This is a genomic window from Floridaenema aerugineum BLCC-F46, assembly GCF_041929345.1.
Lineage (GTDB): Bacteria > Cyanobacteriota > Cyanobacteriia > Cyanobacteriales > Aerosakkonemataceae > Floridanema > Floridanema aerugineum.
The window spans coordinates 1-105,000 of record NZ_JBHFNQ010000065.1 but is presented as its reverse complement, the minus strand read 5'-3'; the positions used below and the strand labels follow the sequence as shown (position 1 = coordinate 105,000).

General features: G+C 40.6%; 88 protein-coding genes, 1 tRNA gene, 1 rRNA gene and 6 pseudogenes (1 of these 96 only partly in view). 42 read left to right on the top strand and 54 right to left on the bottom strand.

All coding sequences use genetic code 11. The features are described from left to right. A 5S ribosomal RNA gene (rrf, locus tag ACE1CC_RS08990) occupies nucleotides 1-17 on the top strand; it begins 101 nt to the left of the window's first position. Between the two features lie 104 nt (nucleotides 18-121). Here the strand turns inward: rrf and ACE1CC_RS08985 are convergent. From ACE1CC_RS08985 to ACE1CC_RS36740, 3 genes and pseudogenes are all read right to left on the bottom strand, one after another. Beyond that, nucleotides 122-484 (bottom strand): hypothetical protein, encoded by a 363-nt coding sequence (locus ACE1CC_RS08985; RefSeq protein WP_413270127.1) that lies wholly within the window; start codon nucleotides 482-484, stop codon nucleotides 122-124. A 1,307-nt stretch (nucleotides 485-1,791) separates the two neighbouring features. After that, nucleotides 1,792-2,052 (bottom strand): annotated as a pseudogene (acpP, locus tag ACE1CC_RS08980) (acyl carrier protein); the annotation flags it as partial. A gap of 18 nt (nucleotides 2,053-2,070) precedes the next feature. After that, nucleotides 2,071-3,333: pseudogene (locus tag ACE1CC_RS36740) on the bottom strand (hypothetical protein); the annotation flags it as partial. Between the two features lie 48 nt (nucleotides 3,334-3,381). Between ACE1CC_RS36740 and ACE1CC_RS08975 the strand changes: the two are divergent. Further along, nucleotides 3,382-6,030 (top strand): dynamin family protein, encoded by a 2,649-nt coding sequence (locus ACE1CC_RS08975; RefSeq protein ID WP_413270126.1) that lies wholly within the window; start codon nucleotides 3,382-3,384, stop codon nucleotides 6,028-6,030. Nucleotides 6,031-6,140: 110 nt separating this feature from the next. Here the strand turns inward: ACE1CC_RS08975 and ACE1CC_RS08970 are convergent, their stop codons facing one another. The 5 genes from ACE1CC_RS08970 to ACE1CC_RS08950 form a co-directional block, all read right to left on the bottom strand. Continuing rightward, nucleotides 6,141-6,668, bottom strand: a complete 528-nt coding sequence (locus ACE1CC_RS08970) for a tetratricopeptide repeat protein (RefSeq protein ID WP_413270125.1) — start codon at nucleotides 6,666-6,668, stop codon at nucleotides 6,141-6,143. A 27-nt stretch (nucleotides 6,669-6,695) separates the two neighbouring features. After that, complete coding sequence (locus tag ACE1CC_RS08965) at nucleotides 6,696-7,475, bottom strand: transporter substrate-binding domain-containing protein (RefSeq protein ID WP_459563817.1); 780 nt, start codon at nucleotides 7,473-7,475, stop codon at nucleotides 6,696-6,698. 80 nt (nucleotides 7,476-7,555) lie between these two features. Continuing rightward, the gene (gene rplT, locus ACE1CC_RS08960) at nucleotides 7,556-7,909 is read right to left on the bottom strand and encodes a 50S ribosomal protein L20 (RefSeq protein WP_413270123.1); all 354 of its coding nucleotides are present in this window, start codon (nucleotides 7,907-7,909) and stop codon (nucleotides 7,556-7,558) included. 101 nt (nucleotides 7,910-8,010) lie between these two features. Then, nucleotides 8,011-8,208, bottom strand: coding sequence for a 50S ribosomal protein L35 (gene rpmI / locus ACE1CC_RS08955; protein ID WP_413267333.1), 198 nt, complete (start codon nucleotides 8,206-8,208; stop codon nucleotides 8,011-8,013). Between the two features lie 297 nt (nucleotides 8,209-8,505). After that, on the bottom strand, nucleotides 8,506-9,192 hold the full coding sequence (locus ACE1CC_RS08950) for a cysteine hydrolase family protein (RefSeq protein ID WP_413270122.1): 687 nt from the start codon (nucleotides 9,190-9,192) through the stop codon (nucleotides 8,506-8,508). A gap of 6 nt (nucleotides 9,193-9,198) precedes the next feature. Between ACE1CC_RS08950 and ACE1CC_RS08945 the strand changes: the two genes are divergently transcribed. The 5 genes from ACE1CC_RS08945 to ACE1CC_RS08925 all read left to right on the top strand — a co-directional run bounded on the left by ACE1CC_RS08945 (nucleotide 9,199) and on the right by ACE1CC_RS08925 (nucleotide 13,910). Then, the gene (locus ACE1CC_RS08945; protein ID WP_413270121.1) at nucleotides 9,199-9,594 is read left to right on the top strand and encodes an allophanate hydrolase-related protein; all 396 of its coding nucleotides are present in this window, start codon (nucleotides 9,199-9,201) and stop codon (nucleotides 9,592-9,594) included. A gap of 124 nt (nucleotides 9,595-9,718) precedes the next feature. After that, a complete protein-coding gene (locus ACE1CC_RS08940; protein WP_413270120.1) occupies nucleotides 9,719-10,930 on the top strand; it encodes a BMP family ABC transporter substrate-binding protein in 1,212 nt (403 codons plus the stop codon). Between the two features lie 32 nt (nucleotides 10,931-10,962). Next, on the top strand, nucleotides 10,963-12,048 hold the full coding sequence (locus ACE1CC_RS08935; RefSeq protein WP_413270119.1) for an ABC transporter permease: 1,086 nt from the start codon (nucleotides 10,963-10,965) through the stop codon (nucleotides 12,046-12,048). A 112-nt stretch (nucleotides 12,049-12,160) separates the two neighbouring features. Next, nucleotides 12,161-13,087, top strand: a complete 927-nt coding sequence (locus ACE1CC_RS08930; protein ID WP_413270118.1) for an ABC transporter permease — start codon at nucleotides 12,161-12,163, stop codon at nucleotides 13,085-13,087. Nucleotides 13,088-13,196: 109 nt separating this feature from the next. Further along, complete coding sequence (locus ACE1CC_RS08925; protein WP_413270117.1) at nucleotides 13,197-13,910, top strand: ROK family protein; 714 nt, start codon at nucleotides 13,197-13,199, stop codon at nucleotides 13,908-13,910. A gap of 4 nt (nucleotides 13,911-13,914) precedes the next feature. Here the strand turns inward: ACE1CC_RS08925 and rpsU are convergent, their stop codons facing one another. From rpsU to ACE1CC_RS08910, 3 genes are all read right to left on the bottom strand, one after another. After that, nucleotides 13,915-14,103, bottom strand: coding sequence for a 30S ribosomal protein S21 (rpsU, locus tag ACE1CC_RS08920; protein WP_073594016.1), 189 nt, complete (start codon nucleotides 14,101-14,103; stop codon nucleotides 13,915-13,917). 106 nt (nucleotides 14,104-14,209) lie between these two features. Then, nucleotides 14,210-14,536 (bottom strand): RNA recognition motif domain-containing protein, encoded by a 327-nt coding sequence (locus tag ACE1CC_RS08915; protein ID WP_193982741.1) that lies wholly within the window; start codon nucleotides 14,534-14,536, stop codon nucleotides 14,210-14,212. A 309-nt stretch (nucleotides 14,537-14,845) separates the two neighbouring features. Further along, nucleotides 14,846-15,697: an acyl-CoA desaturase gene (locus tag ACE1CC_RS08910; protein ID WP_413270116.1), complete on the bottom strand. Its 852-nt coding sequence runs from the start codon at nucleotides 15,695-15,697 to the stop codon at nucleotides 14,846-14,848. Between the two features lie 199 nt (nucleotides 15,698-15,896). On the opposite strand from ACE1CC_RS08910, the gene ACE1CC_RS08905 reads away from it, so the two are divergent. The 6 genes and pseudogenes from ACE1CC_RS08905 to ACE1CC_RS08885 all read left to right on the top strand — a co-directional run bounded on the left by ACE1CC_RS08905 (nucleotide 15,897) and on the right by ACE1CC_RS08885 (nucleotide 20,460). Next, on the top strand, nucleotides 15,897-17,102 hold the full coding sequence (locus ACE1CC_RS08905) for a TetR family transcriptional regulator (protein WP_413270115.1): 1,206 nt from the start codon (nucleotides 15,897-15,899) through the stop codon (nucleotides 17,100-17,102). A gap of 126 nt (nucleotides 17,103-17,228) precedes the next feature. Continuing rightward, nucleotides 17,229-18,614 carry a hybrid sensor histidine kinase/response regulator gene (locus tag ACE1CC_RS08900; protein ID WP_413270114.1) on the top strand — a complete coding sequence of 462 codons (1,386 nt, stop codon included), beginning with the start codon at nucleotides 17,229-17,231 and terminating at the stop codon, nucleotides 18,612-18,614. Nucleotides 18,615-18,698: 84 nt separating this feature from the next. After that, nucleotides 18,699-19,388 carry a biuret amidohydrolase gene (gene biuH, locus ACE1CC_RS08895; RefSeq protein ID WP_413270113.1) on the top strand — a complete coding sequence of 230 codons (690 nt, stop codon included), beginning with the start codon at nucleotides 18,699-18,701 and terminating at the stop codon, nucleotides 19,386-19,388. 163 nt (nucleotides 19,389-19,551) lie between these two features. After that, nucleotides 19,552-19,845, top strand: a complete 294-nt coding sequence (locus ACE1CC_RS08890; RefSeq protein ID WP_413270112.1) for a hypothetical protein — start codon at nucleotides 19,552-19,554, stop codon at nucleotides 19,843-19,845. A 152-nt stretch (nucleotides 19,846-19,997) separates the two neighbouring features. Continuing rightward, nucleotides 19,998-20,075: pseudogene (locus tag ACE1CC_RS36735) on the top strand (type II toxin-antitoxin system HigB family toxin); the annotation flags it as partial. Next, on the top strand, nucleotides 20,059-20,460 hold the full coding sequence (locus tag ACE1CC_RS08885; RefSeq protein ID WP_413270111.1) for a helix-turn-helix domain-containing protein: 402 nt from the start codon (nucleotides 20,059-20,061) through the stop codon (nucleotides 20,458-20,460). The pseudogene ACE1CC_RS36735 and the gene ACE1CC_RS08885, both read left to right, overlap by 17 nt. 17 nt (nucleotides 20,461-20,477) lie before the next feature. On the opposite strand, the gene ACE1CC_RS08880 is transcribed toward ACE1CC_RS08885, so the two are convergent. Next, nucleotides 20,478-22,754 carry an ATP-dependent helicase gene (locus ACE1CC_RS08880; RefSeq protein ID WP_413270110.1) on the bottom strand — a complete coding sequence of 759 codons (2,277 nt, stop codon included), beginning with the start codon at nucleotides 22,752-22,754 and terminating at the stop codon, nucleotides 20,478-20,480. A gap of 617 nt (nucleotides 22,755-23,371) precedes the next feature. On the opposite strand from ACE1CC_RS08880, the gene ACE1CC_RS08875 reads away from it, so the two are divergent. Together ACE1CC_RS08875 and ACE1CC_RS08870 are read left to right on the top strand one after the other, a co-directional pair. Continuing rightward, the gene (locus ACE1CC_RS08875; RefSeq protein ID WP_413270109.1) at nucleotides 23,372-24,772 is read left to right on the top strand and encodes a serine/threonine protein kinase; all 1,401 of its coding nucleotides are present in this window, start codon (nucleotides 23,372-23,374) and stop codon (nucleotides 24,770-24,772) included. 4 nt (nucleotides 24,773-24,776) lie between these two features. After that, nucleotides 24,777-26,441, top strand: coding sequence for a glycosyltransferase family 39 protein (locus ACE1CC_RS08870; RefSeq protein ID WP_413270108.1), 1,665 nt, complete (start codon nucleotides 24,777-24,779; stop codon nucleotides 26,439-26,441). Nucleotides 26,442-26,808: 367 nt separating this feature from the next. On the opposite strand, the gene ACE1CC_RS08865 is transcribed toward ACE1CC_RS08870, so the two are convergent. Next, a complete protein-coding gene (locus tag ACE1CC_RS08865) occupies nucleotides 26,809-27,897 on the bottom strand; it encodes a RuBisCO accumulation factor 1 (protein ID WP_413270107.1) in 1,089 nt (362 codons plus the stop codon). 236 nt (nucleotides 27,898-28,133) lie between these two features. Here ACE1CC_RS08865 and ACE1CC_RS08860 point away from each other — a divergent pair, with 236 nt between their 5' ends. The 5 genes from ACE1CC_RS08860 to ACE1CC_RS08840 all read left to right on the top strand — a co-directional run bounded on the left by ACE1CC_RS08860 (nucleotide 28,134) and on the right by ACE1CC_RS08840 (nucleotide 31,966). Next, entirely contained in the window at nucleotides 28,134-29,078 is a 945-nt protein-coding gene (locus tag ACE1CC_RS08860) for a response regulator (protein ID WP_413270106.1), read from the top strand. A 2-nt stretch (nucleotides 29,079-29,080) separates the two neighbouring features. After that, the gene (gene ubiE / locus ACE1CC_RS08855) at nucleotides 29,081-29,779 is read left to right on the top strand and encodes a bifunctional demethylmenaquinone methyltransferase/2-methoxy-6-polyprenyl-1,4-benzoquinol methylase UbiE (protein WP_413270128.1); all 699 of its coding nucleotides are present in this window, start codon (nucleotides 29,081-29,083) and stop codon (nucleotides 29,777-29,779) included. A 142-nt stretch (nucleotides 29,780-29,921) separates the two neighbouring features. After that, the gene (locus ACE1CC_RS08850) at nucleotides 29,922-31,157 is read left to right on the top strand and encodes a DUF445 domain-containing protein (RefSeq protein ID WP_413270105.1); all 1,236 of its coding nucleotides are present in this window, start codon (nucleotides 29,922-29,924) and stop codon (nucleotides 31,155-31,157) included. A gap of 122 nt (nucleotides 31,158-31,279) precedes the next feature. Next, nucleotides 31,280-31,609 (top strand): DUF433 domain-containing protein, encoded by a 330-nt coding sequence (locus ACE1CC_RS08845; protein WP_413270104.1) that lies wholly within the window; start codon nucleotides 31,280-31,282, stop codon nucleotides 31,607-31,609. A gap of 3 nt (nucleotides 31,610-31,612) precedes the next feature. After that, nucleotides 31,613-31,966 (top strand): DUF5615 family PIN-like protein, encoded by a 354-nt coding sequence (locus tag ACE1CC_RS08840; RefSeq protein WP_413270103.1) that lies wholly within the window; start codon nucleotides 31,613-31,615, stop codon nucleotides 31,964-31,966. 4 nt (nucleotides 31,967-31,970) lie between these two features. Here the strand turns inward: ACE1CC_RS08840 and ACE1CC_RS08835 are convergent, their stop codons facing one another. Beyond that, entirely contained in the window at nucleotides 31,971-32,798 is an 828-nt protein-coding gene (locus tag ACE1CC_RS08835) for a S1 family peptidase (RefSeq protein WP_413270102.1), read from the bottom strand. Between the two features lie 114 nt (nucleotides 32,799-32,912). After that, nucleotides 32,913-33,650: a COP23 domain-containing protein gene (locus ACE1CC_RS08830; protein WP_413270101.1), complete on the bottom strand. Its 738-nt coding sequence runs from the start codon at nucleotides 33,648-33,650 to the stop codon at nucleotides 32,913-32,915. 230 nt (nucleotides 33,651-33,880) lie between these two features. Between ACE1CC_RS08830 and ACE1CC_RS08825 the strand changes: the two genes are divergently transcribed. Next, nucleotides 33,881-34,228 (top strand): Dethiobiotin synthetase, encoded by a 348-nt coding sequence (locus tag ACE1CC_RS08825; RefSeq protein ID WP_413270100.1) that lies wholly within the window; start codon nucleotides 33,881-33,883, stop codon nucleotides 34,226-34,228. A gap of 186 nt (nucleotides 34,229-34,414) precedes the next feature. On the opposite strand, the gene ACE1CC_RS08820 is transcribed toward ACE1CC_RS08825, so the two are convergent. The 3 genes from ACE1CC_RS08820 to ACE1CC_RS08810 are packed head-to-tail and all read right to left on the bottom strand — an operon-like array spanning nucleotide 34,415 to nucleotide 36,277. Beyond that, the gene (locus tag ACE1CC_RS08820; RefSeq protein WP_413270099.1) at nucleotides 34,415-35,002 is read right to left on the bottom strand and encodes a hypothetical protein; all 588 of its coding nucleotides are present in this window, start codon (nucleotides 35,000-35,002) and stop codon (nucleotides 34,415-34,417) included. Nucleotides 35,003-35,034: 32 nt separating this feature from the next. Then, nucleotides 35,035-36,087 carry a zinc-dependent alcohol dehydrogenase gene (locus ACE1CC_RS08815; RefSeq protein WP_413270098.1) on the bottom strand — a complete coding sequence of 351 codons (1,053 nt, stop codon included), beginning with the start codon at nucleotides 36,085-36,087 and terminating at the stop codon, nucleotides 35,035-35,037. A 4-nt stretch (nucleotides 36,088-36,091) separates the two neighbouring features. Next, a complete protein-coding gene (locus ACE1CC_RS08810; protein ID WP_413270097.1) occupies nucleotides 36,092-36,277 on the bottom strand; it encodes a hypothetical protein in 186 nt (61 codons plus the stop codon). Nucleotides 36,278-37,270: 993 nt separating this feature from the next. Here ACE1CC_RS08810 and ACE1CC_RS08805 point away from each other — a divergent pair. Continuing rightward, nucleotides 37,271-38,089, top strand: coding sequence for a DUF4231 domain-containing protein (locus ACE1CC_RS08805; RefSeq protein ID WP_413270096.1), 819 nt, complete (start codon nucleotides 37,271-37,273; stop codon nucleotides 38,087-38,089). 111 nt (nucleotides 38,090-38,200) lie between these two features. Beyond that, nucleotides 38,201-41,626 carry a class I SAM-dependent DNA methyltransferase gene (locus tag ACE1CC_RS08800; RefSeq protein WP_413270095.1) on the top strand — a complete coding sequence of 1,142 codons (3,426 nt, stop codon included), beginning with the start codon at nucleotides 38,201-38,203 and terminating at the stop codon, nucleotides 41,624-41,626. A 538-nt stretch (nucleotides 41,627-42,164) separates the two neighbouring features. Here ACE1CC_RS08800 and moeB read toward each other — a convergent pair. The 9 genes from moeB to ACE1CC_RS08755 form a co-directional block, all read right to left on the bottom strand. Beyond that, on the bottom strand, nucleotides 42,165-43,337 hold the full coding sequence (gene moeB / locus ACE1CC_RS08795) for a molybdopterin-synthase adenylyltransferase MoeB (protein ID WP_413270094.1): 1,173 nt from the start codon (nucleotides 43,335-43,337) through the stop codon (nucleotides 42,165-42,167). A gap of 117 nt (nucleotides 43,338-43,454) precedes the next feature. Continuing rightward, the gene (locus ACE1CC_RS08790) at nucleotides 43,455-43,913 is read right to left on the bottom strand and encodes a M67 family metallopeptidase (RefSeq protein ID WP_413270093.1); all 459 of its coding nucleotides are present in this window, start codon (nucleotides 43,911-43,913) and stop codon (nucleotides 43,455-43,457) included. A 207-nt stretch (nucleotides 43,914-44,120) separates the two neighbouring features. Beyond that, entirely contained in the window at nucleotides 44,121-44,846 is a 726-nt protein-coding gene (locus tag ACE1CC_RS08785; protein WP_413270092.1) for an ABC transporter ATP-binding protein, read from the bottom strand. 146 nt (nucleotides 44,847-44,992) lie between these two features. Then, a complete protein-coding gene (locus tag ACE1CC_RS08780; protein WP_413270091.1) occupies nucleotides 44,993-45,217 on the bottom strand; it encodes an indolepyruvate ferredoxin oxidoreductase subunit alpha in 225 nt (74 codons plus the stop codon). A gap of 84 nt (nucleotides 45,218-45,301) precedes the next feature. Beyond that, nucleotides 45,302-46,540, bottom strand: coding sequence for an ATP phosphoribosyltransferase regulatory subunit (locus tag ACE1CC_RS08775; RefSeq protein WP_413270090.1), 1,239 nt, complete (start codon nucleotides 46,538-46,540; stop codon nucleotides 45,302-45,304). Next, entirely contained in the window at nucleotides 46,540-47,520 is a 981-nt protein-coding gene (locus ACE1CC_RS08770; protein WP_413270089.1) for a J domain-containing protein, read from the bottom strand. Before ACE1CC_RS08770 ends, ACE1CC_RS08775 begins: the two co-directional genes overlap by 1 nt. A gap of 94 nt (nucleotides 47,521-47,614) precedes the next feature. Next, entirely contained in the window at nucleotides 47,615-48,460 is an 846-nt protein-coding gene (locus tag ACE1CC_RS08765; RefSeq protein ID WP_413270088.1) for an inositol monophosphatase family protein, read from the bottom strand. A 181-nt stretch (nucleotides 48,461-48,641) separates the two neighbouring features. After that, entirely contained in the window at nucleotides 48,642-49,073 is a 432-nt protein-coding gene (locus ACE1CC_RS08760; protein WP_413270087.1) for a thermonuclease family protein, read from the bottom strand. An 88-nt stretch (nucleotides 49,074-49,161) separates the two neighbouring features. After that, the gene (locus ACE1CC_RS08755) at nucleotides 49,162-49,530 is read right to left on the bottom strand and encodes a 2Fe-2S iron-sulfur cluster-binding protein (RefSeq protein WP_413270086.1); all 369 of its coding nucleotides are present in this window, start codon (nucleotides 49,528-49,530) and stop codon (nucleotides 49,162-49,164) included. A gap of 155 nt (nucleotides 49,531-49,685) precedes the next feature. Between ACE1CC_RS08755 and ACE1CC_RS08750 the strand changes: the two genes are divergently transcribed. Then, a tRNA-Ser gene (locus ACE1CC_RS08750) sits at nucleotides 49,686-49,772 on the top strand. Nucleotides 49,773-50,021: 249 nt separating this feature from the next. Here the strand turns inward: ACE1CC_RS08750 and ACE1CC_RS08745 are convergent. Together ACE1CC_RS08745 and ACE1CC_RS08740 are read right to left on the bottom strand one after the other, a co-directional pair. After that, nucleotides 50,022-50,213 (bottom strand): hypothetical protein, encoded by a 192-nt coding sequence (locus ACE1CC_RS08745; protein WP_413270085.1) that lies wholly within the window; start codon nucleotides 50,211-50,213, stop codon nucleotides 50,022-50,024. Nucleotides 50,214-50,373: 160 nt separating this feature from the next. Continuing rightward, nucleotides 50,374-52,029 carry an EamA family transporter gene (locus ACE1CC_RS08740; RefSeq protein ID WP_413270084.1) on the bottom strand — a complete coding sequence of 552 codons (1,656 nt, stop codon included), beginning with the start codon at nucleotides 52,027-52,029 and terminating at the stop codon, nucleotides 50,374-50,376. A gap of 848 nt (nucleotides 52,030-52,877) precedes the next feature. Between ACE1CC_RS08740 and ACE1CC_RS08735 the strand changes: the two genes are divergently transcribed. Together ACE1CC_RS08735 and ACE1CC_RS08730 are read left to right on the top strand one after the other, a co-directional pair. Next, nucleotides 52,878-53,216: a late competence development ComFB family protein gene (locus ACE1CC_RS08735; protein WP_413270083.1), complete on the top strand. Its 339-nt coding sequence runs from the start codon at nucleotides 52,878-52,880 to the stop codon at nucleotides 53,214-53,216. 319 nt (nucleotides 53,217-53,535) lie between these two features. Beyond that, entirely contained in the window at nucleotides 53,536-53,895 is a 360-nt protein-coding gene (locus tag ACE1CC_RS08730) for a late competence development ComFB family protein (protein WP_413270082.1), read from the top strand. Nucleotides 53,896-53,920: 25 nt separating this feature from the next. Here ACE1CC_RS08730 and ACE1CC_RS08725 read toward each other — a convergent pair whose 3' ends face one another. Continuing rightward, nucleotides 53,921-54,472, bottom strand: coding sequence for a siphovirus Gp157 family protein (locus ACE1CC_RS08725; RefSeq protein ID WP_413270081.1), 552 nt, complete (start codon nucleotides 54,470-54,472; stop codon nucleotides 53,921-53,923). A 154-nt stretch (nucleotides 54,473-54,626) separates the two neighbouring features. On the opposite strand from ACE1CC_RS08725, the gene ACE1CC_RS08720 reads away from it, so the two are divergent. Further along, nucleotides 54,627-55,349 carry an SGNH/GDSL hydrolase family protein gene (locus tag ACE1CC_RS08720; RefSeq protein WP_413270080.1) on the top strand — a complete coding sequence of 241 codons (723 nt, stop codon included), beginning with the start codon at nucleotides 54,627-54,629 and terminating at the stop codon, nucleotides 55,347-55,349. 30 nt (nucleotides 55,350-55,379) lie between these two features. Here ACE1CC_RS08720 and atpC read toward each other — a convergent pair whose 3' ends face one another. Continuing rightward, a complete protein-coding gene (atpC, locus tag ACE1CC_RS08715) occupies nucleotides 55,380-55,796 on the bottom strand; it encodes an ATP synthase F1 subunit epsilon (protein ID WP_413270079.1) in 417 nt (138 codons plus the stop codon). A 168-nt stretch (nucleotides 55,797-55,964) separates the two neighbouring features. Beyond that, nucleotides 55,965-57,416: a F0F1 ATP synthase subunit beta gene (gene atpD / locus ACE1CC_RS08710; protein ID WP_413261789.1), complete on the bottom strand. Its 1,452-nt coding sequence runs from the start codon at nucleotides 57,414-57,416 to the stop codon at nucleotides 55,965-55,967. Nucleotides 57,417-57,766: 350 nt separating this feature from the next. Between atpD and ACE1CC_RS08705 the strand changes: the two genes are divergently transcribed. Beyond that, nucleotides 57,767-58,243, top strand: coding sequence for a DUF29 domain-containing protein (locus ACE1CC_RS08705; RefSeq protein ID WP_413270078.1), 477 nt, complete (start codon nucleotides 57,767-57,769; stop codon nucleotides 58,241-58,243). Between the two features lie 139 nt (nucleotides 58,244-58,382). Here the strand turns inward: ACE1CC_RS08705 and ACE1CC_RS08700 are convergent, their stop codons facing one another. From ACE1CC_RS08700 to ACE1CC_RS08690, 3 genes and pseudogenes are all read right to left on the bottom strand, one after another. Beyond that, the gene (locus ACE1CC_RS08700; RefSeq protein ID WP_413270077.1) at nucleotides 58,383-59,138 is read right to left on the bottom strand and encodes a PEP-CTERM sorting domain-containing protein; all 756 of its coding nucleotides are present in this window, start codon (nucleotides 59,136-59,138) and stop codon (nucleotides 58,383-58,385) included. Nucleotides 59,139-59,842: 704 nt separating this feature from the next. After that, nucleotides 59,843-59,953, bottom strand: a pseudogene (locus ACE1CC_RS08695) (PEP-CTERM sorting domain-containing protein); the annotation flags it as partial. A 216-nt stretch (nucleotides 59,954-60,169) separates the two neighbouring features. Next, nucleotides 60,170-61,552 (bottom strand): NB-ARC domain-containing protein, encoded by a 1,383-nt coding sequence (locus ACE1CC_RS08690; protein ID WP_413270075.1) that lies wholly within the window; start codon nucleotides 61,550-61,552, stop codon nucleotides 60,170-60,172. A 179-nt stretch (nucleotides 61,553-61,731) separates the two neighbouring features. Here ACE1CC_RS08690 and ACE1CC_RS08685 point away from each other — a divergent pair, with 179 nt between their 5' ends. Further along, nucleotides 61,732-63,717, top strand: coding sequence for a C2 family cysteine protease (locus tag ACE1CC_RS08685; protein ID WP_413270074.1), 1,986 nt, complete (start codon nucleotides 61,732-61,734; stop codon nucleotides 63,715-63,717). Between the two features lie 212 nt (nucleotides 63,718-63,929). After that, the gene (locus ACE1CC_RS08680) at nucleotides 63,930-64,475 is read left to right on the top strand and encodes a hypothetical protein (RefSeq protein ID WP_413270073.1); all 546 of its coding nucleotides are present in this window, start codon (nucleotides 63,930-63,932) and stop codon (nucleotides 64,473-64,475) included. Nucleotides 64,476-64,639: 164 nt separating this feature from the next. Here the strand turns inward: ACE1CC_RS08680 and ACE1CC_RS08675 are convergent, their stop codons facing one another. After that, complete coding sequence (locus ACE1CC_RS08675) at nucleotides 64,640-66,160, bottom strand: pyruvate kinase (protein WP_413270072.1); 1,521 nt, start codon at nucleotides 66,158-66,160, stop codon at nucleotides 64,640-64,642. A gap of 509 nt (nucleotides 66,161-66,669) precedes the next feature. Here ACE1CC_RS08675 and ACE1CC_RS08670 point away from each other — a divergent pair. Then, nucleotides 66,670-68,241, top strand: a complete 1,572-nt coding sequence (locus tag ACE1CC_RS08670) for a nuclease-related domain-containing DEAD/DEAH box helicase (protein ID WP_413270071.1) — start codon at nucleotides 66,670-66,672, stop codon at nucleotides 68,239-68,241. A 10-nt stretch (nucleotides 68,242-68,251) separates the two neighbouring features. Here ACE1CC_RS08670 and ACE1CC_RS08665 read toward each other — a convergent pair whose 3' ends face one another. Genes ACE1CC_RS08665 through ACE1CC_RS08650 form a run of 4 tightly spaced genes read right to left on the bottom strand, consistent with a single transcriptional unit; the run spans nucleotide 68,252 to nucleotide 71,480 of the window. Then, nucleotides 68,252-70,543, bottom strand: a complete 2,292-nt coding sequence (locus ACE1CC_RS08665; RefSeq protein ID WP_413270070.1) for an RNA-directed DNA polymerase — start codon at nucleotides 70,541-70,543, stop codon at nucleotides 68,252-68,254. Nucleotides 70,544-70,561: 18 nt separating this feature from the next. Further along, a complete protein-coding gene (locus tag ACE1CC_RS08660) occupies nucleotides 70,562-70,759 on the bottom strand; it encodes a hypothetical protein (protein WP_413270069.1) in 198 nt (65 codons plus the stop codon). Between the two features lie 51 nt (nucleotides 70,760-70,810). Beyond that, a complete protein-coding gene (locus tag ACE1CC_RS08655; protein WP_413270068.1) occupies nucleotides 70,811-71,233 on the bottom strand; it encodes a type II toxin-antitoxin system VapC family toxin in 423 nt (140 codons plus the stop codon). Then, nucleotides 71,226-71,480 carry a YlcI/YnfO family protein gene (locus tag ACE1CC_RS08650; RefSeq protein WP_413270067.1) on the bottom strand — a complete coding sequence of 85 codons (255 nt, stop codon included), beginning with the start codon at nucleotides 71,478-71,480 and terminating at the stop codon, nucleotides 71,226-71,228. The genes ACE1CC_RS08655 and ACE1CC_RS08650 overlap by 8 nt, the downstream gene beginning before the upstream one ends. Nucleotides 71,481-71,657: 177 nt before the next feature. On the opposite strand from ACE1CC_RS08650, the gene ACE1CC_RS08645 reads away from it, so the two are divergent. From ACE1CC_RS08645 to dnaK, 6 genes and pseudogenes are all read left to right on the top strand, one after another. Continuing rightward, complete coding sequence (locus ACE1CC_RS08645; protein ID WP_413270066.1) at nucleotides 71,658-71,885, top strand: DUF433 domain-containing protein; 228 nt, start codon at nucleotides 71,658-71,660, stop codon at nucleotides 71,883-71,885. Continuing rightward, nucleotides 71,882-72,142: a DUF5615 family PIN-like protein gene (locus tag ACE1CC_RS08640; protein WP_413270065.1), complete on the top strand. Its 261-nt coding sequence runs from the start codon at nucleotides 71,882-71,884 to the stop codon at nucleotides 72,140-72,142. The genes ACE1CC_RS08645 and ACE1CC_RS08640 overlap by 4 nt, the downstream gene beginning before the upstream one ends. Continuing rightward, nucleotides 72,082-72,222, top strand: a pseudogene (locus tag ACE1CC_RS36730) (type ISP restriction/modification enzyme); the annotation flags it as partial. The gene ACE1CC_RS08640 and the pseudogene ACE1CC_RS36730, both read left to right, overlap by 61 nt. Nucleotides 72,223-72,433: 211 nt before the next feature. Next, nucleotides 72,434-72,625 (top strand): annotated as a pseudogene (locus ACE1CC_RS08635) (DUF4926 domain-containing protein); the annotation flags it as partial. A gap of 60 nt (nucleotides 72,626-72,685) precedes the next feature. Beyond that, nucleotides 72,686-72,934, top strand: a complete 249-nt coding sequence (locus tag ACE1CC_RS08630; RefSeq protein ID WP_413270063.1) for a hypothetical protein — start codon at nucleotides 72,686-72,688, stop codon at nucleotides 72,932-72,934. Nucleotides 72,935-73,634: 700 nt separating this feature from the next. After that, entirely contained in the window at nucleotides 73,635-75,557 is a 1,923-nt protein-coding gene (dnaK, locus tag ACE1CC_RS08625) for a molecular chaperone DnaK (protein WP_413270062.1), read from the top strand. Between the two features lie 144 nt (nucleotides 75,558-75,701). Here dnaK and ACE1CC_RS08620 read toward each other — a convergent pair whose 3' ends face one another. The 11 genes from ACE1CC_RS08620 to ACE1CC_RS08570 form a co-directional block, all read right to left on the bottom strand. Next, entirely contained in the window at nucleotides 75,702-76,817 is a 1,116-nt protein-coding gene (locus ACE1CC_RS08620) for a hypothetical protein (protein ID WP_413270061.1), read from the bottom strand. Next, entirely contained in the window at nucleotides 76,781-77,923 is a 1,143-nt protein-coding gene (locus ACE1CC_RS08615) for a DNA cytosine methyltransferase (RefSeq protein WP_413270060.1), read from the bottom strand. Before ACE1CC_RS08615 ends, ACE1CC_RS08620 begins: the two co-directional genes overlap by 37 nt. 102 nt (nucleotides 77,924-78,025) lie before the next feature. Beyond that, on the bottom strand, nucleotides 78,026-78,232 hold the full coding sequence (locus ACE1CC_RS08610) for a hypothetical protein (RefSeq protein WP_413270059.1): 207 nt from the start codon (nucleotides 78,230-78,232) through the stop codon (nucleotides 78,026-78,028). A 343-nt stretch (nucleotides 78,233-78,575) separates the two neighbouring features. Continuing rightward, a complete protein-coding gene (locus ACE1CC_RS08605) occupies nucleotides 78,576-78,857 on the bottom strand; it encodes a DUF5132 domain-containing protein (protein WP_413270058.1) in 282 nt (93 codons plus the stop codon). A 54-nt stretch (nucleotides 78,858-78,911) separates the two neighbouring features. Further along, nucleotides 78,912-81,197, bottom strand: coding sequence for a heavy metal translocating P-type ATPase (locus ACE1CC_RS08600; RefSeq protein WP_413270057.1), 2,286 nt, complete (start codon nucleotides 81,195-81,197; stop codon nucleotides 78,912-78,914). Nucleotides 81,198-81,226: 29 nt separating this feature from the next. Then, nucleotides 81,227-82,201, bottom strand: coding sequence for an HMA2 domain-containing protein (locus tag ACE1CC_RS08595; protein WP_413270056.1), 975 nt, complete (start codon nucleotides 82,199-82,201; stop codon nucleotides 81,227-81,229). A 312-nt stretch (nucleotides 82,202-82,513) separates the two neighbouring features. Then, entirely contained in the window at nucleotides 82,514-84,337 is a 1,824-nt protein-coding gene (feoB, locus tag ACE1CC_RS08590; RefSeq protein WP_413270055.1) for a ferrous iron transport protein B, read from the bottom strand. A gap of 143 nt (nucleotides 84,338-84,480) precedes the next feature. Then, complete coding sequence (locus ACE1CC_RS08585) at nucleotides 84,481-84,729, bottom strand: FeoA family protein (RefSeq protein ID WP_413270054.1); 249 nt, start codon at nucleotides 84,727-84,729, stop codon at nucleotides 84,481-84,483. A gap of 236 nt (nucleotides 84,730-84,965) precedes the next feature. Continuing rightward, the gene (locus tag ACE1CC_RS08580; protein WP_413270053.1) at nucleotides 84,966-86,231 is read right to left on the bottom strand and encodes an ABC transporter ATP-binding protein; all 1,266 of its coding nucleotides are present in this window, start codon (nucleotides 86,229-86,231) and stop codon (nucleotides 84,966-84,968) included. Nucleotides 86,232-86,259: 28 nt separating this feature from the next. Then, nucleotides 86,260-86,943 (bottom strand): metallophosphoesterase family protein, encoded by a 684-nt coding sequence (locus ACE1CC_RS08575; RefSeq protein ID WP_413270052.1) that lies wholly within the window; start codon nucleotides 86,941-86,943, stop codon nucleotides 86,260-86,262. Continuing rightward, nucleotides 86,943-89,495 (bottom strand): DNA gyrase/topoisomerase IV subunit A, encoded by a 2,553-nt coding sequence (locus ACE1CC_RS08570; protein ID WP_413270051.1) that lies wholly within the window; start codon nucleotides 89,493-89,495, stop codon nucleotides 86,943-86,945. Before ACE1CC_RS08570 ends, ACE1CC_RS08575 begins: the two co-directional genes overlap by 1 nt. Before the next feature lie 125 nt (nucleotides 89,496-89,620). Here ACE1CC_RS08570 and ACE1CC_RS08565 point away from each other — a divergent pair, with 125 nt between their 5' ends. Then, nucleotides 89,621-90,034 carry a response regulator gene (locus tag ACE1CC_RS08565; RefSeq protein ID WP_413270050.1) on the top strand — a complete coding sequence of 138 codons (414 nt, stop codon included), beginning with the start codon at nucleotides 89,621-89,623 and terminating at the stop codon, nucleotides 90,032-90,034. Nucleotides 90,035-90,424: 390 nt separating this feature from the next. On the opposite strand, the gene ACE1CC_RS08560 is transcribed toward ACE1CC_RS08565, so the two are convergent. Further along, on the bottom strand, nucleotides 90,425-91,315 hold the full coding sequence (locus tag ACE1CC_RS08560) for a tetratricopeptide repeat protein (RefSeq protein ID WP_413270049.1): 891 nt from the start codon (nucleotides 91,313-91,315) through the stop codon (nucleotides 90,425-90,427). A 351-nt stretch (nucleotides 91,316-91,666) separates the two neighbouring features. Between ACE1CC_RS08560 and ACE1CC_RS08555 the strand changes: the two genes are divergently transcribed. The 4 genes from ACE1CC_RS08555 to ACE1CC_RS08540 all read left to right on the top strand — a co-directional run bounded on the left by ACE1CC_RS08555 (nucleotide 91,667) and on the right by ACE1CC_RS08540 (nucleotide 96,368). After that, nucleotides 91,667-93,259, top strand: a complete 1,593-nt coding sequence (locus tag ACE1CC_RS08555) for an efflux RND transporter periplasmic adaptor subunit (protein WP_413270048.1) — start codon at nucleotides 91,667-91,669, stop codon at nucleotides 93,257-93,259. A 118-nt stretch (nucleotides 93,260-93,377) separates the two neighbouring features. Further along, the gene (locus ACE1CC_RS08550; protein ID WP_413270047.1) at nucleotides 93,378-94,592 is read left to right on the top strand and encodes an ABC transporter permease; all 1,215 of its coding nucleotides are present in this window, start codon (nucleotides 93,378-93,380) and stop codon (nucleotides 94,590-94,592) included. A 165-nt stretch (nucleotides 94,593-94,757) separates the two neighbouring features. Further along, entirely contained in the window at nucleotides 94,758-95,474 is a 717-nt protein-coding gene (locus ACE1CC_RS08545) for an ABC transporter ATP-binding protein (RefSeq protein ID WP_413270046.1), read from the top strand. Between the two features lie 63 nt (nucleotides 95,475-95,537). Then, nucleotides 95,538-96,368: an E3 ubiquitin ligase family protein gene (locus ACE1CC_RS08540; RefSeq protein ID WP_413270045.1), complete on the top strand. Its 831-nt coding sequence runs from the start codon at nucleotides 95,538-95,540 to the stop codon at nucleotides 96,366-96,368. A gap of 46 nt (nucleotides 96,369-96,414) precedes the next feature. Here the strand turns inward: ACE1CC_RS08540 and ACE1CC_RS08535 are convergent, their stop codons facing one another. Together ACE1CC_RS08535 and ACE1CC_RS08530 are read right to left on the bottom strand one after the other, a co-directional pair. Further along, complete coding sequence (locus ACE1CC_RS08535; protein WP_413270044.1) at nucleotides 96,415-97,509, bottom strand: hybrid sensor histidine kinase/response regulator; 1,095 nt, start codon at nucleotides 97,507-97,509, stop codon at nucleotides 96,415-96,417. Nucleotides 97,510-97,531: 22 nt separating this feature from the next. After that, on the bottom strand, nucleotides 97,532-103,909 hold the full coding sequence (locus tag ACE1CC_RS08530) for a PAS domain S-box protein (RefSeq protein WP_413270043.1): 6,378 nt from the start codon (nucleotides 103,907-103,909) through the stop codon (nucleotides 97,532-97,534). Between the last annotated feature and the right edge of the window lie 1,091 nt (nucleotides 103,910-105,000).

The window sequence follows — 105,000 nt, the reverse complement described above, 5'->3', positions numbered from 1 at the left end:
ATAGCAAGGTGCCAGGGTTTTATTTCAAAACTAAAAAAACTCCTTTCTGTTTGAAAGGAGTTTTTTGGTGTTTATCTGTGGGTTGTTTGCTGTTTTTGTTGGCGGTAATTTTTCTAGATATTTACTGAGAGTAATCTAAATTTTTCAGTTTATCTTTGTTTGCTTGTCTCAATTTACGATCGAGAAATTTAACTCCTCTACGCCCGACAAACTTAACCCCTGCGGATAAAATGGGTTGCGCTTCTTCCTGAGAGTTGTTGGGGTTAGCGATATTTTCTTTAGGTTTGCTAAAACTAGAAATAAATGCAACAACTTGGATAAAGCCTAGTAGGAAGATTAGAACAACTAACAATATCAGGACGAGTAGTAAACCGAGCAATACTATAGCAGCTTTACCCCTGAAACTCATCAAAATGATGGTGATAATGTTTTCCCACCAAGAGCAGCCCCAGCGTCCACAGAATTCTGCCAGAATTAGTTGCATGAGATTTTTACTCCTTATATATGTGTCTAAGTTTTTTGGTGCTTTATGCTTTCCTGAATCAAAGTAGCGATCGCACTAAAACTATTTGAAGAACATAACAAGTTGCACTTGGGTAAGAATGGCGATCGCTTTTTCCAGATCAAAGAGTTATCATTCGTACCCAGTGCCTAAATCCTTTTCTGTTACATTAAACCTTGTAATCTTTCTAGTGCTTTCTTCAAATACTCAATAGCTTTTGTGAGATTTTCGATTTCTTTCTGATTTTTTTCTCGGTTAAGAAGTAGTTCGTCGCGTTGGTCTTCCAGGGAGCGAATACCTAGCCTTAGTTGTTTTATAATCTCTTGAGGCTTGACGATTTCTTGAGGTTTGCGGCTATCTTTTTGCATGAAAAGAATCTCGCGCATCACGACTTCTAACTTGGCTGCTTGGGTTAAAGCTGCATCTGGAGATTGACCAAATAAAGCGCCAACGCCAACTCCTGCACCAGCGCCGAGAATTGAACCGCCTGCAACAATTACCGCCATTCCGCCAGCCATTCCGAAACCACCTGCGGCGATCGCACCTCCCCCAAGTGCAGCTAAAACGGCGGATACTGCGGCTGCACCATATAAACCAGGTGCTAGTATCGGTGCAAGTAAACCTACTATCAATGGTGTAGCAAATACAGCTGCTACTCCCAACGCAACTGCTCCAACTGTACCAACTAACCAAGGATTTATGCCGCCTTTAATTCCTTTGATGGCTTCTTTATAGTTAGTTTTAAAGCGGTGAATACAATTTGGATCAATATCTAAAGTTTTAGCAAAAGACATTAGCTCTATTGTGAGCCTTTCTTCATCAACAATTTTCAAATCTTTGAATGCTTCATCGCGGCTATCGCCTAAAGGGTAATAGGGTTGAAACAGTGTTACTTCTAATAAAATTAGATACCGAGTCAATTCATTACCCGGATTCATTAGAAGGGATTTTACTACATTTTTGAGTAATTTAAAATCAGTAATTATTTCTAATGAAGTCCCAGGAGGACTAGAGGCTTTTATTTGACTGTTCAAGAAAAGCTCTGTTGATTCTTTCCAGTTGCGTAACCATGCTTGCTTAATGACGTTTTTCCCGTAATCCGATCCACTATCAATATCAGCTTGGACAAAGTGGTATTGATAGCTGAACATAATTCTGGTTTGTCCGGGAGTTAACCCAAATTCTTTCATTACTTGCAAGTTCTGTTCAATCGCCGCTTCTGTTGTTTGAGCAATTTTCACTTTATTACTGTCTTTACTATTTACAACACCAATGTTTTGGCTAATCTTAATATAATTGACAGCCTGCTGAACAGTTGTAATTTTCTCGGCAATTGCATCGGGAATTTCAATATCAAATTCCTCCTCGATAGCCATGACTAACTCTACTGCATCAAGAGAATCTGCTCCTAAATCACTGATAAAATTAGTCTGGGGTGTCACCTTGCTAGAATCTATCCCCAGTTGATCGGCAATAATTTTTCTGACTTTTATAAAGATCTCCTGATTAACATCACTACTCGTGGAAGATACTGTAGTAGTTTTAGTCAGTTCAAAATTGCTTTCTTGCTCTGGTTCTGATTCATCTTGAACTTTTAAGTAGTAATAGAGATTAGCAACAGCTAAATCTGAAGCTTTTTCTAAGTTTGATCGCACAAAGCTTTTATAACCTGCTACTTCCCCTTGCTTGATAATATAACTTTCATACTCTTGACGGTGCTGGGGTTCGAGCATCAATTCTAGTTGAGTGCAAAGAGAATAAAAATGAGATTTTGGCTTCAAATACTCATAGTTTAACTGTTCTGTGGGTATTGGCAAAGCTGTTTTAGCTGATTTTTCATTTTCGCTAATAGAGATTTGTGAACTACTAAAATCAGCATTTTGTAGCTGGTTTAATTCACTTGATGGTAGAGATTTAGTCCATTCAATTTGATTATGCCAACTGTCTAATAAAACTAAATCGTGATTGTGAATTCGGGTGATTTCTGGGAAGATAAAATCTAGCTCGTCATCAGAGTTACAGGTATCAATTATTCTTAACCCATCTTGACGGATATTTTCTTGTAGTTGACAAATACGATCGCTTACCGTTTCAAACTCATTTTGTAGTTGATAAGTAGCAATAATTGCTTGATCGATCGCCCAAGCACATTCTAAGCGGCGCAACTGTCCGGCTGCACAAGTTTCTTCTAATAACTGCGAATTTCTGTAATCTGCCAAAGCTTCAAACATCATTCCCCGTGCGGCATCAATTTCTGCATTTCTGCGATCGAAGTCTTGTAACTTTAAAGCCGATCGCATTCGTTGCAGTGCTTGATTAAATAACCCATAAGCTCGCACTAATACTAGGCGATGATTCTCAAATTTCATCTCTTCAAGAACTTGGAAAATTAATTGCTTAATTTCCGTCCCTTGATCTTTCAAAAGTTGTTCTAAATTAATAAAACCATTTTCTACTTTAACTTCTAACCTCTCTACCGCTTTTTTCAGTTTCAATGTTTGATAAAGATTCACTGCTGAGAGGGCTACCCCTACGGCAGTTCCCACACCAATGACGGCTGTAGTGGCTTGCAGCAGCCCCAAACTGGCTTGAACTCCTTGAAAGCCCATTTGCATTTGCTGTGGCTGTAAGCCGCCGAAAACAAACTGCATGGGAGACAGGAACGGCGATAGAGGATTGTTATCAACCGCAGCGCCAACTGCATGAGCGACAAACTTTCCTGTGGCTGCATCCCGCGCCATGCCGATCGGTACTCCCGCAGATGTATAGACTTGCACATATTTGCCAGCTTCGATCGCCGCCTGCACTGCTGGGGGAAAAACAAAATTCATCATTAAGATTTCTACTCAGTTGACAAATCTAAGAATTACTAATCTATTATGGAACTTAAAATAAAAAAAACTTATGTATTTGTACGGAAAATGAACAAGTCGCTAATTACTCCTCAAACGGTTGAGCTTGTTTCACGACTCACAGGACAAAAACTATCCAAAGAAGATATGAGTCCTCCAGTAGTCTTCCTGGTGGCGCTGGTAACGGTGTTGCTGGGAGTTATTTATGCAGACGGTACAGTTAGTGCTGAGGAAACGCAAAGGATGCGGACAACTTTGGCGGAACTGATTCCTGCTAATAACAGTTTGCGGCAATTGGTAATGCTAATGGCTAAGGGGGTGAAGGAAAATCAATTTTATAAGAATTTGCCGGAGTTTCTGGCGCTGACTGCGTGTTTTTCTGAGTCAGAAAAGCTGTTATTAATTAGTTTTGGCTATCAAATGTCAGCAGCAGATGGAACTATAGATAAGCGGGAAAAAGAGTATTTAAAAATTATCGCTAAACGGCTTGAAGTAGACGATCGATATTTAACTATTTTAGAGGCTAGTTTTAGCAGTCAAGTAATTAGGGATACAGCAGCTTTAGACGAAGTGTACTTGTTACTCGATCCGGCACAATTTCAAAGTCTTGATTCTTTGTTTGTGCGTGCTGCTAGCCATATTATCGAACATTTACCAGCCAAACCAAAACCGCAAATAAATCAAAAAGTTTTAGTTTCGTCTTATCAAGAGTTGAAAAAGTTTCAGGAGTATCGAGAACAATTAAAGGGAGTTTGCGATCGCCTAAATCAAATTATTACCGATGGACATGAACGCGCTGTCATAACTGATGATTTAGCAGGAAAAATAAAAGAAACTTCTGATAAATTGCAATCTCAATGTTTTCGCGTTGTTGTTGTCGGTGAATTTAGCAAAGGGAAATCTACTTTACTAAATGCTTTACTAGGTGAGGAAATTCAACCTGTACGGGATCTTCCCTGTAGCGGTACTGTGACTATTTTGAAATATGGCTCAGAGAAACGAGTTATTTGTCGCTACAAAGACGGACGCGACGAGGAAGAAATTTCACCGGAACAATATCAAGAGAAAGCTTCGATTTCAGAAGAGGCAGCTTTGGTTTCTGCCGAAGATGAGATAGCCAAATCAGAAATAGCAGAAATCGTTTTTGAGCATCCCGAATTAGAGTTGTGTCGCAATGGGGTAGAAATTATTGATTCCCCTGGATTGAACGAGGCAGAGGAACGTACACTGGTGACTCAGGAAGTTCTGAAAAAGGCTGATGCTGTTATTTTCTTGACTCATGCTCAAAGTGTTTTGACGAATAAAGAGCAAGAATTGCTGAAGGATTTGAAAAAGGAACTTAATTATGGTAAAGAAGATGAAGGAGCAAAGAATATTTTTGTTGTAGTTAATTTTTTTGATTTGCTGAGAGGGGAAGTAAGTCGCAAGCAGATAAGACAAAGGGCAGAAAAGATTGTTCAAGAGAAAAATCAGATTATTGCAGGTGAAAACCGGATTCATTTTATTTCCGCTCAATCAGCTTTAGATGCTGTTTTATCAGGTAGGCAAAATGATGAGTATCTAAAAACTTTTCAAGCTTTTACTTCTTCGCTTGAGAAGTTTTTGACAGTTGAACGGGGTGCGATATCTCTTAAGCAATCTGCCGCAGGACTTAAGAAAATCATTGATATTAGCTGCGCTGAATTGAATCAAAAGCGGGAAATATTAGATGGAAAATTAACACTTTCTCAACAAGATAAGCCGAAAATTTTTGAACAAATGGCCCAAGTGAGCGGACGGGATGTGAAAATAAGAGTTTTAGCTGAAGAATTGAGGGAAAAATCTTTAGACGAAACACTTGAATCTTGGAATGAATGGGTAGAAGGATTAGCAGAACGCCTGATTGCAAAAAGTAATCGCTGGACTTCTGAACACGGACATATAATGGGTCAAGATAAGCTGACTAAAGATTATGCTAATCAATTTGTGCGAGACATTACACAAGAGATAGAAAATTGGGGTAATCAAAAAGTGCAAGCGATCGTGCGGCAAAATATGGCTGTTTTAGAAAAGCAGCTTACAGAAGATATTTATGCAATTCGGCAAGATTTTGAGAAGTTCGACAAGCAAAAGAGTAGTAATCTTGTCGCTCAATTCAATAACTTAGCAATAGCAAGTAATTTTGGTGGAATTGGCACAAGTGGAAGTGGAATTGCTTCATCAATTTCGGAAGTAGAAGATGGTGGATTTTTTGGTGGTTTAGGTATTGGTGCAGCAGTCGGCGCTGCGTTACTATTTTTTACAGGTCTGGGTTTTATTGGGGTTATTTTAGGTGCCTTAGCTGCTGGTGCTGGTGGTGGTTTGGGTTGGAGTTGGTTAGATGGCGATTCAGTTAAAGCTCAGATTAGAGAAAAAGTTTGTGAGTTAGGGTTGGAAAAGTTTAACGAATCTGCGGACTCTATTTTTGAGAAGGTACAAGAAAAAATTATCGATGGATTTGAAGAAAGAATTAAGGCGAGTAACGGTGTGATGAAAGAAGCTATGTTGCTGTGGGAAAATTTGTTGGAAGATCAGGAAAAGCGCGATCGCCAAAGCCAAGAAGAATGTGATGCCGAAAAAGTTTGGATCGAAAACAAACGCCAAGAACTCTTACAGGTAGAAAAGGAGATTGAGACGATTTTACCAAGTGTTGGATAGTTAGCGATCGCAAATTCACCAACTATATACAAGATTTTGCAAAAGAGCGATCGCACTCTCTCCACAAATGCGATCGCTCATCAAAAATAGAATAACCTTCGATTCTGCTTTTACGAAGTTACTAACCTTTTACGTAATGATTCAGCGCGTCGTTTGGCTATTTGATTGTTAGGCTCGATTTTCAAAACATCTTCGTAAGCTTGTAATGCTGGGGCTGTTAATTTCTTTTTTTCGTAAGCATGACCTAGATTGTTAATTGCTGTGACATAATTAGGATTAAGCTTTAATGCTTCTTTGTACTGTCTAATTGCTAAGTCGTATTGTTCTTGAGCGAAGTAGGAAAAACCTAAGCCGTTGTAAATTAAGGCTTTGTTTTCAGCATCTTCATTTTCGGATTCTTTGAGTGCTTTTTGAAAGATGTTAATCGATTGGGCAAAGAGTTTTTTATCTAGATAAATGCTGCCTAGTTCGTAATATTCTTGGGGAGTACCTTTTTCATTCTTCAGCTTGTTCTGTAAGCGGGAAAACGAGGTTTCTACTTTGCGAGTTTTGAAGATTTGGCGCAAAATAGCAAAGGTGGTTCCTGAGAGCAATACTAGTAATATTGAGAGGTAAACAATTGGTAGGTAGCTTTCCATATTTTTAGTTAAATCTGGTTTCAATCTTTATTTGTTTACTTTATCCCAAGGTAGCCCCCAAGAGGTAGCTAGTTGGGGCAACCAACCTTGGCTTTTTCCTCGGATGATCGCTTCATTCACAACTCGCCGTAAGTCATCATACTGTATCCCTTTGGGCATGACTACTGCTAGGGGTTCTGCGGACAAGAGGGTTGGCAAGAGACGGTATTGGGGGTATTCTTGTATCCAACCTGTGAGAACGCTAACGTCAGCGGCAAAGGCGACTGCGCCATTTGATTCTAATAACGATCGCCCTTCTTGATATGAATCTACCCCAACTAACTGAGCTTTGGGTAAGATAAATCTGACTTTGGCGATCGTACTCGAACCTTTAAGGATGGCAATTTTTTGTTGGGCTAAGTCGCCTAAACTCCGCACATTAGGTTCTTTGGTGACTAGGGCAATCCCATCCATGTAGTAGGGTATGCTAAATCTGACTACGCGATCGCGTGCAGCTGTCGCCGTCACTCTGGCAATTGTTAAATCGGCTTGTCCTTCTAAGACTACTCTGAGGCGATCGCGATTTGTTACTGGCACAAATTTAATTGCTTCAGCATTCCCTAATATTTCTTGTGCTAATCGCTTTGCTAGATCGATTTCTAATCCTTGCAAATTTCCTGCCTCATCCCGAAAACCTAGCGGACGTAAGTTATCTTTGACGGCAACAATTAAATAGCCTCGTCGCTGAATTTCTTTTAGTTCTGCGGCATTACCAACAATGGGAATTTGCCATAAATAAAATGAAAAAATTAAGCAGCGGATGAGCATTGATGTAACTGATTTTGACTCTGTTTTTTTCACAGAATTTCTCTCAGTTACATCTGCTAAATTATCCGTTGCCAACTTCATCATTTAGCTTGTTTTGCTACTTCTACAACTTTGCCGAAACTTTCTGGATCTAGGATGGCTAATTGAGCTAACATTTTCCGATTAAGTTCAATGTTGGCTTTTTTCATGTTGCCCATGAGTTGACTATAGCTGATACCGTGTTGATTAGCAGCAGCGTTGATCCGGGTGATCCAAAGGCGACGGAAATCACGTTTGCGTTTTTTGCGATCGCGATAGGAATTCCGCAATGCTTTCATTACTTGTTGATTAGCTGTGCGGAATAATGTCGAGTGAGAACCGCGAAAACCTTTCGCTAGTTTAAGGATTTTTTTGCGACGTTGGCGAGCAACATTACCGCGTTTTACTCTGGTCATGGTTAGTTGTTAATGGTGACTTGTTCTTGATTTTTTGGATGAGATTTGCTATTCGGTTGGATTAATAGTTCATGGTCATGAGTCCATGAACCATGACCAACTTACAAGTAGGGCAACATGAGACGCACGTTACCTTCATCACGCTCGTCTACTATTGTCAGCTTGGATAAATCGCGCTTGCGCTTGGTAGTCTTGTGCTGTAACAAGTGGTTTTTGAAAGCTCGACGACGGACAATCTTGCCACTTCCCGTTGTTCTGAAGCGTTTTGCCGCAGACCTGCGAGTTTTTACTTTTGGCATGGGTTGATAAAAGTTTTACTTAATCGACACAATCTACAATTTTACCACTGGTTTGGCTATTCCGCCAAGTTGAAGGCTCCAAGGCAGAGGGCAGAGGGCAGAAGGGAAGAAGGACAAAAGGCTTTTATATTCAGATTTTTACCTATTTCCGATTAACGCAAGTTGCTAGTTATTTACATATAGGTACGTTGTTGGGCTTTAGCCCTCTTAGGAAACGTGGCATTATAGGGCTAAAGCCCAATAACGTACAAAGAATCAGACTAATCTTATAACTAGCAACTTGGGTTATTAGCTCAATTATTTGATACTAAGACTGAAATTTTGCAGAGCTTGTAAAAGGTTTTCGGCTTTTGTTGTCCAGCCAACAATTCCTCCTTGGGAGCGAATCATTTCTATGGTTGCTTGTTTGAATTCGGGAAAGTAACTTTCTGTAGCATCTTCAATTAACAAACATTCAAATCCGCGATCGTTTGCTTCGCGCATAGTTGTTTGTACACAAACTTCTGTGGTGACTCCAGTAAAAATTAAATGAGTGATGTTTTGTTCGCTCAATTTTTCTGGTAAATTTGTATTGTAAAAAGCACCTTTTCCGGGTTTATTTATGATAATTTCTCCGGGTAATGGTTCTAATTCTGGAATAATGGCATTTCCGGGTTCACCCAATACTAAAATTCTTCCTAATGGGCCAATATCTCCGATTTTTAATTCACTGTTTCCTCGGTTAATTTTGGTGGTTGGACAATCGGAAAGGTCTGATTTATGACCTTCAATTGTATAAATAATCGGTAAGTGAAGTTGACGGAAGGTTTCTAATAATTGCTGTAAGACTGGTACAATCGATCGCAATCTGCTAACATCATTTCCTAAAGCGGCTCCAAAGCCTCCCGGCTCCAAAAAATCGCGTTGCATATCAATAATCACCAGCGCGACATTCTGCAAATTCAGCAATTCATAATTATAAGGTTGTGCAGGAATAGAAATCATAAAATTATGGACAATATACTTCTAGCTGTTAATGGTACATTAATGCGGGGTTTAGAACTAAATTCTAATCTCTTAGCGGTAGGAGCTACGTTTGTTAGAGAAGCTTTTACAGAACCGAATTATAGACTTTGGTCAATTGACGATCGCCATCCTGCTATGATTCGAGTTAGTAGTGGGGGAAGTGCGATCGCGATCGAAGTTTGGGCAGTCCCAACCATAGGAATCCCAACAATTTTATTACAAGAACCACCGGGTTTGTGTATTGGTAAAGTACGTCTGACCGACGGCGAAGAAGTCTTAGGAGTTTTAGGAGAACCAATAATTTGCCAAGGTAAGCGTGAAATTACTCATTGGGGGAATTGGCGAACTTATATTGCCAATATTAGCCATAATAAAACATAATTCTCCCCAAAGTGTATACTTAATTACAAAACCCCTATTTGTGCAGTGGTTCAATCTATTTGCACGCCAAATACTGTAAAGTATCTACACTTAGCCCGCTCTCAAATCTAAAATATAAAATCGCATGACCAATCAGCGTTCATTGTACTTAAATCGGCGGAAAGTTATTCGGGGAATTTTAGCAACCACTGCCTTCGGAGTAACATCAAAACTGTGGACTGGATGTACACCAACGGCAAAAGAAACTCCCGCAAATTCTCCTAGTCCAACAGGTGCTAATTCTCCAGGTAGCACAGCTAAACCAATAGCAATGGGGTTCATTTATGTTGGCCCAAAAGATGATTTTGGTTACAATCAAGCACACGCTGAAGGAAAAGAAGGGGTTGCTAAAGCAGCTGGTGTAAAACCTGTGGAAGAAGCGAATGTGCCAGAAACCACAGCAGTCCAAGAAACCATGAGAAATATGATTAATCAGGATGGAGTAAACGTCCTATTTCCTACTTCTTTTGGTTACTTCGATCCGCATATTATTAAAGTTGCTCAAGAATACCCGGAAGTCCAATTTTTCCACTGTGGCGGACTTTACGAAGAAGGTAAACATCCGAAAAATATTGGTAGCTACTTTGGTTATATTGATGAAGCTCAATATATAGCAGGTATTATTGCTGCTCACACATCTAAAACAGGAAAACTAGGATTTGTTGCTGCTAAACCGATTCCTCAGCTACTCAGAAATGTTAATAGTTTTACTTTAGGTGCTAGGAGCATTAAACCAAATATTACGACGCAAATTATTTTCACTGGCGATTGGTCTTTACCTGTTAAAGAAGCGGAAGCTACTAATAGTATGATTGACCAAGGTGTAGATGTAATTACCTGCCATGTAGACAGTCCGAAAGTGATCATGGAAACTGCCGAGAAGCGGGGAATTTTTTGTTCTGGATATCATGCTAATCAGGCTAAATTAGCACCTAAAGGCTATCTTACAGGTGCAGAATGGGATTGGACGAGCGTTTATAGTAAATATGCTCAAATGATTAGCGAAGGGAAAACTTTGATGAATGGAGGTGTTCCTCATTTAATGCGGGGTGGATTAAAAGATGGTTTTTGTAAATTATCTAATTATGGCCCTGCTGTGAGTGAAGCAGCGAAAAAAGATGCCGAAGCAGTAAAAGCTAAGTTTATGGATGGCAGTATGGTAATCTACAAAGGAGAATTGAAAGATAACACTGGTAAAGTAATTTTGGCATCTGGGAAAGAGTATAAACAGCAGGATGTGGAATTAGAAAGAATGAATTGGTTAGTAGATGGTGTAGTTGGTAGTATTACCAGTTAAAGAAATTTACCAATTGAGTGGGAGGGTAGCGGGTGTTATTACAAAATTGGCTTCTTAAATTAGAAAAGATTTGTATTCCTTTGGCTGCACTAATCTTTTCTTTGTTCATATTTGGCATATTTTGTGCAGCTGTGGGAGCAAATCCATTTGAGGTTTATGGCTCAATTTATAAAGCAGCTTTTGGCAGTTGGTTTTCTTTTCAAAATACACTAATTCGAGCCGCACCTTTGATGTTAAGTTCCCTTTGTACGGCTTTACCTGCTCAGTTGGGATTAATAATTATTGGGAATGAAGGGGCAATTGTAATTGGGGGATTGGCAGCTGTGGCAATGGGATTAGCGATCGCCACTTTCCCCCCTTTCGCTGTACAATCCCTCATGGCGATCGCTAGTATAATTGCTGGCGGTTTATGGATTATGGCTGTAGGTGCTTTACGCTATTATCGGGGCGTTAATGAAACCATTAGTAGCTTGTTGTTGAATTATATTGCGATCGCCATTCTCAATCAATTAGTAGGTGGACTGATGCGCGATCCCACCAGCTTAAATAAACCTTCAACTTACCCAATTTTAGATGTTAATATGTTGGGAAATTTTCCCGGAACGCGCATTCATTACGGCTTAATTTATGGAATCATTGCTTGTTTAATCGCTTACTTTTTAATTCAACGCACTACCTTTGGTTTTGCAGTTCGCACAGTTGGCGGTAACATTCGCGCCGCAAAAATAGCCGGATTACCTGTAGGAAAACTGACATTAATTATCTGTTTTTTAGCAGGTTCTTGTGCAGGTTTAGCGGGAATGGCAGAAGTCGCCGCCGTGCATGGTCGGGCTAATGAATCGTTAAATGCCAATTACGGTTATAGTGGGATTTTAGTCGCATTTATCGCTAGACATAACCCCTTAGCCGCCGTTTTTGTTTCAATTTTACTAGGAGGAATTCTCGCTAGTGGTGGGATTTTGCAAAGGGCGCATAACTTACCAGATGCGACAGTTTTAGTATTTCAGGGACTGGTATTTTTAGTGATTTTATACAGCGAATCACTTTACGGACGCTTGCCCTTTTTTAAACCAAGTTTACGGCAACAACCTAGCACAAATCTGACAACTCAAGTGTAATTTTGGGGACTGGGGTAGGGGCAATTCATGAATTGCCCCTACCCCAGCGATTCATGAATCACCCCTACGACTGGGATTTGTTATACATTCATCTAAAATCTAAAATCGGAATATGGCAACAGAAACTATTGGATGGTGGGGAGTTCCCCTAGCAATTATCGCCGGAACAATTCGTGGTAGCGCACCCTTTCTTTTTGTCAGTTTGGGTGAGTGCTTAACGGAAAAAAGCGGCAAAATTAACCTTGGTTTAGAGGGAACTTTGTTGTTAGGGGCAATGAGTGCTTATGCTACATCTTACCTTACCGGATCGCCTTGGTTAGGTGTTTTAATGGCGGGTGTTGCGGGAATGTTTTTGGGTTTTATTCATGCTTTGTTGGTGCAACAACCAAAAGTAAATGATGTGGCGGTTGGCATTGCAATGATTATTTTTGGCAGTGGAATTGCCTTTTTCTTTGGTAAACCTTTCATTCAACCAGTTGCACCGAGATTACCTGCTCTAGAATTAGGAAATTGGAGCGATATTCCTTCGGTAAAAGCAGCTTTGCAAATTAGTCCTTTGTTTATTTTAGGATTAGCGATCGCACCCGCAATGCAATGGTTTTTCCGTTCAACTCGTTGGGGTTTATTTATTCGCGCCGTTGGGGATAGTCCCGAAGCAGCTAAAGCAATGGGAATTTCTGTAAATAAAGTGAGAATGTTAGCTATTATTGCAGGAAGTTTTCTCGCTGGAATTGGTGGCGCTTACCTATCTCTCTACTATCCTGGTAGTTGGACAGAAAGGATTTCTAGCGGACAAGGATTAATGGCAGTGGCTTTAGTGATTTTTGCCCGTTGGAATCCGATACAGTGTATGTATGCGGCATTGCTGTTTGGTGGATCGCAGGCGATCGGTCCTGCTTTACAATCAGTAGGGGTGACAGGTTATTACTACTTGTTTAATGCTTCCCCTTACATTTTGACTTTGCTAATCATGATTATCACCTGTTCTCCCAAGCGTACTCTCAGCGGTGTACCAGGAGCATTGACAACGCAAAATTAAGTAGGTACGTTGTGGCGCTGTCTTCGTTCTTATTACCACTTTTGATGAGAGCGCTAAAGCGCAACAACGTACTAATTAGCAACTTGAGTTAATACGTAATTTAAGAAGTATGAGCGAACAAAACGGAAGTGTTACTACATTATCAATAGATATTGGTGGTAGTGGGATTAAAGGGATGGTGTTGAATGCGGATGGTACACCAATGACTGAACGCTACCGCGTGGAGACACCGCAACCTGCAAAACCTGATATGGTAATTGATGCGATCGCACAATTAGCTGCTAGTAAAGGTAATTTCGCTCGCGTATCAGTAGGATTTCCCGGAGTGGTGCGAAAAGGCGTGATAGGTACTGCTGTTAACCTTGACCCAGCTTGGATTAATTTTGACTTAGGTACTACCTTATCTGAGAAATTGGCAAAACCTGTGCGCGTAGCTAACGATGCAGATATTCAAGGTTTGGGGGCAATTTCTGGTCAAGGAGTAGAATTAGTAATTACTTTAGGTACAGGTTTTGGTTCCGCTTTGTTTTTAGATGGCAAACTATTACCAAATTTGGAACTCGGACACCATTGTTTTCGCAAAGGTGAAACTTACGAAGAACAATTAGGTCGTGCTGCTTTAGATGTAATTGGTAAGAAAAAATGGAATAGTCGTTTAGAAAAAGCGATCGCTTCCTTGGAACACGCTTTTAATTACGACTACCTTTATATTGGTGGTGGCAACACCGATAAAATTACCTTTGAACTCCCACCAAACGTGAAAATTGTTCCCAATATTTCTGGCATCTTAGGCGGAATCGCCCTTTGGCGGGAATCAGCCTAAGAAATTAACGACGGGAACGCCTTTTTCCCTGCTTACTATTAGCAATTGCTTTGCGCTTGCGTTTCTCTAGGGGTGTTTCAAAGTGACGATTCTTTTTCATATCAGGAAAAATCCCTGCTTGAGAAACTTTGCGCTTGAATCGACGCAATCCTGACTCAATCCCTTCATTTTCACCAATAATTACTTGAGCCATCCGATCTTCCTTTTTGACTAATTGGGCAAACTCGCAAACATACGCTTGAGGGTAGGTAAAAGCACCTACCCTCAAGATTAGAAAATTTTAATCTTCAGTGCAGGGCTTAGAAACGGCGATTACCACCACCGCGATTGTTTCCCCAACCGCCGCCGCCACCACTTCTATTACCGCCGCCATTACCGCGTTCTTCACGAGGTCTTGCTTTGTTAACTTTCAGGTCACGACCCATCCATTCGGCTCCATCTAGGGCTTCGATCGCAGCTGTTTCTTCTGCTTCGGTTTCCATTTCGATAAAGCCAAATCCGCGTAAGCGACCTGTTTCCCGGTCTGTTGGCAACTGAACACGCTTAACTGTGCCGTATTCTGCAAATACGTGAGTCAGATCATCCTGTGTAACTTGGTAGGATAGATTGCCGACATAAATTGACATAACCTAGATTCTCCAGAATCAAACATTGAAGAGACTTAGATTCGGAGAAACGCTTATAGACATAAAACGATTGACCACCGAAAATAATCCTTTCATATACAGTAGCACAGTACTAGAGAAATTACTGAACTTAAACAGAACTTAAAAATAGCTCTAGGCAGAGGGGCTCCTGGAGATCCTGGAGCTCCTGGAGCCGAGAAGAAATAAATTTTTCTCCTTGTCCCAAGAGTCTCAAGAGTCCCAAGAGTCTCAAGAGTCTCAAGAGTCCCAAGAGTCCCAAGAGTCCCAAGAGTCTCAAGAGTCCCCTTGTTACTCTGTAGCGGTTTCCGGTGGCATAATCACTTTTCGGGCTATTCCTAGCAGTTGCAAAACTTGAATTGCCCACCAAGTCATATCAAGTTCCCACCATTTCCATCCAGCTTTGGCGACGTTGGGGTAGGCGTGGTGGTTGTTGTGCCAACCTTCGCCATAAGTAAGGATGGCTGCCCACCACAGGTTTCCTGAGTTATCGTTAGATTCAAATGTGCGATACCCTGCCATGTGGGTAGCAGAGTTGATTAACCAAGTACTATGCCAGAGTACGACGGCGCGGACAAATACTCCGTAAATGACAAAGGGCCAACCGCCTAGAATATATAGCAGAATCCCTACGGGAATCTGAAGTAGTAGAAAATTATTATTTAACCAGCGGTAAAAAGGATCTCGCACTAAATCAGGTGCGTACTGTTTATATTTTTCATAAGCAAAAAATTCTTGACGGGGGTAAAATATCCAGAGCATGTGGCTCCACCAGAAACCCCGACGTGCAGAGTAAGGGTCTTTGTCCACATCTTCGGTGTGGAGGTGGTGCTGCCGATGTCCGGCTACCCAAAAGATCGGCCCGCCTTGTAATGCGAGTGCGCCCAGGAGTGCGATCGCATATTCTACAGGCTTAGGCACTTGCAAACTGCGGTGAGTTAGTAAGCGGTGATACCCTAAGCAAATCCCGATGCTGCCAAATAACCAGTGGAGAAATATTGTTACTCCTAATGCAGACCAAGAGAAAAACCAAGGCGCGGAAAGAGCGATCGCATGAATCACACCAAAAAACACCACACTCGGCCAACTTAATTTCAAGGACTCCCCATTTTCTGGGGCAGTTTTTATGGAATCCAAGCTCATAAATTTCCTTTTTTAACACGCCAGAATTGAACCAGTGGCACACAAGACACAACTGGTTCGCTCAACCCCATGTACATTAACTAAAACTTACATTTGCTAAGAAAGTAGTTACAGTAGGAGCAGAGAATGCAAGTGATACTTACAGTGATAAGCCTAGCAACGATTTGTATTTTTTGCAAGTGATACTTACATTTTACTCATGGCGGCTCAAAGAATTTCGACAAGACAGCGTTTAGTTCATGCAGCACTTGAGTTATTTGCTGTTCAAGGTGTCACGGAGACTACAACTAAGCAGATTGCAGAATTGGCGGATGTGAATGAAGTGACGATTTTCCGCCAGTTTGGGAATAAGCATGGTTTGTTGTTAGCAGTAATTGAAGAGGCTGGTATATTTACTAATTTGGGTCAAAACTTAGTCCAACAGGCAAGTCAGGCTAGTAGTATCTATCAAGCACTCAAAGAGTATGCGACAACTTGTTTGCAAGCACTGGAGGGAATTCCAGAGGTAGTGCGATCGGTAGTTGGGGAGTCGGGACAGTACCCATCCCAAAATCGGGAAGCACTAGGTCAAGGATTTACACAAGCGAATCGCTATGTTGCTGAATATTTCGCTACAGTGATTAAAACTGGACAATTGCAGACTCATTTGCCAGCAGAAAAGTTGGCAAGTTTGCTCAATGGAATGTTGTTAGGATATGCGGTAATTGAGTTTACTAGCGAGTTCCATGAACTTTGGCAAAATCGGGAGGATTTCTTAGAGAATTTAGTGACATTGTTTTTACATGGTGCAGTTTCACAAGCACCTCAATCTCCCATAGTTTCGGTTGAGAAAGTAGCTGATTTACCTGCTGCTTTGGTGCATTCAATTCTGCAACGTGCTAAGAAATTAGGGTTACAAGATTATGCGTTAATGTATGTTTTGTTTGGGGCGGGATTGAGTGCAGCCGAAGTGGTAAGGTTAGAGCGATCGCACTACGTCAAAGACACTCACCAGCAACTTTTACAAATCACACAAGAACATATTCGTCAAGTTCCCCTCAACCAATGGATTATGGGTAAACGCTACGGTTCATATCAGCGTAATCCCCTAACCCAATGGTTAAAAAGTCGCAAAGATCGCCAATCAGCCTTGTTTCTTAATGAAAACGGCGATCCACTCTCGGAAACAGACTTACAAAAGAAATGGCTTGCATTAACAGCAGATCTACTCACCCCAGAAGGACAACCTCCCACCATTGAGCAAGCTCAACAAACTTGGTGTGTGGATATGCTAATCAGAGGAATAGATTTGCAAAATTTGTCCATCCTTACAGCTTGCGATACAGCAAAATTACAACGCTATGTTCATCGAGCTAAGGAAAAAGCGGCGTTAGAACAAGCCAATAGTCTCGATCAAAAAATCTAACATAAAGTAAATTTATTAAGATTAGTAACAACTTTCCACCTAGAGCTAGAGGTAATGATTAATGCTAAAGAAAAAATGGGTACTAAAAACTTATAGAGTGCATTAGTAAAAACAGGAAGCTAATTTATGTCGCCTGAATCTCTTGAAAAAGAAGTGATCTTAATCATTGATGATAGTCCTACTAATATAATGTTACTTTCCGAATTATTACAAGAATCGGGATTTACCGTTTGGATTGCCAGAGATGGTGAAACAGCTATTGAGAAAGTAGCAGAAGAATTGCCCGATCTAATTTTACTAGATGTGTTGATGCCGGGGCCTGACGGATTTGAAATTTGCCAAAGGCTGAAATCTAACCCTTTTACAAGTGAAGTTCCGATTATTTTTATGACGGCTCTTTCCGATCCGGTAGATAAAGTTAAAGGCATGAATTTAGGAGCAGTAGATTATATCACCAAACCGTTTCGCCAAGAGGAAGTCTTAGCCCGTGTTAAAACACATTTAAAAATCCGCAAATTAACTAAATCACTAGCCAAACAAAATCAATTACTAAAACAAGAAATTCAAGATAAAATTGCCGTCGAAGCTAGATTACAAAAGTTGACAGAGGAATTAGAGAAACGGGTAGAAGAACGCACGGCTGAACTGACTCAAGCAATGTATGATTTGCAAAAAGCGCAACTGCAATTAGTCCAAAAAGAAAAGATGTCTACCCTTGGACAATTAGTTGCTGGCGTGGCTCACGAAATTAATAATCCGATTAATTTTATTGCCGTTAATCTGACTCATGCAGAAAAATATATCGAAGATTTGCTAGAGCACTTCCAACTTTACCAAGAAAAATTTCCCGATCCGGGTGCGGAAATCGAAGCTCATGCCGAAGAAATTGATTTGGATTTTCTGGTAGAAGATTTACCAAGTTTAGTAGCTTCTATGCAAACAGGAACTGACAGAATTAATCAAATAAGCGTTTCTTTAAGAATTTTTTCGCGATCGGATACTAGTGCCAAAGTAGCAGTGAATATCCATGAGGGAATTGATAGTACGTTAATGATTTTGAAACACCGCCTCAAAGCTAATGAAAATCGTCCGGCGATCGAAATTATCAAAGACTACGGGGACTTGCCTTTAGTAGAATGCTATGCTGGACAACTGAATCAGGTGTTTATGAATCTGCTTTCTAATGCCATTGATGCCTTTGATGAGTATAGTCAAGCTTACTCTTACGGAGAATTAGAACTCAATCCTAGTAAGATTATTATCAGCACAGAAGTTAATGAAAAAGAACAGCAAATACTGATTCGGATTCATGATAATGGCCCCGGAATGTTACCTGAAGCGCAAGCCCATCTTTTTGAGCCTTTATTTACTACTAAACCTTTCGGAAAAGGCACTGGTTTAGGATTATCTATTAGTCATCAAATTGTAGTAGAAAAACATGGAGGTCAGTTAACTTGTAATTCTGTACCGGGAAAGGGAGTAGAATTTGTAATCGCTTTGCCATTAGATTAATTTATTTGAGAAAAAGTGGTTTTTGCTACCAACAATGTGATAATAACAATGTACATTTTAATTGATGATTAAATTGTGCTAAATATGGGAGTTTTTGTAGAGTCTGAACCCTATCCTTTTCCTTTTAATGGAGATTTACGCCCAGAAAATACAGTTTTGCTGGTAATTGATATGCAAACTGATTTCTGTGGGATTGGTGGTTATGTGGATAAAATGGGTTACGATTTATCTTTAACTAGAGCGCCAATTGAGCCAATAAAGAGAGTTTTAGAAGTACTTCGTGCTAAAAATTTTCACATCATGCACACCCGCGAAGGACATCGAAATGATTTATCTGATTTGCCAGAAAATAAGCAATGGCGGAGTCGTCAAATTGGTGCGGGAATTGGCGATCCTGGCCCTTGTGGGAAAATATTAGTTAGAGGTGAGGCGGGATGGGAAATTATTCCCGAACTTGCACCAATACCTGGAGAAACGATTATTGATAAGCCAGGAAAAGGCAGTTTTTACGCTACAGATTTGGATTTATTGCTGAGAAAAAAAGGGATTCAAAATATTGTTTTAACTGGAATTACTACTGATGTTTGCGTACATACTACAATGCGGGAAGCGAACGATCGCGGATATGAATGCTTACTCTTATCTGATTGTACCGGAGCGACCGACTACGGCAATTATTTAGCGGCGCTAAAAATGATTACCATGCAGGGTGGTGTGTTTGGTGCGATCGCCAACTCAGAAGCATTCCTGAAAGTGATTCAAGAGAACTTTTAAGCGACTTCAGTAATTTTACTGTTGCTAATTAGTCAATCACCCAAATAGGTGAATCAACAGGATGAGGCTTATTTCCAGAGCAAGTTTTAACTTAAGAGTAGGGGGTTGAACGTGAGTCAACAAATTTCCTGAAATGATGAAAAATTTGCTCGATTCAAAAATCGTGACTGAAACAGCTGATGATTTCCAGTTACAAAGGGTTTTAGCAGAACGAGAGTTACAATATCAAGATGCTACCCCAGAAGAAATTTTAGATTTGTTAGCCGAAGCAGTAGACGCTTACACTTTTTTAGCGGCTGCACTTTCGCCACAGTTGAGACAGATTGCTAGGGAGGAAATTAAGTTTTTACTCTCTGTATATGAGGCAAGTGTTCTTAAAGCACCTTCTCAAACAACTATCAATTTTCTGTTTTACCGGGCTTGTAAAATTACTAATGAGATGTTGCTGCAAAATTAACCAGTTGGATGATCCAAATGGATGAAGTTGAGTTTCTGACCCAGATGCTACAAAGAATATAGACAAAGAAAGGCTAAAGCTATTTCAGGCAAAAGGAAGTTGTACATACTTTTCTTTTGCCTGTTTATTTTATCATATTTTGGTGATATTGACAATTAATTTATATTAAATATGTCTTAACCCATGCAGAGTATGATGAGGAACAATGGAAAAATGACCCTTACTTTTAATCCTGAGAATTACAAACAATTATTAATAACTTATCTTCCTAGAGTCATAAAAACTGAAGCAGAGAATGAGAAAGCTTTAGCTATTGTAGAAGATTTAATGCACCGAAAACGGACTCCTGAAGAAGATGAATTATATCAGCTTTTAGTTACTTTGATTGAAAAGTTTGAACAAGAATATTATCAGCCTAATCAGCAGAATAATCCCCAATCAATGCTTTTGTTTCTTTTAGAAGAGTCTGGTAAAAGCCTAACTGATTTACAAGCTGTGTTAGGTTCAACAACTGCGGTTGATGAGATTGTGCAAGGACAAGCTAAAATGACTCCAGAACAAGCTAGAAAAATTGCAGATTTTTTTCATGTAAATCCGAGCTTGTTTACTGAATAATTAGATTTAACTATTAATCAACCGGAAATCATCGATAAAGAAATTACTGATTGAGGAAATCTACTCATTAAAGCTGGTAAAATTGGGCAAGGTAATTGATCTTGTAAATTTTCCGGTTTACTCCATATAAAAGGCGCTTTTTGAGCAGCAGACATCCATAATAATCTTTTTGCTCTCGTCATCGCTACATATAAAAGACGGAATTCTTCAGCTGTTTTTAAATACCCTGCTTGTTCCCAAGCATCCATGATTTCTGGTAATTCTGCTTCTTCATTATGTAGGCTGGCGCGAATTTGGGCACGGGCGACTTCTGCTAATGTAAAATTGCCTAAAAATTGGGCTGGGGCGGGTACTCGCAAGTTTCCGGGAATCATATTTGCGTGTAAAAATGGCAGAAAAACATAGTCCCAATCTAATCCTTTGGCTTTGTGCATTGTGATTATGGTTAATCTTCCCGGTTGAGTATATTGGCTTTCGTTTGCTTCGGTATCTACTGGTTCAAATCTTTCGGAACTGACGATTTCACTTAAAGCATTGAGGATGTTATTCATGGACAGAGAACCAGCGATTTGTCGGGCTATTCTTTCGGCTAATTTGTCAGCGGTGGCTAGTTCTGTTTGGTCGTAATTTAATGCTAATGCCAAAAAAGTAATCATTTGAAAAATGGGTAATTCTAATCTGGCGCGGAGTAATTTGCGACAAAAACTACTGGCTTTTATGACATCTTCTGATTGGGGTGGATCGAGAGGACTGGGATAGAGAAATTGTTCGGGTAAACTAGCAAGGGCGTTCAAATCTTGCGGGGGAATTAATTGTCTGGTGACTAATACTTCTAAGGCGGATTTTAAGTAGTCGGGGGAGTGGGGTCGATCGAGAAATTGCAGCAAAGATAAAACTTCAGCGGGAACGTGAGAATGTCGATCGCGTTCTGCAACTTCATAAATCTCGATTTGCGTGCCAAATTCTTGCTTTAACTGTTGATGCACAAATCGCCCTTGGTCGTTAGTTCTTACTAATACTGCTGCTGACCTTCGTTCTTGAGGAAATTCGGCAAAAAGTTCAATTATCCTTTGACCAATTAACTTGACACTTTGGTAAGTATCTTTAGGAAGATAAATTTCTAAACCTCGACCTACTGGGGTAGGATTAGCATCAGGTTGCGGATCGTTTATATCCACAGGTAGAATCATTTGCGGGCGAAAAGGTTGTTCTGTTCCCGCTAATTTCGAGTTATTTACCCAGCTTAAAACAAAGTTAGCTGCATTAATTATAACTTGACTACTGCGACCCGCCCGATCCATTGTTGCTAATAAATTTTGGGTTTCACACTCATTGCAAAAACGGCGAAAATAAATCGGATCTGCGGGGGTAAAAGTGGAATTAATGGCTTGATTTGGGTCGCCAACTCTGACTAAATTGGGTGGCGCTTCGGGATTATCTGGATCTGTAGAGAGAATTTCTAAAAGTTTAGTTTGTAAAGGCGAAGAATCTTGGGCTTCATCTTCAAAAACAGCAAATACTTGACTTTGTAAAGTTCGTCTGGCGCTGGGATTGTCCAAAACTCTTAAAGCTGATAAAATCATTTCATCGTAGTCGATAAAATCACGGGCTTTGAGTAATTCTTGGTAATTTTGGTAGAGTCGGGCTGCGATCGCCAAAATTCCATATCCATCAGTTGATTTTTCGCTAATTTCCCAGAGTTTTTCCGGTAAATAACCAGAACTTTTCGCTTCATGAATTACCGTTTTAGCCAACTCAGGTAAAACTTCCGTTCTTAACACTGACTGACGGCGCAATCTTTCCGTTTCTTCGCCATCAAATTGTATCCCTTCGAGTAAAAGTTGAAACTGTCGCGGATAATCAATAATCCATTTTTCCACTGCGGTGCGAATTAAACGGTGACTTTGATTAGCATTAATTACGGTGAGATTGTCTAAATTTAAACCGGATAAATCTGGATAACGGGTAGCAATATTTAATGCTAAACCATGTAAAGTTTGAACGACAAAACCTGTTTGGGGTATAGATAATTTTTCTCGTAAATATTCGCGGATTTTAGCTTTAATATTAGCAGCTGCGGAACGGGTGAAAGTAACAACTACTAATTGCTTGCGGTTGTGGAGTTGGTGACGGGCGATCGCGATCGCAGCTGCACCAGCCATTCCCGTCGATTTTCCCGCACCTGGAACTGCTGACACCGCTAAAGGGCCCGATCGCCAGTCAGCCATTTGTCTTTGTCCCGATCGCAAGCTATTTCTAATTTTTTGTAGCGCTGGTTCTATATTGGGGTTCATTCAGCCAAAATTAAGATTAAAGACTAACTTTTCCGGCTAATGGTTGACGTTCTCTGCTATTAACTCAAGTTGCCAGTTATATTGAGTAGGGTGCGTCAAAGCGCTAAATTGTGGATCTAATCACTAATTTTATGACTCTGACGCACCCTACAGCCTAAAAAAATATTCTTTCATTAATAACTAGCAACTTGGGTTATTAACGTAAGTTGCTAGTTACGGTTGAGTAGGGTGCGTCAGACCGATAAAGTTAGCTATCTTACCCAAAATTCTGCTATCTGACGCACCCTACAGCCTCAAAATTAATAACTAGCAACTTGGGTTATTAGACTATTACACCAAATTTTAGTTCAATTATCGCCAAATAAGTAACTTTCTACTTTTCTAGAACTCATCAATTTTAACAACAAAACAAAATTGACTGAGATTAGCAGTTTTCAGGAAACTTTCTTAAAATTGGGAATGTTATCAGAAAAATTTTGTGTTTTGTCATTGCTAATTAGCAAATAACACACAAACCTTTATATGTCAATGGTTAATGAATGTAAAATTTTATAACGTGACTCTACCATTGACGGAGATATTAAAATCGTTTACAACTCCTCAGCAAAACAAATACTATGGAACTGCTGCACCAACCAGAAGAAATTATCGCCCAACGTTATCGGATTGTGAATATCCTGGGACAAGGTGGAATGGGGATAACATACGAAGCCCAAGATTTGCAAACCCAAGGTAGGGTAGCAATTAAAGCGCTATCTCTTAACCGTGTAGGAGACTGGAAAGCCGTAGAACTTTTTGAAAGAGAAGCTCATGTTTTGTCCAATTTAAACCATCCTTGTTTACCGAAATATTTAGATTATTTTCAGGTAGAAACGCCAAACAATCACAGCTTTTATTTAGTGCAAGAATTGGTAGAAGGGCGATCGCTTTATTCCTTAGTTCACAGTGGATGGCACGCCACAGAAAACGAAGTTCGCCAATTAGCTAGCCAAATTTTAGATATTCTTAACTATTTGCACCAACTTACACCACCAATTATTCACCGAGATCTCAAACCACAAAATATTATTCGGAGTAAAGATGGAGGCATATTTTTAGTAGATTTTGGGGCAGTAAAAACCACTTACCAAACCACCTTTAGTGGCGGAAGTACAGTAGTGGGAACTTATGGTTACATGGCACCAGAACAATTTCGCGGACAAGGTTATCCCGCCACAGATTTGTATGGTTTAGGGGCAACTTTGTTATTTTTAATGACTCATAAATCACCGTCAGAATTCCCAACTCGCCAACTAAAAATTAACTTTCGTTCTCAAACAACAATTTCAACAGAATTAGCTGATTGGTTAGAAAAACTGTTAGAACCAGCAGTAGAAGATCGATTTGTATCTGCTAAAGAAGCTTTAAGTGTATTATTAGGACAAGGAGTACTTGTACGAAAACGTCATCGTCCAATTGGTAGTCGGATTACCTTTAGTAAAAACGAAAGAAAGTTAGTTGCAGAAATTCCGCGATTAGGTTGGGGATACTGGGATTTTCATAATTTTATTATTGCCTTGATATCACTGATTACATCAATTGTTTTGTTTTCTTTCCACCAGTTCACATCTATCAGCCTATTCTTCTGGATTTTCCCCCTGTTTTCGATTATTATATTGATGTTTGGGTTAAACAAACTGAAAGACAGTATTTTCAAATTATTGGGGCGGACACAGTTGGAAATCGATCGCAAAACCTTTAAAGTTAAATGGTCTTTTCTGGGTGTATTTTATCAAATTCAAGGAAAAACTAAGTACATTGAAAGAGTAGAATTAAATAGGTTTGTTCGTCCAGAAGATGAGTTAGTGGCTAAATGGAAAAACGAAGTTCCGCAAATAACAACAGCTTGTGCTTTAATTGAAGGAGTAAGAATTCACCGTTTTGGTAGTGGGTTAACTGCTTTGGAAAAAGAGTGGTTATTGCAGGAAGTTGCTAGTTTCCTGAGAAAACCTTTACCTCAGTCTAATTTGCCCAGGTAAAGGAATGAAATTTTCGCGTCATTATTTGAGTTTAGCGATCGCCCTCGCCATAGCAACAACCTTAAGATTCTGGAATTTAGAACTAAAACCCTTATGGCTAGATGAAGTAATTACCGCTTTATTTAGCCTGGGAAAAACCTACGAGAATATCCCTTTAGATCTGTTATTACCCGTAACCAGTTTTCGGGATATTTTCACCTTAAATCCTGCTACCAATTGTCCAACAATAGCGCAAAATATCATTAAGTATTCTACTCATCCACCTGTGTTTTTTTGTTTAATGCACGCTTGGGTAGAAATAGTTTTAAATAGTCCAGTTAAACATAGTTTAGTTTGGGTTTTGCGATCGCTTCCGGCGTTGTTTGGAGTGAGTGCGATCGTATCCATATATTACCTCAATCGCATCGCCTTTAGCAAAAAAGCTGGTTTAGTTAGCGCCGCAGTAATGGCGGTTTCTCCCTTCGCCGTTTACCTTTCCCAAGAAGCAAGACATTACACTTTACCACTATTTTTAATTACCCTTTCATTAATCACATTAATTCAAATTCAACAAGACATTTTTCGCCTACAAAGACGGTTATTAGTTTGGCTAACTTGGGTAATAATTAACAGCATTGGTCTTTACGTTCATTATTTCTTTGTTTTAGTTATCTTTGCTGAAATTGCTACAATTTTAGTATTACTTTATCAAGCAAAACCAAAAGTCAAATATTTATTAATTTCCGCTAGCTTTTCCCTCTTACCTTTCCTGCTTTTTTTACCTTGGCTATCAATATTATTCGGACATTCTAACCGTTCTGAAACAGATTGGATATCGCAACCAGAACATCTTATTCCTTTTGCTCAAACTTTGCTAGGTTGGCTATTAATGGTAATAATTTTGCCAGTGGAGAGTCAACCGCTTTGGTTAGCTATTCCTGCGGGAATATTAATGTTAACTTTTGGGATTTGGTTAGGATGGCAAGTAATCCAAGGAATGAGACAAATTTGGCAAAATCCCCAGACACATTTAGCGACTTTAACATTAGGAAGTTTTACTATATTTGTGTTGTTAGAATTCTTGGCAATTATTTACATTTTAGGCAAAGATATTACCGTTGCACCCCGTTATAATTTTGTTTATTATCCGAGTTTTTGTGCATTGTTAGCTGCTAGTTTAGTGGCGAGAGATGGGGAAAAAAAGCGATCGACAATCAATTACCTAATCTTAGCTGGATTAATTAGTAGTATTTTCGTAGTCAACGGATTAGCCTTTGAAAAACCTTATAATCCGCAAAGAGTAGCAAAAAATATGCTGCAAGAACGATCGATTCCTTTAATGGTGGTAATGGCATATAAAGACACACAAGATATAGCATTAGGATTAAGTTTTGCATTAGGAATCGATAAATTTCAGCCAAAACTTTGTCAAAATAACAATGAAACTTGTCCAAAATTCGCCTTTTTATCAGCAACTTATGGTTATCAAACAGTTTGGGAAAGTATCGCTAAATTACCCAAACCGTCAAAAATTCCTTTAAACTTATGGGTAGTTGCACCTGGATTAAAAAGAGACAACTACCCAGAAAAATTAGCCATTTCCCCACAAACTAACTGCACCAAAGATTTATCCGCCTTTTACCGAATCGGCGTACCATATCAAAAGTACAAGTGTCATTGGTTAAATTAAAAAAGAACTCAGACAAAAACAGATAACTTACATAGGGCTTGCTGAAAAAGTCTGTTGGTGAGGGTAGGGACACGGCATTATTAATGTTTGCAATTCCTACAGTTATCTTATTAATGCCGTGTCCCTACAATTTCCCTCAAAAAGGCAAGGATTTTCAGCCGAAAGATGTGATAACCTTGCACTTGTTTTAAGCAAAAAAAGGCGCAAAACCTTTGCCTGTATTATCCTCTACCTTTTTTCAGCAAGCCCTACATATACCATCTGCGTACCCTACGGGAAGGCTGCGCCAACATCTGCGTTCATCTGCATTCATCTGCGTACTAAAAAAAAAGATTCCGAACACTTACCAGAAACCTAATAAAAACAACTACTCATCAATTTGCCAAACATCCTTAGTCAAATCCTCATCTAAAATGCGCTTAGGATTCAAAATGAGAATTAGCTTACCGAGTAAAGTTTCTTCTGGCGATTCTTCAAACCATTGAAATTGTAAAACTTCCCCTTGTGCAAAAGCGAAATAACTACTATCGTCCCATTCTCGTTGCGATCGATCGATCACCACCAAAACCTCTTCCTGATAACTAGAATCTTGATTAGGAAGCAAAGATCGATCGCACAAAACCGCCACAGGATCTTCCGCCTTCAACAAAACTTGCCAACCGGGAACCGCCACCCAAGCACCTTCGCCAGAAAATTGTACCATGCGGAAAGGCCCCGTTTCCTCCACAAAAGGCACTGCCTTTAAATCCGCCACCGACAGAGGCATTTTCCCGACAACTGGCAACAAACGAGGCATTTGTTCTTCCGTTTCCAATCGATAAAAAGGTAAAATCGGAGCCGGACGTTTGGGAGTAACGCTAAAATCAATTAACAGCTTTTCAACTTGTTGCCTAGCACTATCAGTTTGAGCAAATCTTAACCCTTTGGCGATTAAACGCGATCGCTCTTGTAAATCCGACTGTTGGCGTGCTAACCTCCAGTAATGATAAGCCATCGCATCACCAGCATTATTGCTAAACCCAGCAGGCGGAACTCTTAAGCGGGAAAAATCCTTCATCGCCTTCGCCACTTCCTTCGCATCCTCAGAGTTCAACCCATGAGTTAAAGTAAACGTAGCCGCTGCTGCACGTTCCGGTTGCGTCAGAATGCGAAACTCGTACAAACTATCGCTTCCGGTTTTCTCGAAATGCGATCGCACCTGCTCCGACACACCAGCATTCACCATGCTAATGTATACTTGAGCCGCTACAATCACCTGATTTTGGTGAATCGGTTCAAAGCCAGTTTCCTCAAAGATTTTTTGGGAACTTAAACCTGCTTTTTGCAGAGTTTGGCAAGCTTGTCCCCACTCCACCCAAGAACCTTCCTTGCGGCGGAGACTCAGCAGCAAACCATCCACATCGACATTAGTTGGTTGGGAATTAGGATTGGGAGTATCTGAAGAGAAATCAGTCATAATGGCAAATGGTAAATGTAGAGGCGAGTTTTGTGGTTAATTCTTCTACTGTAATGCGAAAATTATCTCTTAAACTCGCCCCTACTTGCTAAAATTTCAGTTTAGAACAGAGCAAGTTAATTAAAAAATCTGAACTCCCCTGGAACGATCGCTTAGTTCAACTGCAATAATTGTTACGATTCAGCTATGAGCCATCGCTTAGTTGAGATTAACTGTAAAAATTAGATTCAAGTCTTATGGAAAATTCCATTCCAGAATTAGAAAACATCCTTCGTCAACTTATGAGTCTCGAAAGACGTAAAAAAGCCAAAATGTTGGTTGTAGACGATGAACCAGATAATTTAGATTTGCTTTATCGTACCTTCCGACGAGATTTTCAAGTCCTGAAAGCGGAAAGCGGTATTCAGGCATTGGAAGTATTAGCAACTGAAGGCGAAGTCGCTGTGATTATCTCCGATCAGCGAATGCCGGAAATGAAAGGCACAGAATTTCTGAGTAAAACTGTACCGCAATTCCCCGATACTGTAAGAATTATCCTCACCGGATTCACTGATATAGAAGACTTAGTAGACGCTATCAATTCTGGACAAGTATATAAGTATATCACTAAGCCTTGGGACCCTTTAGAACTTAAGGGAGTAGTGCAACGTGCTACTGAGACTTACGAATTACTCAAACAACGGACAGAAGAATTACGCCGTGCGAATGCACAGATGGCGTTGCTGTCTACTATAGTGCAAGTAGCCCAATCAGCGACTAAGGTGGAAGAATCTTTACAACCGATCGCGATCGCCTTTGGCGAAAATTTTGCCGCCGATGGTTGTATTTTGCAACTAGTAGAAAACAATTCTTTAAATTCGGCTCAAGGTATTTACAGCGTGGATAGTCCGAGCGAAAATTGGTTAGCAGAAGATCCATTGGTGAAAGATGCGATCGCAAACAAGCAATTACAAGGATCGGTAAACGTCCCCGCAGATGCTAACTTGTCAGAAGTCAGTCATTACTCATCCTCCGGTATTCAAGCACATATTATTGTTCCCATTATTTACCGAGATCGAGTAATGGCAGTTTTGTCTCTGCAATGGAAAAATCCTTGCCAACTGCGAGAAGATGAAATTAAACTAATTCATCTTTGTGCTCAACAAGTTGCACTAGTTCTCACCAGTACCAAAGCTGCTTAATGATGACCGATCGAAAGAGTGAAATTCAAGCCATCTTCAACAATATTGCTCCAGTTTACGACAATCTCAACGATTGGTTAAGCCTGGGACAACATCGAGTTTGGAAACTGATGACAGTGAAATGGAGTCAAGCCAAAACAGGCGACACTTGTATAGACTTGTGTTGTGGAAGTGGCGATCTGACGCAAATTTTAGCGCGTCAGATCGGAAATACTGGTCAGGTGTTTGGGGTAGACTTTTCTGCGGGATTATTAGCTATAGCTAAACAACGGGTGCAAAATCATTATCCACCATTGGCGATCGACTGGGTAGAAGCAGACGTTCTCCAACTTCCCTTTCCCGACAATTATTTTGACTGTGCCACAATGGGTTATGGACTGCGTAACGTCACCGACATTCCCATTTGTCTGCGCGAATTATACCGCATTCTCAAACCCGGAGCCACTGCCGCAATTCTCGACTTTCATCGTCCTGACAATCCCGTAATGCAAAACTTCCAGCAGTGGTATCTTAAAAATCTGGTAGTTACTGCTGCTGAACAGTTCGGTTTAACAGAAGAATACGCTTATATTAGCCCTAGTTTAGACAAATTTCCCCAAGGTCAGCAGCAAGTAAACCTAGCTCAACAAGCCGGATTTAGCACTGCTACTCATTATCCGATCGCTGGTGGCATTATGGGTGTTTTACGAATTACAAAATAGAATAAAAGTAATTGGTTGTTGGGTAGTCATCCCCAACTCTCCTATTGACTCTGAAAAAATCTCCCGTCACAGTCGTAGGGGTAATTCATGAATTACCCCTACGACTTTGGGAAGATGTCAACATTTACCATTTACAACTAAGTTGAATCTCTCTAATTTCTGGCTTTATATTAGTCCTCCCATACTTGGTGCAATCATTGGCTATTTCACCAACGATATAGCCATTAAAATGCTGTTTCGTCCCTACAAAGCTAAGTATATAGGTAAACAACGGCTACCTTTTACACCTGGTTTAATTCCCGCCAATCAGGAACGCTTGGCAAAGCGAATTTCTGATACTATCATGGGGTCGCTATTAACACCTGAAGAATTACAAAATTTGGCGCGTCGTCTGTTAGAAACGGAACGAGTGCAAGGGGTAATTCTCTGGCTGTTGCGGTTAGCCTTAGATCAATTACAATCAGCAGATAAAGAAGATAAAACTGTTAAAGTAATTGCGGGAATCCTGCGAGATTTACTAGGTCAATCTTTACCCAGGTTGCTGAAAGTTCTAGCGCGTCGGGAAGACTTTTTAGAACCACAATTAAATCAAATATTTGACAAAATTTTATTAGAATTTCAACTGAGCGAACAACAAGCCAATCAATTAGCAGATTGGCTTTTACAGGTAGTTTTGCCTCCCGAAGTATTGCGAGTTGCTATAATTGATTTTCTCACCGATCGCAACATCCAACTAATAGATGAAAAGTTTCGCGGCGAAACTAGTGGAACTTATTGGGTAGTCGCGAATTTGTTTGGTTTAAAAAACACTTTAGCAAGGTTAAGAACTTATTGTCTGGATGAAAAAGAAGAAGCAAATCAGCGGTTAACTGAATTAACTCAATCTTTTGCAGTGAGACAACGCTTGCAAGAATGGTTACAAAATATATCTTTGCAAAATCTGCCAATTTCTACAGTGCGCCAACTACGTAAAACTATGCGCGAAAGTATTCGCAGTTACGTGCAAGAACGTGGTGTAGAATTAATGGAAGGTTTAAGTGATTCGATCAACTGGGAAGGCACTACTCATATTATCTTAAATAGATTAAGAAATTCTCCAGTTGTTAATTCTTCTTTGACAGTTGTAAGTAAGGAATTAGCTTTAGTTTTAGAACGTTACTTAGAGCGAGATTTAGAAAATATTGTGGAACAAATTATCCCGATTCTCAATATTGACCAAGTAATTATTCAACGAGTGCAAGCAACTTCTCCCAGAGATTTAGAATTAGCAATTCAGGGAATTGTCAGAAGTGAATTGCAAGCGATCGTTAATTTAGGCGGAATTTTAGGTTTTGTTGTCGGGTTAATGCAAACAGTAATTTTGTTTATTCAAAAGTAGTGTAAAATTCTGGTGTAAGGGGACTGGGAATCTGATAATTAATTTTTACTTGTGAGTTAAATCACAGCCATAACCTTAACTGCAAGTATACTCTAAAAACTAAACCCTCTAAGTTAAATACTATGTCTATTTCCTTCCCCGATGAACCTGTTCCCCTAGAAATTTGTGACGATCGAGTAGTGCGAGTTAAGGGAACGCGAGTAACTCTTGACACAATTGTCGTTACTTTTAATCAAGGAAAAACTGCCTTAGAAATTGCATCGCAATATCCATCTTTGCAATTAGTTGATGTGTATGCGACAATAGTGTTTTATTTACGACATCGCCCTTATGTTGATGCTTATCTACAAGAACGGCAAGAACAAGCTAGGGAAATTCGTGAATTAAATGAAGCTAAATTTGCCGATCAGGGTGTGCGCGATCGCCTTTTAGCACGCCGGAGTCCATCATAAAATATGCTACGATTTCTCGCCGACGAAAATTTTAATTACCACATCATTAAAGAGTTACAAAATCGTCAACCAGAATTAGATATTGTCTGGATTAAAGATATTAATTTTTCGGTAAGAGACGATGATAAACTGCTAGAGTGGGCTAGTCAAGAGGGAAGAATTATATTGACTCATGATGTCACAACCATTACTGAATTTGCTAATCAAAGAGTTGCTGCCGGATTAGCGATGCCGGGAATATTTGCTATTAGCGTTGAGGTGAATAGCGATCGGATCATTGCTGACATTTTACTATTAGCAGAATGCAGCAATGATGGGGAATGGTCAGGACAAATACGCTACTTGCCATTATCTTAAAATCTTACCTGAATAATCGTCGGAAAGTACCAATTGGGATTGCCCAACTCAATGATTCCATTCTTTGAAAAACTGCTGCTGATGGCATTGTACCATCAGCAAATCTGTAAACGGCAATCCCTTGGGGGGGAAATTTCAATCTGCCATTAATCCCGATTAATCGCCCATTTTGATCTAAAACTGGCCCCCCACTCATGCCATTTTCTACTTCGTTAGTGTAGCCTAATTGATAACCTCTGGGGAGCGAGCGATCGGAAATCATTTCCAAAGTTCCTTTAGTTAACCGAAAAGCCCTAGTTCCCCAATCACGGGTGCTTTCTATTGCTTTCGGATTAATCCAATACCAATTAGGAAAACCCGCCGCATATACTGCTTCTCCCATTACTAAAGCATCAGAATTTCGCATTTCTGCTACTTGGTAAATTTGCGGACTAGTAAATTGTACTATCGCTAAATCATCATCTCCAAACTCAGGGTAAGTTAACTTTTGAGCGGGATAAGTACGCCCATCTGAAGTTAAAATTGTATAATTATTACTAGATTTTTCATTTAGTACATGATCGCAAGTAAGGACTGTGTAAACTTGTCCTTTGCGGCTAATGATTACCCCAGAACCAGCGCTGGAATTAGAGAAAATTCTGACAGTAACTTGCCTAGCAACTTCTGGTACAGAAACATTATTTACGGCTAGATTTTGGGAAAATTTAGTATGGCTTTGATTTTCCAAACTTGCTGAATTTTCTGTTAATAAAGTTGTTGGTAGAAAAGCGATCGCACCCAAGTACACAGCTAAAGATTGATGAGAAAACAGCCAGAATAACAACCACACCACAATCATTTAATTCCCTAAATAACATTTTTAAGATACCAAAAAATGACCGACCTGGGAAGTATAAAACCTCCCAGGTTAGTTGGTGGTAGAAATCTCACAACCTATTACCAATTCCTAAATACCATTATCTACAGGTCGAGGGCGAGAAACCGGATTGCTAGGGCGAGAAACGGGCGGTTGTGGGCGGACAACAGGTGTTTGATCGTCGCCATATTTGTCTTCAAAAGCTTCATTAACAATTCTTTCCAAACTAACTCGTTTTGGAGTTGAAGATGGACGACGATTAATTCCTGAAGAAGGAGCAAAAGAAACCACTGGCGTACCAGAACCACTGACACCAAAGTTTAGTAAATTATCCAAAGCTGCATTAGGGTTAGTGGCATTGCGACTATCCAAAGTTAGGAGTAAATTTCTGGAATTACAAACATTTTGCCCACCGTTTGTGTAACAAATGACAGGTAAATTATTCACTCTACCAGTTGTTAATTGTAAATTAGTTAGTCGTCCCCCATTTTCACCAACTGCTCTGGTTAAGCGATCGGACACCATGCGACAACGATTTTCGGGAGTATATTGACTACCAAACTCGAAAGTTCTCCAAAGCAGGATTGGTGAAGTAACTCTTTCTCCTCTGCGAGCAACTGTGGCATAACTTCTACCTTCAGTAACGCATTCAAAAGTAGTTGTTAAATCAGTTTGTCGATCGGGCGTGACACTTTCTGCTGGTAATCTTTCTGCTGGTAATCTTTCTGCTGGTACTGTTTGTTGAGCTTTTACCGGATTTGTTACAGCAAAAGTGCTAGATAAAGCGAGAGTCGATAGAAAAATTTGCGTCAAGAATTTAAATTTCATGAGAAATACACCATTAACTATTTCATTTACATCTCATCTATTTGTTTTATTTGACTCTCTGATTTTGGCAAATGTTCCGCAATCAACAAATGATTTTAGGTTCGTTGTCAGCACAGAGCGTGCTAGAACGCTCTGTGCTTACAACAAACTTATAACCATTTTTAAAGCTGAATGAGGATAAACCCTCTCACTCAAGGGGTAAAATTTGGGCAGAAAGGAATAGCGAGAAAATGGATTACAAAACAGCCCGAAATTTCCTCATTAATCAGGGAACTGCCCTGGAAACCCAGCGAAATCCTGACGACTTTCTGATGCGCCTGAGTCAGGAGAAGTCACCAGTACCGGGACAGCAGACATCTATATTATTAGCGTTGAAAATGGTGTTCGATGCTTTGAAGGATGAAACCAATTTGGACAAAGAATTAGTGAATGCGTTGCATTTGCTGAGTTTCGAGAGTCGTCGCCTCTACGAAAAGGGACTTCGTGCCGGGGTTGAGTGGCCTTTTTTGCTTAATGAAGATTTAAACCGGATTGATCTCGCTGTCAGAAGTATTTTTTCCGGTACTTGGCAAAGTTAAGGGGATTGGGGAAGTTTTGAGTTTTGAGTTTTGAGTTTTGAGTTAAGAAGAGAGTTTTGAGTAATGAACTTCTCTTGCTCCTCTGCCCCTCTGCTCCTCTGCCCCTCTGCTCCTCTGCTCCCCTGCCCCCCTGCCCCTCTGCTCCCCTGCCCCTCTGCTCCTCTGCTCCTCTGACCCCCTGCCCCCTTAACGGTTGCGGAGTTGTGCTTCTAGTTTGTCTAAGTCACTCTTGAGTAAGATGGTGATTTTGCCCATGATTGGTTTACCGTCTTGGGGTTGGGGAAATTCTACCCAGTAGGCAAAACGCGATCCTAATCTTAGTTCGCCTTTGAGTGCTTCTTGTAAGGGTAAGGTTAAGGTGCGTGCTTCTTGTACCATTTCGGGATTTGGGTAAGAGTAAATTACTCGCGCTTGTTGGAAATCTTGGTAAATCTCTAACCCGTAGATGACGCGTAGTGATTCTTGGAGACGGTTGGGGGTGACACCGTTAATCATGTCAAAGAGGTTGATTTTTTCGGTGCGAACAATGCCGGGATCTCCTGGTGGTGTTGCTAAACCTGGGGCGAAAACGGAAGCTTCAAAGGTGAATCTTTGGGCGGGTGTATCAGTTCTGTGTACTAGCAGTGTTTGTCCGCTATAGGGACTTAGGGTGGGATTTCCTTTGATCCAAGCGGCAACTTCTGCTGTTGTCTGTCCTGGTAAGGCGTTGGCCCGATCGCTAAAAGTGGCGATCGCTATTCCCAACCCCAACATTAATAAACCCAAAGCTTTCATAGTCAATATAAAAATAGATTCTTGCTCTGCCACTAGGATGACATATTCGGCAATATTGCTACTTTAATTGACTTCCGATTCTTCATATCTTGAAACACCTGTTCTAAATCTTTCAAGGGACGATGTTCGCTAATTAATAGTTCAAAGGGAATGGTGCGACTTGCTAAGAGTGAGAGTGCTTCCCTAACATATTTGGGTGTGTTGTGAAAAACGCCTTTTAAGGTTAGTTCGCTGTAATGCAGTTGTTCTGTATTCACGGTGATGGTAGTATCTCGCGGACAACCTCCGAATAGGTTAACGGTAGCACCGGGACGAGCACAAGCGATCGCGCTTTCCCAAACTGCTGGAACTCCCGTCGCTTCAATCACCACATCCGCACCCCATCCTTCCGTCAGTTCTTTAACTACCGTCGGAATATCTGTTATTTGATGATAATTAAAAGTTTGGGTTGCGCCTAATTTTTGCCCGATTTCCAATCTTCGATCGTTGCCTCCAAAGAGGAAAATTGGGGATTGGGGATTGGGTACTGGGGACTGGGCGATCGCAGCGACGAACATTAGACCGATCGCTCCATCTCCAATTACTACCACCCGATCGCCCCTTTTAATATTCGACCTCGCCATCCCATGCAATACACAAGCTAGAGGTTCGGTCATTGATGCTAAACCATCAGGCAAATCATCTGGAATTGGTAATAAATTATGTTTAACAATTTGGGCTGGAATTTTTAAGTATTCGGCAAATGTGCCATTATTCCAAGTTAAATTCGGGCAAAGGGAATATTCTTTACCTTGACAAAAGAAACAATTCATGCACGGAGCGGAATTGTTGGCGACTACGCGATCGCCTATTTGCCAACCTTGAACATCTTTGCCGATCGCCACAATTCTACCAGCTGCTTCATGTCCAAACAGCGTTGGGGGTCGTAACATTTTAGCATGACCACCTCTACGCCATACTTTCAAGTCGGTGCCGCAGGTGGTTGCTACTCCGACTTGAATAATTATCTCCTCAGAATCAGCGATCGGATCTGCTACTGATTCCAAACGTAAATCTTCTTGACCGTACAGTACTGCACCTAGCAAAACTTTAGGAACCCACTGCCGTGAGCGGACGCGACTGCTGTCCTACTTTATCACGACGGGACATCACCATTGAAGTCAGAGAAGGCACTTCTTGATAACAACTGCTGCAAAACCAATAAATACCTTGATGGCGAATGTGACGCAGCAGTGAACTGCCACAAAATGGACAAGAGTTACTGCGGGTATTCATCTTATTTGCCTCTCTTTAAAAAATAGTTAATTAAACGCTCGCTCAAAAATTTAGTAAATGAATCTCACCATGTTTACAGTGATGTGATTTCTGAAATTATTTTCTGTTTGGTCGCTTCATAACTGAATTTACCGTCCCCACCAAGTTTTTTTGAAGTTTTCATCAATTCTCCGAGAACTGCTCAGGGAAAGTACTGAGTAAATGATTGATATAAGTTTCATCTCACACTCAGGCTTTTTACCTTTTCTGTCCCAGGGAGATTTCATGATTCGGAATAATCTGCTCTCCTTGTTTGCTCACAACTTAGTCTACAGGGTAAAAATTAATTACTTTAACAGTTTAAAAGTGTTTAATTAAGGAATCCATCTATCTTTAGGATAATTTTAAATTTCCTGATCCCATCCGTAAAATCTCTTAATATAATCTTATTTTGCTTGATCCCCATAATGTTATTCTGCAATCTTATTGATGATTAAAAGCAAAAAAATGCCTGACCATTAATGGTTATTACTGATTTATGTGTTCATCGTGAGCCAGAAATAAGTAGGTTTACACACCTCTCTCTTTTGGCTGATACTAGTAAAGTTACTAATAGTATTTTATCTCAATTTTTCTCACTCGGATGCCTTGACAAACTAAAATATTTATCATAAAGCCATAGAGGGTTTATCTCTGACTAAAGTAGGAGGCTAGCAGATAGAGCAATAAGAATGCTTCTACCCAAAGAAAAATTCATGAAATAATTGCCTCACCTTTCTGGCTTATTTGAGGTAAAAGCTGGGATTTAAGCATCAACAAAAGTTGAAAAATTCCGACCGGGGTTCAGGATAGTATTTAGCGATCGCTATCGTTGGGAAAATGTCAAAAGTCCCCTACCTGCGGTTTTTTCAGAGAAGCTAAACAAGGCGGAGCGGGCTGCGTTGCACTACGATCGCATACCTTCTGATAAAATACTTTGGTAGCAATATCTTCTGTAGAAGTTAAAATTGAACGATGGACTCTCAACTCAACAGTAACACAGGTGTTTCCCTAGCATGGGAAACCACCGATGTTAAGACACCGCTAATTTTTAGCGTCATCGAGTTTTTCCTGATTGCCTGTTGCGTTGGTGCGATCGGAGTTGCGATCTTGTTTAAAGATAATTCAACAACGGTGACTTACGCGATCGCAGCGCTGACGATTCTGGTGTTTCTGATTCTGCTGAATCAGCGGTTTCAGGAAACTTACAAGCGATCGACCAAACAACTTGATAATCAAAAGAAAGCCCGACTTTACAGTTATATGTTTGGCAACGATCTCAAAGTTGAAGATGAACCAATCAACTTAATTCGCAGTAGAGCAATTCAATATTGTCAGGAACTGGTTGATGATTATAAATACACGCGACGGAATGCCAGAAACATCTACTATGTCTTTCAACTCTCCACAGTCATTTTGTCAGGAGTGACACCGATATTGGTGTTGTTGGACAAATTGAACACTAGTTCGGGTATAGTACGTTGGCTACCTGTGATTTTCCCTGCGATCGCAGCAATTGTCAGCAGTATTTCCACCTCATTTCCCTTTCAGAAAACCTGGCTGGCTGCCAACACTACTGTAGAATTATTGGAAGCGGAACAGGAAAAATTTATTCTAGGGGTTACACCCTATCGCTTCTCTGATGTGCCAGATGAAGTCCAACGCAAACAAAAGGTACAAGAATCGGTGGAAAATTTTATTAACCAAGTGAATACAATCCACCTGAAACAGATTCAGTCACCTCAAACCGAAACTAAGTCAACTGATTCAGAAACGGCAAAATCCCAATCATAAAGTTAACTACTTGACACTTTCCCGTCACAGTGTAGCTTGACGGGAGAGTGTCAGTTAGCTATTTAATGATAAAGTAAATAAACTACCGAAAAACTTAGCCTATTTGCCGGAATGAATGAGTCAGACTTGCAACGGGTACAAGAGTTTCTAAACCGATGGCAAGGCTCAAGCGGCGACGAAAGAGCCAATAAAGACTCATTTTTTCTCGATTTATGTAAAGCTTTGGGTGTTGAACCGCCTCCGGCTAAGGGTAGTATTGCTGGCGATCGCTATTGTTTTGAAAAAAATGTGAAAATTCCCCATCCTAGTGGTAAAGTGACGACTTGTTTTGTGGATTTTTATAAACAAGGGCATTTTGTAATTGAAGCTAAGCAAGGGGGGGAAGTCGCCGGGAAAGGTACAGCCAAGCGGGGAACGGCAAGTTATTTCAAGGAAATGGAAAAAGCCTTTGTGCAAGGACTTTCCTACACTCGTCATTTAGAACCCCAACCACCTTTTTTAATTACTTGCGATATTGGTTCTCATTTTGAAATTTGGCTAGGTTTTAGTGGAGATTACGGCGGATATGGCGCTAGGCGAACTATTCCTTTAATTGATTTCCAAAAGCCGGATATTTTTGCTTTATTTGTTGATATTTTTACTAATCCACAAAAGCGCAACCCAGAGAAAATTGCGGCGCGGGTGACGCGGGAGGTAGCAGCAGATTTGGCGGCGTTGGCGCGGAGTTTGGAAAGTAATCGTCAACCGCAAGAAGTTGCTAATTTTTTAATGCGTTGCATCTTCACTATGTTTGCGGAAGATGTGGGTTTGTTGCCAGAAAAATTGTTTACTGAAGCATTAAAAGAACGTTGGATTCCCAAACCGAAAAGTTTCCTACCAGAGGTAGAGGCGCTTTGGCAAGCGATGAATGAAGGAACAAGTTTTGGGTTTTCTGGGAAGTTGTTGAAGTTTAATGGTGGGTTGTTTGCTGATGCTTCCGCGTTTCCTTTAAATGGGGAACAATTAGAAGTTTTGTTGCAAGCATCTCAACGAGATTGGAGTCAGGTGGAACCTGCGATTTTTGGTACTTTGTTGGAAAGGGCGTTGGATGCTAAGGAACGAAGTAAATTAGGGGCGCATTATACACCGAGATCTTATGTGGAAAGGTTGGTACGTCCGGTAATTTTAGAACCGATTCGGGAACAGTGGGAGTTGGTGCAAGCTGAGGTTAAACAAACTTTAGAAAATGCTGGAGAAGAACCGACTAAGAAACAGGTAAAAAATGCGATCGCACTAATTCAAGACTTCCTCAAAGAGTTACGAGAAATCAAAATTCTTGACCCTGCTTGTGGTTCGGGAAACTTCCTTTATGTGACTTTGGATTTACTCAAAGCTTTAGAATCGGAAGTTTTGCGAAGGTTGGCAGATATTACAGGTGGGGAACAGTTATCTTTGGATTTCGATCAGGTAAATCCTTCGCAATTTTTAGGGATTGAACTTAATCCCAGGGCAGCGGCAATTGCTGATTTGGTAATCTGGATTGGTTATTTACAATGGCATTTTAAACGCTTTGGAGATATTCCTCCAATTGAGCCAGTTTTACGGGCTTACAATAATATTGAATGTCGGGATGCTGTGTTGGATTATGACAGTAAAGAAATTGCGATCGATCCAAGCACAAAACAACCGCGCACTCGTTGGGGTGGTAGGATGATGCGGCATCCTGTTACTGGGGAAAATGTGCCAGATCCTACAGATCAAATTCCCATTTATAAGTTTATTAATCCCCGTCCTGCTGAATGGCAAGAAGCAAATTATATTGTTTCTAATCCGCCTTTTATTGGAAATGCGAGAATGCGGGAAGTTTTAGGCGATGGGTATGCAGAAACTTTGCGCCAAGTTTATCAAGATGTCCCGGATACTGTTGATTTTGTCATGTATTGGTGGCATAAGGCGGCGGAGTTGGTGAGATTAGGGAAAGTCGAAAGGTTTGGGTTTATTACTACTAATAGTATTCGGCAAGTTTGGCAGCGAAAAGTTATTGATTTTCATCTAAGTCAAAAGAATCCTATTAGATTAATTTTTGCGATTTCCGATCATCCTTGGGTTGATGGGGGTGCTGCCGTTACCATTGCCATGACTGCTGCTGAATTAGACGATCGCAATAAACTTATACGAATTGCTAATCTCGGTATGGTAATTGCTGAGGGTGAAGCTAACAATCCTGAAGATGAAGCTGAACAAGTTAAAATACAATGGCAGAGTGTAGGACAGATTCTTTGTAACCTTAAATCTGGTGCTGATGTAGTCAGTACAATTCCATTGCAAGCTAATCGGGGACTATCTTCTAGAGGAGTAACCCTTGCAGGGCAAGGTTTTATTTTAGATGAAGCACAGCTTAAGCAATTGGGATATTTAAGCTCAAACTTATCTAAAGTAATTAAAAAGTATAGAACGGGTCGTGGTCTAATTTATCCAGAACCAGATCGTTTTGTTATTGATTTATTTGGATTGACTGAAGAACAATTACTTAACCAATATCCACTAATTTATCAGTGGCTTGTGGAAAGAGTAAAGCCTGATAGAGAAACTAACAATCGAAAATCTTACAGAGATAATTGGTGGATATTTGCAGAACCACGAGCTAAAATACGTCCTGCACTTCTAGATCTGAATCGTTATATAGTGACACCAAGAACGACAAAACACAGGTTTTTTACATTCATTTTAGAGAATGTGATACCTGAAAGTGAAGTAGTTGCTATTGCTCTTAATGATGCTTACTATCTTGGTACTCTATCCAGCCGAATTCATGTTACTTGGGCATTAGCAGCAGGAGGAGATTTGGGCGGTAATACTCCCCGTTATAATAATTCTGTGTGCTTCGATCCTTTCCCCTTCCCCGACTCCACACCCGAACAAAAACAAAAAATCCGCGAACTCGGAGAAAAACTAGATAATCATCGGAAAAAAGTGCAATCTCAACATCCCGAAATCACGATCACGGGAATGTACAACCTGTTAGAAAAACTCCGTGCAGGAGAAGCTTTTACCGAAGTAGATAAAACCTACAACAATAAAGCTTTAGTTTCCACCCTCAAACAAATTCACGACGAACTTGATGCAGCAGTTTTAGAAGCTTACGGATGGGATCAAAATATCAGTGATGAGGAAATTTTACAACGATTAGTTGCCTTAAATGCGGAACGTTCTGCCGAAGAACGTAACGGTTTAATTCGTTGGTTGCGTCCAGAATATCAAGCCCCCCAAGAAATAGCAACCCAAATGACACTCGCCGGAATTACCGAAGCAGAAGAAGTCATCACCGCACCCGCAGAACAAAAAACTTGGCCCAAAAAACCCAAAGAACAACTAGCAGCAATTCGCGACTTACTCCGCACCACTGGCGGCGAATGGACAGTGGAACAAGTTGTGGTACAATTTAAAGGTGCTACCAGACAGAAAAAAGCGATTTCCGAACATTTAGAAAGTTTAGAAGCGTTAGGAATTCTGCTGAGTCGCCAGGAGAATAACGCAATTCGCTGGCATCATAATTAGTAGGGGCGAAGCATTTGGGCGATAAATTCTGCAACCCACCAAAGATGTTTGTCTCCAAATGCTAATGCCTACGGCACGCAATCGCGTCCGCCCTCCCCCACAGACAACCTGTATCTAAGAATCTTGCGTCAACACAGGGCGAAGCATTCGGATAGTTATATCTTGGTTAAGTTTCATAAATTGTCGCCCGAATGCTTCGCCCCTACACTAAATTAATGTGGCAAAACATCTGAATTAAAAACAATAATTCTGCTGTAGGCAGAGAGGCATTCCCACAGCAGAACAAGCAAAAATATAAAGTTTAATATATAAGCAGCTATCCCAAAATCATTTCATCCCTGGGGGAAGACAGCGCAGAATTACTCTCACTTGTCCTGCCTATTTCTAATATTCCCTTATTCCCGCAGAAGTTAACACCAGAAGGAATTTGTCATAAAACTTCAAATTTTTTTCTAGAGGTGGGGGAGTAGGAGAGGAAGGGGGAAAACTCAAAAAGAAAAACTCTCCCAGTCCCCAGTCCCTAGTCCCCAGTCCCCAATTAATATTCTGGAACAGAACGATCGACTTCCCGACTCCAAGCGGTGATGCCGCCTTTGACGTTAGTACCTTCGATTCCAGCTTGTTTGAGGATACCCAAAGCTTTTGCCGATCGCCCTCCCATTTTACAATGAGCTATTAAGCGATGACCGTTGAGTAATTGTTTAACTTTCTCCACACCTTCGCCACGTTCAATATCGGGTAAAGGTACTAAAACCGCACCAGGAATTTTAGCAATCTCGTATTCACCAGGGTTGCGAACATCAATCAAAACGAAGTCATCAGCACCACTATCTAGCAGTTGCTTTAACTCTTTGACTGTCATTTCTGCCATTTCCATCTGCTGTTTCGCCTCCTCTGCTTTTGCTTGGGTAATGCCGCAGAATTGTTCGTAGTCTATCAGTTTTTCAATTACTGGACGAATGGGATTTGGGCGCAGTTTCAACTCGCGGAATTTCATTTCCAAAGCGTTGAACAGCAACAATCTCCCATTTAAGGTAGTACCTTTGCCGATGATAATTTTGATTGTTTCTGTGGCTTGAATTACGCCAATAATTCCGGGTAAAATTCCTAAAACGCCGCCTTCTGCACAAGAGGGAACCATTCCGGGCGGTGGGGGTTCCGGGTACAAATCCCGGTAATTTGGGCCACCTTCATAGTTAAATACGGTAGCTTGTCCTTCAAACCGAAAAATTGAACCGTAAACGTTAGGTTTATCGAGTAATACACAAGCATCGTTAACTAAATAGCGGGTGGGGAAATTATCTGTTCCATCCACCACAATATCGTAAGGTTTAACGATGTCTAGTGCATTTTCGGCGCTAATGCGAGTTTCGTATAAATCAACCTGACAGTTGGGGTTAATTTCTAAAATCCGGTTTTTGGCAGATTCAATTTTTGGTTTTCCTACCCAAGAGGTGCCGTGAATCACTTGGCGTTGTAAGTTGGAACTATCGACTATATCAAAGTCAACTATTCCCAGTCTGCCAATTCCCGCTGCTGCTAGGTACAACAGTAATGGGGAACCTAGTCCACCTGTACCGATACAGAGGACGCTGGCAGCTTTGAGGCGTTTTTGCCCTTCTAGCCCTACCTCCGGTAAAATCAGGTGTCGGGAGTATCTTTCGTATTCTTCTTTGGATAATTGGACTTGATCCAAATTAGGATTGAGCATGGCAATCTTTATAGCAAAAAGCAGATCTAAGATCTTATCAAAAAAGTATCCTTCGTGTCCTAATTCGCTATCGCGAATCGCTGCGCTACCGTGTCTTCGTGGTTTTTACATTTTGTTTTAAGCGTTGGTGAGAATTTTCTCTTCTTGAAACTGATGCGCGTCATCTAAACACCAACTTCGCACTTCAAGAGCTTTGCCTTCTGACACGGAGACAATTATATAAGAGTATACTGCCCAAGCGATCGCACGATCCATTTCCGATGGTATCGCTGGATGGTCTGGGTGCGAGTGGTAAAATCCCACGATCTGCAATTGTCGATCGCGTGCTGCCTTTTGTGCTTTGATGATGTCTAATGGTGCGATCGCAAATGTCCTCTCTTTACCCCTCACTCCTCCACTCCCCGGAAACTCTGCCCATTTCTCTTCTGACCAAGCGTTTAGTGTCTCCCAAACTTCCACCACTGTTTTCCCTTGATCTCCGATTTTTCCTAACACGATCCCGCAACATTCTTCGGGATACGTTCTTTCTGCTTGTCTGCTGATCGCTTCTAAATGTTCGGGGCAAATTTCAATCATTATTTTTACAAATTTTTACAAGTTTGATTTAACTTTTGGACTGTTTCCTGATATTATTAGATTAGGTTTTGATTCTCATACAATGGAATATTTCCAAAAATAAAAAAAATACAACCATCCCATTATTATAAGTATACCCCGAAACCTGCGGGAAAAACGGTATTCCCGGAAACAAAAAAATTTTTTGAAACAAAAGTTAACAAAAGTTCAATAAACAGGTTTCACGCCGAGATAAAGTTCGGCTACTTTGGGGTCATGGAGTAGTTGGGAACCGGGGCCTGTGAAGCGATCGCGTCCGGCCTCCAAGACGTAACCGCGATCGGACATTTCCAAAGCTTTGCGGGCGTTTTGTTCTACGAGGACGATCGCAGTTCCGCCGCTATTAATTTCGCGAATTTGCTGAAAAACATTATTAACCAAAATGGGAGACAAAGCTGCCGAAGGTTCATCTAATAATAGTAAACTGGGTTGTAACATTAACGCCCTACCCATTGCCAACATTTGCCTTTGTCCCCCGGAAAGAGTTCCGGCGCGTTGACGGCGACGTTGGGCCAAAACGGGGAAAGTGGCGTAAATTTTATCTTTTAATGGTTGCAGGGAGTCATTGCGAATAAAAGCGCCCATTTCCAGGTTTTCTTCGACTGTTAAAGTGGGGAAAACGTTGGCGATTTGGGGGACGTAACACATTCCTCGTTGTACAATTTGATCTGATTTTAACCCGCCAATGCTTTCGCCTTTAAAGGTAATTTTTCCTTGGTGGGGAGTGAGTAACCCAAAAATAGTTTTAGCTAATGTAGATTTTCCGGCACCATTGGGTCCGATGACTGCGACTAGTTCGCCTGGGTATATTTTAAAGTTGACTCCTTGCAGGATGTCTAGGTCTTTGACATATCCTGCGTAGACGTTTTCTACTTCTAATAGTGGGTTACTCATTCGATTTTAGATTTTAGATTTTGGATTGACCTGTTAGAGATTTTGGCTTTCAGGTACTTATGGCGATCGGTAAACCTAATTAATTCAGAAAATGCGTGATTTGAAAGGAATCCCAGTCAAGAGTCCCCAGTCAAGAGTCCCCAAACTTAGGGAGTTTTTTGTAGTTCTGGGCGTTCTTCGGGAACTATGGCACCTTTTACTGGGCAGACTTGCAGACAGATGCCACAATCTATGCAGGTGGTAAAGTCAATCCAATACCAATCTGTGCCTTTGGCGTTTTTGCCTGGGCCTTCATGGATGCAAGCAACGGGACAAGCGTCTACGCAGTCAGCAACGCCTTCGCAGGTATTCGTAACAATTGTGTGTGGCATTCTCTCTCTTGTGAAATTTGACAGACGAGTTTGGTTAGCACTTTTTGGTGAGCTTAGCCATTAAGAATTGTAATGCTTTTTGGCTCAGAGTGTTTCTAGTGTTGGTGAACCGGACTCTTTTACCCAAGCTATTTTGGGGATGCGACGACGACGGGCATATTCCCGAATTTCTTCTGGGTTACGTCCACCCAGGTCTAATTCTACTCTGACTAATTGGGTTGAGGAGCGCAAACTGTGGGCGTAAGCGAAAGCAGAGGCAAAAGCTGCGGGTGTTTGGGCAACGACTAAGTATTCGCTAGTGGGTGTTTCTGCGGGTAACTGTCCGGTGGGGAGTAAAACTTGGTATAACTCTTCAATGTTTAAGCAAAAACCAATACCGGGAACGCTGTTTCCTTGGGGATGGTAGAGGGTTAAAAGTTGATCGTAACGTCCTCCTTGTCCTAAGATATGTTTTCCGGTATCTGTTTCGCCGACGACTTCAAATACTATGCTTGTGTAATAGTTGAATGTTTGAATTAAGCTCAAGTCGAGTGTGACTTGGCAAGTAAGGTTTGTTTGTCCAGCTAAGTTAGGCAAACCTTGTTCTAGTAAGTCTATTAGAGATTTAAGATTATTAAGTGCTTCTTCTCCCGCCGGGTCTAGTTTTAAGTTGGCGACTTTTTGCAGGACATCAGCTGGTTTTCCCCGTAAGTCGAGTAACATCAGGGCCTGTTCTTTAAGTTCTGCATCGAGGGGGAGATTTTCTAGGGTAACACGATCGAGATGTGCGATCGCTCTTCGTACTTTCTCCCGCAACTTATCGGGAAAAGGTGCCAGCAAACTGCGGGTAAGTCCTGCCTCACCCAATACCAAATGCCAACCACTCAACCCCAACTGAAACAAACATTCTGCCAGCAACAGTAAAATTTCCCCATCTGCCAGCAACCCGCCTGCGCCAATTAATTCTACTCCCGCTTGGTAGAATTCCTGCTGTCCGCTGTAGCTACCTTTCTCTGCCCTTCTAAAAACATTAGCGTTGTAATAAAGTCGCTGGGGATAACTTACTCCCGCCATGCGAGTCACTGCTGTTCTGGCAATACTAGCAGTTAATTCCGGGCGCAGTCCCAAATTTTCTTCTTCGGTTCCCGCTTGCAATTGTAATACTGTAGAGCGGTTGATGGCACCACCTGCCATTAAAGTATCCAACCGCTCAATTGTGGAGGTAATAATCCGATGATATCCGCAACGATGGTAAACCTGCTGTAAGCGGTTTTCAATCCATTGTTTTTGAGCAACATCGAGGGGCAATAAATCCCGTGCCCCTGCGGGTGGTTGATGCACCATTACTTCTTCTTCCCATTCCCACCAAACAAATTCAAACCAAATAAACCGCCGCTAGCTTTAGTTTCAGGCTTTTTACTTGCGGCTGCTGTACGTACAGTAGTACGTTTCTCGATTAAATCGATGCGTTTTTTCACTTCTAAAGCTGTTGGCTCTTGACCATTAAATTGTAAGGCGCTTTCTAAGTGAATTTTCGCCATTTTTAACTGTTCCTGATTTAAATAAGCCATTGCTATTAAAGCATGAACGCGACTACTTTTCGGCTCCATCTTCAAAGCATCTCTCAATTCTAGGATAGCTTTGGCAGGATAGTTCTTTTCGATATACTCTTGGGCACGACGGCAGTAGGTTTCGGCAGGAGAAGGTTCTACTTTCGCAGGTTTCTTTTCCGCTACTGGAGGTACTTTACCTGCTGTGGCTGCTGCTGGGTTAGTTTTTGCTGGTGTGGTGACAGCAGGAGTTGCTACTTTAGTAACTTCCGTAGGCTTACTGGCGCTTTGACCTTGGCTAGACTTCCGTACTAAGTAAACTAAATTCAATTCACTGATTTGGGCTGTATTTTGCAGAATTTGGTCCATTGATTCATATTGTTTTTCAATTAGTTTATTCAATGCACTTTTATACTCATGTTCCAAGTTAGTGGATTTGTATAGCTGTTTGGCTAATTCACTTTGCAGGTCAATTTTCTCTCTTTCTTGGACTAGGCGTTTTCCCATGCGAGTTAGCAGTACGTTATGTTCGGCACGACTTTGATCGTTAAACAGTTGTTGATAAGCTGGACTGACTAGTTTCGCGAAGAACTGACTGGCTTGTTGTTTGCTGGCTTCGCTGTCTGCGGTGCAGCTGTCTGGATGCAGACGACGGGAAATTTTCAGATATCTTTTTCTGACTTCGTTAGCTGTTGCATCCAATGGTACGCCTAAAACTGCATGATGGTCTGTGCAATCAAACTTGAATAATCCTTGTTCAATATTAAGTGCCATAATTTAGTGTTCCAGAATTTAGTTCTATACATCTAGTGTACTTCGTAACATCAAAGGATGTAATATCTAGTAATGTTATTTTTGTTGGTGTAAATTAAAAATTTGTTGTTAAGTGTTTTCCCCAATCTGACAAGGGATATACTTGCATAAGTTCGGTACTTAGACTGTTGTGAATACAACTGTTTGTTGCTAAGATTCTTCCTGATTTTATTTGGAAAGGGCTGCCATTGTATGCAGTTACTTTGCCTCCTGCTTCTTCTACTAGTACTATCCCAGCGGTAACATCCCAAGGAGAAAGTCCTCTTTCCCAGTATCCATCTAAGCGTCCACAAGCTACATGAGCTAAATCTAGGGAAGCCGATCCACTACGGCGCACGCCTTGGGTAATATGGGTGAGGTGACAAAATTCGGCGTAATTATTGTCATTTGTCTGCTGGCGATCGTAAGCAAAACCTGTTACTAATAAACTTTTACTTAGTTCTGATGTTTGAGAAACTCTGATGGGAAGACGGTTGCGAGTTGCTCCTAAACCTTTGGCGGCACGAAATAGTTCATTATGAAAAGGATCAAAAATTGCGCCTACTTGGGGAATTCCTGCAATTAAAAGTCCAATTGATGAGGAGAAAAAGGGATATTGATGAGCAAAGTTAGTTGTCCCATCCAAAGGATCGATCGCCCACAAATATTCACTCTCTTGTTCTCCTAACTGTCCTGATTCTTCTGCTAAAATTGCATGGTCAGGAAAGTGGCGATGTAAAATTTCCAAAATTACGGCTTCGGCTGCTTTATCTGCGGCTGTTAATAAGTCTCCCGGACGACCTTTTTCTTCTACTGTTTCTAAGTTACCAAAATAGGATTGTAAGACGGCACCCGCAGCGAGAGCGGCTTCTGTGGCAATGTCGAGAAAGGTTTGTAGCTGTTCGGGGGTTGGAGAACTCATTTTTTAATTAAGTGAAGTTAGGACTCGATAATTATTAATAAAAATATACAACCTTGGATAGAAGTATCCCCTATCAACCCGCTAACGGGCAAGTAGTTTTGAGCAAAAACTTTTGCCTGTGCTGATTAATGCGGGATCTGCTTGCGATCGTCAGGAAATCAAGGGAATTTTGAGTCGTTAATTATCTGTGTTGTTGCCGAAATTGTTCTGGAGGTAGACGTAAGGCTTGATCTGGACTCCAAATCCCTAATCCCATGACTCTAGCGTACTCTTGAGCGCGTTCTAGGCGTTGGTCGTATTTGCGGTTAAGCGATCGGGGTCGAAACAAAGCCCAACCTTCTCTGAGTAATTCTTCATTCAATAGCTTACCATCTTGCCAGATATATGCTAATTGTCGATCGAATTGGTCTTTTGGTTGCAAGTCAGATTCGAGTAATACAGGTTTTTCCCCAATCATTTCCTCTAATCTATCTCTAGCGGTTTCTCCCCAAGGTCTTTGGCGTAAGTCTGGTGCTGACACGCCAATCAGTTGCACCCGTAAAGCTGAATCAGTTTGTTTTTGCGGATCTATTACTTCTAAGGTTTGTCCGCTGACAATCCGTTCTACTTTCAATGTTACTCCTTGGGGAGTACTAGTGGACTGGCATCCCCCCAAGAGTAGTAAACAGCAAACAGTCACCGGGCTAAAGAAATAGGCAATGTTAGTCTTCATCCAAAGGCAAACCGACTTTAACTTTACCTTTTCCAAAATACCGACCAAATTGGAGTTCGTAAACTTCGTCCTCATCTTGTGTTTCCACTTCTAAGTCAGAACGAGCATAACTGACACATAACAGAGCGTAACCTTGTTTCTGTAATTCAAGGGATAGTCCCATTGCTTCTGGTTGATAGATGTCGCCGGAAAGTACTCTGACGGCGCAGGTGGTACAAGCGCCATTGCGACAGGAGAATGGTAGTTCTACGCCTTGGTTTTCGGCGCTGTGGAGGATGTAGCGATCGTCTGGGACTTGGATGGTATGATAGGTGTTCTGTTGGCGATCGTGAATCCGAATTTTATATAAGCGAGACATTGCAAACATTTGAGCGACATAATATATCTTAAATTGAGCCAGAGAAGAATTGCTCTTCAGAAAAAACCGAGCGGAGGGATAGACTCTCTTTGTAATTTATGCTAAGATAGACAAGCTTGTGAATTCGGTGCGAAAAAAAACCAAAGCACAGCCTTGGAGAGGTGGCCGAGTGGTTGAAGGCGCAGCACTGGAAATGCTGTTTAGGGGAAACTTTAACGAGGGTTCGAATCCCTCCCTCTCCGTTCAGTCTGTAGGGTGCGTCAGACTCTACAAATTTAGGCAAGGAACGCTGATTATTCAAATCTGAGGCACTTTATGGGATATATACTAACCAAAGTGCGATCGTTAAATCCTTTCTGCATGGATTCATCGGATTAATCAATCACAATTCTGTAGGGGCGGGTTTAGCCGATATCTCTGGACAAAAATAGACAATCTCCCCACAAAACCCGCCCTTTCCCATGTCTCAAACACAACATAACGCCAAAAAATTACCAGAAATTCTGCGAGGGTGCAAAACATTTTCTGCCCATCGAATTAATCAAATGCGTCATAATTCTGGTGTATATAGATTGTGGTTGAGTGACAAAAATAGGGGGCAGGTTTTGTTGGTGAGTTATCTGTTTTCCCGAAACATTATCTGCTAAACCTGCCCCTACAATTTTTAAATCGATAACGCTCATAGGTTTTTCGGCTACCAACCCAAACCGGGACAAACTAACAAAAAATTTGTTCCCTGTTCCCTGCTGTATAGGGAAAATTAACTAAGTGCTAATTCAAAAGCTAAGGGCTGAGTGAATTATCACCCAGCCCTTAATAGTAAAAGTTCAATTTTTCAGCAGCTTACTTACTTGCAGCAGGCTGACTTGGAGGATCTTTTGGCTTCAAATTTTGGGCGCTAATTCCAATTACCCAAACTGTTACTAGTACCACGCCAAGAACTTGGTAAAGTTGCAAATTTTCTTGGATAATAAAGAAAGCTAAAATGGTGGTTAAAGCTGGGCCACTAGCACTAACAACAGAAGCTAAAGCAGGCCCGATTAAGGGCACACCAAAATTGTTTAGGAGATAACCACAAAGGGTGGTAGTAACTAACACTAAGGTGCCAATTAATAAGCCAGTCCACATCGTCGGCTTAACTTGATATCCGAAAAATGGGAGAACGATCGCAGATAAAAACAAAATGGTGGTAAAGTTAACCACACTAAAGGGAACAGGGTGCATCCGACTGACTTTAATCAACACCACGTAAACCGCAAAAGCCACACCGGAACAAATAGCTGTTATTACTCCTAAAGTAACATTACCCTTCGCCCCGGCGGTGAAGCTGGGAATAGTTAAGAAACCACCAATGTAAATAGAAATTGTGGCTAAAACCAGTAAAAATGTTGGTTTGTCGCGGAAGATTATCCAAGACAACAAAATGGTAATCGTCGGATAAACAAAGAAAATTGTCGTTGCTACCCCTGTGGGGATATTTCCTAAAGCAATATAGATAAAAAATTGGGAGAGAAACAGAAAAAAGCCACTCCCAATCACGCTTAACAGTCTACCAAACTGACTTTTTTGCCCCAAATGTTTGATATCTCGCCAGGTATTGTTATAAAACAATGGTGCGACTACAAAAGCCATTAAGGGTGCGACCAAGATCATTCGCAACAACAAAATTAATAAAGAGTTACCAGGACTCGGAGTAATAAACCCACCAACTTTAAATAAGCCAAAGATATTTTGCTCCCTTAATAGCACCCTGACAACAATGTTTTGTAAGGAAAACATCAAAGAAGAAATTAAAACTAAAACCACTCCTAATTTGAAATTTGTCGCTTGGGGAGATGGTGTGGTAGGAGTCGCTGGGGCAGTTGGTGCTGGGCCAACTGCGGGGGGTTGTTGACTACTACGACCGGGCAAAGCCGTTGGACGACGACCCGGTGTAATTCTGGGTGTAGAAGAAGTTCTCTCTGGTCGGTAGGTTTCCTGAAGTTGCAGCCGAATGCGAGTTACTAGGGCTTCTAAAATAGCTTCCCCTTGCTGTTCTAAGGTTTGCATCCGACCTAACTGTTGGGAGAAGTTACTTTGATAACTGTTGATCTCTTGTTGTAGAGCCCTTAAGGTGGAACTTAAGGTAGAATTTAGGGCAGCAAGTAGCTGGTAAGAGTTTTCGTCTTGGTTGCCACTTGGCCTGGAAGCATTAGCTGCTAAAAAATTAAGTTGCTGTTGTCTTAACTCTTCTTGCAGCCCAGTAGCCAGTATCTCAGCCAGCTGTTGCGTCCAAACTCGCTGTTGTGCGGTCTGTTGTTGATACTGCGATCGCATCTGCTCAATCTCAGTATTTAAGCTAGACCTCTCACTTTGTAGCTTCTGGACTTCCTGCTGCAACTCCTGTAATAGACTTTGTTTAATGTCTTGCAGTTGCTCTGTCAAAACCCGCACAAATTCTTCAGCGGTTTGCGGGTTGTCTTCACCCTGAGTTTGCCTTTGGTTTTCCAATTGCGCCATTAGCTTCTAACCTCTTGCCAATTGGCTATAAAATAACATTTATCTGTCTTCCCCAAGAAGACCCCCGTCACACCTTAACGGCTCTGTTGTACTGGAAGTGGAAAACACTGGTGTTTTGCAAGCTGGGGACTGGGGACTAAGATTCCCGATCGAGAAAGCGCTTCCTGAATCGATCGGGTTTATCGATCAAAAGTTGACTGTCTCACCGTCAAGCTAACGCTCTTGTGGGAGTCATCTGGCAACATTTTATATATAAGTATGAATTTATCCTTAATGGACAAACCAAGGGAGTAGTTGGAGGTAATTGGTCTGGGGGAGACAGATTTTACATTTGTCCTGTTGGAAGAGGCTGTACTTGTAATTTGTTGCTTTTACTGGTAGTCCCTTTTTGGGTAGACAAAAATAGTTTATTCCACAAACAAAAATTAACAGCTATTAAAGGAAGATTTCCCAGTTTACCTTTTACCGATTAATTTTTTCTGGAGAGCAATCCACCTGCTGTGGCGAAGGGTCCGAAATGCGTAAGCACTTCCTCAAAAATTTACGCTGGGGATTCAGGCTAGAGGCATTTTTTTTCTTAATATAAATATCAAAAATTCCTCAAGCTAGAGTAAAATTAATTGGCATAAGTACGGGGACAAATAAAATCAATAAGCTAAGATCGGAAGTAATACGTAAGTATCAGTTTAAGTAAAAATACTGCTGCTGAGTAATTGGAGAATAGTTACTGTATGAAGACGTTTAACTCAGACAATTACAGATCGGTATCTCAGAAGCCTGAACAGCTGTTCGGGAAGAGAACAGTCTCGTCAACTTCAGGGAATCAATCATTAACTTACATTAATGTTTTGGAAGCAATAGTAATAGAAGAGGTGGAACGAAAAATAGAAAAACTGCCACCTCATCTTGCCAAATACATCAATCCAGCGCAAGTGGTTGCTTATGCACTAAATCGTCTGCCTTCACTGTATGCTACTAGCGAAGAGGGATGGCGTAGGCAACAGCTTAAAGCAAGAACTGAACTGAAAAACCAGATTATCATGGCAGTACGTCAAGGATTTGCTGCTGTGCAAAAAGATCCTTTGAAAGTGACAACTCCCTTAAAAAAGCGTGGCAACTTGGATATTGCTTCCCATAATTTAGAAGGTAATCATCGCACTGGGGAAAAAAAATACTTATTGCGGTAGAAGATAGGCAACCAATTTTTGTAACAATAGTTGTAAAACATTTCATGAAAAACTGTTTGTTTCAATCTAAAGATATTATGACTACTCTCTATCTACATAATAATTAATATAAAATTTGTTGATAGAGAATTGACTGGTGTCGGAAAAATAGGTTAAGATGCGAGCCAAGAAATTTTGATAGATTGACTTAGTTAAAAGCCCCGATGAATTTTGAGATTAGGGGTGTCAGGGTGTCAGGGTGTTAGTTGTGTAAAGTTTGATTGCACATCAAAATTCTCACGTTACTCTGTTGAGCATTTCCTAATTTAAGTGTTTCCCGATGAAAACAATCACAAATAAGAGCTTGGTTTATCGTAATGCGATTGAACCAATGGTAGTACAGGAAGTGGAGCATCAATTACAACAGTTACCACCAAAGATGCTGAAATATATTGATCCAATACAAGTTGTAGCTTATGCCCTGAATCGATTGCCAGCATTATACGCTACCAGTGAAGAGGGTTGGCATTGGCAACAAGAACGGGCGAAAACTAAACTGAAAGAGCAAATTACTACAGCTGTGCGTCAAGGATTAGTAGCAGTACAAGCTGATCCGCTGAAAGTTTCCACTCCTTTGAAAGAAGGAGAAGTTGATCCAGCCTTGCGTTATATGCAAGATAGTCAGTTTTTTAATAGATAAGGAAAGATGAAAAACTATTGGTAGATTATCGGATTCTCAGACTGGAACTCCTAGAGCCTAAATGAGCAAAATCTAATTCCTCTCCAGCTTCTAATGCGGCTCTAATTGCTGTTTTATCTGGTTCAACTTGAATTTTTTGAAATTTTTCTGGTAAATCAGTGGGAGAAATAGTATCATCTAAAATTAAAGGTGGTTTACCACCGCTTTTAGTTAAAGATAATTTATAACGTGCAGTTTCTACCGTTTTTAACTTGTTGACTTCAAAAAACCATTTAAGTCTTTCTTTGAGGATAGCCGCTTTTTTTTCATCACTGGTGGCTAATTTGGCTAATCTTTGGGCTTCTTTTTTCCTCACTTCTGCTTTTGCTTCCAATTCCGCAATTAAAGCGGCGTAGTTGTCTAGTTTGCGATCGCGTTCTGACCCCAAATTTTCCAACCAACTAGTAATTAACTGTTCACTTTCGAGATCATCATCTTCTATCTCATCAAGTAAACTGCTTAACTCACTGATTTCATCAGAAATATTGAACAGAGTTCGCCGTTGTACTGGTGCGGTTGGTGGTGCTTTACTTTCCATCGATTTCTCTCCTTTGATGAGATCCAGAAGTCCGCCAGACGAGCAAGTATTATCATTATAATGAAATGAATACTACACTGGAAAAACACCTGCTTAATTTTCCTTGAAGTTACTATAGATTATGCAAAAATTCCCCAAATTTTTTCATTTAGTCTTGCTCTTATCTGTAAGTGCTTTGATGGCATCAGTGGCGCTCAATGTAATTTTGTTTATAGCAGCGAGACATTATTACTTACTACTAAATCAAACTACCTTAGATCCGTTAGGTTTGGAATATATTAAAAGTAATTCTAGAGAAGATGATGCGAGTAATGATTCGCTTTCTAAAGTAATATTTTTTGGTGATTCGCGAGCGCAAGAATGGACATTACCCACAGAAATAAAGGGTTTTTCCGCTATAAATGGGGGGATTTCCGGTCAAACTTCTACTCAAGTATTGGGACGTTTTGAAAAACAAGTTGTACCCTTGCGTCCGCAAATTATACTTGTTCAAGTTGGGATTAACGATTTAAAAACAATTCCGTTGTTTCCCGATCGCCATTCCACCATCATTGCCAATTGTAAAGCAAACATTCAGGAGATTGTCAAGCGATCGCGTTCTTTAGGTGCTACAGTTATCCTGACAACTATCATTCCGGCTGGAGAAATACCACTGATGAGAAAACCATTTTGGTCTTCAGAGATCGATCGGGCTGTTGTCGAGGTAAACTCTTACATATCTTCTTTGCAAGCGCCGAACGTGATTATTTTTGATAGCTATTCGCTGTTAAATCAAAACCAGAAAAATAATTACTACAAAGACACATTACACTTAAATGAAAAAGGATATGAAATTTTAAATAAAGAACTAACAAAAGTCTTAACCAAGCTTAAATGAAAAGGTGGGCGCAAGCGCCCACCGGAAAAATTAAACTTGAACCATGCCACCAGCAGCTTGAAAACGAGCGCGAGCTCTTTTCAAAGCTTGAGTAGCTTGAATTTTTTCCTGACGATTTTCGCTGTTTTGTACTTGATTAAAACGCTCTTGAGCTTTGGTGTAAGCAGTACGAGCTTTTTCGATATCTATCGAATCGCTACGTTCTGCACCATTAACCAAAATCGTCACCTCATTATTTTCCACTTCGGCAAAACCGCCCATCAGAGCGATCGCCACCCAGTTTTTATCCGGGCGAACACGCATTACACCCGTATCCAAAGCCGTCAAAAGTGGAGCGTGACCACTTAAAATACCGATTTGTCCAGTAGTGCTGGGCAGAATAATTTCGTCAGCTTCAGAATCCCAGACAGTTTTATCTGGTGCAATCACACGAACTTTTAAAGTCATTTCGATTTGCGATTTTAGATTTTAGAATTTCGATTTTGCCGATCGGGGCAGAGATAATTTTTTCCCTAGCCTAGATCCTAATTAACTCAAGCGGCTGGTAATGGGTAGTGAAGAATTCATGTAGGGGTAATTCATGAATTACCCCTACATGAATTACCCCTACATGAATTACTTAGCTTTGAGTTTTTCGCCTTTTGCGATCGCTTCTTCAATGGTACCAACCATGTAGAAAGCTTGCTCTGGCAGTTCATCCAACTCACCAGAAAGAATGCGTTGGAAACCCTTAATGGTATCTTCCAACTTCACATACTTACCAGGAGAACCAGTAAACACTTCTGCCACAAAGAAAGGTTGAGACAAGAAACGCTCAATCTTGCGTGCCCGTGCTACAGTCAAACGGTCATCTTCCGACAACTCATCTAAACCGAGAATCGCAATAATATCTTGCAATTCCTTGTAACGTTGTAGAGTTGATTGTACAGCACGAGCAGTTGTGTAATGCTCTTGACCGACAACACTAGGTTGCAACATAGTAGAAGTAGAATCCAGAGGATCTACCGCTGGATAAATCCCCTTAGATGCCAAACCACGAGATAATACCGTTGTCGCATCCAAGTGAGCAAAAGTAGTTGCAGGTGCAGGATCGGTTAAGTCGTCTGCTGGTACGTAAACTGCTTGAATCGAAGTGATCGAACCTTCCTTAGTAGAAGTGATCCGTTCTTGCAACTCACCCATTTCCGTTGCCAGAGTTGGCTGATATCCTACCGCAGAAGGCATCCGTCCTAACAGCGCCGACACTTCCGAACCAGCTTGCACAAACCGGAAGATATTATCAATGAACAGTAGCACGTCTTGCTTGTTCACATCCCGGAAGTATTCTGCCATTGTCAGAGCGCTCAAGCCCACCCGCATTCTAGCTCCTGGTGGCTCGTTCATCTGACCATATACCAGCGCTACCTTAGACTCGCCGATATTTTTTTCGTTAATAACGCCAGATTCTTTGAATTCATTGTAAAGGTCGTTACCTTCACGGGTGCGTTCGCCCACACCACCAAACACTGACACACCACCATGAGCTTTAGCGATGTTGTTAATCAGTTCTTGAATAATTACGGTTTTGCCTACACCTGCACCACCGAACAGACCAATTTTGCCACCCCGACGATAAGGTGCTAACAAGTCTACAACTTTGATGCCAGTTTCAAACACCGAAGGAGAGGTTTCTAAGTCAACCAGCTTGGGTGCTTCCCGGTGAATAGGAGAAGTTTCTGTAGTATTTACAGGGCCTAAGTTGTCTACAGGTTCGCCCAATACGTTGAAAATGCGACCCAGAGTACCTGCACCAACGGGTACGCTGATGGGAGCGCCAGTATCAACTGCTTCCATACCACGAATTAATCCGTCAGTAGTACTCATGGAAACAGCGCGTACTTGGTTGTCGCCCAACAACTGTTGTACTTCGCAAGTTACGGACACATCTTGTCCTGCTTCGTTCTTGCCTTCGATTTTCAAGGCGTTGTAAATTTGCGGCATTTTACCGCTGGGGAACTCAACGTCTACAACGGGACCAATAATTTGGGTAATCCGCCCGCTATTTGTCTTTTCTGTGGTGGCTACCATGCTTGCGCCTATCTCAATAAGGGAAATCGTCTTAACATTTAGCAATGCCATTCTTTAGCGTACCACTGAATGCGATCGATCTTTGGACTGAGTAAGATCAAGACGAAGCCCAAATCCTGCGAACCTTTTTCGCCCCCGATTTTCAGTATCACCCGATTGCTGTTTTGCCGTTATGACTACCAACCATCTTTACGATCGAGATTATTGCCTGTGGCTGGAGGAAACAGCTAAGTGATTGCGCGATCGTTTGCGATCGCTCCTTAGAATAAGATCAAAACAAAACCCAGATCCCAACAGTCTTTTTGCCACAGTAGGATTAAATGGGTATCAAGCCATCACAGGAAGAAACAATGAACCTTCCACTCATCGACCTTTACCAAACTGACTTTTATGCTTGGACACAAACCCAAGTAGAGTTATTGCGTCAGCGCCAATTAGATTGTCTGGACATCGAAAATTTAATTGAGGAAATAGACTCTTTGGGTAAACAACAGCAGCAAGAGTTAATCAACCGTCTGGGAGTTCTACTTGGGCACTTGTTGAAATGGGAGTATCAACCTAGCAAAAGGTCTAGAAGTTGGGTAGCAACCATTCGGGAACAGCGAAGAAAAATTGATAAGTTACTCCAGAAAAACCCTAGCTTGAAACCTTACCTAGAAGAAGCAATCCCAGAAGCTTATCTAGATGGAGTTGACTTGGCTGTGGGGGAAACATTAATGTCATATCAAACATTTCCGGCTTGCACTCCTTACACCTGGGAACAAATAAAAAACCCAGATTTTCTGCCTGGGTGCCTCAGCGAATCAGATCAAGACTTACTAAATTGAGGTTACTGAATTTGACATCATCCAAAAAAATAACCGCGCTTTCCACTGGGAAAACACGGATTTTACTTTAATTAGTTTGACAGTTTTGTGGCAACTGTTAGCCTAAACCTTCTGATGGTGAATCGTTTAGGTTATTAGATTATGCTTTTACTGCTGCTTTTTGTTGCTGTTTGCGCTTCAGCATTGAACCTGCACCCATTGCACCGAATACCATTAAACCTAATGTCGAAGCAGGTTCGGGAACTGCCTGGGTAGGAGTGGAGGCAATTTTCACATTGTCAATACCAGCCTGGAATATGCCCATGTTATCAACTTGCCTGAAAGCCAATCGCACTGTTTGACCTGCCCATGCACTCAGATCGAATGAGGTGCTAGTCCACTGATTAGGTGAAACAACTGGAGCCACAATATTTGCTAGTACCCCTGCCGAGGAAGAACTGCCAAACCAGTCACTAAATTCAGTAGAAACAAGATCCACTCGGAACTGTTGATTACCAGAGCTATTTTTGTTCATGTTTCCCCGATCGGCCAATCTTGCAGAAGTCTTAGCAAACCAGTCAAATGAAAGCTGGTGCTGCGAACCAGCTTCTAGGAAGATATCTTGAAACAAGACGTATGAACCAGGACCACTCTGGTCGGTCACTGCATATCTCGTACCTTCGCTTGCACCTGGAATCGAAGAAGACGACCTTGGAGAAAAACCCCCAGCTGTATTGAACAAGTTTCCCCCGCTACCACTTTGGCTAGTTGCTGTCCACCCAGAAAAGTTTCCGGTTTCAAATCCACCATTGACAACTGAAGCGGCGTTAGCAGCTTTTACGGTTATTCCCACAGCCAGTAATGCTGCTCCAACGGTGGCGATCGATAACTTTTTCATCATAGTTGAAATAGCCATTTTTCCAATTCTCCAAACAAGTTAAGGTTGACAAGTGTTGATAATCTAGAAGGGCGATGCGTGAGAATTTTTGTATAGGGAGAAACTAACTATCAATATTTACTGAAAGTTACTTATTAGTAGTAATTTCGCACTCATCTGAATCTCATCACTAAAAACAGATTGGCATACCTCAATTAGCAATGTCATCACTTTCAGCTAATCTTCATCAAAAAAATATCTTCCAGGTTAGGTATCGACCATTACCCAAATAAATAATATTCGCTAAACCCCTACTAATTTAAGAGTTTCGAGCTTTATTGCTTACGTCAAACTTTGTATTTCTTCTATAAAATATTCATTGAGATAGTTGACTTACAGATAAATTATTGTTTAAATATTCCGGCATTAAATGAGGATTTGTTCTGGCATAAAAGAGGGAATATTTATGAGAGTAATTACTGATTATAGAGGAATTTATCGGAAAAATAACTGATAATTTTGAGCTAGTTGTTCCGAGAGAATATGCAATTAATCCGTCAAATTGATTTGATCACAGTTGAATGTGGCAAACCCTACGTGATTATCCAGATTTTAATCAATAGCCATAAAAAATAGCCGTGCTTTCCACTGGGAAAACACGGATTGTACTTTAATTAGTTTGACAGATTAGTTTAACAGTTAGCCTAAACCTTCTGATGGCGAATCGGTTTAGATTATTTAGATTATGCTTTGACAGTCACTTTTTGTTGCTGTTTGCGGTTGAGCATCGAACCTATACCCATTGCACCTAATGCTAACAAGCCCAAGGCAGAAGTTGGTTCAAGAACAGATTTAACTTGCTCCAAGCTGCCCTAACTTAATGAGCTTTCTGAGTCCGATAACCGAAAATAGAGTAAATAGTTCCAGGTTCAGGAACGCTTTGCTGTGTTGGTGGTGTAAAAGCCGTGATTCTACCGTATAAAGATGCCGTAGCGGTAAGACCTTCTGGAGAATTAAACTCACTGACGATCTATACATAGATTCTCATACTGTTGATTGTGTAAGAATTACTAAAAATTTTTCCCAAGCATCTGCTTCACTTTTAATTTCACAGATTTAGCCTGGGACTTGAATTTTTCATTGATAAATTCTCGAACAAATGGTTGTTGGATGAAACCCTCGGAAGTGTTTTCTATCAGAGAGCGTCTCCTTAAGGAAGATAGTACCTCTAGCAATTCTTGTTTAGTTACAGGCGGCACAACCACAGCTTGAATTTCGTTGACCATGAGTGGATTTGCTTTAATTCCTAGCCAATACATAACTTGCTTTTCAATCACAGATAACCGATTGAAATCATCATCTAAAATTTGACGTATTTGCTTTAAACCCGTGATTTTTTCGCTTAAAAATTCCCCAATATTACCGAGATATATATCCTTAATAAAAGTGGTAGCGATTTTCAATGCTAAAGGTATCCCTTGATAGCAATTAACTAATTCTGTTATTTGTGCATCTGTGCCAGTTAAGCCTTTAACTAGAAGCAATTTCTTGGCAGCTACCAAATCTATACCTTTTAATTCTAATATTCTTACTGGAAGAAATTCCCCTTCTAGCTCTATAACTTCCTCTGGTGTCTCTCGACTGGTGATTACTAGGCAGCTGTTATGTCGTTCTTCTGCTAAACGGCGTAACATTTGTCTGTAATCTTCATACCCAGAATGATAGATAGGATTGTCATTAGCACTGTTGATGATTGCCTCAAAATTATCCAGGACTAAGAGACAGCGATGCTGCTTCAAATACTGCAAAAGTAGTGACAATTGTTCGGGAATATTGTCCAGTGAATTTATCTGCAACTCTGGGGAAAAATCTTTGAGTATTTTGGCAATTGTTTCCCCTACTGATAAGCTATTGTGAAGACGATGCCAAATGACAAAATCAAAATGCTTTTGAACTATTTCCGCCAGTTTAACAGATAAAGCAGTTTTTCCCACCCCTCCAATACCTAAAATTTCTATCAAACGACATTTATCTTCTAGAATCCATGTTTCTAACTTGTCGAGTTCTTCAGCACGTCCATAGAATAGGGAAACATCGATCGCTTCTTTGCCGTCTTGAGAGCAGTTGCTAGGAACTAAATCCCTATGAATCGAATGCAAATAAGTAGCTTGACTGGCATCAGCATTATCTAATGGTTGATAACTAAGGGAATTGCGCGTTAGTACTGAGTGGATATTACTCTTAGTGACCTTTACTCCAAAGGCTTTACTAAGTAATTTCCACAGTTGAAAGCCAACAAGTTTTATGTATTCTGCATCATAGCCAGCTTGAGCAGCGATTTCTTTATAAGAACTTCCTTCCCAAGATTTACAAAATACCAATTCTTGTACATCATTGAGGGGCTTTGGCTGGAGAACTATTGTCAACTGAATTAATGCTTCTTCAACGGTCATCTGAGATTTCAAGTAATTTCCTAAAGTTTTACTTCCAGGTTAGACAAAAATTTTTGATAACCTAACTTATTATAACTTTTTATCACTGACACAGCCTATCTCCTCAGTTTATAACTGAATCAACAGGGATTGATAAGTCAAATTCCCAGTATTGATGCTCATGGAGATAGATAAAAGCTATGTTGTTGACACTCGATTCAGGATGTAATGAACAGAATTCTTTAACTGAACAATCTAGAGAAACAAGCATTGTGCCAGTAGGTGAAATGCATTTATTACGTAATTCACAAAAAAGTAATCCTGGTATAGGTTCTGATGATTTATCTATAAATCAAAATGCTTATGCGATCGCTACAGGCAATGGTAGTACAATTAATAACTCCTTTGGGCAATTTGTTTTATCTGGGGTTTCTGGAAATGGCAATCTAGGGGAAAACACCCAAATACAGACAAACAGTCAGGGAAACTCAAACCCAATTTCACTCAACACCGATCCCATCACTGGGAACAGTATCTCATCAGTTAATGGTTCTACTCTAGGAAATAATGCTACATCTGGGACTAGTACTACATCTGGAAATGGTGCTACATCCGGGAATAGTGCTACAACAGATGCAGGCAACACAATGGGAACTGCCGTCAACTGGGCTCCCCTGAATGGTTGGTACCGCAACAGTGAGAGTATTGGCAGTTCAGACACCAACGACTACTTCAAGTTTAGCCTCACCACACGCAGCGACTTCAACGTAATTTTGTCTGGTTTAAGCGCGGATGCAGATGTACGCTTGTTAGATCAGTCGGGGAATCAGATCATCTCCTCAGCTAACGGTGGTACACACAAAATTGGAGGAACCGCTTATAGTGTCAGCACTTCCGAAGCGTTTAACACCATTCTCAATGCAGGCACTTACTTCTTGCGAGTCAATTCTTACGATGGTGTTTCCACTCAGTACACAATGGATTTTCTGGCAAAACCAACCACAACCGTATCAGATTGGTATAGCCAAAACCTCAAAGATAGCGGCATAATCAACTGGGCGCGTCAACTTGGCAGTGATGGTCAGTTAAGCCGTAGTGACATGATGCTGATCTTCCGTAGTGCTACGGATTCTACATCAGTAGACTCCAACGAACTCACCGATTTTCGGACACTGGTAAATAATTCCAGTCGCTTCCAAATGATAGATTCAGTGCGAAATTTGTCAAACAAGATTGCCAATGGTAGTACCGCTAACGCCTTGTATCAAGGTCAAAGTTTGGGTAACTTGTATTCTGGTAGCAGTGCTACTCAACTCGACAAACTAGTTGGCAAATGGTTCTTAGGCAATGACCTACCTTCTACTTTTGTACCTGCTAATGGCAGTACTCCAGCCAGGACTATCAGTTATGGTTTAGCCAATACTTCGGGATTGTCCGGTCGAAATCAACTTCTCTATGGTACAGATGGAACAATCAACGTCACAGATATTCGTCAGGGATATTTGGGAGATTGTTATTTCCTAGCTGCTTTGGGTGCTTTCGCCAATAACAGCCAACGGGCATCCAATGTAATTAACAATATGTTTATTGATAACGGAGATGGTACATTCACAGTCCGCTTCTACGGTCAGAATGACGGTACTGTAACCACACCTGCTGACTACATTACAGTGAACCAATATCTGCCAACCACTGGTGGATCGCAATTCGCCGCTTACGATAACCAGAATAGAGGCTTGTGGGTTGCTCTAGCAGAAAAGGCTTATGCCCAATTTGCAGAAATGGGTACATCTCAACGTCCCAGTACAGCCAATAACTATGGCAGCATTGAAGGTGGTTGGGGTTTCCGAGTAATGAACAGTATTACAGGTGTCACCCAAGGGGGTGTCTACGCTAATTATTCAAAAGTAGGCACTGCTACCCCTAAAGGAGCATTCCTCAGTTTGTCTCAAATTTCCAGTTTCCTGAGTAATAATTGGGCGCTTTCAGCAGGTACAATTAGCAATCCTGGACTGGGAATTGTTGGTGGTCACGAATATACGATTGTGAGTGCTAATACCAGCGCCGGAACAGTTACATTGTACAACCCTTGGGGACCTAATTCTCGAACAGGTGAATCAACTGGTTACAGAACTCTTTCTTACAATGACTTTAAAGCCAACTTTAACTTGATTGATGTTGGTTAATCCCTGGATTTAGGAACCTTACTAACTGAGGCTACATCTTCATAAATAACGTAAGTTGCTAGTTACGGTTGAGTAGGGTGCGTCAGACCGATAAAGTTAGCTATCTTACCCAAAATTCTGCTATCTGACGCACCCTACAGCCTCAAAATTAATAACTAGCAACTTGAGTTAAATAAGGTGTAGCCTTAAATTTTACTCAACTTAAAATTTCAATGGTAAAGGTCGCATTTTTAATTACTATTCTGTTGAGTAGCTGCGGCAACTTTATCCCTTTAGTTTCTGCGGCAAATCCAGGAGTTGCTAAAACAATAGTAACTCCATCACCAACAGCTAAAATCTCACCAAAGCAGTTTATGGAAAGCAGCAATCAACATCCCCCGGTAAGTAAAATTATTGTCAGTCCCCTAACTCTTGAGATCTGGCAAGATGACCCCAATCTACCTCCTAATGGCATTTCTCCCACCGCCAATCGTCAGATTGGTTTTGCTTCTCTAAGTTTTACTTTAGAAAACAAAACTCAGCAGCCAATAGCTCTAAATCTCCAAAAAATTGAGATTCGTCCTTTAGGATCTGAGAATCCCTTAATGTCTTTACCTGCTAAGAATTTAACTCTTGGTGGGTTAGAATATGCGCCGCAACGCTATCAACTTTCTAACAAACAAGGTTATGGCAATGTCAAGAAAGTGGAAGCAGTTGTAGTTTATCAATTAGACGGGAAGCAGTATACCCTACGTTCTGCACCTGTGCAAATTCCCTAAAACTACTGCTGATAATCTTCTGCCACCAATTCAGTTTTTAACCCTTTTTCCTGGCTTTTTTCCGCTGGTTATTTGAACTGCGACATTTCAGATAGCGGGAATGGTGCGTTACGTTGCACTTTAGCGTAGTCATGCACGCAGCGCTATACGCACCCTACAGTTTACTACCAAGAACGTAAAGCTCTTAATTGGGGAGTTTTTTTCAATTGATGAGCTTCCATTCGGCGCAAAACATCATCCAAAATTGTTACTGTTTCATTGATAAATGGGCCTTTATTTAACATGACACATTCGGCTCTTTCTCCCATTGCGGCATCAGTCATTTCGGCGCGGGAAGGGATGCCTGTTTTGGCGAGATTTTCTAATACTTGGGTTGCCCAAATTACGGGAATGTGGGCAGATTGACATAACCAAAGTATTTCTTCTTGCATTTCTGCTAGTCTTTGATAACCAATTTCTACGGCTAAATCTCCTCTAGCAATCATTACTGCTAATGGTTGTTTTCCTGCTGCTTGCACCATGATTTCTGGCAGGTTACGAATTGCTTCTTTGGTTTCAACTTTGGCGACAATGGCGATTTTTCTGGGTGAGTTTTCTAGGCGTTTTTGAATTTCTGATTGTAATAATGCCACATCTGCTGGTGTTTGCACAAAAGAATAACCAATTATGTCAGCATGAAGGGCGACAAAATCTAAATCGCGGAAATCTTTTTCAGTTAATGGACAAAGTTTAATTACTGTTTCTGGGAAATTCAATCCTTTTTCTGGGCGGAGTTTTTCCCCTTTAAGACGGGTGTGTGTGACTTCTAAAAGTGCGCCTTCGGAAGTGAGAGAAATTACTTTTGTACCTATATGACCATCATCGATCCAAATGGGATCGTTTTCGTGAAGTTGGTCTAAGATTTCGGGGAAACTGCAACTGGCGCGGAAGGGAATTGTGGGGTCTGCTGTTTGGGGAGAGTTGCGGGTTAAAAGTAAGCGATCGCCAACTACCATCCGACTTTTTACATCAGGCGAAACTACCTCTAAAGTCCGAGGTTTTGGCCCTGCTAAATCCATGAATACTTTACAATTTTTTCCGGTTTTTTCTGAGGCAAGTCGGACATTTTTAATGATAGCTTCCCAAACTTCTGGATTGTCATGGGCGCAGTTTATTCGGAAGCAATCAGAACCACATTCTACTAGTTTTAAAACTAGGGAAAAATCTGTTGCTGCTTGATTGGGTAATGTTACCATGATTCTGACTTGGCGATCGGCAGAAGCTTTACCAAAAACTGCTTCTACTTCTTTTTTTAAGAGGCGATCGCCCCGGAAAAAAGCCCGCAAAGGACGACGACCTGGTAAACTATTAGGGTCAGCATTAACTAGTTCCCCTAAAGTTGTAATTACGGCATCTAAATTGGGTAAAACTCTCGATTCACTGCGACCTAAAGATGATAATCCCCAAGGTACAAGTGCGGTTTGAATTGGTCGTAAATCATGATGACGGAGTGCTAAATAATAAGCTAAATTCAAAGCACTTAATAAGAAAGATTTTCTCTTGATTAAAGGTCGCCAGCGTTGAAAAAGTTCCTGTCCTTCTTGGTAAACGCTTTGACGCAAATCTTGCAATGTTTTTAGTAGATGATGAGGATCTGATAAATCACAATTGTTCAGATTGGTGGGAGATGCAACTAAAGTTTGCATAACTCTGCCTTCTTTATAAATCTACTATTAGGATTGCATGATTTTCCGGTGGAGGGGCAAAATCTTAGAGATAATTAATGAGTTGTGCGATCGGCTAAATTAATTATGATGCTAGGTTTGATGTAGAACTGAAGTTGTACTTTCTTGAATATAATGTAGTATAATCAATAACTAGAAATTTGTGGTAAGGCACTCACTAATTATCATACTCTTGTACTCGTTAATGGAAATAGAGTCTCTGATTGTAGTCATATCAAGGCTACTTGACATCCAAAAGCTTTTTGCAGTACTTTATATCTATATAAAAATTTATACTTTATTTCCAATATCATACATACTTAGCCCTTAAAGTTATCTATAAGGGTTGAATTAATAGTAAATTACTGTGGCGCGACCCATTTTAGTAACCCTGAATCTTGGCTGTAGCATAGTTATCACACAATAGATAGTTCAACATTAGAATTACTTACAAAGTAAGACCCATCTGAAAATTAAGGAGTGAAGAAGTTATGGCAAGAATGATTCCTAAAAATCTAGATCGAGCAACGAGAAGTAAAGCAGAAAGGACTCTGTTCCAAATTTTTGAAAAAAACCTGAGTGATGATTACATTGTTTTTCATGGAGCCTGGTGGCAGCATATCAAGTATATTGTTCAAGATAGGGAAGCTGACTTTATCATTATTCATCCTGACAAAGGAATTCTTATATTAGAAGGTAAAGGAGGTCAAATAAGCTACGATCCTATTAATAAGGTTTGGTATCAGAACCAAGATAAGATGAAAATATCTCCATTTCAACAAGCCAGAGAAATTAAGTTCAAATTTTTGGATTTCCTCAGCAAGTACAATGAATTTTCAAAGAAAGATTTTTGCATTGGGCAATGTGTAGCTTTTCCTGATATCGATACAGTAGTAAACAACCTGCCCTCTGAAGCACCCCAAGAAATATTGCTTTTACGTCCTCAATTAAAAAACATTGATAAATGGGTTAATTCTGTTTTCGATTATTATAAAGCTAAGGGAACTTTTCCAAAACTTGGAAAGGATCGGAAAGATTCAATCATTAACCTCATATCTCCAAGTACACAGTTTAAAAAATACATTGCTAACGATATTGGTGAAGCTAACCAAGAAATTATTCAACTAACAGAACAGCAATATAGTATCTTAAATAATCTTTGTCTACATTCTCAGTGCATTATCCTGGGATGTGCTGGTTCAGGGAAAACTCAATTAGCCATAGAAAAAGCAAAAAGGTTATGTCAACATAAGGTTAAAACGCTCGTAATATGTAAATCTAAAGACCTTTCTCTTTATCTGGCAGTCTCTTTACAAGATGAAATTAAACTGGGGTACTGTGTAGTATCTAGTTATAAAGAAATACAGGAAAAAGATTCTAAGCTAAAATTTGATTGTACGGCAATCATTGTTGATGAAGGACAAGACTTTGAGGGCAAAGAAATTAACGAATTGAAAAATTTAATTGCCAATAGGAATGAGGGTATCATCTATATTTTTCAAGATAGCAATCAAAACATTTCAAAAAATGCAAATGAATTTGTGTTGGAAGTAAGCCCAACTGTTTTAGATAAAAACTGTCGCAACACTCACAAGATATTCAAATATGCAGAACCATTTGTATCTTGCAACTATCGTATAGAGAGTTCATTAATTGAGGGAAGAGATGTAGTACATAGGATATATAAAGCGACAGATGAAATACTTGGTATGTTAGAGGAAAATATTACAAATTTAGTTGACACAGAAAATGTACTTCCTGCTCAGATTGTTATATTAACTGATATGTATCCACCCTCAAAGTCTATACTTTCAAAGTACTCGCAGATCAATCGTTTTGATCTCAAACCTTATTCATTCCCTCATCAAGATAAAAATAGTATTTATTGGTCTAACATTGGGATGTATAAGGGGCTAGAAAGTGATGTTATAATATTATTTTTTGAGAAGCCCCAAAAATTTATCCCAAGTAATTGGAACATTGCAGACAAATATATTGGAATAACAAGAGCAAGAAGCTTTCTTATTATTTATGAGTCTCCCGATCCAGAAATTGACTTTTAATATTGCAATTTTACTGAAAAAGAAAACCTTCAGATTCAGCTTCTATTTCACTCTCTTCCAAAATCTCTTCAAAAGAAACTAGCCTTGGAGAACCTTTGTAACATAAAGCTCCAATCTGATAAACAGCCTGTTGGATCGGTTCAGGTATTGGACGTTTTAAACTTTTCGATACAAAATCTTGTAACTGTCGATGATCTTTGAAAAGCAAATAGTAAGCATATATACAGTTTAATTGCAATGCTATACAACTGATTTTCATCAACTTAGTTATATGTTCAATAATTCTTTCCTTGAGGATTTTTCTTGTTGATATTCTTTCTATGTATGTTAATGCTCCCTTTCGCGGCTTAACGAGATGATGGATAATTCTAGTCTTGATAAAATTATTAACAAGTTCATCATCAAAAACTTTAAAAAGATATTTAAGGCTAATCATTTGGACATCATTGCTGTAGCTTAGAGACAGGAATTTTACAAATAACCAGGAGTAATACTTACCTTTTGGGTATTTTTTAGACAACTGATACAGCCATTCCATTTGATTAATAAATATGTTAACTTCCAGATTCTTACCCGGGTTGATTTCATTCATAAATTTACAAAATTGTTCTGCTTTATGTTCATTATTAATATCTTCTATTGTGTTAAATAATGCTTGACCATCTGAAAAAGAAGATTTTTGATATTGTTGACTTGCTTTTTCCGAATCAATTTCTTTAATTAGGGAGGTTTTATCTAGCTTCTTTTCTTGCCTGGTTTGCTCCTCTTCCTGTTCTTCAATAGCCATTGCATAAACTCCATCTTTCTTTGAATGTTCAATAAATTCAATAATTTTTTCTTGAGCTTCTATAATTGTAGTTTTTGAAGAATTCAAATTCACTCCTATCTGAAAAAGTAATTCTTGCAGGAATCGTAAACTTATTAATGCTTCATTTTTATTGTTTGTAAAAATGCGAAAATCATCTACATACCTGCCAAAGTTTATGCCCAAGTTGAATAATGCTTCATCAACTTCATTGAGGAATATATTTGCTATAAATCCCTCTGCTGAATTTCCTACTGGAATACCTTTTCTATTATATGTTTCACATAATTTCCCATCAATAATTGAATAATAGAAAGTTGTAAATTTCAAAGTTTTTTCAAACAAAAGCATGAAATCATTATCTCTATTTATATTTAATTGTTTAGAGATTGCCGATAGAAGATATTCATGAGATATAGAATCATAAAAAGATGATATGTCTGTTTTCAGCATACAAGTGCTATTTTCCACTTGTGCTAATTGCCAAGCTACAAAGTCTGTAAACGCCTCATAGTAAGGCTTATATAAATATCTTTTTGCTTTATTATCTTTTTCGGGATTTGTATGAAGCCGAGAAGAAAAGCAATTTTTAACAAAGGTAAAATCTAATAATTCAGCTAAAACAGAGACAAACATAAATTTAATTACTAAATCTTTGAATGGAGTGTATATCATCCTCCTGAAGAACATATCTGATTTTGGCATATAGAAAGAAAATGCCGTGCATGGTTCATATAAATTTGGATTATCAAGAACTAATTCAACCTCTCTAAACAATCTTTCTTTATTCTCTCTGTAGTAAGCTATCTCAATAAAATTGCAGTATGAATCTTCCTTAATTCGGTAATATATAGCATAGGTATACGCTTTTTCAAAAACTTCTCTTTTCTTTATCTGTTCGATCAAAAAATATTTATTCATTAGTGTTGGATTTTGTGAGCGAGATTTAGATTTAGCTTCTACTACTGCATAGCTTCCGACAATTGAACTGCTTACACTTGTATGGAACACTGAAGTATAAGACCACATAGCATTTGGCCCAACTTTGAGAACCATAGCTTCGGGAGTAAACATTTCCCAATATGGTAAATCAGAATCATCTTCAATTTCTGGGATAAGTATCAATTCATAACCATTAGAAAAACCCATATTAAAACCTAATTCTGGAGTGGGAACAAACCAACTAATGTGATTATTTTCGATCGCTTTAATTTTGTCTCTAATAATTTCCGCATCTTCATTAGAAGTAGCGATCGTTTCCCCTCCTGATTTAAGTTTCCAAGGATTTCCTCTCGTACCTACTATCCACTCACCTTTTTCTTTCCCAGCCATCGATTTTTGTGAATAAGGAATTTTCGCTCCAATATGAAGGCTTAATTCATCTCCATAACTTAGAGTTGCTTTCCAGCAGATTTGCAAGAAAACCTTCATTGTAATCTCTGCTATTTCCCTTATATCTGTTAATTTGGTTACTTCACGAACTAAGTTATTACTCATAAATTTGATTGCCATTAGCTAAATTATACCTAAAAATTCACGCGCTTTCTGTTGTAATTCTTGATAAGTAAAATCACCACGTTCATTTTTTATTCCCCCATTCCCTGCGGCTTTTTCCTCCTCTATAAAATCTCCGAAATCTCTTCTTTCTGATTCATTCATATTAAACTCTCTGGCAACTGCTTCCACTTGTTGAATATCTTTTTTCTTACCCACTTTAGTTTTGCTCTTATTATATCGTTTACACCTTATTGAAAACTACTGGATTCATGCCTCCAGTTTTTTAACATAAGCTGGACATGGCGTAAGTGTATTGAGCAAAGATTGATCTGCTGTCCAAAATTCAGCCGATTCTAATTCGGAGACTGCTAAAAAAGCCGCATCATAGAGAGTTGCTAGAGAGAACTGTTCGGCAATTTCATAAGTTTTTGCACGGATGCGATCGCTATCCAAATAATCCACAGGCATTTGGCAGAAATCATCATAAAATTCCGCTGCTTGGGTTGCGGTAATTACTCCCAATCTTACTTTTTTTCGTAATACTGAGCCAACTTCTGTCCAAGCAAATGCAGGTGCAACTAAACGGACATTTGATGTTAGTAATGGAGTGATTAAATTTCTCGCTTGGGGTTGTAATGTTTCCGGTAAAAGATAAGGAATCCAGACGCTAGTATCGATACATTTAGTCACGCCGTCCCTCATTTGTTCGCAACTGACGAATTAATTCCACAGAACTTTGTTGAATGCCTGTTTTGGCTTCTACTTCGGAACTTCGAGCGACAATTCGCTGATGTGCTGCTAGACTGCGCCTTCTTTTTACTTCGCGTGCGATCGCATCAACCACCATCTCATTAAAAGACTCTCCACCTTCGCGAAACTGTCTTGCTTGCTCCAGCAAATCGGTAGGGATACGAATAGTTACAGCTTCTCTTTCCATAGTTATAATTTATGATATCATAAAATGATATCATATTGTGAAAAAATTTTATCTATGGCAATCCTCCCTACAATGCTTATCAAGCGGAGGATATGAACAATCGCAAATATTTAATAATGGATAGGCGTGTGAGTGTATCAACATTTTTGTCCACCATCGTTAGGAGAGCAATTAGCTATGAAATTTACCAGAATTACTGTCAATCCGAAAAAAATGGGGGGAGTTCCTTGCATTCGTGATTTACGCATTCCCGTTGCTACTGTGGTGGGAATGTTTGCCGAAGGAATGAGAGAACAGGAAATTTTAGAAGCATTTCCTAACCTGGAAATAGAGGATATTCAAGAAGCTTTATATTATGCTGCTCAAGCAGTTAGAGAAAGAGAATTACCCTTATTAAGTGCATGAAATTTTTGATTGACAACGCTTTATCTTCGATGATAGCAATTGGATTGCAACAAGCAGGTTTTGATGCTGTTCATGTTTGTGATTATGGTATGCACGCATCGGAAGATATGGAAATTTTTGAACTTGCTGCCCAAGAAAACCGAACAGTTGTTTCAGCAGATACAGATTTTGGTACTTTACTTGCGCTTAGACAGGACGGAGCGGGATTACAAATGATCCGAATCGACTGGATGATGAAGAATATATTGTCCGCTTAATTAAACAGGTGATTACAGTGAGTTTAGAAACGGTTAAAATTGTCAAAGGGTTGCCAGAGTTAGGATTGCCGAAAGATTAAATAAAACTGCGATCTGAGATCTTGTGTCTGCGGTTTGAACCCGCCTGCGAATCAATTCGCAGGCTAATAGCTGAAGTCCATTAAAATGGACTGAAAGCGTTGATTTGGATTACTAATATTTTAGTCCTCTTCAGAGGACTTTAGCTACTCGCTGTGGAAATTGATTTCCAGGCGGATGTTGCGACTAGTACAAAATCTGAGTAAAAAACCAATGATTAAACCTAATTTATTTGATGTAGTCGAAATGTTGGTTGATCTTCCTGAAATAGGGCTTCAGGTTGGCGATCGCGGTGCTATTGTAGAGGAATATAGCGATCGCGCCTACGAAATCGAATTTACCAACCCACAAGGGGAAACTCTCGCACTTCATACCCTTTCACCCGAACAGTTTATCGTAGTTTGGATTGTCAAATGTTAATATATTGGTGAAAAAAGCAGCTAGTTTAAAAAATAGGCAGTAGAAATGGAAGCACAAGAACTGAAGCAAATCATTCAAGAAAGTGTACGAGAAACCATCCGAGAAACCATTCGTGAAGTGTTAAAGGAAGAACGACTTGCTCTTTCTTTAGCTTTGATTCCCCGTGTTAGTGAAAAAGAAATGCAGGAAATTCAAGCACAATTTGGTTCACGATCCGATTATGACAAAGATGATTTTGTGAATATGACAGATTGGGTGCGACATGGAACTAACCTTCAGGAAAAATTCAATTAAGTTTATCAAAAAGCTCTCAGCTAAAGATGCTGAGAAAATTCAGACTAAAATCCTTTATTTGCTTGACGCAATTGAACGATCGGGCGTAGTACCATCAGGAGAGCTTGATATTAAAATGTTAGAGGGAGAATGGCAAGGTTTTTAAGAATGAGAGTGGGCAAAATTAGAATTATTTTTACAATTGATACTGAACGAGATGAACTCCAGATTTATAATATAGGTTTTAGAGGAGATATTTACAATAATTGATTTTGGCTAGATAGAACTAATCTTGATGAAAAATTGAAATAAAACTTTTACCTTCCTTCCCTTCAACCTTGAAAAAACCTTCTGCCTTCTGCCTTCTGCCCTCTGCCTTTCTGCAAAAAGACGGCAAATACAACTATTTAATTACGGTTCGCACCAATCGCGGAATGGGTGGAATTGCTTAAAGTATTGATTAGTGGCAGCACCAAGCAGCTACGAAAAAACCTCCCGAAAGGCAACCGTCCTTTAAAGGTTCGGAAACCTCGCCTTCATAATCACCCCGATCGCCGCTGAGTATAGAAAAGAGTTCTGTGTTGTGCAGAACAATATACAAGTTGAACAAAGTTGGTGAAAGGGCTCGGTTGGTGCAGTTAGCAGTGCTGTCTTGCTCTCGATTTAACTAATCAATCGAGCCTAGTAAATTTTGTAGTTAGATGGGAAACCGAACACTCTTATGGCAAAAGTTGTTGGAATTGACTTAGGTACGACTAACTCCTGTGTGGCTGTAATGGAAGGTGGTAAACCCACAGTCATCGCCAACGCAGAGGGTTTTCGGACTACACCTTCGGTTGTAGCTTATGCTAAAAATGGCGATCGCTTAGTCGGACAAATCGCCAAGCGCCAAGCGGTAATGAACCCAGAAAATACGTTCTATTCCGTAAAGCGCTTTATTGGACGTAAATTTGACGAAATTACTCACGAAGCTACAGAAGTTTCCTATAAAGTCCTGCGCGATAGCAACGCAAACGTTAAATTAGATTGTCCAGCACAAGGCAAACAATTTGCACCTGAAGAAATCTCTGCACAAGTTCTTCGCAAGCTGGTAGATGACGCAAGCAAATATCTGGGTGAAACAGTTACGCAAGCAGTAATTACCGTACCTGCTTACTTTAACGACTCCCAACGTCAAGCGACTAAAGACGCTGGTAAGATTGCTGGGATTGAAGTTCTGCGGATCATCAACGAACCTACAGCTGCATCCTTAGCTTACGGTTTGGATAAGAAAGCTAACGAAACCATTCTGGTATTTGACTTGGGTGGTGGTACTTTCGACGTTTCTATCCTAGAAATTGGCGATGGTGTGTTTGAAGTGTTGGCGACTTCTGGCGATACTCACCTGGGTGGTGACGACTTCGACAAGAAAATCGTTGATTACTTAGCTGAAGCATTCCGAAAAGATGAAGGTATCGATCTTCGCAAAGACAAACAAGCTTTGCAACGTCTGACGGAAGCAGCAGAAAAGGCGAAAATTGAATTGTCCAGCGTGACTCAAGCGGAAATCAACCTGCCTTTCATCACTGCGACTCAAGATGGGCCGAAACACTTAGAAATGACGTTAACAAGGGCGAAATTTGAGGAAATTTGCTCTGATTTAATCGATCGCTGCCGCATTCCAGTAGAAACTGCGGTTCGCGACGCGAAGATTGATAAGTCTGCGATCGATGAAGTAGTGCTAGTTGGTGGTTCTACTCGTATCCCCGCTGTGCAAGAAGTGGTGAGACGGTTGTTGGGTAAAGAACCTAACCAAAGCGTTAACCCGGATGAAGTGGTAGCAGTTGGCGCAGCTATTCAAGCTGGTGTACTTTCCGGCGATGAAGGTGCATCTGGTATCTTGTTGCTAGACGTAACTCCGCTGTCTCTGGGTGTGGAAACTCTTGGCGGTGTCATGACCAAGATTATCACTCGCAACACTACCATTCCTACCAAGAAATCGGAAGTATTCTCCACTGCGGTTGACGGACAAACTAACGTAGAAATTCACGTTCTCCAAGGGGAACGGGAAATGTCCACCGACAACAAGAGTCTGGGTACTTTCCGCTTAGATGGTATTCCCCCTGCGCCTCGTGGAGTTCCCCAAATCGAAGTAACTTTCGATATCGATGCTAACGGTATCCTGAACGTAACTGCGAAGGACAGAGGTACTGGTAAAGCTCAATCGATCAGCATCACTGGCGCTTCTACTTTGCCGAAAGATGAAGTCGATCGCATGGTGAAACAAGCAGAACAAAATGCTTCTGCTGATAAGGAACGTCGGGAACGGATCGATCGCAAAAACCAAGCTGATTCTTTAGCATACCAAGCGGAAAAACAACTTGCAGAATTGGGTGACAAAGTACCCGCTGCTGACAAGTCTAAACTAGAAGGTTTAATTAAAGACTTGAAGGATGCTGTTGCTAAAGAAGACGACGAACAAATCAAGAAATTGATGCCAGAAGTGCAACAAACTCTGTACAGCATCGGTAGCAATATCTATCAGCAAGCTGGTGGTGCTGCGCCTAGTGGCGATGGTACTGGTGCTGCGCCAGGCGGTGGTTCTACCGGAACTTCCGGTGGTGGCGATGATGTAATCGACGCTGAATTTTCGGAAACTAAGTAATCATTAGTCATTAGTCATTGGTCATTAGTCATTAGTCATTGGGAAAAACAAATGACAAAGGACAAATGACGAATGACAGATAACAAAAAGGTTGATAATGGTAGCTAAAATGCTCCTTATCAACCTTTTTGGTTTTTGAGTGTTTTATGGTGCAATCACTTGATTAGTTGGTTTGCGTCGTGCTAGTGCTGCCAAAAGGCGATCGAGTGGAGGACAAATAGGCGCACGAATTATGTCTTGAAAACTTGGTCTTCTAGGAGAACTATTTGCCGAATCGGATGTCATCGGGCCAGCAAATAATTGTGGGTTTGACAGATCTATAACTCCCGTAGGCATGGCAAAATTTTCCTGATATGAAAAACTTAGCAAATTAACTTCTGAAGTATTGTTAGACAGGAATTGTCGTATATTTAAAGCAGTAGAAGCACAGATGTAATCTACTAGTAAATCCTGCACAACCCAGATCGCTTTTCCACCCCAATTAATGGCAATTTCACTCTTAACAATTAGTTGACTTACCATCCTTGCCCATACTTGACGGTAATTAATACTAGGGGCATTATGGTGTCTACCAAGCAGCACATCTTCAAATGCCATTGGGATTGTACTTCGTGCTTTTTTGTCTCCGCCAGAAGTGCTAGAAGTCATAATTTCTATAATGCTTGGCACTCCAGTTGGACAATCTTCTACATAGTATTCATTACCTTTTTTGGTAATTGTATAACCACCATTTTGCAGAAGTTTTTGTAATTTACTCCAAGGTAAATTTGTTGTGCTTTCAATTTCTGACTGACTAACTGAGGAAATTGGCATGAGCAGATAATCAAAAGTGTAATCAAAGGACATTTGAACCTCGTTGATTACACTAATAAATTTTAATTTAACTTCAGGCCAAATACCTAGTCGCGTACCGGAAGGATATCCAAGTAACCTTAAAGTTGCAATTTCGGCGTTTATTTGATGCGTTCTTTCTCCTGCTCTTTCACGCCCTAATACAAGCAATCTTCTAGGACAAACAATCCAAGGTGCTGAGTTATTTTTAACTTGTATAGAACATACACCAGCAGCAAGTTTAGCACGATTAGGAGACATTTCTTTTAATGCAGGATTGCGAGATAAATCTATTTGTGAAAGATAGCGATTACCGCCACCATCACAATCGCAACCCATGAAAGGGCAGCGTGCTGCCATGCGATTTTGTTGGGCTTCTTCTGAGCGATCGTCTATCGGGTAGCCAAAGATTTCAAAGAGTTTCGGCACTCTAAATTCCTCTTAATTGCTTCTGCAAGTATACGAGCAACTGGCGGCGGTACAGAGTTAGCAATTTGTCTGTGTTGATCGAGATATTTCACCCTACCTGAACGACTTTTTATTGGCCCTTTAAGTAAATATTCATCGGGGTAGCCGTGAAGTCGCATATACTCGCGGGGTGTTAAATAGCGGTCTTCTATTGGGTGAAAAAATATCTCTCCGCAGCGCAATGTTAAGGCAGGTTCGGTACGCGACAAACGACGAAATTTTGTGGTATCTTTTTTGGCAAGATTGCCGCGCTGACTCTGGGGAAGATGCAATTCTTTTGCTAAATAAGAACCTTCTGGTACGCCATTTATACGCCTTCTATCTCCATCAGGAGTTACATCTACATGGCTATTTTCTGAAATAATTTCGGTTTTAGATTTTGGTTTTCCTAGTCCTTCAATAGCTTCGCCAACTGTTAGGTAAGGGGGCAATGGAAACAGGGGAAGTGATTGTGTTGCCGGACAATGCGTGGGGGAAGGAAAGTCAAATTGATTGGGTTTTAAGGTGCTAACAATAAACACTCTCTCCCGGATTTGGGGTACGCCATAATCGGCAGCAATAATAGTTTTCCAATTAGTAAGGTAATTAAGATTTTGCAACTGTTGTAATAGTAATTCAAAAACTCCTCCGATTTTGCCACTGCGATCGGGTGCATTTAGCAATCCTTTAACTTGCTCAATTAAAATTACTTTCGGGCGGAATACATCGGCAAATCGCGTCATTTCAAAAAGTAACATTCCTCGATCGTCTTCCAGGCATTTTCGCTTGCCAATTTGAGAAAATGACTGACAGGGTGGCCCACCAAAAAGTAAATCAAGTTCACCCGGTTTTATGTCTAAATCTCTCATTAATTTTTCCGGATCGATGTGGCGAATATCATTTTCAATAATCCGAGTTTGGCGTTGATCGCGACTAATAGATGTACGCAAAGTTTCACAACAGTAAGGATCTATTTCTATGCAAGCTAGAACATCAAATCCTGCTTGGATTACTCCTATATCCATACCTCCTGCACCTGAAAAGAGAGATACAGCAGAGAATATATTTTTTGTCTGTTTTTTTACCACCAATTCAGTATTCCTTAAGGAACAATAGCTATTATGCTATATATTTTTACCTTATTTTAGGGTAAAAAGCCGATATAAATTGATAGCGATCGCACTTGTAAATTATGAGTCGGAAAGATTTTCTTTTGTTGTTACAGAATTAGCTTTTCCTAAACGATAAGCTGTCAGGGGACTGTTACGAATATCTTCTTCTGCTTGTGCGATCGCTTTATCCAGCAATATATTCAAAGCATCATATTGTCGAACTACTTCTCGCAGTTTAGCAACATGGCGTTTGATCATTTCTGGATCTGGCTGCTTGTTATTCATGTTAATTTCTTGAAGAGTAGCTTTTCTAAGATATATTATATTTTTCTTGCCATTGCTTCAAAATATCTATGGGAAATTGTAGGGACACGGCATTCCATAGATAAGGTAGAAGTTGCAAATGTTAATTATGCCGTGTCCCTACCCTCACCAACAGACTTATTCAGCAAGCCCTAGCTATAGTTTATACCAAATCTAATTTAACTACTTCTTTTCGCCTAATAACAAAGCTGATAGTGATTTTCAAAGAATGCTCCAAGTGCGGGAGTTCTCTTTGGAAAGTTGGATATCAACAGAAGAAGTGAGGAATAGCGATAGTTGAGTTAACTAACTTTCAATCTATAGTTCAAGAATTGTTGGTTCGATCGCTAGAATCCACCTGTTTTTCAGCGGCTAATTCGGCTTTTACTTCTGCTACTAAATCTTCCCAAACTTCTACGGCTTCTGCTGCGGTGTCTTTGCTTTTTTCGTAAAGTTCAAAACTGGTTTTAATTGTGGTTTTGGCGATCGCTTTCCCAGCTTTAGCAACTACGGGAAGTACTATTGGTGCTAATGCTACTACGCCAACACCGATCGCGATCGCCTGTCCCCGATTTTTAATTTGTAATTGTTTCCAATCAAAAGGCATAATTTCCTCCTCTTTCATCTGTGTTCATCTGTGGTTTAAAAACAATTTTATTTATCAATGTTCGCTACTATTAATAGTGGAAGTGTAACGATGAACTAATAAAGGTCTTAAACCGTTGACTCCGGCGGCGATCGCAGAACCATTATGCACGACTGCGGCTAATAATGGGTTTAGTCCAATTGTTGATGCTATCCCGATCGCGGCGAGATTTGGTACTACTGAAAGACCAATATTTTGGTGGGTGATTTGCATGGTTTCTTTGGCGATCGCGATCGCATCTAGCAAACTCCACAATTCGTTATTCATTAATACTACATCGGCGGTTTCTCTGGCGACTTCGGAACCTCCTGCAAAGGATATTGAAACATCTGCATAAGCAAGCGCCACTGAATCATTTAAACCATCTCCCACGAAGGCGACTGTTTTACCTGATTCGTGCAATTTACGGACAATTTCGGCTTTGACTTCCGGGAAAGCTTCGGCGTGAATTTGTTCGTTTGTCATGGCTAATTCTCGCCCTACTGCATTGGCTCTGGCTTGGTTATCACCTGTTAAGAGATGTATCTCTAAACCATAGCGCGATCTTAATTTTTCTAACACGGTTTTGGTTTCAATTCGCAAAGGATCAGCATATTTTAATACTCCTTGAAATTCTCCGTTGCTGGCGATGTACATTACGGAAGAATCGGCGGAAATTGGACAATCTTCATGGCGCGAGTTACATTTTCCTAAAATACAAGGATGTTTTTCATAGAAACAGTCGATGCTAATTCCTTGTTTGCGTAAAAAGCGATCGCTTCCTACCAAAACTTTTTCGCCGTCAATTTCTGCACTGACTCCTAAACCTACATCAAATTGCAATTCTTCCCTTGGCAAAATCTCTACGTTTTGCGATTCTGCATAGTGAATTACTGCTTCTGCTAAGGGATGAGTTAACCTTTGTTCGGCGGATGCTGCTAGTTGTAAAAGTCGTTTTGGAGTGGTGCGATCGCTAACAGTATCAACTTCAACAATTTGCAAGTCTCCTTGAGTTAAAGTTCCGGTTTTATCAAAAACAATTGTATCGACTTTCGCTAATTGTTCTAAAGTTCTACCGCTACGAATTAAAATTCCGTGTTTCGCTGCATGGTTGATTGCGGCTAAAAATGTGGTAGGAATTGCGAGGCGAATTCCTGTGACAAAATCCAAGCTTAAAATCGAAGCAACTCTAGTAGAATCACGAGTAATTGCCCAAGTTGCACCTGCTAAAGCTAAGGCTGGTAAAATGGCTTTATCGGCTACATTTGAGGCATAATTTTCCATTCGAGTATCGTGAACTGGCGCTTGTTTTACTAATTCGATACTTGCGCCTGCGCGAGTTTGTTTTCCGACTCGTTGGGTTTCAATATAAATTTTACCCGATCGCACTAAAGTAGAAGCAAAAACGCTTTCTCCTAATCTTCTCACGACTGGCATTGATTCGCCAGTTAATCTTTGTTGATCGATCGCAGCTTCTCCTTTAATTACTTTCCCATCAACCGGAATTTGTTCCCCTGGATAAACGACAACGGTATCACCAACTTTGACTTCTGTAGCGGCGACTTGGCGAATTTCGCCCTTTTCCTCTACCCAAGCAAAGTGACTTAAACTATCCAAAAGATCGGCGGTTTCACAAGCAGAAGAACGGGCGGTGCGATCGCGTATTGCATCCCCAGTTTCATGTAACAATAATAATAATGCTGGGGTTAACCAATCTCCCTGCATTGAGGAAGCACCTAACGCTAAAACATCTAAACAATCTATGTTTAATTTCTTTTCTTTAACTAAGCTTTCTCCCGCTCTTTTTGCTACAGGTAATCCGGCGGCTATTACGGAACTTGCTACTACAATTTGGGGAATCGGAACGCGAAAAGTAGTTCTTAATAATGCTAAAATTGTCGCTATTGCTGGTAAAGTTAAATCAGACCAATCAAAGGATTCTTCTGTTTCTGATTTTTCAATTTCTGGTTTAATTACTTTGGGTAATTCTGTGTTTGTTACCCGCAAATCCATGTTTTGAATGTGACTCGCTAAGAGCGATCGCATTTCAATTTCGGAGTGTAGTTTCGTTGTATAATTAATCGCAATTGAACCAGCATCAGGGTTAACTCTTACTTTAGTTACACCCTTTAATGCTTCCATTGATTTTTGCAAACGTTTGGCATATCGCGGATCTTTACTGAGTCTAGGTACGCGAAACCTCACTCTACCGGGAACTGCATGAACTAAACTACAAACAGATGTAGAAGGCTGAATTATAACGTTAGTTTCTATTTGATTAGTTTTTAAATTCACCCTGTCTAAAATTACTGAATTTGCCATCTCTACATTTCCTTTATGACTTACGTCGTTCATGTAAATTTTGTTAAAAATGAATTCAGCAACTCTAACGCTATTCCTGGTTTTAAGTCTTGCCAATTACTACTAAAATCTGATGGTTGAGTTACTGTAATTGCAGAATTTGAATTGTTATTACTCTCTACATTGGGAACGGATATTGCAGGAGAATCAGTTAAATTTTCTGGTTCTTCTGCGGGGGAATCTGTCGATTTTACTAAAGCGATTAAACGATCGCGCACAGCTGCATCCGGCATCCCATTTGTATAATAACTGATTGCGACTGAACCAACGCGATCGCTAATGCGAAGATTAGTTACAGACGAATCTGTGCTGAAAACTTCTTGCAATTGTTTCGCATATTCAGCATTTTTTACTAACTTTGGTACTCGCAAACGAATTCTACCGGGAATTGTATGAACTATCTCAATTGAGTTAGTTTCAGAAGTGGTTGTTTGGGGGGAAGTTGCGATCGCTTCTGGCTGAATTAATATAGTTTCTGAACTACTATTTTCTGTTGGAGAAACAGAGATAGAAGCAGCTTCGATTTGATTTAATACTTGTCGAGTTAAACTCGCCGTCATCAAATTTACCAACATTCCCCAACCACCATTGAGGCGCAATGCTTCTGTTACAATCATGCCAGCAATCATTGGTAATAAAGCATCTACATTCGGATGTTGATACAAAAAATTACCAACTTGTTTTTCCGGCGACATTTGCGGCGGAGTTATCCCACTTACCCCCCATTTTTGCAGAATATCTAACATTGAAGGTAAGGTGAGAACTCGCGGATCGAAGATAATAATTAAATTGCCAGTTGCTTCGTCAGTTTGAACAGCACAAACACCTTTTTGCTGTTGTAACTGTTGTCCTAACATATTTAACCATAAGTTACTAGCAGCATCATTGGCTTTTAGTTGGATGCAACCTGCGATCGCTTGTACTAATTCAATACTGCTTGTTTGACTTGTTTCTTTATTACCCATTTTTGTTAAAACTTCCCTTTAACTTCACCGCAAGACATTTTAGATTTTCGATTCTAAAATTACAACTCTCTAAAATCGAAAATCTAAATTTAATACTAAATCCTTTCTAATGAACCGCAGAGACACAGAGAGCGCAGAGAGAAGAGAGAGAAGATATATAGCCAGTCTAAATCAATTGTTAAAATTTCTTATTCTCTCTTCTTTCTTCGTGTTCTTCGTGTCTAACTGCTACGCACCGCTACGCGAACGTGGTTCAAAAAAAGTCTTGTTCACGAATCATTTAGACTGGCTATATGAGGTAACTAACTCGGATTATCTCCAGCCTAAAGCTAAGGCACTTTGGTAGAAAATGAAGCTAGCCAGCCAAGCGAAACCCAAGGAATAAGCTAAAGCAAATACAGTGAATTTCCAAGTTTTAGCTTCATTAAATAATGTCGCTGTTGTGACTAAGCAGGGAGTGTAAAGCAAACAGAAAATACAGAAACTATAGGCTTGAATAAAAGTAACTGTTCCGGCAATTTGGCTAGTTACTGCATCTTCACCCAATGCGTAGATTACAGCTAAAGAACCTACCACAACTTCTTTAGCAATTACGCCAAATAACAAAGCTAAAGTTAAATAGGGATTAATGCCAATTGGTTCCATAATTGGACTTAAAAATTGTCCGATTTGTCCACCAATTGTGTTTAATCCTGTTGCACCTGGAGGCAAATTTGTTACTACCCAAACGGCGACACAACCTAAAGTAATGAAACCAGAAGCCCTAGTCAAAAACTCTTTTACTTCTCCCCAACCTCTGAAGAAGACGTGCTTTAAAGTTGGGACTCGATAAGGAGGTAATTCTAATACAAAAGGTTCTTCATTTTTAAATAATCCTTGGAAAAGTGCAGCCGTAACTATGGCAGCTACAAAACTAAGGAGATACAAAGAAAATAACACTAAAGCACCATTACCATTAGGAATAACCGCCGCAATAATAAACACAAAAACTTGCAATCTCGCCGCACATAACGAAAAAGGAATGACTAACATTGTTAATAGTCGCAGCGACTTAGAACGCATGACTCTAGTTCCCATTAAAGCCGGAACATTGCAGCCAAATCCCATCATTTGCATGACAAAACTGCGTCCATCTAGCCCTAATTTTGCCATGAAAGCATCCATTAAATAGGCAGAACGAGATAAATAACCGCTATCTTCTAAAACTGCCATTATCATGAAAAACAATACAATTAATGGCACAAAAGAAGCGACAGTTGCTAATCCGCCCCAAAGTCCATTAACAATAAAATCTTGGGCTAATTGCGGTAAGGGACTAACTAATGGTTCAATGGCATTAGTTTGTAACCAAGTTGTGATTTGATCCATGATGTCTTGGGAAGGTAATCCCACATTCCAGACTACCCAAAACACTGCGAACATTCCCGCAAAAAATAAGGGTAAACCTAAGATTGGATGTAGTAAAAAGCGATCGATCTGCTGAGTAATATTAACTGCCATCTGTGAAGGCATTTGTACCGCACCTGTGAGAATATTTTCTATCTCTTCAATAGAAATATTCACCTCTTCACATAAGCAAGCTTTCCGATTAGTAGGAAAACTTTCTGCTAATTGTTGACAAATCGCCCGATAAGCTCTTTCGTATCCTCTGCCATATTTAGCACTCATCATAAAAACAGGTAACTCTAAGCGTTTCGCTAACTCATTTACCTGAATTTCCACACCATAATGCTTGGCTTCATCTGCCATATTGAGAATAATAATTGCTGGCAAACCTAAAGCTTTAATTTGCCAAGCTAAACGAATTTGTCTGTCAATTTGGGCAGCATTTAAAATAACAACAACTAAATCAACGCCAAAGTTTTCTAAAAAGTGCTGAACGACTTTTTCATCCTCAGAAAAACCTTTGAGATCGTAAATTCCTGGTAAATCTACAAACTCTACAGTTTCATTATTAATATTGATATGAGCTTGTAATAAATCTACCGTCACTCCGGGCCAATTTCCCACAAAAGCCGTTGCACCTGTCAACCTATTAAACAACGTTGATTTTCCAGTGTTCGGCATTCCAATCAGAGCAACTCTTTTTACTGCTTTAGCGGTTTTTACAGCAGTAGCATCTGAATGACAGTTCATAATTTCACCTGCAAAACTTAGTAACTTAATGATTGAGCAATCCTATTTAGGTTATGAACTCTTTCTTCTCTCTGCGTCCTCTGCGTCTCTGTGGTTCAAAAAATCATTAAGGATTGCTATAGCTGAATTTAACTATTTTCAGCTTAATTTGTCGCTTCCATTGTCTGAATCAATACCATTTTCGCTTCAGTTCTTCTAATAGCTATTTCAGTAGTAGAACCGACTCGAATGTGCAAAGGCCCACCAAACCAAGCTTGCCGTAAAACTCGAATTGGTCTGTTAGGAACAATTCCCATTGCTTCTAAGCGTTTAGCTAATCCTTGACCGTGACGGCTAAGTTGTACGCTTTCTACGATCGCCAAACTACCCGGCTTTAGTTCTGATAAAGTCATTGTTTTAGTTGGGTTTATTTCTTTTGTTTATGTTTACAAATTACAGTATTTGGGAAATATTTTCAATTAGCTTTGATAGCTAATTTTACTGACTTTTCCGACCATACAAAACCACCTGATACTGATGGGAAGCAGGTTTTAGGTAGATCGACTTACATGGATTGTCCTTAGTTCTACAAAAAAGTTATGTAATCAAAGCATAACTTTACTTTTGAATAAGAAACTTAAAAATCTTACTAATCTCTGGGAAAGATAGCTAAGTTAGTTTCAGAGTCAAATAAATGAATTTTTTTACTTTGCAACGCTAAGGAGATTTTGTCACCAATACTTACTTGTCTTTCCGGTGGAACTCGCACTTGTAGAGTCAAATTCGGGTTAGTTTCACCCAGCAAGTGAACTGATAAATGAGTTTCGTTTCCTAACGCTTCCACCAAATCTACTTCTACTTGTAAATTTTCTGGTGCAGGAATGCTGAGATTAAAATGTTCGGGACGAATGCCTAAAATTAGGGATTGGCGATCGTACTTTCGCAAAGCAGATTCCCAAATTTCCGGTAAAGTTAAACGAAATTGGGGATGATTAATTAATAGTGGCGCTTGGAATTGTACGGGAATAAAATTCATTGGTGGAGAACCAATAAATTGCGCCACAAACATATTAGCTGGACTGTTGTATAATTCTAAAGGTTTAGCTAATTGTTGTAATTGACCTTGATTCATTACCGCAATGCGATCGCCCATCGTCATCGCTTCCGTTTGATCGTGAGTCACATAAATAGTAGTAGTACCCAATTGTCTTTGTAATTTGACAATTTGGGCGCGAGTTTCCGCCCTTAATTTCGCATCTAAATTTGATAAAGGTTCATCCATTAAGAAAACTTGGGGATTTCTGGCGATCGCACGTCCTAAAGCTACCCGTTGTTTTTGTCCCCCAGAAAGTTGCTTTGGTAAACGTGACAACAGCGACTCAATTTGTAATAACTGCGCCACATTTTTTACTTGCTTCTGAACAGCTTTCTCCCGTTCCGAAAGATAACGCAAACCTTTGGGTAAAGACTTAGTTACTCTGACTAACAAATCTTCTTTAAATTGGACAATTTTCTCCCCTGGATTGACAGGCAAGATGCCTGTGCTACGGTTCATTCGCCGCAAACCAAAAGCGATGTTATCATAAACAGTTAAATGGGGATAGAGAGCGTAATTTTGAAATACCATTGCGATGTCGCGTTCTTTTGGTGGTAGATCGTTCACCAATCTTTCTCCCACCCAAATATTACCGCCTGTTAATTCTTCCAATCCCGCAATTAACCGCAATAAAGTACTTTTACCACAACCAGAAGGGCCAACTAACACCATAAATTCCCCATCTTCCACCGTCAAATTAATGCGGCGTAAGACGGGAGTAGATGAGAGAGAATCATTTCCTTTTTCTGCTTTCGGTTCTTCAATTACTTTGCTTTCGGAAAAACTTTTATAGACATTTTCTAAAACAACTTGTGCCATAATTTATTCCCATATTCTGCTTTTCAATTTATTTTGCATTCAGGCATTGATCTATTGAAAATTTGCGGGTTTCACCAATTTGATTTGCTTGCCAAACTGTACCATTTTCCACATCTAAACAAGTTAACCAACCTGTTTCATAAGCTAAAGTATCAATGCAAATAGCATAACCGATATTCAAGGGTAAACCGCTTTCTAAACTTTGGTGTCCGTAAACAATTGTTTTACCCGAAAAGTGTGGCAAAGGACGATCGTTCAATCCCCAAAATAGGATAATTTCAGGTTGTTCAGCTAATGGCAAATTCGGATCGGCATCAGCGTGGACGAATAAATGGTTATCTGTTTCGTACCAATTTACACATTTATTTGCTAAAAAATTCCAATGACTATCAGGAACATTAAGCAAATTAAGTTGTTCAGAAGTTGAGTAAGAAGATAGAGTCGCCTTTCCACCCATTTGCAACCACCCTGATATTTTCCCATCATGACGACAATTCAGCATCATTTGCTCATGATTTCCGCGTAAAGCTATTAGTTGTCCAGTTTCATAAAGAGTAATTAATCGCTCGATCGCTCCTTTTGAATCTAAGCCATGATCTACATAATCACCCAAAGTAATGATTTGATCTTCTGGCTGTATTTGTACTACAGAAAGAAGATGATCGAGAGCGATCGCACAACCATGAATATCACCAATAGCCAGAATACGCATTATCCCTCAACTATTACTAAACCTAAAACTTTTTCCTCTTCTTTGAGTTTGTTAATGCGATCGCCAGTTCCATCCTTACCCCAAAAAGGAATCCGTTCCACAGCCAAATTTACCATCCTTGGCGTATCAGTTAACAGCAATGCTTTAGTTTCGGGAATTACTTCAATCATGCCAATCAAAGTATCTGATTTGCTGGTATATTGTAAAGCTTGCGTACCAATATCACCTAAATTAGCTAAACGAATCGCACTAATTGGTAATCGTTTGGCATAACCTAAATGAGTTACTATCAACAAGTTATCATCTTGATTGATACTAACTGCACCAATTAACTGTTCATTGCGAGTTAATCTTAATGCTTGTAAACCCCCAGCAGATCGACTCATTAGAGGTAATTGTTCTTCGTTGAGTAAGAAGCGCAAAATGCGTCCGCCTGTGGTAGCTAAAGCAATTTCTTCGCGTTCATTTGTCGGCAAAGCATACAATAATTGGTCATCATCCTTCAGTTTTAAAACTGTTAAACCCCGACGAGTTAAATTAGCGAATTCAGAACTTACTAACCGCTTAATTCGTCCTTGTTGACTCACCACAACCACACTACTGGAATCTGACGCTGAAGGTGCAATAAAATATCCCACCAAAGTTTCGGGAACTTCCTTAGCTTGCGGTAACAAACTAACTAATGGTGTACCTTTTGCTTGTCCAGAAGTGGGCGGAATTTCTCCAACTTTGACAGGGAAAGCTTTACCGCTACCAGTTACAACTATTAAATCTGCTTCTGTAGTTGTAGAGAAAGTTTTTACAACTACATCATCGGCTGATTTCAAATTAGATTTACTGCCATTTTTACCCAATCTTCTGATATAACCTTTGTAAGTTATTTCCAAATTTGCTTCTTCAGGAGTGGTTGAAGTTAGGGGAGTGAATAAGGAAAGTTGTCCTTCCGCCTCTTCCGTTTTTGGTTGATCTCGGCGGCGTTCTCTAGTAGTTCTATTTTCCTTTTCTGGGGTTTTCTTGGTTTCGGTTTTAGTGACTTTGGGATTGTAAATGCGAGTGCGTCGCGGATCGGAATATTTCTTTTTCAAAGAACGCAAATCTTTTTTCAAAGCTTTGAGTAATTCATGTCGATCGCTCAACAACCTCTGTAAATGTTGAATTCGTTCTGTAAGTTCCGCTAACTCCTGTTGTAATTGTTGACGTTCTAAACCAGTTAACCGACGCAAAGGCATAGCTAAAATAGCATCAGATTGGCGATCGCTAAAATTAAACCGACTTTGAAAAGTAACTTTTGCCGTCGATCCATCAGGCGCATTTCGCAGAATCTCAATAATTGCATCTAAATTTTCTAAAGCTGAAATTAAACCTTCAACTAAATGCAAACGTCTTTCCGTTTGTTCTAATTCATAGCTATATTGTCGAGTCAGAGTTTGTTCCCGGAAACTGAGAAACTCCTGTAAAATTTCCCGCAAAGTTAGCTGTCTAGGTTGTCCTTCCACCAAAGCTAACAAAATCGCCCCAAAATTAGTCGCCAGCGCTGTTTGTCTGTATAAATTTTCTAGAACTTCTTGCGGACTAGCATCGCGTTTTAGTTCGATTACTACGCGCATTCCTTCGCGATCGCTCTCATCCCGAATATCCGCAATCCCCTCAATTTTACCCTGATTAACCAACTCAGCAATCTTTTCAATCCAAGCCGCCTTATTGACTTGGAAAGGTAACTCAGTCACTACGATCGCACTTCGCGTCGTTCCCCTTTGGCGCTGACGACCTTTGCCAATTTGAATTTCCTCAATCTTGGCAATTCCCCGCACCGTAATTGTCCCTTTTCCTGTAGTGTAAGCCTCGCGAGTTCCCTCACTCCCGACAATTTCGCCCCCAGTGGGAAAATCAGGCCCCGGAATCAACTCCAACAACTTATCATCAGAGAGATTAGCATCATCAATTAAAGCAATTAACCCATCTACCAACTCGCCCAAATTGTGAGGAGGAACATTAGTCGCCATCCCCACCGCAATCCCAGCACAGCCATTAAGTAATAGAATAGGTAATTGAGCAGGTAAAACTACAGGTTCTTGCTGGGAATTGTCAAAATTAGGGATAAAATCAACTGTAGCTTCGCCAATCTCACTCAACATCGCCTCATGACTAATCGGTGCAAGGCGTGTTTCAGTGTAACGCATCGCCGCTGGGGGGTCATTATCTACTGAACCAAAATTCCCATGACCTGCCAATAAAGGGTAACGGCAGGAAAAATCCTGCACCATTCGCACCAAAGCATCATAAACTGCTTGGTCGCCGTGAGGGTGATATTTACCTAAAACGTCTCCAACTACACGGGCACATTTCCGGTAAGGTCGATCGGGCGTTAATCCCAACTCGTGCATCGCATACAAAATCCGGCGATGTACAGGTTTTAACCCATCTCGAACATCCGGGAGCGCTCGACCGACAATCACACTCATGGCATATTCAAGATAAGACCTTTGCATCTCTGTATGCAGAGCCGTAGTGATAATCTGTCCTGAAGAGAGTATGTTTAACTGTTTTGCCATGAGTCAATGTTCCTTAATGATTACGGAAAATAAATAGATGGGTGCGAAATTAACAATTTTCACAGTAGTATCAAACGGCATAGCCAATACTGTCTTATTCTGAATTTAGGCAAAAGGAAACCAAAATGAAAACTGTTCTAATAGTTGAAGACGATCCAATTAACCTCCGCGTTTTCTCGAAGATTCTTACCAAGCGGGGTGGTTTAGAAGTTAAGGGGACTGAAAATGTAGACGAAGTAATGCAAATTGCCCAGAATGGTCAGGCTGACTTAATTTTGATGGATGTTTCTCTACAGAACAGCAGTTACCAAGGTAAATCTGTGGATGGGATTAAAATTACCCAAATGTTAAAGGCCGATCCTCAAACTGCCAAATTGCCTGTGATCTTGGTAACGGCTCACGCGATGGAGGGAGATCGGGAAAACTTCCTCAAACAAAGCGGTGCCGATGGCTATATTTCTAAACCTGTGGTCGATCATCAAGAATTCGTAGATCAGATTATGGCTCTACTACCTAAAGACTCTCAAAACATAACTTAATAAATACCTCAGATACTCTTACACTAGCCTACCTGAACCATTCCTTCTCTAGGGGAGCTCTCGCAGCAGCAGGCAGGGTAGAGGATTTGAGCTATTTTTTCCTGTTTCCAATTTATCCAGTTTAAATGTCGAACAACTTATTACTATTTTGTCTGTCTGATTCATAAGATGGTAATTCTAATTTAGGTTTTCTAGTACTTATGTACTACTTTTAGGTCAATTCAGCAATAACTTTACTCAAACCGAGCGAAAAAATTATAGTGTAAAGTTAAGCTTTTTTGCAGGCTCCAGGGGTTCCAGGGGCTCCAGAGGTTCCAGGGGAAAGGTAAAATTTAATTCTCCCCATCCCCCCATCACCCCATCACCCCATCCCCCCATCTCCCAGAGTCCCTAGCGAGGTGCTTTTTGAGGTTCAGAGGATTGAGGCCCAGAACCTTGAGCGATCGTAGCTTGCATTCTGGGAGTAGCGAGAAACTTTTGGGTATCGCTAATTAAGCGAGTGCCCCAAAGATTTTGCTTTAAAAATTCCAGATCGGCATAACGATCGTCACTCTTAATCGCAGCTTCTCCTAAAGCTAAAGCTTTTTCCCGATCGCCTTTCGTGTAGAGGGCGACGGCGATCGCTAACTTAGGTTCTACACCATCCTTTTCAATAGCCAGGGCTTTTTGCCATTGCCCAATAGCGGCATCGACATTACCCTGTTCATATTTAACCAGCCCGATGTTATTAATTGCAGGCCAGAATTTAGCATCAGCTTTGACAGATCTTTGGTAGCTGTCCAAAGCTTGGGGAAATTGCTTTAACTTGTAATAAGCATTTCCCAAATCAAATAAAGCTTCAGCAGAATTTGGTTTAAGTTTTAAGCCATCTTTTAGGGCAGCAACCGCAGCATCATACTTTTCCTGCTGGAAGTATGCAGAACCTAAAGCAAAGAAAATAGCCGCTTCGTCAGGCTTTAAAGACTGAGCTTGTTTGAGCGCCACAATTCCTTTGTCCAACTGATTGTTCTGGATATACAATCCACCCAGCAGAAACCAAGCTTGGTAATTTTTGGGGGAAAGCTGTGTTGCTAATTGGGCACGGGTTAATGCTAATTCATATTGTTGGAATTGCGCCAACTGAGTAGCTTCTTGTGCTAAGCTCAACCCTTGCTGCTCCAACACAGAGGTGTCCAGTTGCAGCGCATGGGGAACAAGCGCCTGTCCAAAAGCTGGTACAGCCGCGCTCCAAATCCCGAAGATGAATAAAAGATGAAACCAAGGTTTGCGTTTGGTTGGCACAGTACAGCCTCGAAGTCAGAAGATGTCGTCAGTTTAGTTTAACGATACTTTACTTCATTATTACGGACAAGTTCTCACGCCCAGATCCCGCGCTCAGATCCCCGACGAAAGCAGAAGTTGTCGGGGATCTAGCCCACAAAATACCCGATCGACCGATCCCGCCCAATTGCTAAAATCGCTACTATTAAGAATAATGAAGTAAACTGACCTATTAGTGTGTCTTTTTGCGTCAAAACTACCGATATACTTTGCTCAGATCAGAATCAAATCTATATGAATCCCCTTGAGCATATTTTTATTTTCTGAGTAATTCCCATATTCCTAGTCGTTCTGATTACATAATTACAAATCATGCAAATCCCGTTTATTGGTAAAAAAACTGACCAGCGAATCCCTTGGGTTGCGGCATTAATCGCAGCCGGACTATTGAGCGTTTCAGCTGGAACTTACGTGGTAGTCAATCGGGTAACGCCTAAGACTGATACAGCGCAAGTAACCGTCCCAGTTGAAGCTAAAACAATTACCCTGCGAATTACTGCCAGCGGTACAGTAGTTCCAATCCAAACAGTTAACCTCAGCCCCAAAACTGCCGGAAGAATCGCTGAGTTACTCGTTGAACAAGGCGACAAAGTAAAAGCAGGCGATATCATTGCCAGAATGGATAATGCGGACATTCAGGCGCAACTAGCCCAAGCAAAAGCAGCCTTAGCAAAAGCTCAAGCTCAGTTAGCAGAAATTCGCGCCGGAAATCGCCCGGAAGAGATTTCTCAAGCTAGAGCCAGATTATCACAAACCCAAGCCCAGTTAGCAGAAGCCAGAGCCGGAAGTCGCCCAGAAGAAATCGCCCAAGCGAGATTTCGCTTAGATCAAGCTAAAGCCCAATTAACAGCAACACAAACTGGAAATCCCCAACAAATTGCCCAAACTCAAGCCCAAGTTCAAGCCGCCCAAGCTAGGTTAGATTTAGCAAATCAACGTTTAAAAGCTAATCAAAGTTTGGCAACTCAAGGGGCAATTTCTGCGGATAGATTGCAGGAAGTTATTTCCGAATATCGCAGCGCAACGGCGAATTTAGAAGAAGCAAGACGGCGATTAGTACAAATACAAAATGGCACTTCTCCAGCCGAAATAGCGCAACGTCAAGCAGCGGTTGAAGAAGCCCAAGAAGCTTTGGCAATGTTGCAAAGAGGTACTCGATCGGAAGTAATTGCTCAAAGACAAGCAGCGGTAAGAGAATCACAAAAGGCTTTAGATTTATTAATTGCAGGTTCTCGCCCGGAAGATATTGCTCAAGCAGAAGCAGGAGTGAAAGAAGCCCAAGCCAGAGTGCAACAAATTCAAGTACAATTAAATGATACGATTATCCGCGCTCCTTTTGATGGAATTGTCACCCAAAGATACGCGACTATCGGGGCTTTTGTTACGCCAACAACTTCGGCTTCTACTAGTGCTTCGGCAACTTCAACTTCGGTAGTTGCGATCGCACGCGGTTTAGAAATTCTCGCTAAAATTCCTGAAGTAGATATCGGGAATATTAAACAAGGACAACCTGTAGAAGTTGTCGCTGATGCTTATCCCGATCAAGTATTTAAGGGCAAAGTGCGCTTAATTGCTCCTGAAGCAATTGTCGATCAAAATGTTACTTCTTTCCAAGTCAGAGTGGAATTAGTTACAGGTTTAGAAGAGTTAAAATCGGGAATGAATGTGGATTTAACTTTCCTGGGAAAACAAGTTAGCGGTGCTTTAATGGTGCCGACTGTGGCGATCGTTACCGAAAACGGAAAAACTGGTGTCTTACTACCAGGTGAAAATCACAAATCTGTCTTTCGTCCGGTAACTATCGGTTCCACAATTCAAGACCAAACTCAAGTTTTAGAAGGTTTGAAAGAAGGCGAACAAATATATATTGATTTGCCCAAAGACCGGAAAAAAATTAAACCATAACCGTAGGGACACGGCATCATTAAGATTTTGGCAGAGACGATCGTTTATTGTCCGCCTTGTACCTACATAATTCGGGAAAAAGATTTTTATGAACCACGTTGTTTAATTAACTTGTGAAATGGATATTGTAGAAAGCGTGAAAATGGCAACTACTACATTAGTTGCAAACAAATTACGTAGCACGTTAACGATGCTGGGCATTATCATTGGTAATGCTTCAGTAATTGCTATGGTGGGAATTGGACAAGGTGCTCAAAGGTTAGCATCAGAGCAGTTTGAATCCCTTGGCCCAAATGTTTTGTTTATCATTCCGGGTAATCAAAACGCCCAAAGGAATCGGGATGTTCCCAAAACTTTGGTGTTAGAAGATGCCAAAGCGATCGCAAATCAAGTACCCTCAATTACAGAGGTAGCCCCGCAAATTCAAAGCCGTCTACCTGTAGTTTATAGTAATAAGAATACCAACACCCAAATTATTGGCGCTACTCCAGAATTTTTACCAGTCCGCAGTTTTGATTTAGCTAGAGGTAGATTTTTTAGCGATCAAGATTTGAAAAGTAACAACCAAGTAGCAGTTCTCGGATATGATGTAGTTGGTAAACTATTTGGTAATCAAAACCCGATCGGGGAAAAAATTAGGATTAGAAATCTTAGTTTTTTGGTAATTGGGGTAATGGAACAAAAGGGTTCTTTCTTAGGAAGTAACCAAGATGATACAGTTTTTATTCCTCTGACTACAATGGCAAATCGCCTGAGAGGAAGAACTTCTCCTTACGGAACAGAAGTAGATTTTATTGCAGTTTCGGCGCGAGATGCTAACAGCATTGGTGCAGCGCAATTTCAAATTAGTAATTTGTTAAGATTGCGTCATAAAATTACTGTAGAAGATGATTTTACCGTCAGAACTCAAAGAGATGTGCTGCAAATTGTCGGAACAATTACAGGCGCTTTAACTTTAATGTTAGCGGCGATCGCCGGAATTTCTCTGTTCGTCGGCGGAATTGGCGTAATGAATATTATGCTAGTTTCTGTAACTGAAAGAACTCAGGAAATTGGGTTGAGAAAAGCGATCGGTGCAACTCAGCAAGACATCCTAATTCAATTCATGATTGAAGCAATAATTCTCTCTGCTGCTGGTGGTATCGTCGGAACTATAATTGGTGTAGGTGGAGTCACATTAGTTGGTGCTTTAACACCTTTAAAAGCAGGAATTTCACCAGTGGCGATCGTCCTAGCTGTCGGAATTTCTGGCGGTATCGGTTTATTCTTCGGTGTCGTCCCCGCACAACGCGCCGCTAAACTAGATCCAATTGTCGCTTTGAGAAGCGCTTAGATTGGGTACTGGGGACTGGAGACTGGGTACTGGGTACACACAGAAAAGGAGACAAGGAGAAATTAATGAACTTAAAACTTTCTTGTAACTCAAAACTCACAACTCACAACTCAAACCTTTCCCAATCCCCAATCCCCAATCCCCAATCCCCAATCCCCAAAAATTATGCTTAAACCAGTAGTTATTCGATTAGAAGACATTAGCAAAATTTACGGTAGTGGCGATACAGAAGTCCAAGCACTACGAAAAGTTAACTTAGTAGTTGAAGAAGGCGAATATTGCTCAATTATGGGTGCTTCGGGATCGGGGAAATCGACAGCAATGAATATTATCGGTTGTCTCGATCGCCCTTCCTCCGGTAGCTATTATTTAGATCGAGTAGATGTTTCCCAATTACCAGATGCAGAATTAGCGAAAATTCGCAATCAAAAATTAGGGTTTGTCTTTCAACAATTCCACCTTTTACCCCAATTAACGGCGATGGAAAATGTCATGTTACCGATGGTTTATGCAGGTGTTCCAAGTGCGGAAAGAAAAGAACGTGCGGTAACAGCACTGACGAAAGTGGGATTAGCTAAAAGATTGAATAATCGACCTAATCAGCTTTCTGGGGGACAGCAGCAGCGGGTGGCGATCGCACGCGCCATAGTCAACCGCCCAGTATTATTATTAGCAGATGAACCCACAGGCGCATTAGATTCTAAAACTACCCAAGAAGTAATGGATATTTTTACAGAATTAAATGAAAGTGGGATTACAGTTGTCATGGTAACTCACGAACCAGAAGTAGCAAAACAAACCAAGCGCATCGTTTGGTTCCGCGACGGTCAAGTATTGCATTCTCACCTCACTCCCGAAGAAATTGCTACAGTAGCAGTGTGAGAACAAATATTCATACACTTGTAAGGTCACTTGCAGGCTATGGCTAAAATGGAGCATTAGATCATGTTTATTTTTGGTGCGATCCTTTTGGTCTTTAGTTTGTTATCTCTGATTACAGCGATCGCCTTCATTTTCGGACGAAGAGAAACCTTAGAGAACATTAGATCTATTAAGAGCACTGAAACATCTACAGTGGGCGAACTACAACACCTCAGAGATGCGATCGCCAAAGAACTCGGTAAGGGTGGATCTTTTCGCGAACAAGTTGAGGTGAAAGGGATGATTCGCTCTAATAATCCCACGATCGCACAACTCTCCCAGCGTCCTTGTGTATATGCTCAGATGACAGTTTTAGAAACCTACGAAGAAACTTACTATGAAACCGACAACGAGGGTAACGAACAGCGTAAAACTCGCCAAGGTTCGACAATTTTAGCCAACAGTAGTCTGCAAATAAACTTTTTCTTAGAAGATGAAACAGGTCGAATTGAAGTTAATCCTAATAGAGCCAATGTTGACTTAATCAAGGTAGTAGATAGCTACGAACAATATCAAGGGAATCCTACTCTATATAGTGGTCAATTTAGCTGTAATGTTAACCCTCAAACTTTTGACAACAAACGCATTTTAGGTTATCAATATAATGAATATATTTTGCCTGTAGATACGAAAGTTTATATATTGGGAGAAGTCAGCGATAGTCAGGGGAGTTTAGTAATTCAGCATCCCCTCAACCCAGAAGGTCAATTTATAATTACTCACAAATCCGAAGAACAGTTGCTTCAAGAAAAGGAATCCGTTGCAAAACAACAGAAAGGATGTAGTATTTTTGCTTTCGGTTTTAGTGTATTTTGCTTAATTTTGGGGATTTTAATCGTTTTTGCTAGTTACTAAACTTCCTTGTAGCTAAAGTTCATGAACGGGTAGAGGCAAAACGGTTTCATCGTAATTCCGCAACAGGTGTAATGAGATCGATCGTGAAAATTGCACCTTTGGGGTAATTATCTTCAACACTTATTTGACCACCATGAGCTTCAACAGCCATTTTACAAAAGGCAAGCCCCAAACCAATCTGAGAAACACCTTTCATGAGAGTTCCAATCTCGTATCTCTCAAAAATACTTTCTCTTAATTTAGCGTCTACACCTGAGCCGGAATCAATCACCTGAATTCTGGCAATTTCGGGTGCGGGATAATCAGCTTTTAATATAATGCTGCTACCTGAAGGTGAAAATTTCATCGCATTGGATAACAAATTTTCCAGAATTCGACGAAATAAGGTAACATCGACGTTTACATAATGACCCGGTTCAGGTAAGTGAAGCACTAACTCCAGTTTTTTTTGGGCTGCAATAGCACTTAGATCGTTGACTACTGAGTTACACAGAGCGCAAAGATCGATTTCTACTGGACTTAGCAGCATTTTTCCTGACTCTAATTTTGCCATTAGCAGCAGACTATCAATTAAAGACTGCAACTGTTGGCTAGCTGTAATAATTTGATTAAGTTTCTGCTCTTTGCGTTCCGGTGAAAAGTTGGGCATGAGCATCATCTCTGTGGCTAGCACGATACTGCTCAGAGGATTGCGTAAATCATGAATCACCATTCTCGAAAGGTCTTCGCGCAGACGAAGAGTGTCTTGTAAAGAATCGTATTGTTGCTTGATTCGCAACATCGATCGCACTCTAGCCCGCAATTCTAAACCATTCACAGGTTTGCTAATAAAATCATCTGCCCCTGCGGTCAAACACTGAGACAAATCTTCTTTATTAGTCAGTGCCGTTACCATGATTACAGGAATATGCTGCCAGCGAGTATTTGCCTTAAACTTTTGGCAGAACTCAATGCCACTCATATTTGGCATCATTACATCTAGCAAAATTAGATCCGGCTGAAACGATGGGAGCAGTTCTAGTGCCTGTTCACCATTAGAGGCATAGTTCAATTGATAACCCCTGTTGTCTAGCAAGGTATCAATTACATCAAAATTATCGGGTTCATCATCAATGACGAGAATCGAAGGATACTCTTCCATTTTTAATTCATAGCCTCACTTACTAAGTTTCAACTAACAAAGTTTGGATTTTCTCTACCAGTGGTTTGAGCTTCACAGGTTTAGGGAAATATTCATTTGCTCCGGCTGCAATACATTTTTCTTGATCGCTGGGCATCGCCAGTGCTGTTAAGGCCACGATCGGAATGTATCTGAACTGTTGCAGGGCCCGAATTTGCCGAATCGCTTCTAACCCATCTACCTTTGGCATTTGGATATCCATGAGAATCAAATCGGGATTTTCAGTTTTGGCAAGAGTAATAGCCTCTTCTCCATTTTTTGCTAGCACTAGACGATAACCTTTAGCCTTCAGGTAGCTGGAAATAGTGACAACGCTAGCTTCGTTGTCTTCTGCTAACAAAATTTTGGGAGAAGATTTTGCTTGAGTTACAGATGTTTGGGGTGCCAACGCACTACCTACACTCTCGGAGGCAATCAGCGCATCCCTTGTCTGATGATGCTGTGCTGGCTTTTCTTGACTCTGTTGCGGATCTCGTAATTGTTCCAAAACCCTGTGTAGTTGAGTCCGCGTAATTGGTTTAACCAGGTGTTCTACGGCACCTAATGACAACCCCCGCGATCGCTCATCCAGAACCGAAACCACCACAACCGGAATATTCTGGGTTCGAGGACGTATTTTCAGTTGGTTGAGGATTGTCCAACCGGAAAGATTGGGTAACTGAATATCCAGAATAATTAAAGCTGGGTTAATTCGCAGAACTTCTTCGATCGCTCCTTCGCCATGAGAATAAACAAAAACTTCCATGCCAACTTCATTGAGATATCGAGTTATTTGCGCTGCTGAAGCCGAAGAATCGTCAATAATCAATACTCTTAGGTTTTCAGAGGACAGGCTACAGACATTGATTGGTGGGAGCGTTGGTGTTGAAATTCCCCTTGGTGTAGTCAGGTATGGTAATCGAACCGTAAAACAACTACCCCGCCCTACCTCACTAGTTACGGTTACAACACCCCCATGTAATTCTGCCAGTCGGCGAACTAACGATAACCCTAACCCCGTCCCTGCATATTGGCGATTCAGACTGCTGTCGATCTGGACAAAGGATTGAAACAACTTGCTCATATCTGCTGGAGCAATGCCAATCCCCGTATCGATCACCGATAAAATTAGAAAAGATTGTTCTGGTTGTTGCTCTGTTTGTACAACTAGTTTGACACTGCCACGTTCAGGGGTGAATTTAACAGCATTGTTGAGCAGATTAATTAGAAGTTGGCGGATGCGGCGCTCATCAACGGCAATATCAGATAACCCTTGAGGCACTTCTGAGGTGAGTTGAATATTCTTTTTAATTGCTTGTTGCCGAACAAATGTCAAACTCGACTGGCAGAGGTAACTAATACTAACGGGAGCTATTTGTAACTCCAGTTTGCCAGATTCAATTTTTGATAAATCTAGAATATCGTTGATCAATTCCAGCAAATGTTTACCACTGCGTTCAATGGTTTGGATAGCTTGTTGCTGACGATCGCTAATATCCCCAAACACTTGCTCTTGCAAACCTTCAGTCATTCCCAAAATCGCATTTAACGGAGTCCGTAATTCATGGCTCATATTTGCTAGGAACTCATCCTTCAGACGGGTTGCTCTAGCCAATTCTGCATTAGTTAACAATAGTTGGTCGTTTGCTTGGCGAATTTTTGCTTCCGCTTGCTTTTGCTCGGTAATATCTCGGCAAACACAAATTAATTCCCCACGTTCGGTAATTGTTAAAGACAGCCCCTCATTGAAAGTTTTACCATCTTTGCGAATGGCGATCGCTTCTCCTTGCCAAAAATGTTGCTGCATCAGCACCGGAAACACTTCTTGTTGAATCCGACTAAGTTCTTCGGGAGAATATAAGGTTGTCCAACTCTTACCAATCAGATCGTTGGCATCGGTATAGCCAAACATTTCGGTATGTGATTTGTTGAGATAGGTATAGGTGTCACCCTTTAATATGGCAATGCCATCAATGGCTGCTTCGATCGCACTCACAGTACGTTTCAAAGCTTCTTCGGTGAGTTTGCGATCGGTAATATCCTTCAGGAAACAGTAATGACCATTAAATTGACCATTCCGATCCAATGCCGTCACCATTGTCACCTGTTTATAAAACAGCGAACCATCTTTACGGATGCCTCTGGCTTCTGCATCTACTTTCCCCCGTTCCAGCATGGTTTTGTAAGCAGCTACCATTAAAGGGATGTCTTCGGGATGCACTGTTTTTTGCCAATCGACACCCACAAGTTCTTCTGGTTCATAGCCACAAGGTTGAGAGTATGCCGGATTCACAGAAACATATCGTCCCTGTTTGTCTAACCGGGAAATCCCTTCCATTGCATTCTGAAGGGAAATAGTTAGTTCTTCTAATTCAAGCTCCATTTGCTTGCGATCGGTAATATCAGTAACAGACCCGATCACCTCAACTGGATTTCCCTGGGAATTGTAAATTAGACGCATCTCATCCCGTATCCAGCGATAAATACCATTTTTGTGTAAAACACGGTATTCCAGAACTTTGTGTCCCTGTTCAAATACAGTTGAGAATTCCGAGACAGTCTTAGATTTCTCTTCAGGATGAATCAGTTTGAGCCAAGGATTAGATTCTCCTAAAAGCTCACTTGGTTCATAGCCTAGTAAAGTTGTCACATTCTGACTGACTGAGGTGGCGCTGTAGTTACCTGATGTTCTACAGGTATAGATGACTGCTGGACTAGAAGACAAGATAAACTGCAACCGATTATTGAGAGATTCTGCTTGGAATTCAGCTTGTTTACGGGAACTAATATCCGTGCTAATCGCTAAGTATTGAATCGGTTTGCCTTGGTGATCTAAGAAGGGAACAATGGTTGTATCAACCCAGTAGTAAGTGCCATCTTTGGCTCGATTTTGGATTTCTCGCCGCCAAGGTTCCCCTTGGCTGATTCTTTTCCACATCTGTGTAAAAAATTGTTTGGGGTGAAAGTCAGAGTTCACTAACCGATGGGAAGTGCCAATCAATTCTTCACGAGAATACTTTGAGATCTCACAAAATCGCTGATTAGCGTAGGTGATTACACCTGTCGCGTCAGTGATCGCGACAATTGCCGCTTCATCGAGCGCATATTTAAAGTCAGATAATTCTTGGAGAGTTTGGTGCAATTTCTCTTCAGCTTGTTTTTGCCGACAAATGTCTTTTGCTATGCCAAGAAATCCGGTAATTTGTCCTTGTGGATCGCGTAATGCACTCACAGACAACAAAACAGGAACACGAGAGCCATCCTTCCTAATGTAAGTCCACTGTTCTTCAGTGCTAATTCCCTGACGCGCTTTGGCAACAAATACCTCAAATCCAGGTTCAATCAGTCTGCCCTTTTCTTCTGACAGAACAGTTGCCCGTTTGTGTACTTCGGCGCGATCGTGAATGAACTCAGGAGTTAATTTTCCCACAACCTCCTGGGCTGTATAGCCCAGCATCCGTTGAGCCGCCACATTAAAAGTATGAATAATCCCTGTTGAATCGGTAGAAATGATCGAATAATCTGTGCTGTTCAGGATAGCTTGCTGTAAAGTAGTGAGATCGATCAGTTCTGCTTGTGCCTGTTTGCGTTGACTGACATCCTCAATCAAGTGAATCATTCCTGATGGTCGTCCAAAGGCATTAAGAATCAAAGCACTGGTGACATTAACCCAGATCGTTTGACCTTGAGCAGAAACAAGTTCTGTTTCAAATGTGGTGATAGCAAGAGTTTTTTCCAGCAATTGTTTCAGCTGTTGTATAACTTGTTGTTGCCCATCGGGAGAAAGAAGATCCATTATTGACTTTTGCAATAAAGCCGCTTTGGAATAGCCCGTAATCTGCATAAGGCTAGAATTAGCACGGTTTACTTGCCCTTCCAGATCCGAGATGGCAATCCCCACAGGACTTTGTTCAAAAATGTGGCGAAATTGTTCCTCGCTTTGCCGTAGCTCGATCGTGCGTCGTGCAATTCGATCTTCTAGTTCCTCATTGAGTTGCTTCAAAGCATCGATCGCCCTTTGCCTTTCCAGTTCGGAACTAACTCGCACCGCAAAAACTCGCAGCATATCAACCAAAAGACGCTCATTGGTGAAAGGTCGATCGTCCATCACGCACAAAGAACCAATAGTCACGCCCTCTGTATCTTTGAGGACAACCCCAATATAGGATTCTGCTTTTAATACTTTTAGCGCTGAGTTATCAGGAAATTGCTCTTGCAGCCCGAAAAGGCAGCTATACTTACCAAACTGCATGGTGAGGGCACAGGGAGTACCGTCACAAGGGTAGGTTGTGTTGGGTTGAAGTTGACCATCTGCCCAAAACCCGTAACTCTCCATCCGATCGCCCTGTTGTTTGGAGATCATCACATTGCGAACCTGTAAAGTTGTGGCAATATACTGCGTTAACTCGGCAAAGAAGTTTTCCCCAGCGATCGCCGCTACCCCTTCAACTAAACTTTGAAATGCTGCTTCTGCTTGTTTGCGATCAGTAATGTCTCGAATAATGACTAAAACTTCTTCTTCATTGAGCGGCGTAATCCGAATCTCTTCTTCAAATGATTTACCGTTGATCTCAATCTGCTGTTCATAAACCTGTAATTGACCGCTAGTCAATGCCAGATTAGTATAGTGTAATCGTTGAGTTGCTAAGTGTTCGGGAAGAAAATCCCAAACAGATGCTCTGCGAGTATTTCTTTGCGGTTGTATTACCTTCGCTGCTTCACCACTGAGAAAATCTTGATACTCTCCCCGGCTGTTGATTCGGATCAACGAATCAGGAATTCCTTGAATAATAGCTCGGTTGGTTGCTTCACTTTTTTTGAGGGCTGTTTCTACTTGTCGTCGTTCTGTGATTTCTTGTTGGGCTTTTTCGTAAGCGTGAGATTGTTGGATCGCGATCGCCACCTGCACCGCAATTCTATCCAAAAATTCTAAATCATTGGATTCCCAAATCCGATCGCTCTTACATTCATGCCCAATTAACAACCCCCAAAGTTGCTGTTCTACTAAAATAGGTACAACCAGATTTGCTTTTACCTGATAGCTTTCTAACAATTGAATATGACACTCTACATAACCTACTTGATAAATGTTAGAAACTGATTGCTTTTTCCCTTCAGCATAGACTTGGTGAGCTTTGTCTGGAAAACAACAATCTGCGATCGTATTACCCAGTGCAGATCTCCACCCAGGTAGCACGGCTTCAGCAGTGACAGTGCCACTCCAATCCTGATTAAATTGGTAGACTAAGACGCGATCGCACTGCAAAAACTGCTGAACTTCCGTGACTACAGTATCAAGTATTTTTGGTAATTCTAGAGAAGCGCGAATCCGAGTGGCGATAACACTCAAAAGCTTTTCTCGTTCAGTCTTTTTCCGCAGTTCTGCTGTTCGTTGCTGCACTTGCAAGTCCAGTTCTAGATTGCGCTTTGCCAGCAATTCCACCTTTTCGGCTTGTAAATGACAAACCTTTTTCTCCAACACCTCCACTAAGTTATACATTTCTAGTGGGTTCAGTGTTTGCAACAAAGTACTTTGGGTGACAATACCTAGTAACTCATCAGCGTCGCCCGTTACTACCACCCGACTCAATCTTTTTTCTTGCATTAAACTTTTCACTGTCCACAGCGAATCAGATGGGTGAACAGCAAACAAGGGAGTACTCATCACTCTTTGCGCCTGAATCTGGTTAAAGTCCAAATTCAATGCTTGAAATTGCACAATATCCCCTTCAGTGATAATTCCCACAGGAACAAGCACTAATTCAGTTGTTGCTTCCTGAGTTTCAACAATCACCACTGAACTGACTCGATGCTTTGTCATCAGCCGCGCAATCTCCAAAACTGAGGTTTCTGGTGCAGCAGCGATCACCTCAGATATCATCGTTTCTGAGACTAAGCGCAACCTTAATAAATCTACCGGACGTAGCAGTTGCCGCAGGGTTTCATGGGTGAGTAATCCGATCACCTGTCCTTGATCGTCAAACAGCGGGAGATGCCGGATCTGATGCCGTTGTAAAAGATGTAGCGCTGCAAAGATATTGGTAAACTCAATCTTGGGTAAGGTAATCACAGAACGAGTCATTACTTCCGCAACCGTTCGGTTAGTAAAAGGTTGCCCGTCTGCACTCAGACGCACTATATCCCGCTCCGTCAAAATACCCACCAATCGATTTTCTTCCATAACCAGTAAACAACTGGCACGGGCATTTGTTTGCAAAAGATTTTTCTCTACCCCAGAATCGTCAAGCAAGCAGCAGGTTGCTCGTGCTGCGCTCATCAGGACGATCGCTTCCGCAAGCAAAACATCAGATTTAACAATCAATGGATTAAAAATGATTGCTTGTTCTAGCATACTTTCTGTGATGGGATTTGTAGGCATCATAGTTTAGTGCCAATCATTGACTTTTACTATAAATTTATCTAGGAACAATTAAAACTTTCTGTAATGAAAGTTGTCACTTAAACGTGGGTAATAAAAATGGCGCAAAAACCCCCAAATTTATTCTCCTCTTGTAATCCCGTATTATCTATCCATAACATCCAAAAAAATTTTTATTTTCAGCTAATTTATACTATTTTATCTTAGCTCAAAGCTTTTGATAGTAATTCCGAAAATTTACTGAAAAGGCACTTGTAACTGTCTGTAAACTCCGGGATACCAAAACTCTAAATATTGTAAAATTACAGGTGATGTTTCTTTTGTTGTAACAGTTTGTTAACGGCAGAAGTCAGCAATCAGAATTAAGCATAGATAAGGATTCTGAAATCTGAATCCCAAAAAACTCTTCTTTTTTCCTCTGGTCAGGTTAGTAATTTAATTTTACAAAACTGGGAATTATGCGATCGCGATCGCTATAACTCAGATCTTGCACCCGGGCTAAAAACCCGGAGGTGAGCAAATAGCTAAACCTGAGAGCCTAGATTTTTCGTTCATAAACCCGGTTTTTCAGGTCTTGTTGAGAATGGTGCAAGATGTGAGATCACCTTTAATATTAAGCAATTTACCAATTTACTAGCATTGTCTGCTGCAATTAATTCTTCAAGAGGATTACAGAGACTAAGGGTTTATCTTCTGGGGAAATGCACTGACAAAGATGCTTGGAGAAGTGGTTATTTCTACTGATGTTAGCAAGGGCTTGGACTATTTGATTATTCGGATACCAAATATCTGGGGACTATTTTAGGTTTACATTTCCCCAATCACACAGTATAACCTAACTTGTCAACCTGTAAAACGAGATTTTTAGTATCGTACCCAGGCGAGCCAAAGTTTACTTATGCCTTGTATGGTGTACAGGTTGACATAACAGGTTTAATAAAAGTAGAATAATATTTAACAAAAATGTCGGCCGAAGTCCCTTGCCTAAAATCTCCGATTTAGTTGGGGATGAATGACGACGTGCGACCTGAACTGGTCGTCTAGTACGAGGAACCCTGTCCTCTAGGAGATTCACACCTCCTACCCCCACGTAA

Bases quoted from the DNA above. Each gene is read 5' to 3' on its own strand.
- ACE1CC_RS08675 (WP_413270072.1), bottom strand. From the start codon at position 66,160: ATGCAAACTTTAGTTGCATCTCCCACCAATCTGAACAATTGTGATTTA.
- ACE1CC_RS08840 (WP_413270103.1), top strand. From the start codon at position 31,613: ATGCTACGATTTCTCGCCGACGAAAATTTTAATTACCACATCATTAAA.
- ACE1CC_RS08555 (WP_413270048.1), top strand. From the start codon at position 91,667: ATGCAAATCCCGTTTATTGGTAAAAAAACTGACCAGCGAATCCCTTGG.
- ACE1CC_RS08670 (WP_413270071.1), top strand. From the start codon at position 66,670: ATGGCAAGAATGATTCCTAAAAATCTAGATCGAGCAACGAGAAGTAAA.
- atpD (WP_413261789.1), bottom strand. From the start codon at position 57,416: ATGGTAGCCACCACAGAAAAGACAAATAGCGGGCGGATTACCCAAATT.
- ACE1CC_RS08875 (WP_413270109.1), top strand. From the start codon at position 23,372: ATGGAACTGCTGCACCAACCAGAAGAAATTATCGCCCAACGTTATCGG.
- ACE1CC_RS08730 (WP_413270082.1), top strand. From the start codon at position 53,536: ATGAAAACAATCACAAATAAGAGCTTGGTTTATCGTAATGCGATTGAA.
- ACE1CC_RS08540 (WP_413270045.1), top strand. From the start codon at position 95,538: ATGTTTATTTTTGGTGCGATCCTTTTGGTCTTTAGTTTGTTATCTCTG.
- rpsU (WP_073594016.1), bottom strand. From the start codon at position 14,103: ATGGCTCAAGTAATTATTGGTGAAAATGAAGGGATTGAGTCAGGATTG.
- ACE1CC_RS08700 (WP_413270077.1), bottom strand. From the start codon at position 59,138: ATGGCTATTTCAACTATGATGAAAAAGTTATCGATCGCCACCGTTGGA.
- ACE1CC_RS08790 (WP_413270093.1), bottom strand. From the start codon at position 43,913: ATGATTGAAATTTGCCCCGAACATTTAGAAGCGATCAGCAGACAAGCA.
- rpmI (WP_413267333.1), bottom strand. From the start codon at position 8,208: ATGCCAAAAGTAAAAACTCGCAGGTCTGCGGCAAAACGCTTCAGAACA.
- ACE1CC_RS08705 (WP_413270078.1), top strand. From the start codon at position 57,767: ATGAACCTTCCACTCATCGACCTTTACCAAACTGACTTTTATGCTTGG.
- ACE1CC_RS08930 (WP_413270118.1), top strand. From the start codon at position 12,161: ATGGCAACAGAAACTATTGGATGGTGGGGAGTTCCCCTAGCAATTATC.
- ACE1CC_RS08805 (WP_413270096.1), top strand. From the start codon at position 37,271: ATGGACTCTCAACTCAACAGTAACACAGGTGTTTCCCTAGCATGGGAA.
- atpC (WP_413270079.1), bottom strand. From the start codon at position 55,796: ATGACTTTAAAAGTTCGTGTGATTGCACCAGATAAAACTGTCTGGGAT.
- ACE1CC_RS08785 (WP_413270092.1), bottom strand. From the start codon at position 44,846: ATGAGTAACCCACTATTAGAAGTAGAAAACGTCTACGCAGGATATGTC.
- ACE1CC_RS08905 (WP_413270115.1), top strand. From the start codon at position 15,897: ATGGCGGCTCAAAGAATTTCGACAAGACAGCGTTTAGTTCATGCAGCA.
- ACE1CC_RS08940 (WP_413270120.1), top strand. From the start codon at position 9,719: ATGACCAATCAGCGTTCATTGTACTTAAATCGGCGGAAAGTTATTCGG.
- dnaK (WP_413270062.1), top strand. From the start codon at position 73,635: ATGGCAAAAGTTGTTGGAATTGACTTAGGTACGACTAACTCCTGTGTG.
- ACE1CC_RS08780 (WP_413270091.1), bottom strand. From the start codon at position 45,217: ATGCCACACACAATTGTTACGAATACCTGCGAAGGCGTTGCTGACTGC.
- ACE1CC_RS08800 (WP_413270095.1), top strand. From the start codon at position 38,201: ATGAATGAGTCAGACTTGCAACGGGTACAAGAGTTTCTAAACCGATGG.
- ACE1CC_RS08915 (WP_193982741.1), bottom strand. From the start codon at position 14,536: ATGTCAATTTATGTCGGCAATCTATCCTACCAAGTTACACAGGATGAT.
- ACE1CC_RS08865 (WP_413270107.1), bottom strand. From the start codon at position 27,897: ATGACTGATTTCTCTTCAGATACTCCCAATCCTAATTCCCAACCAACT.
- ACE1CC_RS08975 (WP_413270126.1), top strand. From the start codon at position 3,382: ATGGAACTTAAAATAAAAAAAACTTATGTATTTGTACGGAAAATGAAC.
- ACE1CC_RS08630 (WP_413270063.1), top strand. From the start codon at position 72,686: ATGGAAGCACAAGAACTGAAGCAAATCATTCAAGAAAGTGTACGAGAA.
- ACE1CC_RS08825 (WP_413270100.1), top strand. From the start codon at position 33,881: ATGGATTACAAAACAGCCCGAAATTTCCTCATTAATCAGGGAACTGCC.
- ACE1CC_RS08775 (WP_413270090.1), bottom strand. From the start codon at position 46,540: ATGGTGCATCAACCACCCGCAGGGGCACGGGATTTATTGCCCCTCGAT.
- ACE1CC_RS08740 (WP_413270084.1), bottom strand. From the start codon at position 52,029: ATGGCGCAATTGGAAAACCAAAGGCAAACTCAGGGTGAAGACAACCCG.
- ubiE (WP_413270128.1), top strand. From the start codon at position 29,081: ATGACCGATCGAAAGAGTGAAATTCAAGCCATCTTCAACAATATTGCT.
- ACE1CC_RS08745 (WP_413270085.1), bottom strand. From the start codon at position 50,213: ATGAGCGTTATCGATTTAAAAATTGTAGGGGCAGGTTTAGCAGATAAT.
- ACE1CC_RS08545 (WP_413270046.1), top strand. From the start codon at position 94,758: ATGCTTAAACCAGTAGTTATTCGATTAGAAGACATTAGCAAAATTTAC.
- ACE1CC_RS08580 (WP_413270053.1), bottom strand. From the start codon at position 86,231: ATGGCACAAGTTGTTTTAGAAAATGTCTATAAAAGTTTTTCCGAAAGC.
- ACE1CC_RS08605 (WP_413270058.1), bottom strand. From the start codon at position 78,857: ATGCCTTTTGATTGGAAACAATTACAAATTAAAAATCGGGGACAGGCG.
- ACE1CC_RS08845 (WP_413270104.1), top strand. From the start codon at position 31,280: ATGTCTATTTCCTTCCCCGATGAACCTGTTCCCCTAGAAATTTGTGAC.
- ACE1CC_RS08770 (WP_413270089.1), bottom strand. From the start codon at position 47,520: ATGGCACTTAATATTGAACAAGGATTATTCAAGTTTGATTGCACAGAC.
- ACE1CC_RS08830 (WP_413270101.1), bottom strand. From the start codon at position 33,650: ATGAAATTTAAATTCTTGACGCAAATTTTTCTATCGACTCTCGCTTTA.
- ACE1CC_RS08650 (WP_413270067.1), bottom strand. From the start codon at position 71,480: ATGGAAAGAGAAGCTGTAACTATTCGTATCCCTACCGATTTGCTGGAG.
- rplT (WP_413270123.1), bottom strand. From the start codon at position 7,909: ATGACCAGAGTAAAACGCGGTAATGTTGCTCGCCAACGTCGCAAAAAA.
- ACE1CC_RS08945 (WP_413270121.1), top strand. From the start codon at position 9,199: ATGGACAATATACTTCTAGCTGTTAATGGTACATTAATGCGGGGTTTA.
- ACE1CC_RS08820 (WP_413270099.1), bottom strand. From the start codon at position 35,002: ATGAAAGCTTTGGGTTTATTAATGTTGGGGTTGGGAATAGCGATCGCC.
- ACE1CC_RS08870 (WP_413270108.1), top strand. From the start codon at position 24,777: ATGAAATTTTCGCGTCATTATTTGAGTTTAGCGATCGCCCTCGCCATA.
- ACE1CC_RS08600 (WP_413270057.1), bottom strand. From the start codon at position 81,197: ATGGCAAATTCAGTAATTTTAGACAGGGTGAATTTAAAAACTAATCAA.
- ACE1CC_RS08900 (WP_413270114.1), top strand. From the start codon at position 17,229: ATGTCGCCTGAATCTCTTGAAAAAGAAGTGATCTTAATCATTGATGAT.
- ACE1CC_RS08985 (WP_413270127.1), bottom strand. From the start codon at position 484: ATGCAACTAATTCTGGCAGAATTCTGTGGACGCTGGGGCTGCTCTTGG.
- ACE1CC_RS08950 (WP_413270122.1), bottom strand. From the start codon at position 9,192: ATGATTTCTATTCCTGCACAACCTTATAATTATGAATTGCTGAATTTG.
- ACE1CC_RS08860 (WP_413270106.1), top strand. From the start codon at position 28,134: ATGGAAAATTCCATTCCAGAATTAGAAAACATCCTTCGTCAACTTATG.
- ACE1CC_RS08665 (WP_413270070.1), bottom strand. From the start codon at position 70,543: ATGAGTAATAACTTAGTTCGTGAAGTAACCAAATTAACAGATATAAGG.
- ACE1CC_RS08645 (WP_413270066.1), top strand. From the start codon at position 71,658: ATGAAATTTACCAGAATTACTGTCAATCCGAAAAAAATGGGGGGAGTT.
- ACE1CC_RS08535 (WP_413270044.1), bottom strand. From the start codon at position 97,509: ATGGAAGAGTATCCTTCGATTCTCGTCATTGATGATGAACCCGATAAT.
- ACE1CC_RS08925 (WP_413270117.1), top strand. From the start codon at position 13,197: ATGAGCGAACAAAACGGAAGTGTTACTACATTATCAATAGATATTGGT.
- ACE1CC_RS08725 (WP_413270081.1), bottom strand. From the start codon at position 54,472: ATGGAAAGTAAAGCACCACCAACCGCACCAGTACAACGGCGAACTCTG.
- feoB (WP_413270055.1), bottom strand. From the start codon at position 84,337: ATGAACTGTCATTCAGATGCTACTGCTGTAAAAACCGCTAAAGCAGTA.
- ACE1CC_RS08610 (WP_413270059.1), bottom strand. From the start codon at position 78,232: ATGAATAACAAGCAGCCAGATCCAGAAATGATCAAACGCCATGTTGCT.
- ACE1CC_RS08965 (WP_459563817.1), bottom strand. From the start codon at position 7,475: ATGCTCATCCGCTGCTTAATTTTTTCATTTTATTTATGGCAAATTCCC.
- biuH (WP_413270113.1), top strand. From the start codon at position 18,699: ATGGGAGTTTTTGTAGAGTCTGAACCCTATCCTTTTCCTTTTAATGGA.
- moeB (WP_413270094.1), bottom strand. From the start codon at position 43,337: ATGCTCAATCCTAATTTGGATCAAGTCCAATTATCCAAAGAAGAATAC.
- ACE1CC_RS08765 (WP_413270088.1), bottom strand. From the start codon at position 48,460: ATGAGTTCTCCAACCCCCGAACAGCTACAAACCTTTCTCGACATTGCC.
- ACE1CC_RS08755 (WP_413270086.1), bottom strand. From the start codon at position 49,530: ATGTCTCGCTTATATAAAATTCGGATTCACGATCGCCAACAGAACACC.
- ACE1CC_RS08970 (WP_413270125.1), bottom strand. From the start codon at position 6,668: ATGGAAAGCTACCTACCAATTGTTTACCTCTCAATATTACTAGTATTG.
- ACE1CC_RS08810 (WP_413270097.1), bottom strand. From the start codon at position 36,277: ATGAATACCCGCAGTAACTCTTGTCCATTTTGTGGCAGTTCACTGCTG.
- ACE1CC_RS08690 (WP_413270075.1), bottom strand. From the start codon at position 61,552: ATGACCGTTGAAGAAGCATTAATTCAGTTGACAATAGTTCTCCAGCCA.
- ACE1CC_RS08550 (WP_413270047.1), top strand. From the start codon at position 93,378: ATGGATATTGTAGAAAGCGTGAAAATGGCAACTACTACATTAGTTGCA.
- ACE1CC_RS08570 (WP_413270051.1), bottom strand. From the start codon at position 89,495: ATGGCAAAACAGTTAAACATACTCTCTTCAGGACAGATTATCACTACG.
- ACE1CC_RS08910 (WP_413270116.1), bottom strand. From the start codon at position 15,697: ATGAGCTTGGATTCCATAAAAACTGCCCCAGAAAATGGGGAGTCCTTG.
- ACE1CC_RS08685 (WP_413270074.1), top strand. From the start codon at position 61,732: ATGTTGTTGACACTCGATTCAGGATGTAATGAACAGAATTCTTTAACT.
- ACE1CC_RS08595 (WP_413270056.1), bottom strand. From the start codon at position 82,201: ATGGGTAATAAAGAAACAAGTCAAACAAGCAGTATTGAATTAGTACAA.
- ACE1CC_RS08640 (WP_413270065.1), top strand. From the start codon at position 71,882: ATGAAATTTTTGATTGACAACGCTTTATCTTCGATGATAGCAATTGGA.
- ACE1CC_RS08585 (WP_413270054.1), bottom strand. From the start codon at position 84,729: ATGACTTTATCAGAACTAAAGCCGGGTAGTTTGGCGATCGTAGAAAGC.
- ACE1CC_RS08680 (WP_413270073.1), top strand. From the start codon at position 63,930: ATGGTAAAGGTCGCATTTTTAATTACTATTCTGTTGAGTAGCTGCGGC.
- ACE1CC_RS08530 (WP_413270043.1), bottom strand. From the start codon at position 103,909: ATGATGCCTACAAATCCCATCACAGAAAGTATGCTAGAACAAGCAATC.
- ACE1CC_RS08880 (WP_413270110.1), bottom strand. From the start codon at position 22,754: ATGAACCCCAATATAGAACCAGCGCTACAAAAAATTAGAAATAGCTTG.
- ACE1CC_RS08565 (WP_413270050.1), top strand. From the start codon at position 89,621: ATGAAAACTGTTCTAATAGTTGAAGACGATCCAATTAACCTCCGCGTT.
- ACE1CC_RS08575 (WP_413270052.1), bottom strand. From the start codon at position 86,943: ATGCGTATTCTGGCTATTGGTGATATTCATGGTTGTGCGATCGCTCTC.
- ACE1CC_RS08885 (WP_413270111.1), top strand. From the start codon at position 20,059: ATGACCCTTACTTTTAATCCTGAGAATTACAAACAATTATTAATAACT.